This is a genomic window from Streptococcus sp. ELY_90, assembly GCF_058314475.1.
In genome coordinates this window covers 1-115,343 of sequence record NZ_JBZFUJ010000003.1, presented here as the reverse complement: position 1 = coordinate 115,343, position 115,343 = coordinate 1, and the positions used below count along the sequence as shown (strand labels likewise).

The 115,343-nt window shown below is 43.5% G+C and carries 101 protein-coding genes and 2 riboswitches (1 of these 103 running past the window's edge); of the genes, 14 read left to right on the top strand and 87 right to left on the bottom strand.

Features of this window, described 5'->3' with window-relative positions; all coding sequences use genetic code 11:
- From AC4HAF_RS03115 to yycF, 8 genes are all read right to left on the bottom strand, one after another.
- Positions 1 to 432, bottom strand: partial view of a GNAT family N-acetyltransferase gene (locus tag AC4HAF_RS03115; protein ID WP_491096624.1) — the 5' portion only. 90 nt of this gene lie to the left of the window's left edge; only the first 432 of its 522 coding nucleotides appear in the window; its start codon is at positions 430 to 432; the stop codon falls past the left edge of the window.
- The gene (pheS, locus tag AC4HAF_RS03110; RefSeq protein WP_491096623.1) at positions 429 to 1,472 is read right to left on the bottom strand and encodes a phenylalanine--tRNA ligase subunit alpha; all 1,044 of its coding nucleotides are present in this window, start codon (positions 1,470 to 1,472) and stop codon (positions 429 to 431) included. Before pheS ends, AC4HAF_RS03115 begins: the two co-directional genes overlap by 4 nt.
- A gap of 404 nt (positions 1,473 to 1,876) precedes the next feature.
- The gene (gene smc / locus AC4HAF_RS03105; RefSeq protein WP_491096622.1) at positions 1,877 to 5,413 is read right to left on the bottom strand and encodes a chromosome segregation protein SMC; all 3,537 of its coding nucleotides are present in this window, start codon (positions 5,411 to 5,413) and stop codon (positions 1,877 to 1,879) included.
- On the bottom strand, positions 5,413 to 6,108 hold the full coding sequence (rnc, locus tag AC4HAF_RS03100; protein WP_491096621.1) for a ribonuclease III: 696 nt from the start codon (positions 6,106 to 6,108) through the stop codon (positions 5,413 to 5,415). The genes smc and rnc overlap by 1 nt, the downstream gene beginning before the upstream one ends.
- An 85-nt stretch (positions 6,109 to 6,193) precedes the next feature.
- Positions 6,194 to 6,559, bottom strand: coding sequence for a YbaN family protein (locus AC4HAF_RS03095; RefSeq protein ID WP_491096620.1), 366 nt, complete (start codon positions 6,557 to 6,559; stop codon positions 6,194 to 6,196).
- Positions 6,560 to 6,569: 10 nt separating this feature from the next.
- The gene (locus tag AC4HAF_RS03090) at positions 6,570 to 7,373 is read right to left on the bottom strand and encodes an MBL fold metallo-hydrolase (RefSeq protein ID WP_491096619.1); all 804 of its coding nucleotides are present in this window, start codon (positions 7,371 to 7,373) and stop codon (positions 6,570 to 6,572) included.
- Entirely contained in the window at positions 7,370 to 8,722 is a 1,353-nt protein-coding gene (gene vicK / locus AC4HAF_RS03085) for a cell wall metabolism sensor histidine kinase VicK (protein ID WP_491096617.1), read from the bottom strand. Before vicK ends, AC4HAF_RS03090 begins: the two co-directional genes overlap by 4 nt.
- Positions 8,715 to 9,422, bottom strand: coding sequence for a response regulator YycF (gene yycF, locus AC4HAF_RS03080; protein ID WP_027975693.1), 708 nt, complete (start codon positions 9,420 to 9,422; stop codon positions 8,715 to 8,717). Before yycF ends, vicK begins: the two co-directional genes overlap by 8 nt.
- 347 nt (positions 9,423 to 9,769) lie before the next feature.
- Between yycF and AC4HAF_RS03075 the strand changes: the two genes are divergently transcribed.
- The 4 genes from AC4HAF_RS03075 (at position 9,770) to AC4HAF_RS03060 (ending at position 12,866) form a co-directional block, all read left to right on the top strand.
- Positions 9,770 to 10,537: an amino acid ABC transporter ATP-binding protein gene (locus AC4HAF_RS03075; RefSeq protein WP_491091356.1), complete on the top strand. Its 768-nt coding sequence runs from the start codon at positions 9,770 to 9,772 to the stop codon at positions 10,535 to 10,537.
- 20 nt (positions 10,538 to 10,557) lie between these two features.
- Positions 10,558 to 11,373 carry a transporter substrate-binding domain-containing protein gene (locus AC4HAF_RS03070; RefSeq protein ID WP_491091357.1) on the top strand — a complete coding sequence of 272 codons (816 nt, stop codon included), beginning with the start codon at positions 10,558 to 10,560 and terminating at the stop codon, positions 11,371 to 11,373.
- Positions 11,374 to 11,497: 124 nt separating this feature from the next.
- Positions 11,498 to 12,202: an amino acid ABC transporter permease gene (locus AC4HAF_RS03065; protein WP_491091358.1), complete on the top strand. Its 705-nt coding sequence runs from the start codon at positions 11,498 to 11,500 to the stop codon at positions 12,200 to 12,202.
- Positions 12,203 to 12,215: 13 nt separating this feature from the next.
- Complete coding sequence (locus AC4HAF_RS03060; protein ID WP_491096616.1) at positions 12,216 to 12,866, top strand: amino acid ABC transporter permease; 651 nt, start codon at positions 12,216 to 12,218, stop codon at positions 12,864 to 12,866.
- A gap of 83 nt (positions 12,867 to 12,949) precedes the next feature.
- Here the strand turns inward: AC4HAF_RS03060 and AC4HAF_RS03055 are convergent, their stop codons facing one another.
- From AC4HAF_RS03055 to AC4HAF_RS02955, 21 genes are all read right to left on the bottom strand, one after another.
- Positions 12,950 to 13,831 carry a DNA/RNA non-specific endonuclease gene (locus AC4HAF_RS03055; protein ID WP_491096615.1) on the bottom strand — a complete coding sequence of 294 codons (882 nt, stop codon included), beginning with the start codon at positions 13,829 to 13,831 and terminating at the stop codon, positions 12,950 to 12,952.
- A gap of 49 nt (positions 13,832 to 13,880) precedes the next feature.
- Positions 13,881 to 14,069, bottom strand: a complete 189-nt coding sequence (locus tag AC4HAF_RS03050) for a DNA-directed RNA polymerase subunit beta (protein WP_491091361.1) — start codon at positions 14,067 to 14,069, stop codon at positions 13,881 to 13,883.
- Positions 14,070 to 14,071: 2 nt separating this feature from the next.
- Positions 14,072 to 15,343 carry a UDP-N-acetylglucosamine 1-carboxyvinyltransferase gene (gene murA, locus AC4HAF_RS03045; protein WP_491096614.1) on the bottom strand — a complete coding sequence of 424 codons (1,272 nt, stop codon included), beginning with the start codon at positions 15,341 to 15,343 and terminating at the stop codon, positions 14,072 to 14,074.
- A gap of 65 nt (positions 15,344 to 15,408) precedes the next feature.
- The gene (locus AC4HAF_RS03040) at positions 15,409 to 15,642 is read right to left on the bottom strand and encodes a DUF1146 family protein (protein ID WP_491096613.1); all 234 of its coding nucleotides are present in this window, start codon (positions 15,640 to 15,642) and stop codon (positions 15,409 to 15,411) included.
- 210 nt (positions 15,643 to 15,852) lie between these two features.
- Positions 15,853 to 16,269 (bottom strand): F0F1 ATP synthase subunit epsilon, encoded by a 417-nt coding sequence (locus tag AC4HAF_RS03035; RefSeq protein WP_491096612.1) that lies wholly within the window; start codon positions 16,267 to 16,269, stop codon positions 15,853 to 15,855.
- A gap of 12 nt (positions 16,270 to 16,281) precedes the next feature.
- A complete protein-coding gene (atpD, locus tag AC4HAF_RS03030; RefSeq protein ID WP_491096611.1) occupies positions 16,282 to 17,688 on the bottom strand; it encodes a F0F1 ATP synthase subunit beta in 1,407 nt (468 codons plus the stop codon).
- A 376-nt stretch (positions 17,689 to 18,064) separates the two neighbouring features.
- Positions 18,065 to 18,943 carry a F0F1 ATP synthase subunit gamma gene (locus AC4HAF_RS03025; protein ID WP_491091365.1) on the bottom strand — a complete coding sequence of 293 codons (879 nt, stop codon included), beginning with the start codon at positions 18,941 to 18,943 and terminating at the stop codon, positions 18,065 to 18,067.
- Positions 18,944 to 18,960: 17 nt separating this feature from the next.
- Positions 18,961 to 20,466: a F0F1 ATP synthase subunit alpha gene (gene atpA, locus AC4HAF_RS03020; RefSeq protein ID WP_491091366.1), complete on the bottom strand. Its 1,506-nt coding sequence runs from the start codon at positions 20,464 to 20,466 to the stop codon at positions 18,961 to 18,963.
- 15 nt (positions 20,467 to 20,481) lie between these two features.
- Entirely contained in the window at positions 20,482 to 21,018 is a 537-nt protein-coding gene (locus AC4HAF_RS03015; RefSeq protein WP_491096610.1) for a F0F1 ATP synthase subunit delta, read from the bottom strand.
- Complete coding sequence (atpF, locus tag AC4HAF_RS03010; RefSeq protein ID WP_491096609.1) at positions 21,018 to 21,512, bottom strand: F0F1 ATP synthase subunit B; 495 nt, start codon at positions 21,510 to 21,512, stop codon at positions 21,018 to 21,020. The genes AC4HAF_RS03015 and atpF overlap by 1 nt, the downstream gene beginning before the upstream one ends.
- Positions 21,513 to 21,525: 13 nt before the next feature.
- On the bottom strand, positions 21,526 to 22,230 hold the full coding sequence (gene atpB / locus AC4HAF_RS03005; RefSeq protein ID WP_491091369.1) for a F0F1 ATP synthase subunit A: 705 nt from the start codon (positions 22,228 to 22,230) through the stop codon (positions 21,526 to 21,528).
- Between the two features lie 40 nt (positions 22,231 to 22,270).
- Positions 22,271 to 22,471, bottom strand: coding sequence for a F0F1 ATP synthase subunit C (locus tag AC4HAF_RS03000; RefSeq protein ID WP_491091370.1), 201 nt, complete (start codon positions 22,469 to 22,471; stop codon positions 22,271 to 22,273).
- Positions 22,472 to 22,742: 271 nt separating this feature from the next.
- Positions 22,743 to 25,139 (bottom strand): glycogen/starch/alpha-glucan phosphorylase, encoded by a 2,397-nt coding sequence (locus tag AC4HAF_RS02995; protein ID WP_491091371.1) that lies wholly within the window; start codon positions 25,137 to 25,139, stop codon positions 22,743 to 22,745.
- 195 nt (positions 25,140 to 25,334) lie between these two features.
- On the bottom strand, positions 25,335 to 26,768 hold the full coding sequence (gene glgA, locus AC4HAF_RS02990) for a glycogen synthase GlgA (protein ID WP_491091372.1): 1,434 nt from the start codon (positions 26,766 to 26,768) through the stop codon (positions 25,335 to 25,337).
- Positions 26,768 to 27,898, bottom strand: coding sequence for a glucose-1-phosphate adenylyltransferase subunit GlgD (glgD, locus tag AC4HAF_RS02985; protein ID WP_491091373.1), 1,131 nt, complete (start codon positions 27,896 to 27,898; stop codon positions 26,768 to 26,770). The genes glgA and glgD overlap by 1 nt, the downstream gene beginning before the upstream one ends.
- The gene (locus AC4HAF_RS02980) at positions 27,888 to 29,027 is read right to left on the bottom strand and encodes a glucose-1-phosphate adenylyltransferase (protein ID WP_491091374.1); all 1,140 of its coding nucleotides are present in this window, start codon (positions 29,025 to 29,027) and stop codon (positions 27,888 to 27,890) included. The genes glgD and AC4HAF_RS02980 overlap by 11 nt, the downstream gene beginning before the upstream one ends.
- A gap of 23 nt (positions 29,028 to 29,050) precedes the next feature.
- Entirely contained in the window at positions 29,051 to 30,937 is a 1,887-nt protein-coding gene (gene glgB / locus AC4HAF_RS02975) for a 1,4-alpha-glucan branching protein GlgB (RefSeq protein WP_491096608.1), read from the bottom strand.
- 185 nt (positions 30,938 to 31,122) lie between these two features.
- Positions 31,123 to 33,336, bottom strand: coding sequence for a type I pullulanase (gene pulA, locus AC4HAF_RS02970; protein WP_491096607.1), 2,214 nt, complete (start codon positions 33,334 to 33,336; stop codon positions 31,123 to 31,125).
- A gap of 14 nt (positions 33,337 to 33,350) precedes the next feature.
- Entirely contained in the window at positions 33,351 to 34,394 is a 1,044-nt protein-coding gene (locus AC4HAF_RS02965) for a diacylglycerol kinase family lipid kinase (RefSeq protein ID WP_491096606.1), read from the bottom strand.
- 13 nt (positions 34,395 to 34,407) lie between these two features.
- On the bottom strand, positions 34,408 to 36,366 hold the full coding sequence (gene ligA / locus AC4HAF_RS02960; protein ID WP_491096605.1) for an NAD-dependent DNA ligase LigA: 1,959 nt from the start codon (positions 36,364 to 36,366) through the stop codon (positions 34,408 to 34,410).
- 178 nt (positions 36,367 to 36,544) lie between these two features.
- The gene (locus tag AC4HAF_RS02955) at positions 36,545 to 37,057 is read right to left on the bottom strand and encodes a QueT transporter family protein (RefSeq protein ID WP_075346169.1); all 513 of its coding nucleotides are present in this window, start codon (positions 37,055 to 37,057) and stop codon (positions 36,545 to 36,547) included.
- A riboswitch (PreQ1 riboswitch) is annotated at positions 37,055 to 37,150 on the bottom strand. It overlaps the preceding gene by 3 nt.
- A 28-nt stretch (positions 37,151 to 37,178) precedes the next feature.
- On the opposite strand from AC4HAF_RS02955, the gene AC4HAF_RS02950 reads away from it, so the two are divergent.
- Positions 37,179 to 37,634: a GtrA family protein gene (locus AC4HAF_RS02950; RefSeq protein ID WP_491096604.1), complete on the top strand. Its 456-nt coding sequence runs from the start codon at positions 37,179 to 37,181 to the stop codon at positions 37,632 to 37,634.
- A gap of 107 nt (positions 37,635 to 37,741) precedes the next feature.
- Here the strand turns inward: AC4HAF_RS02950 and AC4HAF_RS02945 are convergent, their stop codons facing one another.
- The 15 genes from AC4HAF_RS02945 to AC4HAF_RS02875 all read right to left on the bottom strand — a co-directional run bounded on the left by AC4HAF_RS02945 (position 37,742) and on the right by AC4HAF_RS02875 (position 56,155).
- Positions 37,742 to 38,341, bottom strand: a complete 600-nt coding sequence (locus AC4HAF_RS02945; protein WP_491096603.1) for a response regulator transcription factor — start codon at positions 38,339 to 38,341, stop codon at positions 37,742 to 37,744.
- The gene (locus tag AC4HAF_RS02940; protein WP_491096663.1) at positions 38,338 to 39,432 is read right to left on the bottom strand and encodes a sensor histidine kinase; all 1,095 of its coding nucleotides are present in this window, start codon (positions 39,430 to 39,432) and stop codon (positions 38,338 to 38,340) included. Before AC4HAF_RS02940 ends, AC4HAF_RS02945 begins: the two co-directional genes overlap by 4 nt.
- On the bottom strand, positions 39,432 to 40,178 hold the full coding sequence (locus AC4HAF_RS02935; protein WP_491096602.1) for an ABC transporter permease: 747 nt from the start codon (positions 40,176 to 40,178) through the stop codon (positions 39,432 to 39,434). Before AC4HAF_RS02935 ends, AC4HAF_RS02940 begins: the two co-directional genes overlap by 1 nt.
- Positions 40,165 to 41,064, bottom strand: a complete 900-nt coding sequence (locus AC4HAF_RS02930; protein WP_491096601.1) for an ABC transporter ATP-binding protein — start codon at positions 41,062 to 41,064, stop codon at positions 40,165 to 40,167. Before AC4HAF_RS02930 ends, AC4HAF_RS02935 begins: the two co-directional genes overlap by 14 nt.
- A gap of 650 nt (positions 41,065 to 41,714) precedes the next feature.
- On the bottom strand, positions 41,715 to 42,647 hold the full coding sequence (locus AC4HAF_RS02925) for a YihY/virulence factor BrkB family protein (RefSeq protein ID WP_491091383.1): 933 nt from the start codon (positions 42,645 to 42,647) through the stop codon (positions 41,715 to 41,717).
- An 11-nt stretch (positions 42,648 to 42,658) separates the two neighbouring features.
- On the bottom strand, positions 42,659 to 43,519 hold the full coding sequence (locus AC4HAF_RS02920) for a methionyl aminopeptidase (protein WP_491096600.1): 861 nt from the start codon (positions 43,517 to 43,519) through the stop codon (positions 42,659 to 42,661).
- 21 nt (positions 43,520 to 43,540) lie between these two features.
- Positions 43,541 to 44,824, bottom strand: coding sequence for a CBS-HotDog domain-containing transcription factor SpxR (spxR, locus tag AC4HAF_RS02915; RefSeq protein WP_491096599.1), 1,284 nt, complete (start codon positions 44,822 to 44,824; stop codon positions 43,541 to 43,543).
- Entirely contained in the window at positions 44,821 to 45,372 is a 552-nt protein-coding gene (locus tag AC4HAF_RS02910) for a GNAT family N-acetyltransferase (protein WP_491091386.1), read from the bottom strand. The genes spxR and AC4HAF_RS02910 overlap by 4 nt, the downstream gene beginning before the upstream one ends.
- Positions 45,373 to 45,564: 192 nt before the next feature.
- Positions 45,565 to 46,551: an aldo/keto reductase gene (locus tag AC4HAF_RS02905; RefSeq protein WP_491096598.1), complete on the bottom strand. Its 987-nt coding sequence runs from the start codon at positions 46,549 to 46,551 to the stop codon at positions 45,565 to 45,567.
- A gap of 21 nt (positions 46,552 to 46,572) precedes the next feature.
- Positions 46,573 to 47,034, bottom strand: coding sequence for a flavodoxin (locus tag AC4HAF_RS02900; protein ID WP_491096597.1), 462 nt, complete (start codon positions 47,032 to 47,034; stop codon positions 46,573 to 46,575).
- A gap of 210 nt (positions 47,035 to 47,244) precedes the next feature.
- On the bottom strand, positions 47,245 to 49,524 hold the full coding sequence (gene glgP, locus AC4HAF_RS02895; protein ID WP_491096596.1) for a glycogen/starch/alpha-glucan family phosphorylase: 2,280 nt from the start codon (positions 49,522 to 49,524) through the stop codon (positions 47,245 to 47,247).
- Positions 49,496 to 51,025 carry a 4-alpha-glucanotransferase gene (malQ, locus tag AC4HAF_RS02890; protein ID WP_491096595.1) on the bottom strand — a complete coding sequence of 510 codons (1,530 nt, stop codon included), beginning with the start codon at positions 51,023 to 51,025 and terminating at the stop codon, positions 49,496 to 49,498. The genes glgP and malQ overlap by 29 nt, the downstream gene beginning before the upstream one ends.
- 749 nt (positions 51,026 to 51,774) lie before the next feature.
- On the bottom strand, positions 51,775 to 53,034 hold the full coding sequence (gene murA / locus AC4HAF_RS02885) for a UDP-N-acetylglucosamine 1-carboxyvinyltransferase (RefSeq protein ID WP_491096594.1): 1,260 nt from the start codon (positions 53,032 to 53,034) through the stop codon (positions 51,775 to 51,777).
- A 151-nt stretch (positions 53,035 to 53,185) separates the two neighbouring features.
- Positions 53,186 to 54,382, bottom strand: coding sequence for a methionine adenosyltransferase (metK, locus tag AC4HAF_RS02880; protein WP_491096593.1), 1,197 nt, complete (start codon positions 54,380 to 54,382; stop codon positions 53,186 to 53,188).
- A 573-nt stretch (positions 54,383 to 54,955) separates the two neighbouring features.
- Positions 54,956 to 56,155: an NADH-dependent flavin oxidoreductase gene (locus tag AC4HAF_RS02875; protein WP_491096592.1), complete on the bottom strand. Its 1,200-nt coding sequence runs from the start codon at positions 56,153 to 56,155 to the stop codon at positions 54,956 to 54,958.
- A 249-nt stretch (positions 56,156 to 56,404) separates the two neighbouring features.
- Here AC4HAF_RS02875 and birA point away from each other — a divergent pair, with 249 nt between their 5' ends.
- Positions 56,405 to 57,340 (top strand): bifunctional biotin--[acetyl-CoA-carboxylase] ligase/biotin operon repressor BirA, encoded by a 936-nt coding sequence (gene birA, locus AC4HAF_RS02870; protein ID WP_491091399.1) that lies wholly within the window; start codon positions 56,405 to 56,407, stop codon positions 57,338 to 57,340.
- Here the strand turns inward: birA and AC4HAF_RS02865 are convergent.
- From AC4HAF_RS02865 to udk, 18 genes are all read right to left on the bottom strand, one after another.
- Positions 57,321 to 57,515, bottom strand: coding sequence for a DUF3272 family protein (locus tag AC4HAF_RS02865; RefSeq protein ID WP_491091400.1), 195 nt, complete (start codon positions 57,513 to 57,515; stop codon positions 57,321 to 57,323). The two genes, birA and AC4HAF_RS02865, sit on opposite strands and share 20 nt — an antisense overlap.
- A 213-nt stretch (positions 57,516 to 57,728) precedes the next feature.
- Positions 57,729 to 59,399, bottom strand: coding sequence for a DNA polymerase III subunit gamma/tau (gene dnaX, locus AC4HAF_RS02860; RefSeq protein WP_491096591.1), 1,671 nt, complete (start codon positions 59,397 to 59,399; stop codon positions 57,729 to 57,731).
- A complete protein-coding gene (locus AC4HAF_RS02855; protein ID WP_491096590.1) occupies positions 59,399 to 59,896 on the bottom strand; it encodes a GAF domain-containing protein in 498 nt (165 codons plus the stop codon). Before AC4HAF_RS02855 ends, dnaX begins: the two co-directional genes overlap by 1 nt.
- A gap of 119 nt (positions 59,897 to 60,015) precedes the next feature.
- Positions 60,016 to 60,696, bottom strand: a complete 681-nt coding sequence (locus tag AC4HAF_RS02850) for an MIP/aquaporin family protein (protein WP_491091403.1) — start codon at positions 60,694 to 60,696, stop codon at positions 60,016 to 60,018.
- Positions 60,697 to 60,931: 235 nt separating this feature from the next.
- The gene (locus AC4HAF_RS02845; protein ID WP_027975636.1) at positions 60,932 to 61,717 is read right to left on the bottom strand and encodes an L-threonylcarbamoyladenylate synthase; all 786 of its coding nucleotides are present in this window, start codon (positions 61,715 to 61,717) and stop codon (positions 60,932 to 60,934) included.
- 109 nt (positions 61,718 to 61,826) lie between these two features.
- Positions 61,827 to 62,417: a 3-isopropylmalate dehydratase small subunit gene (leuD, locus tag AC4HAF_RS02840; RefSeq protein ID WP_491091405.1), complete on the bottom strand. Its 591-nt coding sequence runs from the start codon at positions 62,415 to 62,417 to the stop codon at positions 61,827 to 61,829.
- Between the two features lies 1 nt (position 62,418).
- Positions 62,419 to 63,804: a 3-isopropylmalate dehydratase large subunit gene (gene leuC, locus AC4HAF_RS02835; protein WP_491096589.1), complete on the bottom strand. Its 1,386-nt coding sequence runs from the start codon at positions 63,802 to 63,804 to the stop codon at positions 62,419 to 62,421.
- A gap of 1 nt (position 63,805) precedes the next feature.
- Positions 63,806 to 64,078 carry a DUF1294 domain-containing protein gene (locus AC4HAF_RS02830; protein ID WP_491096588.1) on the bottom strand — a complete coding sequence of 91 codons (273 nt, stop codon included), beginning with the start codon at positions 64,076 to 64,078 and terminating at the stop codon, positions 63,806 to 63,808.
- Positions 64,075 to 65,109 carry a 3-isopropylmalate dehydrogenase gene (gene leuB / locus AC4HAF_RS02825; RefSeq protein WP_491096587.1) on the bottom strand — a complete coding sequence of 345 codons (1,035 nt, stop codon included), beginning with the start codon at positions 65,107 to 65,109 and terminating at the stop codon, positions 64,075 to 64,077. Before leuB ends, AC4HAF_RS02830 begins: the two co-directional genes overlap by 4 nt.
- A gap of 8 nt (positions 65,110 to 65,117) precedes the next feature.
- Entirely contained in the window at positions 65,118 to 66,683 is a 1,566-nt protein-coding gene (locus tag AC4HAF_RS02820) for a 2-isopropylmalate synthase (RefSeq protein ID WP_491096586.1), read from the bottom strand.
- A 483-nt stretch (positions 66,684 to 67,166) separates the two neighbouring features.
- Positions 67,167 to 68,300 carry an ABC transporter ATP-binding protein gene (locus AC4HAF_RS02815; protein ID WP_491096585.1) on the bottom strand — a complete coding sequence of 378 codons (1,134 nt, stop codon included), beginning with the start codon at positions 68,298 to 68,300 and terminating at the stop codon, positions 67,167 to 67,169.
- 22 nt (positions 68,301 to 68,322) lie between these two features.
- Positions 68,323 to 69,768, bottom strand: a complete 1,446-nt coding sequence (gene gtfA / locus AC4HAF_RS02810; protein ID WP_491096584.1) for a sucrose phosphorylase — start codon at positions 69,766 to 69,768, stop codon at positions 68,323 to 68,325.
- A gap of 16 nt (positions 69,769 to 69,784) precedes the next feature.
- Positions 69,785 to 71,266, bottom strand: a complete 1,482-nt coding sequence (locus tag AC4HAF_RS02805) for a glycoside hydrolase family 32 protein (RefSeq protein WP_491096583.1) — start codon at positions 71,264 to 71,266, stop codon at positions 69,785 to 69,787.
- Between the two features lie 9 nt (positions 71,267 to 71,275).
- Positions 71,276 to 72,118, bottom strand: a complete 843-nt coding sequence (locus tag AC4HAF_RS02800) for a carbohydrate ABC transporter permease (protein ID WP_491096582.1) — start codon at positions 72,116 to 72,118, stop codon at positions 71,276 to 71,278.
- A gap of 2 nt (positions 72,119 to 72,120) precedes the next feature.
- Positions 72,121 to 72,999, bottom strand: coding sequence for a carbohydrate ABC transporter permease (locus AC4HAF_RS02795; RefSeq protein WP_075346130.1), 879 nt, complete (start codon positions 72,997 to 72,999; stop codon positions 72,121 to 72,123).
- A 73-nt stretch (positions 73,000 to 73,072) separates the two neighbouring features.
- Positions 73,073 to 74,389, bottom strand: a complete 1,317-nt coding sequence (locus tag AC4HAF_RS02790; protein ID WP_491091415.1) for an ABC transporter substrate-binding protein — start codon at positions 74,387 to 74,389, stop codon at positions 73,073 to 73,075.
- Between the two features lie 148 nt (positions 74,390 to 74,537).
- Positions 74,538 to 75,509 carry a LacI family DNA-binding transcriptional regulator gene (locus tag AC4HAF_RS02785; RefSeq protein ID WP_491096581.1) on the bottom strand — a complete coding sequence of 324 codons (972 nt, stop codon included), beginning with the start codon at positions 75,507 to 75,509 and terminating at the stop codon, positions 74,538 to 74,540.
- Between the two features lie 552 nt (positions 75,510 to 76,061).
- Positions 76,062 to 76,691, bottom strand: a complete 630-nt coding sequence (udk, locus tag AC4HAF_RS02780; RefSeq protein WP_491091417.1) for a uridine kinase — start codon at positions 76,689 to 76,691, stop codon at positions 76,062 to 76,064.
- Positions 76,692 to 76,908: 217 nt separating this feature from the next.
- On the opposite strand from udk, the gene AC4HAF_RS02775 reads away from it, so the two are divergent.
- Together AC4HAF_RS02775 and AC4HAF_RS02770 are read left to right on the top strand one after the other, a co-directional pair.
- Positions 76,909 to 77,889: a Gfo/Idh/MocA family protein gene (locus AC4HAF_RS02775; protein WP_491096580.1), complete on the top strand. Its 981-nt coding sequence runs from the start codon at positions 76,909 to 76,911 to the stop codon at positions 77,887 to 77,889.
- Positions 77,886 to 78,968 carry a DEAD/DEAH box helicase gene (locus tag AC4HAF_RS02770; RefSeq protein WP_491096579.1) on the top strand — a complete coding sequence of 361 codons (1,083 nt, stop codon included), beginning with the start codon at positions 77,886 to 77,888 and terminating at the stop codon, positions 78,966 to 78,968. The genes AC4HAF_RS02775 and AC4HAF_RS02770 overlap by 4 nt, the downstream gene beginning before the upstream one ends.
- Positions 78,969 to 79,061: 93 nt before the next feature.
- Here the strand turns inward: AC4HAF_RS02770 and AC4HAF_RS02765 are convergent, their stop codons facing one another.
- From AC4HAF_RS02765 to AC4HAF_RS02735, 7 genes are all read right to left on the bottom strand, one after another.
- Positions 79,062 to 80,702 (bottom strand): phosphoenolpyruvate carboxykinase (ATP), encoded by a 1,641-nt coding sequence (locus AC4HAF_RS02765; RefSeq protein WP_491096578.1) that lies wholly within the window; start codon positions 80,700 to 80,702, stop codon positions 79,062 to 79,064.
- A gap of 112 nt (positions 80,703 to 80,814) precedes the next feature.
- Positions 80,815 to 82,242, bottom strand: coding sequence for an NADP-dependent glyceraldehyde-3-phosphate dehydrogenase (locus AC4HAF_RS02760; protein ID WP_491091421.1), 1,428 nt, complete (start codon positions 82,240 to 82,242; stop codon positions 80,815 to 80,817).
- 238 nt (positions 82,243 to 82,480) lie between these two features.
- Complete coding sequence (gene ptsP / locus AC4HAF_RS02755) at positions 82,481 to 84,214, bottom strand: phosphoenolpyruvate--protein phosphotransferase (RefSeq protein WP_491096577.1); 1,734 nt, start codon at positions 84,212 to 84,214, stop codon at positions 82,481 to 82,483.
- A 4-nt stretch (positions 84,215 to 84,218) separates the two neighbouring features.
- Positions 84,219 to 84,482 (bottom strand): phosphocarrier protein HPr, encoded by a 264-nt coding sequence (locus AC4HAF_RS02750; protein ID WP_003089104.1) that lies wholly within the window; start codon positions 84,480 to 84,482, stop codon positions 84,219 to 84,221.
- Between the two features lie 354 nt (positions 84,483 to 84,836).
- Entirely contained in the window at positions 84,837 to 85,631 is a 795-nt protein-coding gene (locus AC4HAF_RS02745) for a putative ABC transporter permease (protein WP_491096576.1), read from the bottom strand.
- A 198-nt stretch (positions 85,632 to 85,829) separates the two neighbouring features.
- On the bottom strand, positions 85,830 to 87,005 hold the full coding sequence (gene icd / locus AC4HAF_RS02740) for an NADP-dependent isocitrate dehydrogenase (protein ID WP_491096575.1): 1,176 nt from the start codon (positions 87,003 to 87,005) through the stop codon (positions 85,830 to 85,832).
- A 22-nt stretch (positions 87,006 to 87,027) separates the two neighbouring features.
- Positions 87,028 to 87,150 (bottom strand): hypothetical protein, encoded by a 123-nt coding sequence (locus tag AC4HAF_RS02735; RefSeq protein WP_491096574.1) that lies wholly within the window; start codon positions 87,148 to 87,150, stop codon positions 87,028 to 87,030.
- A gap of 289 nt (positions 87,151 to 87,439) precedes the next feature.
- On the opposite strand from AC4HAF_RS02735, the gene AC4HAF_RS02730 reads away from it, so the two are divergent.
- From AC4HAF_RS02730 to AC4HAF_RS02715, 4 genes are all read left to right on the top strand, one after another.
- Positions 87,440 to 87,664, top strand: a complete 225-nt coding sequence (locus AC4HAF_RS02730) for a redoxin NrdH (RefSeq protein ID WP_491096573.1) — start codon at positions 87,440 to 87,442, stop codon at positions 87,662 to 87,664.
- Between the two features lie 102 nt (positions 87,665 to 87,766).
- Positions 87,767 to 89,926, top strand: a complete 2,160-nt coding sequence (gene nrdE, locus AC4HAF_RS02725; RefSeq protein ID WP_491096572.1) for a class 1b ribonucleoside-diphosphate reductase subunit alpha — start codon at positions 87,767 to 87,769, stop codon at positions 89,924 to 89,926.
- Positions 89,927 to 90,395: 469 nt separating this feature from the next.
- Positions 90,396 to 91,355 carry a class 1b ribonucleoside-diphosphate reductase subunit beta gene (nrdF, locus tag AC4HAF_RS02720; protein ID WP_491096571.1) on the top strand — a complete coding sequence of 320 codons (960 nt, stop codon included), beginning with the start codon at positions 90,396 to 90,398 and terminating at the stop codon, positions 91,353 to 91,355.
- A gap of 174 nt (positions 91,356 to 91,529) precedes the next feature.
- Positions 91,530 to 93,281 carry a LytS/YhcK type 5TM receptor domain-containing protein gene (locus tag AC4HAF_RS02715; RefSeq protein WP_491096570.1) on the top strand — a complete coding sequence of 584 codons (1,752 nt, stop codon included), beginning with the start codon at positions 91,530 to 91,532 and terminating at the stop codon, positions 93,279 to 93,281.
- A 165-nt stretch (positions 93,282 to 93,446) separates the two neighbouring features.
- On the opposite strand, the gene ldcB is transcribed toward AC4HAF_RS02715, so the two are convergent.
- Positions 93,447 to 96,284, bottom strand: a complete 2,838-nt coding sequence (gene ldcB / locus AC4HAF_RS02710) for an LD-carboxypeptidase LdcB/DacB (RefSeq protein ID WP_491096569.1) — start codon at positions 96,282 to 96,284, stop codon at positions 93,447 to 93,449.
- Positions 96,285 to 96,593: 309 nt separating this feature from the next.
- On the opposite strand from ldcB, the gene AC4HAF_RS02705 reads away from it, so the two are divergent.
- Together AC4HAF_RS02705 and AC4HAF_RS02700 are read left to right on the top strand one after the other, a co-directional pair.
- Positions 96,594 to 97,316: a LytR/AlgR family response regulator transcription factor gene (locus AC4HAF_RS02705; RefSeq protein ID WP_491096568.1), complete on the top strand. Its 723-nt coding sequence runs from the start codon at positions 96,594 to 96,596 to the stop codon at positions 97,314 to 97,316.
- 175 nt (positions 97,317 to 97,491) lie between these two features.
- Entirely contained in the window at positions 97,492 to 98,976 is a 1,485-nt protein-coding gene (locus AC4HAF_RS02700) for a carbon starvation CstA family protein (RefSeq protein ID WP_491091432.1), read from the top strand.
- Between the two features lie 83 nt (positions 98,977 to 99,059).
- On the opposite strand, the gene ribH is transcribed toward AC4HAF_RS02700, so the two are convergent.
- The 17 genes from ribH to AC4HAF_RS02615 form a co-directional block, all read right to left on the bottom strand.
- Positions 99,060 to 99,533, bottom strand: coding sequence for a 6,7-dimethyl-8-ribityllumazine synthase (gene ribH, locus AC4HAF_RS02695; RefSeq protein ID WP_491096567.1), 474 nt, complete (start codon positions 99,531 to 99,533; stop codon positions 99,060 to 99,062).
- A 15-nt stretch (positions 99,534 to 99,548) separates the two neighbouring features.
- Positions 99,549 to 100,724 (bottom strand): GTP cyclohydrolase II, encoded by a 1,176-nt coding sequence (ribA, locus tag AC4HAF_RS02690; RefSeq protein ID WP_491096566.1) that lies wholly within the window; start codon positions 100,722 to 100,724, stop codon positions 99,549 to 99,551.
- Positions 100,717 to 101,325 carry a riboflavin synthase gene (locus tag AC4HAF_RS02685; RefSeq protein WP_491096565.1) on the bottom strand — a complete coding sequence of 203 codons (609 nt, stop codon included), beginning with the start codon at positions 101,323 to 101,325 and terminating at the stop codon, positions 100,717 to 100,719. Before AC4HAF_RS02685 ends, ribA begins: the two co-directional genes overlap by 8 nt.
- Positions 101,310 to 102,383, bottom strand: coding sequence for a bifunctional diaminohydroxyphosphoribosylaminopyrimidine deaminase/5-amino-6-(5-phosphoribosylamino)uracil reductase RibD (ribD, locus tag AC4HAF_RS02680; RefSeq protein ID WP_491096564.1), 1,074 nt, complete (start codon positions 102,381 to 102,383; stop codon positions 101,310 to 101,312). Before ribD ends, AC4HAF_RS02685 begins: the two co-directional genes overlap by 16 nt.
- A gap of 304 nt (positions 102,384 to 102,687) precedes the next feature.
- Positions 102,688 to 102,819, bottom strand: a riboswitch (FMN riboswitch).
- A 60-nt stretch (positions 102,820 to 102,879) separates the two neighbouring features.
- Positions 102,880 to 104,010, bottom strand: a complete 1,131-nt coding sequence (locus AC4HAF_RS02675) for an acetylornithine transaminase (protein ID WP_491096563.1) — start codon at positions 104,008 to 104,010, stop codon at positions 102,880 to 102,882.
- A 65-nt stretch (positions 104,011 to 104,075) separates the two neighbouring features.
- Positions 104,076 to 104,813, bottom strand: a complete 738-nt coding sequence (argB, locus tag AC4HAF_RS02670; protein ID WP_491096562.1) for an acetylglutamate kinase — start codon at positions 104,811 to 104,813, stop codon at positions 104,076 to 104,078.
- 127 nt (positions 104,814 to 104,940) lie between these two features.
- Complete coding sequence (argJ, locus tag AC4HAF_RS02665; RefSeq protein ID WP_491096561.1) at positions 104,941 to 106,134, bottom strand: bifunctional glutamate N-acetyltransferase/amino-acid acetyltransferase ArgJ; 1,194 nt, start codon at positions 106,132 to 106,134, stop codon at positions 104,941 to 104,943.
- A 138-nt stretch (positions 106,135 to 106,272) separates the two neighbouring features.
- Positions 106,273 to 107,295, bottom strand: coding sequence for an N-acetyl-gamma-glutamyl-phosphate reductase (argC, locus tag AC4HAF_RS02660; RefSeq protein WP_491096560.1), 1,023 nt, complete (start codon positions 107,293 to 107,295; stop codon positions 106,273 to 106,275).
- Positions 107,296 to 107,441: 146 nt separating this feature from the next.
- Positions 107,442 to 108,131, bottom strand: coding sequence for a CPBP family intramembrane glutamic endopeptidase (locus AC4HAF_RS02655; protein WP_491096559.1), 690 nt, complete (start codon positions 108,129 to 108,131; stop codon positions 107,442 to 107,444).
- A gap of 98 nt (positions 108,132 to 108,229) precedes the next feature.
- Positions 108,230 to 108,895: a DUF3169 family protein gene (locus AC4HAF_RS02650; protein WP_491096558.1), complete on the bottom strand. Its 666-nt coding sequence runs from the start codon at positions 108,893 to 108,895 to the stop codon at positions 108,230 to 108,232.
- Complete coding sequence (locus tag AC4HAF_RS02645; protein ID WP_491096557.1) at positions 108,888 to 109,109, bottom strand: helix-turn-helix transcriptional regulator; 222 nt, start codon at positions 109,107 to 109,109, stop codon at positions 108,888 to 108,890. Before AC4HAF_RS02645 ends, AC4HAF_RS02650 begins: the two co-directional genes overlap by 8 nt.
- Positions 109,110 to 109,134: 25 nt before the next feature.
- A complete protein-coding gene (locus AC4HAF_RS02640; RefSeq protein WP_491096556.1) occupies positions 109,135 to 109,839 on the bottom strand; it encodes an ABC transporter permease in 705 nt (234 codons plus the stop codon).
- Complete coding sequence (locus tag AC4HAF_RS02635; RefSeq protein WP_491096555.1) at positions 109,832 to 110,668, bottom strand: ABC transporter ATP-binding protein; 837 nt, start codon at positions 110,666 to 110,668, stop codon at positions 109,832 to 109,834. The genes AC4HAF_RS02640 and AC4HAF_RS02635 overlap by 8 nt, the downstream gene beginning before the upstream one ends.
- Before the next feature lie 161 nt (positions 110,669 to 110,829).
- A complete protein-coding gene (locus tag AC4HAF_RS02630) occupies positions 110,830 to 112,221 on the bottom strand; it encodes a HAMP domain-containing sensor histidine kinase (RefSeq protein WP_491096554.1) in 1,392 nt (463 codons plus the stop codon).
- Positions 112,212 to 112,871, bottom strand: coding sequence for a response regulator transcription factor (locus AC4HAF_RS02625; protein ID WP_491096553.1), 660 nt, complete (start codon positions 112,869 to 112,871; stop codon positions 112,212 to 112,214). The genes AC4HAF_RS02630 and AC4HAF_RS02625 overlap by 10 nt, the downstream gene beginning before the upstream one ends.
- Before the next feature lie 42 nt (positions 112,872 to 112,913).
- Complete coding sequence (locus tag AC4HAF_RS02620) at positions 112,914 to 113,753, bottom strand: TraX family protein (protein ID WP_491096552.1); 840 nt, start codon at positions 113,751 to 113,753, stop codon at positions 112,914 to 112,916.
- A gap of 283 nt (positions 113,754 to 114,036) precedes the next feature.
- A complete protein-coding gene (locus AC4HAF_RS02615; protein WP_491096551.1) occupies positions 114,037 to 115,137 on the bottom strand; it encodes a hypothetical protein in 1,101 nt (366 codons plus the stop codon).
- Between the last annotated feature and the right edge of the window lie 206 nt (positions 115,138 to 115,343).

The following is a 115,343-nucleotide window of genomic DNA, read 5'->3' as shown; positions in this document are numbered from 1 at the left end:
GTATTTCTTGTATAAGGCCTGCGCCTTAAAATTATACTCCCAAACGCCCAGCCAAGCCCAGTCACAGCCTGAGGCATGGGCCTTCTCAAGAGCAAACTCAAACAATCTTTTGCCTAAGCCCTGTCCCTGAAAAGCTTTGAGAATATAGACCCGCTGAATTTCAATAGCATTATCAAGCCTCTGTTCTGTCTGGGCTGACCCTTGATTTAGCTTGATAAAACCAGCAATATCCTGATCAACTTTCAGAAAGTAATGCTGCGATTCCGGATTTGCTAATTCTTTTGACAAAACAGCAGGTGAAAAATCCGAATCAAAAAGTGCCTGCAGCTGCTCTTCCGTATTATCGTGCTCAAAGGTTTCACGAAACGTTTTTATGGCAAGCTCTCTTAAAGTCTCAACTTCTTCTAATAAAATAGGTTCAATCCTTATCATTTAAACTGCTCCGTAAACCGGCTGTCGCCTTGATAGAAACTGCGGATATCATTGATACCGTAGCGCAGCATAGCAATCCGCTCCTGACCGAGACCAAAGGCAAAGCCCGAGTATTCTTCCGAGTCTACGCCTGCCATCTCCAAGACTCTCGGATGGACCATACCGGCACCAAGAATTTCAATCCAGCCGGTTTTCTTGCAGACATTGCAGCCTTTGCCCCCGCACTTAAAGCAGGAAACATCTACTTCAACAGAAGGTTCTGTAAATGGGAAGTAAGACGGACGCAGGCGAATGCTGCGATCCTCACCAAACATCTTTTTACTGATCAGCTCAAGCGTTCCCTTAAGGTCGCCCATAGAAATATTTTTCCCGACAACCAGGCCTTCAATCTGATGAAACTGATGCGAATGAGTCGCATCATCAGTATCGCGGCGGAAGACACGCCCCGGTGAAATCATCTTGAGCGGACCCTTTGAAAAATCATGTTTATCCAGAGTGCGAGCCTGCACAGGACTGGTGTGTGTCCGAAGCAGGATGTCCTCAGAAATATAAAAAGTATCCTGCATATCACGCGCCGGATGGTCTTTAGGCAGATTCATCCGTTCAAAGTTATAATAGTCCTGCTCCACTTCAAGCCCATCAACAACCTGATAACCCATACCTAAGAAAATATCTTCAATCTCTTGGCTGGTCTGATTGAGCACATGCCTGTTTCCAATCGAAATCTGACGCCCTGGTAAGGTAACATCCAAAGACTCCGACTCTAACTGGGCTTGAATCTGGGCTTGTTCAAGGATTCGGCCCTGCTCTTCAAAGGCCTTGGTCAGGACGTCGCGAACTTCATTGACTTGTTTGCCAACAACCGGACGCAGTTCATTGGGCAGATCTTTCAGTCCCTTTAAAAGCTCGGTCAGGGAACCTTTTTTCCCCAGAACCTTAACGCGCAGCTCCTGCAGTTCCTTAGCATTTTCAGCCTTCATGGCCTGCAGCTGCGCCTGTGTGCTCGTTCGTAATTCTTCTAATTGTTCTTGTAAATCCATACTTCCTCCATATTAAGGTCTAAATAAGCGGTCTGAGCCTGCTAGCGGATTTTTCCGCAATGGAAGCAGTTTTAATGGCGGTCCATTAAAAAACCGCCTGTCCCCACTCACATCGGAGCGTTGACACGCGGTACCATCCGTTTTTTATCCGGCAGATTGCCAGACCTTAATTGTTAAGTCTTTATGCCTGAGTGAATTCACTAAACTTTCATCCAGCGAGCTTCCAGTCACGGCTCGCATTCCCTGTCAGACTGCCATAAAGTTACTAATCTCATAGACTTTTTTATTCAATTGTTATCATTTTATCAAATTTCAAAGACTTTCACAATAGCCGCCTTAAAATTATTGCTCAGCAAAGAACAAAAATCAGCTACGCTCCTTCAGCAAAAAATCCATGGTCCTGCTTAAGAAACAGTATCAACGTCTTTAAGTTTAACCGAGACAATCTTTGAAACGCCCGATTCCTGCATGGTCACCCCATAGATGCTGTCAGCCGCAGACATAGTTCCCTTGCGGTGAGTAACAACGATGAACTGGCTGGATTTGTCAAAGCGATTGAGATAATCGCCGAAGCGTTTGACATTGGCTTCATCAAGAGCCGCTTCAACCTCGTCCAAGATAACAAAAGGAATGGTCTTCACGCGGATAATGGCAAACAAAAGCGCTAAGGCTGACAGGGCTTTTTCACCCCCTGACATCAGATTGAGCGATTGAATTTTCTTGCCCGGCGGCTGCACCGAAATATCAATACCGGCTGTCAGCAAATCGCCGTCAGTCAGGAGCAAATCAGCACTTCCGCCGCCAAACATCTGCGTAAAGGTTGTCTTAAAGCTTTCCCGAATCGCTTCAAAAGTCGTCTTAAAGCGCGCCTTCACCTCATTATCCATATCATGAATCGTGCTCAGTAAAAGTTCTTTGGCGCGAACCAAATCATCCTTTTGCCCATTCAAAAAGTTCAGGCGCTCGGAAACGTCTTCATACTGCTCAATAGCGTCCAGATTAACCGGACCCAGCTGTTTGATTTGTTTTTCCAACTGTCTCAGATGAGCCTTGGCAGCTTCAGGATTGTCTACCGTCTGAACCTCTTTTTTCGCCTCCTCTAAACTCAGCTGATAATCTTCGGCTAAGCTGCCCGCAAAGCGGCGCAGCTGATCGGATATCTGATCAATTTTAGCTTCCAGCTGAGTTTGGCTGCGGATGAGCTCTTCATTTTTTTGATTGGCTTTCAGCAGGCCTGTTTCAATTTCTTCCAGCTGTGCTTCACAGTCTTCCAATTCAAAACGATAACGAACCAAAGCTTTTTCACTGTCTTCTTTTTTAGCCTGACCGTCTGCCAGCTGCTCTTTGAGCCTTGGCAGGCGCTGTTCATCCAGATCTTCTTCCTGACTCGTGAGAAGCTGAGTCATGCCGGCTTCATTTTTTTCTAATTCAGACAATTCCGCAAGCAGGCGGTTTAAATTGCTTTTTTCAAATCTCTGTGTATTAGCTAAATCGCGTTCGGACAGACGCAGTGCAGATAATTGCTGATTAAGGTCAGCAGTCTTTTGCTGAATGCTGTCTTTGTCTTCCTTGAACTGATCGATTTCCTGACTGAGCTTTTCCTTGTTTGCGGCTATTTTTTGAAGCTTTGTCTCCAGCTCTTCTTTTTCTTTTTCTAAATTGAGTGCAGAATCCAGCCTGTCAGCCTTCGTCAGCTGTTGGTAGAGGAGACTTTGTTCCTCTAAGCGGGCTTTTAGCTGCTGGTATTCCAAATCGGCCTTTTGTTCAGAAAATCTGGCCTTACTGCCTTCTTCTCGGAGCTCCAAAAGATCGGCACTTTGTTTATCCAAATCCTGCTTAAGCTGACTGACCTTTTTTTCCTGTCCGCTTTGTCTGTCTTCTAAGACCGCCAAGTCTTTTGTCAGACTGTCCAATTCCGGCTTAATAAAGGTGCTGTTGTTTTGTCGGCTGGCCCCTCCTGAAAAAGAACCTCCCGGACGAATTTCTGTTCCGTCAAGGGTCACCAAACGTACTTGATAGCGCAGCTTTCGGGCAGCCTGATTACCATGATCGACACTGTCAAAAACAGCCGTAACTCCCAATAAGTTTGCAAAAATACCGGCCAGACGCTCATCAAAACTCACCAAGTCACGGGCTAAACCAAGAAAACCCTGACTGGATGTCAAAATGGCTTGATTTTGCTCAGATAAACGCCGCGGTTTAATCGTTGTCAGCGGCAAAAAAGTCGCACGGCCCTGACGGTTTTTCTTCAAGAAGTCGATAGAGCGCTTAGCAGCTGCTTCATCTTCAACAATAATGTTTTGGCTGCTGCCCCCCAGAGCGATTTCAAGCGCGGTCTGATATTTCTTATCAAAGGTCAGGTGTTCACTGACAGCACCGATAATACCTTGAAGGTGGTCTGACTGCTGCAAAACTGACCTGACTCCCGCATAGAAATTGCTGTGGCTCTTCAGAATAGATTCTAAACTGTTCTTTCGGGCTCTTTTTTCTTTCAGTTCATCCAACAGGGTAAACATCAAATCCTGCTGCTTATTGTACTCAGCTTCTATATTTTGGATGAGCAGTGCTTTTTCTTGATAATCTGCCAGCAGCTGTTGAACCTTGTTTTTAGCGGTTTTTAGCGCCTCTGCCTCTTTTTCTGCCAGCTGATTTGTCTTATCCAAGTCTGCTTTTAGCTGCTTGAGCTCAGCCGTTTTATTTTCTGATTCCTGCTTTTGATTTTCAATTTCAGTTTTTAAGATAGTCAGCTGATTGGATATATCTGCTTCTTCCTGCATAAGCTTGACAAAATCTTCGCGCAGATTTTCAATCATCTGATCAGGATCCGCTGAAAAACGCGACAATTCAGCTTCTAAGTCCTCAATAGCCTGTTTCTTTTGCTGACCTTTCGCTTCTAAATCAGCTAAGGCGCGCTCCTTCTCAGCAATCTCCGTTTTAAGAGTATCTTTTTGCTTGGATAGCTGAGACAGGCGTTCCTGAGTGGACTGCTTCTTTTCTGCCTTCTGGCTGGATTCGAGCTTAATCAGCTCAATTTGGCGCTCATAATCACTGATAAGGCGCGTTACGTCAAGCAGCTCAGCCTGTTTTTGGTCAATCTGCTGAGATAAATTGTGGCGTTTGCCTTTTAGCTGCTGGTTTCTCGCCTCCAGCTGCTCACGCTCTTGGTAATAGGTCTGAAGATTTTGTTTGACCGTTTCCAAACGCCCTTGGTGGTCATCCAGCTGCTCCTTATGGGTTAAGATCTGGTAAACCAGCAAATCCAGCTGCTTTTCCTTGCGCTCTGCTTCTAAAACTAAAAATTCCTTGGCCGTTTTAGCCTGTTTCTCCAGCGGTTTAATCTGTGTTTCCAGCTCATAAATAATATCATCCAGACGGTCTAAATTGTCCTGAGTCTGATTGAGCTTTGACTCGGTTTCCTTTTTACGTGTTTTGTATTTTAAAACACCGGCCGCCTCTTCAAAAATAGCGCGGCGTTCTTCAGGCTTACTGTTGAAGATCTCTTCAACCCGTCCTTGCGAAATAATTGAAAAAGAATCCCGGCCTAAGCCGGTATCCATAAATAAATCATGAATATCACGCAGACGGACCTTTTTGCCGTCAATCAGATAATCACTGTCTCCGTTGCGGTAAATATGACGCTCCACCCGAATTTCTTCCTGAGCGTTCTTGATAAAGGCATCGCTGTTGTCTAAGACAACCGTTACTTGGGCATAGTTGAGAGGCTTGCGGTTTTCAGTCCCGGCAAAAATAACATCAGGCATTTTACCGCCGCGCAGGCTTTTGGCACTTGACTCCCCCAAAGCCCAGCGCAGACTTTCGGTAATATTGCTTTTGCCGGAACCATTAGGGCCGACAACGGCCGTTACACCTCTGTCAAATTCAACCTTGGTCTTGTCAGCAAAGGACTTGAATCCCTGCATTTCAATTTCTTTTAAAAACATTAGGAACCTCGTTGAAGTTTTTCAAGCGCATTTTTGGCAGCTTCTTGTTCTGCTAATTTTTTGGAGCGTCCTGCTCCGCTGCTCAGTCGTTCATGATTGGCAGCAACAGCAACCTCGAAATACTTGGCATGAGCCGGTCCTGATTCTTTTAAGACTTCATAATCAATGAAAACATCACCATCTACCTGCAAAAGTTCCTGCAAGGCTGTCTTATAATCGGTAACACGCTCATAATTGCCGTTTTCAACCTGCGGAATGACTACCTGATTGAGGAAAGCCTCAACAGCTTCAATGCCTGCATCCAATAAAAGTGCACCCAAAAAGGCTTCGAATAAATCACCTAAGATGGTATCGCGCTTACGGCCGCCTGATTTTTCTTCCCCCCTGCCCAATTTGATGTAGCGATCAAATTCACAGTCTCGGGAAAAACCGGCCAGACTTTCCTCACGGACAATCATTGAACGCATTTTTGATAAATCTCCTTCAGCTTTGTGAGGATATTTGTCGAACAGATAGCGTGAAATCGTCAGTTGCAGAACGGCGTCTCCTAAAAATTCCAAGCGTTCATTGTGTGAAATGTTTAGGAGGCGGTGTTCGTTAGCGTAGCTGGTATGCGTAAAGGCAGTTCCCAGCAGTTCCTTATCAGCAAAGACAATATTAAAATCGTTTGCTAACTTTTTTTCCAGTGCTTTCATATAATTCCTTTCTCTTCTTGCCGTCAGACCATTCTATTATAGCAAAAATTACTCAGAACGGCTAATTCTGAGTAATCTTCCTTCTTTATTCTTCCTTATCAGGAATGACCCTGAAAAGATAGTAGGTGATAAATAAGGTTAAACAAAAGAGGCCTGCTTTCACCCACATGAGAGGGGCAAAATAAATGGAAATCCCCATTAAAAGGTAAATCTGCAGGATGATCTTTTTCTTACGGCTGGCAGAAATACTTTTACTTTCTGCATAATCAGCCACATAGAATTGATAAATTTTACTGGAGCGCAGCCATTTTTCAAACCGTTTGGAGCTTCTGGCAAAGCAAAAGCCGGCTAAGAGCAAAAGAGGTGTTGTCGGAATGACAGGGAGCACCATGCCAATCAAACCTGTCGCAAAACTCATACAGCCTGCAATTAAATAAAATAAACTTTTCATAAGACGTCTTTTAAATCCTTGTCAGAGGCGAAGGCGTGTCAGGCGAGGTATCATAAATCTTAAAATCATGATCCACAGCTAAATCTGCCTGCATAAGCGTATTTTTCATGGTCATGTGAGCCAGTTCCTTAATATTATTTTCCTTACTGAGGTGGCCCAGATAGATTTTCTTGGTTTTATTGCCCAGCGTTCTAATCATGGTTTCTGCACCGTCATCGTTTGAAAGATGCCCTTTATCCGACAAAATGCGCTGCTTCAGCCGCCAGGGATAAGCGCCTGAGCGCAAAATTTCAATATCATGATTGGACTCAATCAGATAGCCGTCAGCATTCTCAATAAGACCTGCCATTCGGTCACTGACATAGCCGGTGTCTGTCAGCATGACAAAACTTTTTCCGTCTTTCATAAAACGGTAAAACTGCGGTTTAACCGCATCATGGCTGACACCAAAGCTCTCAATATCAATATCGCCAAAGGTCAGCGTTTTTCCCATGCCAAAAATATGCTTTTGGCTGGTATCAACCTTTCCGATCAAGCCATCCATGGCCTGCCAGGTTTCTTCATTGGCATAAATATCCAAGCCGTATTTTCTGGCCAAAACACCGACACCATGAATATGATCCTTGTGCTCATGTGTAATCAAAATGGCATCAACATCATCTAATTTGCGGTCAATGCCCGCCATCAGCTGACTGATCTTTTTCCCTGACAGCCCCGCATCAACCAAAATTTTTTTCTGGGGAGTTTCAAGATAAAAACTATTGCCGCTCGAGCCGGAAGCCAGAATACTGTATTTAAAACCTGTTTCTGTCATGAGTCGTCTTCATCTTCCTCCCATTCATCAATTGTACCGTTATCACTTTCATAAGGCAGAACAATGGTAAAAGTTGAGCCCTTGCCTTCTTCGCTGTTGGCCCAAATAAAGCCCTTGTGCTGTTTAATAATTTCTTTGGCAATCGCAAGTCCCAGCCCACTGCCGCCCTGTGCCCGGCTTCTCGCCTTATCAACCCGATAAAAACGATCAAAAATAAGGGGAAGATCCTTCTTAGGAATTCCCAAGCCCTGATCGGATATGGAGATAATAACTTGTGTGTCGGTTGTCTTCATACTGACCGTAATCTTACCGCCGTCAGGTGAGTATTTAATGGCATTGTTTAAAATGTTATCAACCACCTGAGTCATCTTATCGGTATCAATTTCAATCCAGACAGAGCTATCAGAATAGTCTCTGACAATCTCATAAACTTTGCCGCCAGACTGTTGGCTTTGAATTTGGTCAAAACGATCGAGAATATAATCCATAAAAGCCGTAAAATTAGTCAGTTCAACATCTAAACGGCTGGTCTGATTATCAATACGCGACAGACTGAGCAAATCTGTAATCATCCGCATCATCCGGTTGGTCTCATCCAGCGACACTTTGATGAAACTCGGAGCGACTGACTCAGTCAGAGCACCGTCATCCAAAGCCTCCAGATATGACTTGACAGACGTCAGCGGAGTCCGCAGCTCATGGCTGACATTGGAAACAAAAAGGCGGCGTTCACGCTCTTCTTTTTCCTGCTCAGTAGCGTCATGCAAAACCGCAATCAAGCCTGAAATAAAGCCGCTCTCACGCCGATTTAAGGCGAAACGAATCCGCAAAGTAATAAATTCATCATACTCATCGCGGCGGTTCAGAACAATCTCCGGCGTTTTAGTAATCAGATCATTATAAGTATAGCTGCCATCATCCAAGATATCAAGAATATTGTATTCCAAAGCCTGTTCGCGGGTCAAGTTGAGATACTTTTGAGCCATATCGTTAATCATGGTGATTTTTCCGCTGCGGTCTGTCGCCAGCACACCATCTGTCATATAGGCCAAAATACTGGTCAGACGGTTTTTTTCCTGAGCCAGATTTTCATGAGTCAAACGAAAGACCTCAGATAAATCATTGACATTTCTGACCAGCTCCGATAACTCCGGATTGGCCTTGATCTTTAACTTTTCGGTATAATCCCCGGCAATTAAAGAGCGAACCTTGGCATTTAACAGCTTAATATGATTGTTGTTTTTATACTCTCTGTAATTGAGAAAGACAAAATAGATAAAGAGCAGAATCAGTAAAACTGCTAATAATATTCGTAAAAATAAAGGACTTGATTCAAACGTATTAGTCATATGATTTCATATAATAACCCACACCGCGTCTCGTCAGAATATATTCCGGACGGCTCGGTGTATCTTCAATTTTTTCACGCAGGCGGCGGACTGTCACATCAACCGTTCTGACATCACCAAAATAGTCGTAGCCCCAAACTGTTTCCAGCAAGTGTTCCCGGGTCATCACCTGACCGGTATGGGTAGCCAGATGGTGCAGGAGTTCAAACTCCCGATGTGTCAGCTCTACTTCTTCGCCATGCTTTTTAGCGACAAAAGCATCCGGCAAAATCTGCAGATCACCGATAACAATCTCAGGCATGCCTGAAGCATTTTCTTCAGCTACAGCTGTTTCGATATTTTCTGTTCTGCGAAGATGCGCTTTGATGCGAGCCAGCAGCTCACGATTGGAAAAAGGCTTCGTTACATAATCATCCGCACCGATTTCAAGTCCGATAACCTTGTCAAACTCGCTGTCCTTAGCCGAAAGCATGATAATCGGCACATGGCTGCTTTTTCTGACTTCTTTGGCAACTTCAAGGCCGTCCAATTCCGGCAGCATCAAATCAAGGATAATTAAATCCGGATTTTCCTCTTCGTACTTGCTCAGCGCTTCACGCCCGTCAAAGGCTGTAATCGTATCATAGCCTTCCTTTGCAAGATTAAATTTGATAATATCAGAAATTGGTTTTTCATCATCAACGATTAAAATTTTCTTCATTATGAATACCTCACTTATGGCTCTAAACAGGTTCATTAAATAAGTAAGAAATTTCAGAAATCAGAATACTTTTTAATAATTATCTGACGTTTATTTCAAACTGATTAGAATCTCCCAAGCGTCAAAGCCATTCTTATTTTACCTAAAACCTTACTGTTTAAGTAATCTCCATTCGATTATACCAAAATCACTAACAAATGAAAACCAACAAGTTTATTTCAAATATTATAAAAAGTTATCTTACTGAATTTTCTGATAATATTTGACAAGTAAAATTTTATATGGTAGTATATTTATACAATGTTAGAAAAGCTAACAATGAATTTATGTTAAACAAGGAGAAGACTATGGCGCTGATTACCTTTAAAAACGTCGAAAAATACTATGGGGACTACCACGCTCTTCGCAACATTAACTTAGAAATTGAAAAAGGGCAGGTCGTTGTTCTGCTTGGACCGTCCGGTTCCGGCAAGTCCACACTGATTCGCACCATAAACGCCCTCGAATCGATTAACTCTGGTGAACTCATTGTTAACGGCCATGAAGTCACTCATGCTTCTAGCAAAGATTTAGTTCAGCTGCGTAAAGAAGTTGGCATGGTATTCCAGCATTTCAACCTCTATCCTCACAAAACGGTGCTAGAAAATGTAACATTGGCTCCTATAAAAGTATTAGGCATGGACAAAGATAAGGCCAATGCTATTGCTGAAAAATATTTAACTTATGTTAATATGTGGGACCGCAAGGATTCTTATCCGGGTATGCTCTCAGGCGGTCAGAAACAGCGGATTGCTATTGCCCGCGGACTTGCTATGAATCCGGAGCTCCTGCTCTTTGACGAACCGACATCCGCACTTGACCCTGAAACAATCGGTGATGTTCTGGCGGTCATGAAAAATCTCGCTTTGGAGGGAATGAATATGATCGTGGTAACCCATGAAATGGGATTTGCCCGAGAAGTTGCCGACCGTATTATCTTTATGGCTGACGGTGAGATTCTTGAAGACACAACAGATGTCCAAGGTTTCTTTGAAGATCCCAAAGACCCGCGTGCCAAACAATTCCTAAGCAAGGTCATCCACCACACCAGCGACCGTGTTGCTGCTAAAGATTAGGATATTTAAGGAGAACGTCTATGAATATTAAAAGAATAATAGCTGCTATCAGCCTCCTTTTCATCCTGCTTGTCAGCTTTGCAGGTGTTCCAAAAGCTTCTGCAGATACAGTCTCAAAGGACGTCCAGAAAATTAAAAAAGCCGGTGTCCTAAAAGTCGGTGTCAAACAAGATGTGCCTAACTTTGGTTACTACAGTGCCGAAACCGGTAAATATGAGGGGATGGAGATTGATGTTGCCCGAAAGATTGCCAAATCTATGGGCGTAAAACTGGAACTCGTTCCTGTTACCACACAGACACGTGAGCCGCTGATGGACAACGGGCAGGTTGATTTGGTGATTGCTACTTATACCATAACTCCTGAGCGTCAGGCTTCTTACAGTATTTCTAAGCCTTACTATTACGACCAGATTGGTTTTTTGGTTCGCAAATCCAGTAAAATCAAAAAAATCTCTGATCTGGACGGTCTGACCATCGGGGTTTCTCAGGGAGCAACAACCAAGGCCAGTCTTGAGGTTTATGCTAAGGAGCATCATTTAAAATTTAAGTATGTTCAGCTGGGAAGTTTCCCGGAGCTGGCTATTTCTCTCTACTCTAAGCGTATCAACGCTTTTTCCGTTGATAAGTCAATCCTGACCGGCTATGTCAGCAAGCAGTCTCGGCTGCTTAAAGCAGGTTTCAACACACAGGAGTACGGTATTGCTACTAAAAAATCAAACACCGGATTGACTAAATACGTCAACCAATTACTTGATAAGTGGTCTGCCGACAAGAGTCTGGAAAAGATTTATGATAAATACAGTCTGGAATCTGCCGAGCCGGACACTCAGAAGTAATTGAACACGGGCTAAAATCCTAGTAAAAAAGATAAACGTCCTTGTGTCTTAACGACACGGCGTCCGTTTCCTATTTTTATACGGATTTCTTCACGCTCTTTGTATCTTAATTAAAGGAGACATTATGATATTACTGACAACTACCTCCGGGCCTTTTGCTTTAAGCCGCTGGGGAGCTTTCTTTGCCAACTTCGGAGATTTTTTAAAAGGTTTTCTTTACACCCTCGAAATGTCAATTCTTGCCCTGCTTCTTTCTTTGCTTTTGGGTATTCTCTTCGGAGCCATGGGCTCTTCTAAAAATAAGGTGCTTAAAGGTCTGTCCCGTATCTATGTCGAAGTTTTTCAAAACACCCCCTTGCTGGTGCAGTTTGTTTTTGTCTACTATGGTTTAGCCATTTTGACAAATGGAGCTCTGATGATTTCCGCCTTTTTCACAGCAGTTCTCTGTGTGGGCATTTACCATGGTGCCTATATCGCAGAAGTCATCCGTTCGGGTATCGAGTCTGTTCCTAAAGGACAGACTGAGGCTGCTCTGTCCCAAGGCTTCAGCTACCGCGAAACAATGAGCCTGATCATTTTGCCGCAGGCTATCCGAACCATTTTACCGCCGATGACCAATCAAGTGGTTAATCTTATCAAAAACACATCGACCGTTGCAATTATCTCCGGTGCAGATATCATGTTTACAGCCAAAGCCTGGGCCTATGATACGACTAACTATGTTCCGGCCTTTGCCGGTGCCGCTCTTCTTTACTTTATCATGTGCTTCCCGCTTGCAACTTGGGCGCGCCGCAAAGAAGAAGCCAATAAGAAGGCTTATAATTTATAAAGGAGGTTAACGAATGAAAGAACTCTTAACATCAACAAATATCACTTTCTTACTTCAGGGTTTATGGCTGACACTCTATATCTCCTTTATCTCTATCGTCCTGTCAACAATTTTCGGTACCATTTTAGCCGTTATGCGCAATGGTAAAAATAAACTGCTCAGATGGATTGCCAGCATTTATATCGAATTTGTCAGAAATGTTCCCAACCTTTTGTGGATATTCATTGTTTTCTTAGTCTTTCAGATGAAGTCAACACCTGCCGGTATCACAGCTTTTACCGTATTTACCTCTGCTGCTCTGGCAGAAATTGTTCGCGGCGGCTTAAATGCTATTGATAATGGACAGACAGAAGCAGGTCTGGCTCAGGGATTCACTCATTTTCAGATTTTCATTTATATCGTTTTCCCGCAAGCTATCCGCAAGATGCTGCCTGCTATCATTTCTCAGTTTGTTACTGTGATTAAGGATACTTCTTTCCTTTATTCTGTTATCGCTCTCCAAGAATTGTTTGGCAAGAGCCAGATTCTCATGGGGCAGTATTTTGAAGCCGATCAAGTCTTTGCGCTTTATGGTATTGTTGCAGCAACCTATTTTGTTATCAACTTTATCATTTCAAGCTTCTCACGCCGCCTTGCTAAACGATGGGAACAGGCTGCTGATTAAAAGAATAAATTGCTTTTGTCAAATACACGAAAAAAGTGCCGGATAAACAGCAGCATGGCTGCCTATCCGGCACTTTTTGATAGTTAATTAGCCTTTACCCAGCCTGTGGCGTAATCAAAGCTCAGGCCGCTTTGAACATTTGGAATGAATACATTAAATTCTAAACTGCCATCAGAAGATTTAGCTTCTAAATGGCTGCCGCTCGCTAAAATATTATTGCCCTCATACACAAGGGTTACCCGGTAACGAACACGTTTACGGCGATCCAGAGCTCTTCTGATTATCGTCTCATAATAATTTTGCCCGGTTGAATCCGAACTGCTGGCCTGATTGGACCAGGCTGTCTGTGTTGCTACATTCTGTGGATTGCTTGTTGAAGCATCGAAACCTTTCAGGCCGCCAACCAGCGCATAGCCCAGTAAGTGTCCGCGATCAACAGCATGGTCATAGTCTCCGCTCAGATCATGCAGCTGATGCCAGCCTGCAGGCTGCCAGTTGGTCCTTCCATTTCCTGTTTCTTCACGATTTCTGTATTGGCGCGTAGCCTTAGTCAATAGTGCATTAGCCACTGTCGGAACGGTTTTCCCCTGAACGGTCTTAGTCTTATTGTTGGCATAAGGAAGACTGGCAACATCAGCATTAAGAGTAGTCTTATTGTGATTGATGATAAAAGCTCCCGCACCATTCCATTCAATATGAGGACCCAGCGATTTTTTCACAGAAGCTGTTAAAACAGTATTGGCCAGCTCCTGACTGGGAGCGGTCTGATCACTTCGGGAGCCATTTGAGGGAATTTCCGGAGCGGTTTTCTTTCCAGTCACCAGCTGAGCTGCCTGCTTTATCGGATTGTTGTCTGCGATGCGCTCATCAGTCGCAATATAGGTCAAAATCAGCAAGAGCAAGGCTGCAAGCACAGAGACAAGCAGCTTTGTCTGTTTTTTGGTTCGATAATTTTTTCTCGCCATAACGTTTCCTCAGTTATCCTGTATAGGTCAGCAAAAAAGCAGGGAATCCCTACTTTCCTGTAAATTTATCAATCAGCGACTGCCACTTATCCCATGATAAAACAGACAAGGGATTTTTGCCCTCACCGATGAAACTGTAGCCGATCATCAGCCCGACTGCTAAAAAAACAAGGCACAATAGAGCTATCAGAATAACAAAAGCTAATTGATTGCGAACATATTTCCACCCGCTGTTCATTGTCAGTCTCCATTAACACGTTGAATATTTGCACCTAATTTGGCTAATTTTTCATGAAATTGGAAGTAACCGCGATCCAAATGATTTAAATTGCCGACAATGGTGCGTCCTTCAGCGACCATACCGGTCAGAATAAGCGCAGCACTGGCACGTAAATCTGTTGACATTACCTGTGCTCCCTGCAGCCGGCGGCCGCCGTGAATCATTGCAGTATCCCGTAAAATTTCTGACGTTAAGCCCATACGGCGCATTTCTTCCAAATGCTGGAAGCGGTTTTCAAACACTGTTTCAATCATAGTTGATTCGCCCTGAACTACAGCCATCAAGGCTGTAAACTGAGCCTGCATATCTGTCGGGAAACCGGGATGGGGCATGGTCTTAACAGTAACCGGTTTTAACTTGGCTACATCAGAGACCACACGGATTCCTTCGTCTTCTTCGGTGACCTCTACTCCCATTTCTCTTAGCTTAGAGATGAGCGGGCGGTTATGCTCCCAGACAGCATCTTTAATTAAGACATTGCCGCCGGTCATGGCAGCTGCCACCATAAAAGTTCCGGCTTCAATCCGGTCTTGAACAACACTGTGCTTGGCACCGTGCATCCTGTCAACACCGATAATAGTCAGGGTTTCAGTTCCCGCACCGATGACCCTTGCTCCCATTTTATTGAGAAGATTGGCCAAATCAACAATCTCAGGTTCCCGCGCAGCATTTTCAATAATTGTTGTTCCTTCAGCCAGAGTAGCTGCCATCATCAAGTTTTGTGTTGCACCGACACTTGGAAAATCCATGTAGATATTAGCGCCTTTCAGACGGCCAGCGCTGGCTGTAATGTCACCGCCTGCCTGCTCGATTTTAGCTCCCATGGCTTCTAAGCCTTTAAGATGCAGATCGATAGGCCGGCTTCCGATTGTGCAGCCTCCCGGCATCGAAACCTTAGCATGACCGTTTCTTGCCAAAAGAGGCCCTAAAACAACAATAGACGCGCGCATTTGGCTGACATATTCATAAGGCGCCACATCGAGAATGTCTCCTGTAGCATCGAGTAAAACTTGATTGTTAGCCTCGTCGAAATCCACTTTGACATTGAGACCGCGTACCACATTATTCATTGTAAACACATCTGACAGAATCGGCACATTTTCCAGCAGTGTCTGTCCTTCTGTCGGCAAAATAGCTGCCGCTAAAAGGGGCAAAACAGCATTTTTAGCCCCTTCAATAATAACATCACCCTTAAGCTGTGTTTTACCACCTTCAATAACAATTTTATCCACGAATTTCTCCATTCACTGTATTTTATTCTTGCATTATACCATAATAAACGGTTAAGACGAATTAATTAAACCGCAAAAAAGAGGTCCTGACTCAATGAAATCACGGACCAGATAAAGCTGCTGGTCATATAACCGACGGCAATACTGACAAATAATAAAAATAATTTTAAACGGCTCACATTTTCAGAGCTGTTTTTAATTATTTTTCCCCAATCAAATAAGTTGATGAGCAAATGATAAAAAATAGCAATAAAAATCAAGTGACTCATCAGCATCACAGCATTATATAAAATAGTCATAAATCTATTATATCAAAAAAGAAGCCGAGACTGAACTTAGAAAAATAAAGATTTTCAAACTGACACCTAAAAGCCTTGCAAAAACAGCTGAACGCTGCAGTGCCTGCCAAGTCTGCAACACCTGCGGCAGGCAGCTGTTTCTTATTTTCCTGCATCAGCTGAGAGACGAAAAAGACAGCCGCCATAGCTGTCCTTTCTGAATTTAATCCGTTATTTGGAACCGACATTGATACGGTTAAGGGCACGTCTGAGAGCAACCTGAGCACGCTGCACTTCATCAATACGATGTTCTTCTTTAGCTTTTTCGATTTCTTTTTCGGCCCGAATTTTGGCCCTCTCAGCTCTGGATACATCAATATCACGCTCACGTTCAGCTGAGTCAGCAACAATGGTCACAAGATTATTCTTAATCTCAATAATGCCGCCATTAACCGCTACCCAGTCAACATGCTTATCATCATCAATGCGCCTGATTTTCATCTCGTGTACTTCCAGCGGTGCTATCAGATTTTCATGGTTAGCTAAGATGCCCATTTCCCCATCGGGCGTCTTGACCAGGATAAACTTAGCATGATGGTCATATTTTAAACCGTCGGGCGTCACGATTTGCACAGTCATTTCTGCCATTTGCTCACCTCATTAAAAGCCCATCTTTTTCGCTTTTTCAACAACATCCTCAATAGCACCGACACTGCGGAAGGCATCTTCTGGAAGGTCATCGTATTTTCCTTCAAGAATTTCTTTAAAGCCGCGGACTGTTTCAGCAACCGGCACGTAAGAACCTGGCTGACCGGTAAATTGTTCTGCCACATTAAAGTTTTGCGAAAGGAAAAATTGAATACGGCGGGCACGGCCGACCAAGGTTTTTTCTTCGTCGGATAACTCATCCATCCCAAGGATAGCGATGATGTCCTGCAGTTCACGATAGCGCTGCAGCACGTGCTGCACTTCTGTTGCCACGTCATAGTGCTCTTGGCCGACAATTTCCGGAGAAAGGGCACGAGAACTTGAGGCCAAAGGATCAACCGCCGGATAAATCCCCATCTGCGTTAGACGGCGTTCCAGGTTGGTTGTTGAGTCCAAGTGAGCAAAGGCGGTTGCTGGTGCTGGGTCAGTATAGTCATCCGCAGGCACATAGATGGCCTGAATAGAGGTAACAGACCCCTTTTTCGTTGATGTAATCCGCTCCTGCAGCTGCCCCATTTCAGTAGCCAGTGTTGGCTGGTAACCAACGGCTGAAGGCATGCGGCCTAAAAGCGCAGAAACTTCAGAACCCGCTTGGGTAAAGCGGAAAATATTATCAATAAAGAGAAGCACGTCCTGACCTTCAACATCACGGAAATATTCAGCGATGGTAAGACCGGTAAGAGCAACCCGCATCCGAGCTCCGGGCGGTTCATTCATCTGTCCGAAGACCATGGCCGTCTTTTCAATAACACCGGATTCCTTCATTTCCCAGTAGAGGTCATTTCCTTCACGGGTACGCTCACCGACACCGGTAAAGACAGAAATCCCGCCGTGTTCTTGGGCAATATTGTGAATCAGCTCCTGAATCAAAACGGTCTTGCCGACTCCGGCACCGCCAAAAAGGCCAACCTTCCCGCCCTTAAGATAAGGAGCCAATAGGTCAATCACCTTGATCCCTGTTTCTAAAATTTCAGTTGAGGTGGATAAGTCATCAAATGAAGGTGCCTTTTTATGAATAGGCTGCCGCTCAGCATCTTCCGGAAACGGCGCATTAAGGTCAATTGTATCTCCCAGAACATTAAAGACACGGCCCAGTGTTTCCTTACCAACCGGAACACTGATGGCACGGCCTGTATCCAGAACCTCAAGACCGCGTGTTAAACCGTCTGTTGAGTCCATAGCAATGGTTCGCACAAGACCGTCGCCAAGTTCAAGAGCCACTTCGAGAACGATTCTTTGTTTTTTATCGCCGTCTTTATAAACAATCAATGCATTATTAATCTCAGGGAGTTTATCATCTGCCGCAAATGCAACATCGACAACAGGACCGACTACCTGAGCAATTTTGCCTGTGCTCATTTTCTTCTCCTTTAACTTAAGATACAAAGGGCGTTAAGAAATCCGTATAAAAATAGGAAACGGACGTCGTGTCGTTAAGACACAAGGACGTTTATCTTTTTTACTAGGATTTTAGCCCGTGTTCAATTAACAAGATACGGCAGAGGATTGTTATCTAAGTGCTTTGCACTTGATAACAAACGCCAATCACCATTGTGAATTGGCTGCCTCTCCCGCTAACTTCGTTTGCTTAGTAAGATCGACTAACCAAACGAAGTGTCGCAAAGGGCGTTAAGAAATCCGTATAAAAATAGGAAACGGACGCCGTGTCGTTAAGACACAAGGACGTTTATCTTTTTTACTAGGATTTTAGCCCGTGTTCTATTTTGCAGAGAGATTAATCTAAGGCGTTGGCACCTGCGACAATCTCTGTAATTTCTTGTGTAATCGCGGCCTGACGCACACGATTGTATAATTTGGTCAAATCTTCGATCACCTTATCGGCATTGTCTGTTGCTGTCTGCATAGCTGTCATGCCTGCTGCATGCTCTGCTGTCTTAGCATCAATAATGGCACCGTAAATCAGACTTTCAGCATATTGGGGCAAAAGCTGTTCCAAAATAGCTTCCCGATTGGGTTCTAATTCAAATCCTGTAACATTGCCTTCGCTCGCTTCATCTGCATCTAAATCTGAAATAGGAAGCATTTTTTCAACACGCACCTGACTGGTCAAACTGTTGATGTGGTGGGTGTAACAGACATAGAGTTCATCAAAGATTTCATTTTTGTACATTTCAACCGACTTTGAGATAATCCGATTAACTTCCTCAAAGCTCGGGTTGTCTTCCAATCCGCGCAGTTCAAAGGCAACTGGAAAATTGCGGGCCTTGAAAAAATCAGAGCCCATTCCGCCGATAGAAATGATGGTATAGTCGCTCTTATCCGGATGATAATCCTTGATAGTATCCATGACAGCCTTGAGAATGGTTGAATTGTAAGCTCCAACCAAGCCCTTATCAGAAGTAATCACGATATAAGCCGTTTTTTTAATCGGCCGCGAAATCAGCATGGGATTAGTCGAGCCTGTGGTCAAATCAGAATGCAGCAAATCTGTTGTAATCTGGCGAATTTTAGAAGCATAAACTTGAAAATTCTTAGCCGCCTGTTCCGATTTAACCAATTTGGCAGAGGAGACCATCTTCATGGCGCTGGTAATTTTCCCGGTCTTTTGCGTTGACGAAATTCTCACTTTAATTTCACTAAGAGAGCCTGCCATATTAGATCCCTCCTGTACTAACTAAATTGTGACTGATCTTTGAAGCTTTGAATAGCCTTGTCCAAAACCGATTCTTCCGGAAGATCTTTGGTCGTGCGAATGGTGTCAAAAATATCACTGTAATGTGAATCGAAATAATCAAACATATTATCTTGGAAGGTCAGAATATCATTGACAGGGACACTGTCCAAGAAACCGTGTGTCAGAGCATAGAGAACGAGCACTTGCTTTTCAACTGCCAAAGGTTTATGGAGGCCTTGTTTAAGCACTTCTACCGTACGGCGGCCGCGATTGAGCTTAGCCTGTGTTGCAGAGTCCAAATCAGAACCAAACTGTGTAAAGGCTTCAAGTTCACGATAAGAAGCAAGATCCAGACGCAGCGTTCCGGCTACCTTTTTCATGGCTTTAATTTGAGCAGAACCGCCGACACGCGATACTGAAGATCCCGCATCGATAGCCGGCCGAATCCCTGAATTAAAGAGGTTTTCCTGAAGGAAAATCTGACCGTCCGTAATTGAAATCACATTCGTTGCGATATAGGCCGAAATGTCCCCTGCCTGTGTTTCAATGAAGGGCAGAGCCGTTACAGACCCGCCGCCCAACTCATCTGACAGTTTGGCCGAACGTTCCAAAAGCCGGCTGTGAAGGTAGAAAACATCACCCGGATAGGCTTCACGTCCCGGCGGACGCCGCAAAAGAAGCGAGAGTTCACGATAAGCAACCGCTTGTTTTGATAAGTCATCATAAACAATTAAAGCATGCTTGCCCTTGTACATAAATTCTTCTGCCATGGCAACACCTGCATAAGGCGCAATGTACAGCAGAGGTGAAGGCTGTGACGCAGAGGCTGTGACAACAATCGTGTAATCAAGGGCTCCGTATTTACGGAGAATTTCTACCTGACTGCGGACAGTAGACTCTTTTTGACCGATGGCAACATAGATGCAAATCATATCCTGCCCTTTTTGATTGATAATGGTATCAATGGCAATTGATGTTTTACCTGTCTGCCGATCACCGATAATCAATTCACGCTGACCGCGGCCGATCGGCACTAAAGCATCGATAGCCTTAATCCCTGTTTGCAAGGGCTCAGAGACGGACTGACGCTGCATGACACCAGGAGCCGGCGTTTCAACAGGACGGGTAGCATCTGTTGCTATTTCTCCCAGCCCGTCAACAGGCTGACCAAGCGGATTAACCACACGGCCGATGAGAGCCTCGCCAACAGGCACTTCCATAATCTTGCCGGTACGCTTAACCGTGTCGCCTTCGCGAATACTGTCAAAGTTACCGAGAATAATGATCCCTACATCATTTGATTCCAGGTTTTGCGCCATTCCAAAAGTTCCGTTGCCAAATTCAAGCAGCTCACCGCTCATGGCATTGTCCAAACCGCGGGCGCGGGCAATACCATCACCGACATAAGTAACAACACCAGTCTCTGTGACATCAAAATTTGGCTGGAAGTTTTCAATTTGCTTTTTAATTAAAGCGCTAATTTCTTGTGCGTTAATTGCCAAAAATCACACCACTTTCTATTTCAAATTCATTTTTAATTCTTGTAATTGGCTGCGAATACTAGTGTCAATTACCTTATTATTCGCCTTGAGGACAAAACCGCCAATGAGCTCTTCATCGATGTGTTCGATGAATTCTCGCTTGGTCAAGTCGAATTTCTTTTCAGCCAATGCAGCAAGCCGTTCTTTTTGGCTGTCTGACAAAGCAACGGCCGCTGTCACCTCAATGTCAAAAGTCTGCGTTTTGATGCTGAGCTCTTTTAAAACCTCTTCCATAATCGGCTTAAACAAGCTCTGGCGCTCATTTTGCAGAATTATCTCAAGAAAATTGTTCATGTAATCTGAACCAGACTCTTGAAACAATCTAACCAAGCCAGCCTTCTCAGACAAACTGACCGCTGTGCTGGCCAAAAAATGCTGCACATCGCTGTCATCAAGGACCGTCAAAATAGATTTAACATCATCATAGACAGCTGCTGTTGCATTTTTTTCAACCGCCACATCCACGAGACTCTTTGCATAGGTTTCTGTTAAAGCCTGCATTTTCTTATCCATTAGGCATCTCCCAGCTTGTCTAAGTAACTGTCAATCAGGTCGCTCTGAGCCGTTTTATCAAGGCTTTTTGCCATGATTTTTTCAGCCAGAAGGACACTGATATCAGCGACATCTGCTTTGACACTTGACAGTGCTTCTGCCTTGCTGCTGGCGATATCCTGATTTGCCTTATCTTTGAGGCGGCTGACCTCTTCATGGGCTTCTGTAACAATCTTAGCTTCCTGAGCTTTGCCTGTTTCTTTGGCATTTTCAATAATTTGGACAGCTTCATCCTTGGCTTGATTAAGTTCAGCCTGACGCTTATTCTCTAGAGTCTGAGCATGCTGACGTGCACTTTGGGCATCGTCAATATCTTTTGCAATCTTGTCTTCCCGAGCCTGAAAAACAGCCATAATTTGAGACCAGGCGAACTTCCTGAGAAGAACAAACAGAAGAACAAAAGATCCTGTAACAATAATAAAATTTCCGATAAATTGACCAACTGATACCGACATTTATTCTCCTTTCTTACTCTCCATTGACCTTTTTACTCAAATACATAGACGTCAGCAGGGTAAAAACATAACCCTGCAGACAGGAAATAAAGACAGAAAAAGCCGTCCAAACCAAATTAAGAACAAAGGCAACAGGAGCAATAAAAACACTGACATCAACCATTTTTAAAATAAGACCCATGACAACTTCCCCTGCATAAATATTGCCGTAAAGACGCAAAGCAAGAGAAGCTAAATTAGTGACTTCTTCCAATAAATTCATCGGTGTCATTCCGATAGGGGTAACAAAAGCTTTCAAATAGTTTTTTATCCCGCGGCGTCTGATACCTTCGGCATGGACAATAATGGTCACAAAAAAGGCGAGACCAAAATCATACATCATATTAGAAGTCGGCGATGTCCATAAATTATACTCACTGGTTTCAATCCTGCTCATCAATCCGAGATTGTTGGCAAAAGCGACGAAAGTGAACAAGGTAAACAAGAAAAGTGAGTAGCGTTTTCCATTTTCTTCACCCAGGTTTGTTTTAGCAATTCCTGTTACAAAGTCATAAAGGTACTCCAAGACATTTTGCCTGCCTTTGGGTTTTAGCGCCATGCAGCGGCTCGCCCAAAAAACAAATCCAAAGACAGCAAAAACTGTCAAAAGAGACATGGCAAGCAGGGTCAGATCAAATGTTACCGGTCCAATACTAATTGTAGGTGTGTTTGATTCCAACTAACTCCCCCCTTTTCTAAATAGGCAGGACACAAACCCTTTATTTAAGAATAAGTGTCATGGCAAGGGTAACGAAGAAAGTACCTTCAATAAAGGCAACACCCATGATCATAAGAGTTCTTAACTGACCGATAATTTCAGGCTGACGAGCTGCTGCTTTAAACAAGTTAGCAACCAAGTAACCTTCTGCCAAACTAGCACCAAAACAGGCTAAACCAAGAGCCATAATACCTAAATTCATTTTGAATTCTCCTTTTAAATTTTTTTACTTGTTTAGTGTATTCCTATTTTCAGTGTTTGTCAACGAAAACAAGAAATTGTTTGCGCTTTCTTGACCTTTAAATTTAAGCCTTTCCCAGCATCTTTTTTCAGCCACAAAAAAGAAGCCAAACAGGGCTATAAGGTCCTAATAAACTTGCTGATTTTGCCAGATCAAATTAGCAGCAAAAAAAAGAGAACGGGAGCAAATTCTATGTTTTTAGAATTTGCTGTCCCGCCCTCTTTGGGAAGGCTTATTTTTCTAACTGCCAAATGTCTTTTGCATACTCTGTGATGGTGTCATCAGAAGTAAATTTATCAGAATTAGCAATGTTACGCAGACTCATGCGAGCCCAGCCTTCACGGTCGCGATAGAGAGCATCGATTTTTTCCTGCGCTTCCACATAAGAAGTAAAATCCTCAAGCAGGAAGTACTCATCATTATGGGTAATGAGCGCTTCATAAATTTCCGTTCCCTCACTTTGGCTGTTTGGAATGGTGCCATTGATAAAGGTGTCCACCACGCGCTTAATAACTGGATTAGACTCGTAAACACCGCGCGAATAATAATCATGATTGCGATAGTGGCGGTAAACATCGTCCTTATTCATCCCAAAGATAACAATGTTATCATCACCGACTTCGTCTTTTATTTCAATATTCGCCCCGTCAAGTGTTGCCAGCGTAATACTTCCGGTCATCATGAATTTCATATTGGATGTTCCTGATGCTTCTTTTGAAGCCAGTGAAATCTGTTCAGAAACATTAGCAGCCGGAATAATCAGCTCTGCCAGACTGACATTGTAGTTCTCCAGAAAGACAACTTTGAGCTTTCCTTGAAGAGAGTCATCATTATTGATAAGATTGGCCAGCTCATTGATAATCTTAATGACAGATTTAGCAAAATGATAGCCTGGTGCTGCCTTGGCACCAAAAATAAAGACACGAGGCACAAGGTCAAGATCCGGATTATCCTTTAAATCCCAGTAAAGCTTGACAATATGCAGAACATTGAGCAGCTGACGCTTGTAAGCATGGAGCCGCTTGACCTGAACATCAAAGATAGCATCAGTTGATACGTCAATGCCGGTTGTTTCTTTGATATAGGCAGCCAGCTTCACCTTTGAATCCTGCTTAACGCGGTAGAAAGCGTTAAGAACCTCTTTATCATCAGCAAAATCATTAAGTTTTCTCAGTTCATGAATGTCTGTACGCCAGCCATTGCCGATTGCCTCATCAATCGCTGCCGATAATTCAGGTGCCGCAATCTGTGTCCAGCGGCGTTGAACAATACCGTTGGTCTTATTATTAAATTTGCCCGGGTAAAGTGTATAAAAGTCATGCAGAGTATCTTCTTTAAGCAGCTCCGTATGCAGTTTTGCTACACCATTTACGGAATGTCCGCCGATAATGGCAAGATTGGCCATATAAATCTGATTGTCTTTGACAATGCGGGTATTTTCAATAATATGCGGATCAATGCCCTTTTGCGCCAGACTGGCAACAAAGCGGTTGTCGATTTCAAGAATAATCTGATAGACACGCGGCAGAACATTTTTGAACAGTCCGGCATCCCATTTTTCCAAAGCTTCTGAAAGAATGGTGTGATTGGTATAACTCATGGTTTGTACCGTCGTTTCCCAGGCCTGATCCCATTCTAAACCGTAATCATCAACCAAAAGGCGCATAAACTCAGCCGGTGCAACAGCCGGATGGGTATCATTGATATGAACAGAAATCTTTTCGTGAATCCGCTCTAAGGGCCGCCCTTGTTTCAGATATGATTTAATGATAGTTTGCAATCCGGCGCTGGTCATGAAGTACTCTTGAATTAAACGCAGCTCTTTTCCTTGATAATCAGAATCATCCGGGTAAAGAATGGCTGTGATATTTTTCACCCGCCGGCGGTCTTCCAAGGTCGGGTAATTGAGTTCATATTCTTCAGGAATTTCAACATCCCAAAGGCGAAGATTGTTGATATTGTCATTGCCAAAACCAATCTGCGGAACGTCGTAAGGCACGGCACGAAGCACCTGGGCACCGTCATAGGCAGGAACGATACGTCCTTCTTCATTGGCCTGCAGATGCACATTGCCAAAGAGTTTAACTTCAACGGCATCATGATCTTTGCGGGTTTCCCAGACATTGCCGACAGAGCCAAACCAAGCGTCAGGCAGCTCTGTTTGATAGCCGTTGACAATGCGCTGTTTGAACAAGCCGTATTGGTAGCGAAGTCCGTTGCCAAAGCCGGGATAGCCGGTTGTTGCCAGCGAATCCATAAAAGCTGCTGCTAAACGTCCCAAGCCGCCGTTCCCCAGAGCCATGTCATACTCAGCATTTTTAACATCTTTGAAATTGATCCCTAAATCGGCAAAACCTTCTTTAACGGTATCAAGAATGCCCAGATTCAGCAGATTGGTTTCAAGCATCCGGCCAGGAAGAAACTCAATTGAAAAATAGTAAGCTACTTTTTGATGGTTTTCTGAAATTTTACGGTTTCGCTCCAGCCAAAGCGGTGTGTAATATTTACGGATAACCTTTGCCAAAGAACTGAAAAGTTCTGTCGGGGTGGCATCAGGTACCTTAATCAGCTGCTCTTCGTGCAGAGTATCTTTGAAATCACGGATGAATTTTTCTTTTGTTAGTTGCATTTTTTTCCTTTCGTAAGAGACTGCTAAAACTGTCGGGATTTGTGCTTTTGCTGACAGTCTGACTGCTGTTCTTTGAACTGAGAGCAGACAGCAAACTGCTGCCGGTTTGAACAGACCTTGTCAATCCAAGCCGGCAGAACAGCACTGAATCCCAATAGGCAAATGACTGCTCCTGCAGACAGCTGCCTTATTTTTTTATTTTGCTATTTCCTTGTAGAGATCTTCATAAGCCTGACTGGCCGTATCCCAAGAGAAATCCATGCTCATCGCATTTTGCTGCAAAATTTTCCAGTCTTCCTTCTTATTATAATAAACATCCAGCGCAGTCTCAAGTGTTTTGGTCAGCCAATAGCCTGAAAAGTCTTGGAAACCAAAACCAGTACCCGTTTTTTCAAATTCATTATAAGGAATAACAGTATCCCGAAGTCCGCCTACTTCATGTACCAGAGGCAGCGTACCGTAACGCATGGCCATCATCTGCGACAGGCCGCACGGCTCAAAAGCACTGGGCATCAAGAAAAGGTCGCTGGCAGCGTAAATCTGCTGAGCCAACTCTAAATCAAAAGTGATATTAGCGGAGATTTTTTCCGGGTAAGCATAGCTGAACCATGAAAAAGCATTTTCAAAATCAGCATAACCTGTTCCCAGAAGCACAATCTGCAAATCCAGCTGCATGATGGTGTTAAGTTCATCGACAACCAGATTGAAACCTTTTTGGTCTGTCAGACGGGAAACAATACCAATTAAAGGCACATCATCACGCACTGGCAGCCCGACACGTTCCTGCAGTGCTGCCTTGTTTTTAGCCTTGCCTGACAAATCATCTTTTGAAAAATGAGCTGTCAAATGCGGATCTGTCTCCGGATCAAGCAAGTCAGTGTCAATACCATTGACAACACCGCTCAGCTTGCCTGATTCCATCCGCATAATCTGATCGAGCCCCTTGCCGAATTCAGGCGTCATAATTTCTTTGGCGTAACTTGGTGACACCGTTGTGACACGGTCAGCATAAAGAACGGCTGCTTTCATCCAATTCAAGCAGTCATTCCAGCGCAGCGTTCCATCACGGTAGCGCTCATCGCCGACACCAAAGAGTTCTCCCAGCATAGCAGGATTAAACTGACCTTGAAATTCAATATTGTGAATGGTGAAAACAGTCTTAATTCCCTGATAGGCATTGATCCAATGGTATTTTTCCTTGAGCAGATACGGAATCATGCCGGTATGATAATCATGCACATGGAGAACATCAGGAATAAAGTCAATCTTTTCCATTGCTTCCAAAGCAGCTAATTGGAAATAGGCAAAGCGTTCACCGTCGTCAAATTCTCCGTAGATTTGGCCGCGGTAGAAATAATGCTTGTTATCAACAAAATAAAAATTAACACCATCTTTAAAAATGTGTTTGATGCCCACGTATTCACGGCGCCAGCCCACATTGGTAAAGAAGTAAAACAGATCCTTTATTTCCTCGCCGAATTTGGCGTCAACAGCATCATAATAGGGAAGGATGACACTGACTTCATTCCCATTTTTAACAAGGGATTTAGGCAATGCCCCGATGACATCGCCTAATCCGCCAGTCTTTGCAAAAGGAGCACCTTCTGCTGCTACAAATAAAATTTTCATCAAACTATATCCTCAACAATTTCGCTTGCTTTTGCTATAACAACCGGTTTATCTGCTGTTCCGCGAACCGTTACTCCCGGCGCAATCTTGACATTTTTGTCCAAAATAGCATTTTCAACCACAGCCCCTTCGCCGATAGTCACCTTAGGAAAAACAATGCTGTTTGCAACTCTGGAATTATCCGCAATATAGCAATTCCGCGAAATAATCGAATGCTCTACCGTGCCTTTGACAATACTGCCCGAAGCAAATTGGGCATTTTTCACAGTTGAGCTGGCTGCAAAATAGGTTGCTTCTTCATTTTTAACCTTGGTGTAGACCTTCTGATTAGAATAAAGAAGAGAATAAAATTTTTGAGAATCCAGCATATCCATATTGGCATCGTAATAGGATTTGACTGATGAAATATTGGCCAGATAGCCAGTATATTCAAAGGCCAAAGCTCTTTCTGAAACCGTCAAATCACGAAGCAAGAAACGAAGATTGAGAGGATTTTCCTTTTCATTTTCTTTTTCCATCTGCTCAATCAGCCAAGGGGTATTGACAATGTAAATACCAGCAGACATTTTTTCAAATTCATGACCGACATGGCTGTCGTGACGGCCGGTAACAGTGTCTGTTTCATCAATTTCCAAAATATCATTGGCCTTAGAAATAATGTCAACAGGCAGTTTCTTATAAACAACCGTGATATTGCGCTTATTGGCATTGTGCAGATGAATGACCTGCTGCAGATCAAGGTTGCACAGGATATCGCAGGACATGTAGATGGTCTGATCAGAACCTGAACGCTTCAGATAAGTCAAAATCTGATCATAGTAATCTTTGTCTGCATAGATGCTGTCTTCTCTGGTATTGTAAAATCCTAGGAAATAGTGGCTCAAAAGAGTGTTTAAGCCCCATTCGCGGCCGCTTCTGATATGGTCAAAAATGGAACGGATATTTTGTCCGCGGAAAATACCATAAATACTGCGAATCCCTGCATTAGCTAAATTTGATAGCTGAAAGTCAATCAAACGGTATTTGCCGTCAAAAGGCAGGTTTGCCAAAGGACGTGTATCTGTCAGCCCTTCCATTTCGGGAAAGCCAATAGCGCTGCCTAAAATTGCAGAATATTTATCAATCTTCATTTGGAACCCCCACTACTTCATTGTAACCAATAACCTGAACTTCATCTGTTCCGTCAACTTCAACGCCTTCACCGATTTTAGCACCTTCACCGATAATAGCGCGTGTAATTTTGGCACCTTCACCAATAACAGCGCCGCTCATGATGAAGGAATCCTTGATTTCAGCGCCTTCCCTTACCTGAACATTGGTTGATAAAATCGAGTGTTCAACCTTACCGGATACAAAGCAGCCATCCACAACCAGTGAATCTTTAACATCTGCTTCATCAGTAATGAAGTTAGGCGGTGCAATCAAGTTTCTGGAATAAATTTTCCAGGAGCGATCACGGCTGTGAAGCTCATTGTCTTCTCCGATGTATTCCATATTGGCTTCCCAGAGAGATTCGATTGTCCCAACATCTTTCCAATAGCCTTTGAAATTGTAGGTATAAACGCGTTCACCTGATTCAAGATAGGCAGGAATAACATTTTGACCAAAGTCGGACATGTCAATATTATTTTTCTCAGCATCGACAAGCATGGTCCGCAGACGTTCCCAATTAAAGATGTAAATTCCCATTGAAGCCTTGGTTGATTTTGGTTCTTTTGGTTTTTCCTCAAACTCAACGATACGGTCATTTGAGTCAGTATTCATGATACCAAAACGGCTGGCTTCCTTAAGCGGAACATCAATAACAGCTACCGTCAAACTGGCCATATTGTCTTTATGGGTCTGAAGCATATCATCATAATCCATCTTATAGATATGGTCTCCTGACAAAATCAGCACGTATTCAGGATCAATGCTGTCGATATAGTCGATATTTTGATAGATGGCGTGACTGGTTCCTTGGAACCAACGGTTTCCTTCTGTTGCAGAATATGGCTGAAGAACTGTTGTCCCAGAGTCAATGCCGTCAAGACCCCAACTTGATCCATTTCCGATATGATTGTTAAGAGCCAGCGGCTGGTACTGGGTAATCACACCAACATTATTAATTCCTGAGTTAGCACAGTTTGACAGCGCAAAATCAATAATACGGTAACGTCCCCCAAATTGAACAGCAGGCTTTGCAATACTTTGTGTCAATTTGCCCAGACGTGTCCCCTGTCCTCCTGCGAGGATCAAAGCTAACATTTCATTCTTCATGTGAATTTCCTTCCCAAATAGTTTTATTTTTTCAAACGACGTTTAATTTTCCAGATACTTGCTCCCAGAGCCGGCAGGGTGAAACTGAGCGTATTTTCATAGTCTTTCCACAAATCCTTTTGGGTCTTGACAGTTTCATTATGCTCTTTCCAGACGCCGCCGAATTCTTCAAGTTCTGTATTCCAGATTTCCTCATAGATACCGGCAACCGGCACACCTATAGTAAAATCTTTGCGTTCCACAGGAGCCATATTAAAGACGCAAACCAGCATATCTCCTTTCTCGTTTTTACGGATGAAAGACAGAACACTTTGGTCAACATTATCCGCATCAATAATTTCCAAGCCATCATAGCTGGTATCAACCTGCCAAAGAGCTTTATGATCCTTATAGAATTGATTGAGCTTGCTTGTAAAAGCCTGCAGCTTCACGTTTAACTGGTCTTCTTCTTCTAGATTGCTCCACTCCAATTCTTGGTCGTATTTCCATTCCAAAAATTGGCCGTATTCACTGCCCATAAACAGCAGTTTTTTACCGGGGTGGCACATTTGATAGGTATAGAGACTGCGCAGCCCTGCAAATTGATTGTAACGGTCTCCCCACATCTTATGCATCAGGCTCTTTTTCCCGTGAACAACCTCGTCATGCGAGAATGGGAGGACGAAATTTTCCGAAAAGAGATACATGAAACTAAAGGTGACCAGATTAAAATCATATTTGCGGTAAATTGGATCTTCTTCGTAAAACTTAAGGATGTCATTCATCCAGCCCATATTCCATTTGTAGTCAAATCCTAAACCGCCTTCTTCGCGGCGCCCTGTAATCTTAGTCATGGCTGTCGACTCTTCAGCAATCATCATGACATCCGGATGAGCCAGCTTAAGCACGGTATTTAAACGCTGCAGGAAGTAGTAGCCTTCCAAATTGCGGTTTCCGCCTTCCTTGTTAGGCTGCCAAGGTCCCTCATCGTAATCCAAGTAAAGCATATTGCTGACAGCATCAACCCGAATACCATCAATATGGTAAAAGTCTATCCAGAATTTAGCACTGGAAATAAGGAAAGACTGCACTTGATTCTTCCCAAGGTCAAAATTCAAAGCTCCCCAGCGGTAGTTGTGCGCTCTGTCATGATCTTGGTATTCAAAAGTCGGAGTCCCGTCGAAATAAGCCAAAGCATCATCGTTAATCGTAAAATGCCCCGGTACCCAGTCGACAATAACGCCAATATTGTTTAAGTGGCAGGCTTCAACAAAATCTTGGAACTGCTCCGGTGTTCCGTAGGTATGTTCAAAAGCAAAGAAGCCCATGAGCTGATAGCCCCAGCTCATTCCCAGAGGATGCGCCATCAGCGGCATGAATTCAACATGCGTATAGTTCATCTTGACCAGATAAGGAACCAGCTCGTCTTTTAATTGATCAAAAGTGTAAGGAGTTCCGTCCTCATTTTGTTTCCATGAGCCTGCATGAACTTCATAAATACTAACCGGACGCTTAAAGAATCCCAGACGTTTGCGGCGGCCCAGCCACAGCCCGTCCTTCCATTTCTTCTCAGGAATATTCCTGATTACTGTTCCTGTGCCCGGACGTTCTTCCAGATAAACGGCAAAAGGGTCAATCTTTTCAACAATCTGTCCGCCCTGACGCGTCACCAGATATTTATAGATGTGGCCTTCTTTAGGTAAATCTGTAAATACCTCCCAAACACCTGCCTCATTTTTTTGCATTTGCAGAGGATTCTCAAACCACCCTGTAAAATCACCGATCAAATGAAGATCTTCAGCATTGGGTGCCCAGACCCTAAAGACATACCCTTTAGCACCGTCTTTTTCAGTTTCATGAAAGCCGAAATAATGCTGCGCATGAAAATTTTCACCCGTTCCGAATGTTCTCAGTGCCTCTTTTTCATCCATTCGACCACCTCCTCTAGTTTGTTCGTAAAAATAAGATAAACCTGCCTAAATAAAACAAAAATAATCCAAGCAAAAACTTGGATTATTTTTTAATTCAAGGACCACAGCTATCAAATTTTCAAATTAATGACTTAATATGAAAGCGCTATCTATATCTTTACTCATATTATAGCATACTTTTCATTCTATGTCATATGAATTTCAGTCTTTTTCTCATTTGCATTAAAATCTAATTGGAACACCTTACCGGCGCCGCTGACATTGACAGTGACCAATCCTGAACCGTAATCTGCTGATGCTACATAGACATGTTTGCGAATATCTTCAAAGCTCTGATATGAAAAGGCAGTTTCCTGCGTTTTCAAATAAATCAGATTTTTTACAAAATCAACCGTTGATTTATGCAGAGTAACCTGATCCCAGTTAATCTGATTGACCGCATCAGGTGCATTGTAACTGTTCATAGCCCGCTCTTTGTCTGCAGCAGTCAGCTCTCCGTCAGGACCTGTCGCAAGCAGCTTCGTCCGCAGAAATTCCTGCCCCAGCTGCATAAAGACCATTCCCTGCATGAGAATGCCTAGGCTAATAGCAAGCTCTACCCGCTTAATATGACTGTCTTTGTCATCTTCAGGGTGCAGCTCCAAAAGAAGGTCATTAAGATTGTAGTTGTCATGTGCTTCCACATAGTTAAGCACCTGATCAGGAGCCAGATAGGGTGCCAGCTCATCGCTTCCCAGCATTCCTTTAGCCAATTCGTATTCGGTTGCTTCTCCGGAAACAAAACCTCGCTTGAAGTCTCCGTAAATCTCAGCACCTTTGATGGCATTTCTGACATCGTCATTAAAGAAACCGATACGAGGCATTTGGTGAGCATTGCCTTTTTTAGCTTTATTTTCAGGCATGAGCCCCACTCCCATATCCCATCCTTCGCCATAAAGCAGGATATTAGGGTCAACCTCATCTACAGCCTGCCTGATAGCATTCATCGTTTCAACATCATGGAGCCCCATCAGATCAAAACGAAAGCCGTCAATGTTATAAGCTTCTATCCAATAAAGGACTGAATCAATCATGTATTTTCGGAACATTTCCTTTTCGCTGGCCGTTTCATTGCCGCAGCCGGAGCCGTTTTGAAAGGAACCGTCACGGTTCATGCGATAGTAATAATCCGGTACAGCCAGCTGAAAGGCCGAATCTGAATTGGAATACGTATGGTTGTAGACAACATCCATGATGACACCGATTCCGGCATCATGATAGGCCTGGATCAGCTGCTTCAGTTCAAGAATTCGCGTTGTCGGTGCCTGCGGATTGCTGGCAAAACTGGCCTCGGGAACATTGTAATTTTCCGGATCATAGCCCCAGTTATAGGCATAAGACCCGTCTGATTCAAGCGTCTGATGATGATCAAAGATCGGCTGCAGCTGAACATAATTAATCCCCAAACGTTTAAGATAGTCAAAGGCAGTCGCATCGCCGTACTGATTTGTCGTTCCTGTTTCAAAGGCTCCTAGAAATTTTCCGCGATTTTCCGGCTGAACGCCCGATGTTTCAGACTTGGAAAAATCCCTGATATGCATTTCCGAGATAACTGCTTTATTGGGGTTGCTGAGCCGCCAGACAGCATCTTTTCCCTGCTTAACTGCAAATCCTTCAGGCTGTAAATCGCTGTCTGCAACAACAACAGAACGTCTGCCGTCTGCTGTCGCTGCAATCGAATAAGGGTCTCTGGTATCTCTGAATGTCCGTTTTCGGTAATAAACACGATAACAGTAGGCCTGAAAATTCAGGTCTCCTTCTACTTTTAGGAACCAAACCCCTTGCGTATTTGTCCTATGATCAGCGGGAGTTCTGCTGTCCCCGCGATTCATGCTGATAACCTGGCTGACACTGGCATTTTCTGTGGTTGCACTGTAAAGAATCAGCTCAACCCTCATGGCAGTTGGCGCCCAGAGGCGAAATTCAGTAGCTTCTTTTTGGTAAGAAAAACCCAGCCAGCCCTGAAAGCCCCACTCTTGGTCGAAACGTTTGCTGTTAACAGCCATATCAAAGGCATGCGGCTGGCGCCGACGGTAAGCATGGCTGGTAACAGCAGCCTGTCTGGAATAATAAAGGGTGCCGTCTCCTTCAACAATCCAAACCTCTGTCTTAAGCAAGCCCGGCTGGCAGTCAATCTTAAAATCGGGTGTCTTGACGGACCAATCTGCATTTTTGACAATCAAATAGACTTGATTTTGAAAAGACTCTGATTCATAGGTAAGACTGCCGACGATTCCAAAACTGTCAAAACGGGAAAAGGAAGCGTCCTTTCCCGTTTGGCCTTCTAACCATTGCCACATGCTGAAATCAAAATAACGTCCTTTATTGCTGTGGTAGTGTACAACTACAACATTTTTCATGTATTCCTGCCTAACTAATTTGTCTCCTCTGACTTGTCCAGCCCATCTAAATTTTCTGCTTCCCTAGCAAATTTCTGAGCAATTGCTTCTAATACCAGCTCTTCTGTGTCAAGCGTAATCGCATCGTCGGAAATCTCGTCTGTGTTGGCGAAAAATTCAATATGATTATTCAGATTGCGCAGTTCAATCGGTGCATCGCCGCCGTATTCGCCGTCAAGATTAATCATCATTCTCTTAGGAGGATTGCCCTGAGGAATGATTTTCAGATAGCTCGTTTTGATGTATTCGATCTTTTTATGATTGATATGGCGGCCGCCGGTCAGGACAAGCCGGATCAGATCAGTCAATTCAAAAAGATTAGCCGTCTTCACCAATATCAAAGTAAAATTGCCATCGTCCAATTTAGCATCCGGAGCAATGGTTTCAAAGCCGCCGACCGAGTTGGTCAAGGCCACAAAAATCATTGACGCCTCGCCTTCAAAAACACCGTGATCATGAAATACCTTGACAGGAACATTGCGGACACGCGGCAGCAGTTCAGCCCCTTTGACCAAATAAGCCAAGTAACCAAACATCGTTTTTAACTGGCTGGGCACACTGTAGGTTAATTCGGTCAAACTGCCCGCTGCTGCAATATTGATAAAGTATTTATCTTTGTAAGCCTGACCGATATCCATGTGAACCGTCTGATTTTTGCCGATCAGTTTGGCTGCCTCAACCGGATTGCCGCGGGGAATTTTAAGTGCCCGCGCAAAATCATTGGTTGTACCGGTGGGAATAATGGCCATCTTGGGGCGTCGCTTCAAAGGCGCAATGCCGCTGACCACTTCATTGATGGTACCGTCTCCGCCTGCTGCAATGACAAGGTCAAAGCCTGCCACAGCAGCACGTCTAGCCTCATTTTTGGCAGAATCTGCTTCAGGAGTTGTTTGAAAGGCGCTGGTTTCATAGCCAAAACCTTCCAAAAGGTCCAAAACATCTGCTACATTTTTCTTCATGATTTCCTGACCGGAGGTCGGATTATAAATCAAACGTGCACGTTTTCGTTTTCTTACCATATGTGTTCTCCTTTCACAGACTTTCTAACCAAGCCTCATCTTTGATTTCAATGCCTAAACTTCTGGCCTTTTCCAGTTTTGAACCGGCGTCGCTTCCTGCGACCACCAAACTGGTTTTTTTCGAAACACTGCCGGCAACGTTAGCACCAAGATTCTGCAGCTTTTCTTTGGCTTGATTGCGGGTCAGTTTTTCCAGCTTTCCTGTCAAAACCACCGTCAGGCCTGATAGAGCTGCGTTATTGGACACCCGCTGACCGAGATAGGATAAATTCAGTCCTGATGCTTGTAATTCAGCCAACAGTTTCTGCGCACCGCTGGTGGCAAAATAGGTTTTCAGCGACTGGGCAATGACCGTTCCGAGACCGTCAATACCGGCAATATCCTCAAAATCTGCCGCAGCCAGCTGCGGAATAGTTTCAAATTTTTCCAGCAAGAGCCGGCTGGCCTTGCTGCCGACATGACGGATTCCCAGACCAAACAGCAGTTTCTCGGCCGAATTGTCTTTGGAAGCCTGAATAGCATCATAGAGTTTATTGGCTGATTTCTCTTTAATACCTTCGAGCGTCAGCAAATCTTCAGGGGTCAGCTGATAAATATCAGCGACATCATGGATCAGATCTGCTGTAAAGAGCTTCTCAACAATTGCCGGACCAAGTCCTGCAATATTCATGGCATTGCGGCTGGCAAAATGAATCAGTTTTTCCTTGAGCTGGGCAGGGCAGCGAGGATTGACACATCTCAGTGCCACCTCATCCTCAAAATGAATCAGCCCGCTTTGGCAGGACGGACACAAATTAGGAATCGGCATGGCTTCCTGCTGATCGCGCTTAGCTTTGACAACATGCAAAACCGCCGGAATAATATCGCCTGCCTTATAAACAACGACTGTATCCCCGATGCGAATGTCTTTGTCAGCAATATAGTCAACATTGTGCAGAGTAGCCCGGCTGACCGTTGTTCCTGCCAGCTGTACGGGCGTCAGGTTGGCTGTAGGGGTCACAACACCAGTTCGGCCGACTGTCCAATCGACCGATAAAATTTCGGCTTCTTTTTCCTCCGCCGGAAATTTATAGGCAATAGCCCATCGCGGTGCCTTGACGGTAAAGCCTAATTCCTCCTGCATGGCTAAACTGTTGACCTTAATGACAATGCCATCAATATCGTAAGCTAGCTGCGAACGTTCCTCGGCAACAGTCTCAATAAACCGCCAGATATCATCCATTGATGAGGATACGATATGCCGCGGATTGACAGTGAAGCCCAGCTGAGCAAAGCTCTCCAGTACTTCTTCCTGACTTTCAATAGCAGTCGGTCCTGCTTCCTGATAAATAAAGCTGGCCAGCCTGCGCTTCGCCACAACCCGTGTATCCAGCTGCCGCAGAGTTCCTGCTGCAGCATTGCGGGGATTGGCAAATTCGGCTTCCCCGTTTTCCCGGCGCTCAGCATTGATACTTTCAAAAGAAGCCTTGGGCAGATAGCACTCGCCTCTGACAGTCAGATTGATCGGCTGGGGCAGATGCAAGGGAATATCCTGCACGCGCTTTAAATTTTCTGTGATATTTTCACCGACCGTTCCGTCTCCTCTTGTCGCACCGACCTGAAGGGTACCGTCAACATAGGTCAAAGAAATGGAGAGACCGTCAATTTTCAATTCTGCTAAATATTCTGCTTGGGGAAATTCTGTTTTTACCCGCTGATCGAAAGCATCCAGTTCCTCACGGGAAAAGGCATCCTGCAAAGAAAAAAGAGGGTACTCATGCTGATACTTTTCAAACCCTTCTAAAACAGGTCCTCCCACACGGTGAGTTGGGCTGTCAGGCAGTATGTCCTCAGGGTATTTTTTTTCCAGCTCGGCCAATTCCCGATAGAGTTTATCATACTCGGCATCCGAAACACTGGGATTGTCTTTGGTATAGTATTCCTTAGCGTATTGGTTCAGCAGCTGAACCAGCTCATTCATACGTTCTTTCATAACTTCTATTTTACCATATTTTCAGCGGCTTTCCTTAATTTTTAAATCAGAAAATAAAAACGCAGCCTTGAAAAAAGTCAAAGCTGCGGACAGTTAAAAAAGAACCCGAGATAAAGATATCCCAGATTCTAAATATATGGTCTCTCTGCAGCAGTTTAAAGCTGTTTAATTCCTGAAATTACTTGGTAAAATCAATGTGTTTGCCAGCTCGGTCAATCACCAGTGCACCGATAAGCAGGGACGCAAATTCTCCCAGAGCTGTTGTCAGCCAAGTTATCCAAAAAGGCGTATTAAAGATCACCTTTAATTCTGCTGCAATGGTAAACATAGACAAGGAAAAAAAGATGGCAAAATAAAAGAAGGCTTTGTTGATGAACCCTTTAAAAAGATAAGCATCTTTGTATTTGGCAAAAAGAATAACGCCTAAGCTGACAAAAATAAGGGTTGAGCCGCCGCCGACAAAAACATCTACCAGACCAATTGTCCCCATGGCATTGGCAATCATACAGCCCAGCGTTACAGCAATAATGTATTTAGGATTGAAAAAAGCCAGAAAATAAAGCATCTCAGCCAAACGAAACTGTATGCCGCCGTATGACAGAGCATTGAGAGGCGGTGTGGCAGTCAGCACCACGTATACAGCTGCCACAATAGCAATATGACTTAAATCACGAACAGTTAATTGTTTCATTATTTCTCCTTTGACGGTTGTCCCGTTTATAATATGCTTGGTGAAAGGGAAAAAGCACCAAGGGCTGCTGAGCAGCCTAATCAGTATAGCATATTTTTGCTTTTTTTGATATAGTAAGTTTATGAAAAAAATATTGACTAACAATTTTGTAAAAAAGGTTACCCAGCACGAAGTTTTTAAGTATTTGGTTGCAGGGGTTCTAACAACTATCTTTTATGCTGTTCTTCGCATTGTAATCATCTACCCTATTTTGAAAAATGCCACCCTGACAGCAACTATCGCTAATGTATTGGCTATTGTCTTTGCTTTTGTGATTAATGATACCTATGTTTTCAATCAGGCAAGGCAGGGCTGGCAAAGCCGTTTTGTGAAGTTTTTCCTGGCGCGCCTGTCAACATTATTCTTGGATACTGGTTTAGCCTATCTTTTAGTTGACCAATTCCCGGGAATTATCGGCCAGTTTGTCGGCAATAACATGTCCTGGGTTAATGCCATCGCTACCTTGATCGGTCAGGTCTTAATCATGGTAACCAACTATGTCATCAGTAAATTCTTTATTTTCAAAAATAAAAAATAAAAAAGCAGTCTTGCTGCAAATAGAAAAAGGAGAAAACAGCACGTTCATGATATGACATCGTGAGCCGCTGTTTCTCCTTTTTTACTTGCAAATTATTTTTATCGATCTTAAATCCAATTCTCTTCACGCGCAATTCTGACAGCTTCTGTACGATTGCTGGCAGACAGCTTGTTAAAAATACCGGTCATGTAATTTCGGACCGTGCCGTTGGACAAGAAAAGTTTTTCAGAGATTTCCTGATTAGACAGACCTCTGGCCGCTAAAAGCAAGACTTCCTGCTCTCGCTGGCTCAGCGGATTTGACGTAAAAGTGACTTCCTCAATCAGCTCAGGAGAATACTCTCTTTGTCCGGACAAAACGGTGTGAATCGTCTGCATCAGCTCAGCAGTTGAGCGATCCTTCAGGACATAAGCATCAACATGGGCTGCTAAGGCACGCTTAAAATAGCCTGAGCGCTTGAAAGTCGTCACAATAATAACCTTAGCAGCCTGATGATGAGCACGAATCCACTCCAGCACATCCAGTCCTGTTTTTTGGGGCATTTCAACGTCCAAAATAGCCACGTCAACAGATTCTTTTTGCAGCAAGGCTATTGCCTCGGCACCATTGGAAGCTTGAAATATAGCCTCAACGCCGTCTTCCATGAGCAAAAGCTGACAGAGAGCATCACGCAGCATGGATTGATCTTCGGCGACTAATAATTTCATAGCTGTCCTCCTTCTTCCAAGGTCACACGGACAAGGGTCGGATTGTGGCTGGAGACAATCATCGCCTCTCCTTTAACCAGCTGCAGGCGTTCTTTGATGGAATGCAGTTCTTCACCAGTCAGCTGAGGAAAACCACTGCCGTTGTCACTGACCTCAATTACCAGTTTCTCAGACCTGAATAACTTAATATAACATTGGCTGGCTTTGGCATGTTTGATGATGTTGGTTGTTAATTCTCGCAAAATCATGGTCAAACTGGACTGAATAACAGGCGACAAAGCAGCCAAATCTAATTGATTATCTACTCTCAGACTTATCTCTGCCATAGCAAACATCTCGCTGATATTGCCTAGCTCTTCTTCCACTGTGCGGTATTTGAGATTATTGATCAGTTCGCGGACATTTTTCATCGATTCTTTGCTGATTTGATTGAGCTCCAGCAGTTCCTTGCGGACAGCCGTCAGATTATCCTTGTTGAGCTGTTTGAGAGCCAGTTCCGTTTTTAAGGTCATCATAGCAAAGGTGTGTCCCAAGGTATCATGCAAATCGCGGCCGATACGGTTGCGCTCATTTTCAGCGGCCAGCAGATTGATAGCTTCATTCTGCTTGTATAGCTCCCGTTTCATTTGTTCTTCAATTTGCGTCTGATGCTGAGTATAAAGCATAGTTAAGACGAAAATCGCGACAAGAAAGAAGTAAACTTTATTGAATGTTGATGTCGCACGAGCAAAACCAACTAAGACCACGATTACGATTCCAAGTAAAAAGGAAATAAAGCGATAACTCTTTATCTTATCCCCAAACCGCCAGACGAGAAGATTAACGAGAAAGAAGAAAAACCACATCATGGAGCCTTCGATAAAACAGGATATCCAGACGATGTAGCCTAACAAGTAAAACCAGAGGCAGGCAATTATTTTAGGATAGTCATCTTTGATATGAATAATAGCGATAAAGGCCAGCGCAAAAAGCACCGACGGTAAAAGCGTCCACAAGGGATAGCCAAACCAGCTGACACCGCCCAGCGGAAAAATCATAAAGACCAGTGCTACATAGTAGAGTGGATCCGTTTTTTGAAAGGGTCGAAACATCATTTCACCTCAAGCTTTTTTCCGACTGCAAGAGCAATCACTAAGACTATGATAGCATATCCAAAGAGAATCGAGAGTGACTGGATGGAAATATCTTTATCAAAATAAGAAATCACCGTGTTATTAAAGTGATAAGTCGGTGTCCATTTGGCTAATTTCTGCATCACGTCAGGAAAGGTTGATACCGGCATCCACAGTCCTCCCAAGACAGACAGCCCCATGTAAAATATATTAGCAACTAAAGAGAGGGTCTGCGCAGACTTGATATGAGCAAAAAGGGCACCAAACGGCATGAAACAGGAAGCCCCGACGAATAACAGTCCTCCTGCTGTCAGCCAGTCTTTCCAGGGCATGGACACATCTTTGACAAAGTGGCCGACCAGAAACACAGCTATGATCGCCAAAACAAAGTGCACCAAGATAGTTATAATTTTACTGGCATAATACTGCCACAAGGGCACAGGGCTGTGCTGAACAGCCTTTAAACGATTGCCGGTCTTATCCTCGTGAAATGCAAAAGGCAGCGAGTAAAAAGCAAAACTGAGGCTGGAAAAAGCGGTCATTTGCAGCATATACTGTCTGATCCAGACTTTAGCCATTTCTTTTGGCATGGATTCATCATTAGCCCAAATAGTAGTAAAGAGCAGGAAAAAGCCAATCGGCATGCCAACAGCCATAATTAAATTAGATAAAGAACGTTTGTTGACAAGATATTCTTGCCTTAACATTGCTTTAAAGGTTTTCATGAGCTTTTTCCTCTCTTTCATTTTCAAAAATACTGTCAAGCAGGGTTCGGTTGGCCATTTCAATATCCTCAATAGGACATCCGGCATCTTCTAAAATCTGCCAGATTGTTTGAAATTCCTTAGTTGTGAAGGTTATTCTGTCTGATTTAACAGTCAAATTGTAAATAGACTGATCCTCTATGTTTTCTAGATAGGCAAGCGGCAGCGTGAAGACCTTCTCTTTTTCTTCAGCCCGCATGAGATAAGGCGTAGTATCGCGCAGCAATTTCCCATCATGCAGCACCAAAATACGATCCGCTGTATGCTCTACTTCTTCGATATAGTGAGACGAATAGATAATCGTTTTCCCCGATGCCTTGAGCTCATTAACAATTTCCCAAAAGCGCTTGCGCGTGCTGGTATCCATCCCGGCTGTCGGCTCATCAAGAAAAATAATATCCGGCTGACCGATAATGACTTGAACAAAAGCCAGCAAGCGGCGCTGACCGCCGGAGAGCTTTTCAGCAAATTGATTTTTTTGCTCAGCTGTAAAACCAAGCAGCCTGTCAATCGCTGTGTCAGACAAAGGATCAGCATAAATACTTTGCTGAAACTGAAGAAGTTCTGACACTTTTAACTTTTGTTCGGTTAAATTTTCCTGAAAAAGGATGCCGACCTTGCCCTTAAGCTGTGAATCATAGGCCGATTTCCCCAGCACTTCAATCTGCCCGGCTGTCGGATGATAGTCTCCCAAAAGACAGGACATAAGTACCGTCTTGCCTGCCCCGTTGGGACCGATCAAGGCCATACAATCACCCTCATTGACCTCAAAAGAGAGGTTTTTCAGTGCTTTTTTATCCTTAAAATTTTTTGTCAGCTGTGAAACTTTAATGATCGTTTTAGTCATGCGGATTCTCCTTTCATGAGCTGCAAAAGCCTACCGAACCTATAGTGACAAGAGAACAAGCAGCCAGTCACAAAGCTCTGCCTTTTTCGAAAATGGGCTAAAAGCCTGTATGCCCGGTAATTTCGGCACTTCCTGTTATAAGCACTAAAAAGCAGACGCAGCTATTATTTTTTCTTGTTTTCTTCACTTTCTGCTTTTATTATAAAAAATAAAAAACATTCCGTTTAGCACAGAATGTCATATCATGACATGACTTTTGTCATGTCTTAAGGTTGTAGATAAACTCCCAAAAATAAATTCTCTCTAAAGTTTCATCATAGAATAGTATCACTTTTCGTTTTTGTAAGATGATATAGAAATGAGCGAAGTCTAATCTGATACTTTCCAATGTAGCAAAAAAGGCAGAAACATTGAGTTTCTGCCTCTCGGAGATTTTGAGACCTAGGCTCAAAATCTAGGTATGGAATTCCGAAGGAAGTCGCTACCGTCCGTGCTACCTAAGGAAAGTATCATAACAAAATATTACTTTTTGAGAAAATAGACTTTTTCTTCAGTCTGTGACATGACTTTTGTCATGTCTCATTATATAAGGCTTGGTCTTTTACAGCTAATCACCCAGAATGAACAGGCAGCTAACCTGGATCAAGCCATCATTTCTTGTTTTCTTCATCTTTTTTAGCCATAAAGTCCCGTCTGGATTGGATAATAGTGATAATGTTGCCTCGTCTTGGTTTAAATTCCTTAACGTATTTCTTCTGATAGCTGGCATTTAAAACAGCCCCTAAAATCAGAATTCGGGCAAAGACAATAAACCACAGCATTAAAGCAAACAAGGTCACCGATCCAAAGACCCGGAGATTTTCCATACTGGCGGTGGCATATCTCAGATAAGTCCCAAACACGCTCGTCATTGTAAAGAAGAGAATACTTGTAAAGATCGTACCCGGCAGAATATAGCGGATTTTCCTGATTCGGACATTGGGCAGGATATAGTAGAGAACCGCTAAGGCAACGAAGAAAATCGCAGCGGTTACCGGCTGGGTTAAATTCATCAAAATATCATACAAATCCTGATTGAGATAAGAATTGTGATACAAAAAAGTCAGCACTGTCTTACCAAACGTTGACAGTATAATCGCCAGCGCTAAAAAGAAAATCACCAGCAGGCTGGAAAAAATCCCGACGATATGCCCTAAAATCAAATCACGGTGATCTTGAATGCCGTAGGATTTATTCATTGATTTCTGCAAAAACGTCAGACTCTTTGACATGGTCCACAGACCTGTCACAACAGCCAGCCACAAGAGACTGGTAGAGGGTTTGTTGAAAATCCCGACAACAATGCCCGAGGTGCTTTCATAGAGCTGTTCAGGCAGGTTATTCTCCATAAATGATAAGAGTTCTGAAGTATCAATATCCAGATAAGGAAACAAGTTGGCAAGCAAGATTAAAAAGGGAAAGATGGTCAAAATAAGATAATAAGCTACTGCGATACTGGAGAGATCCATCTCAGAGCTTTTATAGTAGGTTAAAAAATTCTGAACATACTGGCTTGCCTGTAATTTTTCAATAAACTTTTTCACTGCAACTCCTATTAATAGGTGCCCTCTTCTCCCTGGCTGGTCAGAATACGCGGACCGTCTTTGGTAATAACAAACTGATGTTCATATTGACAGGAAAGACCGCCGTCAAGCGTCTTATGAGCCCAGCCTGTCTGCATATCAGTGTCAATTTCCCAGGTTCCCGTATTGATCATAGGTTCAATTGTCAGCACCATTCCTTCTTTCAAGCGCAGACCGCGTCCGGCTCTGCCGTAGTGAGGTACATTAGGTTCTTCATGCATGGTCGGACCGACACCGTGACCGACTAAGTCGCGCACAACACCGTAGCCAAAGCTTTCAGCATATTCCTGAATGGCTGCACCGATATCGCCGATACGGTTGCCGACAACCGCCTTTTCGATTCCTCTGTAAAGGCATTCCTTGGTAACATCCATGAGAGTTTTAACTTCTGTGGAAACCTCTCCGACAGCATAGGCCCAGCAGGAATCAGCGATACCGCCGCGGAAACTGTCTGTGTACTGTTTGACTTCAGCCACATTATCGAAATTTAATTGTGATACATCTAAATCTTCTTTGGCAATAGGACCGCCGATAACCATATCCACCTTAAGAAGATCGCCGTCTTGTAAGGTATAATGGCGCGGAAAGGCATGGGCTACCTCATCATTTAAACCGCAGCAGGTTGCATAGGGATAGTCCATAAAATGACCGTCTGCCCCGATTTGTAAGGGCAGGAAATTTTCTTCCTTACAGCGCCTGCGGACGTATTCTTCAATTTCCCACATATCCAGCCCCGGCTTAATCAAATCACGCAAACCGATATGGATGCTGGCTAAAAAATCACCTGCTTCATCCATGGCTTCAATTTCACGCGCTGATTTCAATGTAATCATGTCTTATATAACTCCTTAGCTTTAATTCAGTTTTGTCGTAACGACGGCCTTGGTAACAACTTGACTGCCGTGATAAATTTCAAAATCAAGTGTCGCACTCCGTCGATTTTCAGTGATGACCTTGGGCTGAATTTTCAGCAGGTCATCAATTTGAACGGCCTGTAAAAAGTATAACATCATTTGCTCAATAATGATATTCTTTTTGTGTTTTTGCGTCAAAACCCGCATGGTAATATCCTTTAAAAATTCCGTTAAAACGCCATGTGCCAGATTTCCTGCTGGATCAATCATAGCCGGCTCCACTACAAATTGAAAACCGGTTTTTTCCTCCTGCAGATTGGCCGTAATCTGCTCACTGTAGGTATAGGTACTGGTTCTTTGAAAATTTTGCAGATTTTCCATCACCTGCCGGCGCGTAATAACACCTAAAAGGCTGTAGTCTTCCTTAACGACCGGCAGCATATCATAATCTTCAAAAATCATCTTTTGGCTGATATTGGCCAGACTCAGAGTTGGTTTGGCAACGACAGGATTTTTAGTCATCAGCTGATTGAGCACCATATTAGGATCCTTGCCGGCCACATCGCGCATACTGATAACACCCACAACCATATTGTGGCTGTTGATGACCGGATAGCGCACGTGGTTGGTTTTTTTGATCAGATTGTTATAATCCCTGACTGTGTCTGTGTCGTGCAAGAAACCATGATAAAGCTTTTCCTGATAAACTTCCTCGACAGTTTTAATGTCCGTTTTGATGCGAACATTGGAAAGAGCCTGATTGATCAGCGTGGCAACGGTAAACGTATCATAATTGGTCACCATGACCGGAATTCCCAATTGATTGGAGGTTTCACGTACCCTTTCAGACACAGGAAAACCACCCGTTACTAAAATGGCATTTTTATTTTGCAGGGCCAAAAGCTGAATATTTTCACGGTCTCCGACAATCAGCAGACCATCCTTGGTCAGGTAGCGGTGGATATTGTCAATAGTCATGGCACCGATAGAAAATTTACTGAATTCATGACTGAGCCCGGACTCACCTGAGACCACTTCTGATTCGCTGATATTGGCAATTTCCCGGTAAGTCAGCTTGCTTAAGCGCACGCGCACCTTTTTCTCCACCCGAATGGTGCCGCTGCGCGGCCATGTTTCCACTATCCCGCGGTTTTCCGCTTCTTTAATCGCCCGATAGGCTGTTCCGTCACTGACTTTCAAATGATTGGAAATGCTTCTGACACTGACGCGCTTGCCGATGGCCAGATTTTCCAAATATTCTAAAATATCCTGATGCTTGCTCATTCTGTCTTCTCACCTATCCTTAATTCATATCTTAAATAATCACGCATTTTATGCGTGTAGCGGTCGCTCCCCTTAAACTGCTTGACCAAATGAAAACCGGCTTTTTCTGCCACTCTGGCACTGGCTGCATTCTCTTTATGAATGACGATCTTCAGCAGCTTTAAATGAAATTCTTTAAAAGCCAGAAAAACCAAGGTTTTGACTGCTTCAGTTGTCAGCCCCTGTCCCCAGTAATCCTTGTGCAAAAAATAACCGATCTCGGCTGTTTGCGCCGTTAAATCGAGCTTGTCAAAGCGAATCGCACCAATCATTTTATGATTTTCCTTGTGCTCAAGAGCCCAGACACCCAGAGGGTTTTTCATGAAATAATGAACCAGCAAAAAATCACTCTCAGCCCGACTGGCCTGATGAGGAAAGATAAAAGGCAGGTTCTGTCTGTTTCCGGCTATCTCATAAAAATCCTTATGATCCTTAAAGGCAAAGGGGCGCATGAGGAAATGCTGGGTCTCAACTTCTGCAAAGCGTCCGAACTGTGTCCATATATCCATATTGTTATATTACAGTTTTTTTGCCCAAGAGTCAAAGAAAATGCCGTATTTTTAAGAATTCAGGATCTCTGAAAATGACTGTAACAGTTGTTTTTATAAAAGACAGATATATTTAGCCAGACTTTCTAAAATTAAAAAAAACGAGACCGCACAGATTCTTAGCCAGCAATCCCTGCTTGTCTCGTATTATCATTAAAGAGCCCCTACAACCTTATGAGGCAGGTATTTCTCATCCAGATAGGCCATATCCTCATCAGTCAGTTTTAGGTCAAAAGCACCCATAAAATCATCAAGATACTTCTCCTTAGTCACACCCACAATAGGCGAGTCAATCCCCTTTTGCCACAGCCAGGCCAGAGCAATCTGAGCACGAGAATGATTATATTTTTCAGCCAGTTCAGCAACACGTCTGACGATAACCATATCTTGCTCTTCTGTGCTGTCATATTTGGATTTTGCTGTTTCATCAGTCCTGCTTCTAGCCGTATCAGCTGTCCAATCGCGAACAACACGGCCTGCTGCGAAGGGACTGTAAGGCGCTAAACCGACGCCTGAATCCTTGCAAAACGGAATCATTTCTCTTTCGTCTTCACGGTAGAGCATATTGTAATGATTTTGCATAACAGAAAATTTGGTCCAGCCATTCTTTTCAGCTGTATACTGGGCTTTCTGGAATTGCCAAGCATACATGGCTGATGCGCCCAAATAATGTACTTTACCAGAACGGACCAAATCATTAAGCGCTGACATAGTTTCTTCAATCGGCGTGTTATAGTCCCAACGATGAATGTAAAGCACATCAATATAATCCGTTCCTAGACGCTTGAGACTGGCATTGACCTGATTAAAAATTGCCTTGCGTGAAAGTCCCGTTGTATTGCGCCCTTCATGCTGACCATCACCAAAGAAAAGTTTCGTAGCAATAATCATTTCCTCACGGTCTGCAAAATCGCGAATAGCACGGCCCAAGTACTCTTCACTGCTGCCAGCACCATAAACATTAGCTGTATCAAAGAAATTGACTCCCAAGTCCAATGCTTTTTTAATAATAACTCTGCTTTTTCCCTCATCCAAAAGCCAGCCTGAGTGAAATCCTTTACTAGCATCACCAAAGCTCATACAGCCCAAGCAAATCTTAGATACCTCAAGTCCTGTCTGACCTAATCTTGTATATTCCATAATATTATTTCCTTTCTTAGACTAAATGCTTTTCAGCCAGTTTTTAATACTAGATGAACTTGATAAAATCCGGCCCTGCGGCAGATTAAGACCGGTCCACTCTTCCATCGCTTTTTGCGCATCATGATAATCAGAGCCGCCTGATGTTGCAAAAGCAGCCGCTTTTTTATTGGTCAAATCAAGATTCTCAAGAACGGTGCGGATAATTTTCGGCGGAATGCCCCACCAAATCGGGTGACCGATAATCACTTGATTATAAGGAGTCAGATCCGGCAAGGCACCGCGATAAGCAGGGCGGCTGGCTTCATCATTTTGTTCCTGATTAGCCCTGCAGCCTGCACTTGTCCAGGTCAAATCTGCTGCTGTGTAATCTTTTTCAGGCAGAATCCGATAAAGATCTGCTCCTAATTCCTGAGCCATTGTTTCTGCGGCTCTTTTGGTATTCCCTGTATTGGAAAAATAGAGAATAAGCGTTTTTGTCATAGCTTTGTCCTCCTTTACTTAAACTTGATTTCATTATAATACTTGAAGTCGACTCCAAGTCAAGTAAAAACAGGCAGTTTCATTTTAAAAATAATAACTTTACAAGCTGGGAAAACACCGACTGTTCAAATTCTGAGACAGGCTTTGCCCCAAAAAGAAGCAAAAAAAGGCCGGGATTTTTTAATCCCGAACCTTTTGTATCGCTTTATCTTACAGACTGTGCCAAATGTCTTTATCGTATTGTTCGATTGTCCTGTCTGATGAGAAGAAACCAGCCTTGGCAATGTTGTGAAGCACTTTTTTGTTCCAAAGCGCCTGATTTTCGTAATCAGCCAGCATTTGTTCCTTCTTAGCAATGTAATCTTGCAAATCAATGAGGGTCATGAACCAGTCCTTATTGATCAATTCATGATAGAGGCGTTCTAAGCGTTCTTTTTTACCCAGAGCCAGAATATCAGGACTGACAATAAAATCAACAGCCTCTTTGATAGCAGCGTCATTAGCATAGTAGTCTTTAGCGACATAGGCATTTTTAGCATAGAGATCAATAATGGTGTCAGAATCCTTGCCAAAGGTGTAGATGTTTTCTTTGCCGGCCAGCTCAGCAATTTCAACATTAGCCCCGTCCATAGTTCCCAGAGTTAAAGCGCCATTGAGCATGAATTTCATATTGCCGGTACCGGAGGCCTCTTTAGAAGCCAGAGAAATTTGCTCAGAAATATCCGTTGCCGGAATCAGTTTTTCAGCGAGCGTGACATTGTAGTTTTCAACAAGGAAAACATTGAGATAAGGACTGACAGCCGGATCGTTATTGATTAGCTCGGACAGGCAAAGAATCAAGTGGATGATGTCCTGGGCAATGGTATAGGCCGGCGCCGCCTTACCGCCAAAGATAACCGTAATTTTGCGTTTTGGCAGACGGCGGTGTTTCTTAATTTCCAGATACTTGTGGATCACATAGAGGGCATTCATCTGCTGGCGCTTATACTCGTGGAAACGCTTGACCTGTGTATCGATGATGGAATTAGCATCCAGCTCAATTCCCTTATTTTCTTTCAAGTAGCGCTTAAGAGCGACCTTGTTGTCAAATTTAATTTTGCCCAAACGGTCATGAACCGCCCTGTCATCCGCAAAAGCAAGCAGTTTTTCCAGCTGGCTGGCATCTGTCAGATAATCGTCTCCGATCAATTCTTTGATGTAAGCGGCTAAATCTTGATTGGCAAATTCCAGCCAACGGCGGAAGGTAATCCCATTGGTTTTATTATTGAATTTTTCAGGATAAATGTCGTAGAAAGGCTTGAGCTCACTGTTTTTAAGGATTTCCGTATGCAGAGCAGCCACACCGTTGACACTGGTTGAAAAATGGATATCCAAGTGAGCCATGTGGACACGGTCGGACTTATCGATGATCTGCACAGCTTCATCATGGTATTTTGCACCAATCCGCTCATCCAGTTTTTTAATAATGGTAACCAAATGCGGAACCACTTCTTCTAAATAAGCCAACGGCCATTTTTCCAAAGCTTCCGCTAAGATGGTATGATTGGTATAGCCAACCATATTTTCAACGACAGACACTGCTTCATCAAAATCCAGACCGTGTTTTTCCGTCAGCAGACGAATCAGCTCCGGAATAACCATGGACGGATGCGTGTCATTGATCTGTACATAAGCATAATCAGCTAGATCATGGAGATTTGAACCGCGTTCAAGCGCTTCGTCTATTAAAAGCTGGGCTGCATTGGATACCATGAAATACTGTTGGTAAATACGCAGCAGCTCACCGTTTTTATCGGAATCATCCGGATAGAGGAAAAGGGTCAGATTTTTCTTGATTTCAGTTTTGTCAAAGGTAATGCCATCCTTGATCAGACCGTAATCGAGCCCATCAATATCAAATAAATTGAGGTAGTTTTTACTGTCCTTATGATAGCCTAAAATATCAATACGTTTCAGTGTCGATTTAAGGGTGAAATCACGGAAAGGAACAGCGTAGGAAATATCAGTCGGCATCAGCCAAGAATCATCTTCAATCCAGTAATCGGCTTTAGCTTCCTGCTGATTGTCCCGAAAGACCTGCTTAAAGAGACCGCAGTGATAATTGAGCCCGACGCCCTCACCGTTAATACCAAGCGTTGACATGGAATCAACAAAACAAGAAGCCAAGCGTCCCAGACCGCCGTTGCCAAGCGAGGGCTCCAGCTCGATATCTTCTACCTGACTGATAGATTTGCCGGCGGCAGCCAAATCGTCTTTGACAGCCTCATAAAGACCTAGGTTGATCAAATTGTTGGACAGTAATTTACCAATCAGAAATTCAGCTGAAATGTAGTAGACCTTGCGTTTAGAGCTGTTTTTAGGCATACCTTCAGCAGCTTCCTTGACAAAGTGCAAAAGCTGGATATAGATTTCCCGATTGCTCAATTGTGAGAGGGCTTGCCCTGTTTTGTTCTCAGCATAGTTAGTGAACTGCTTCGTCTTTGATGTCATTTTCTTCATTTCCTCTTTGATATAGTTTCGTTAATGCAATTAAAAAATCTTTTTTGTCCGAGGTCAAATCCTTGGCTCGCATGCGCCACTGCCAATTGCCGCCAATAGTAGACGGCGTGTTCATGCGCGAGCCGGCAGGCTTATCGAGCAGATCCTGCATGGTTAAGATTGCTGTATTGCTGGCGGTTGCAAAGAGCAGCCGCAGCATGGCTTGATTGACAGGCTCGATGGGCTGGCGGTGGGTATAGGCATCGACAAATTCCTGTTGCTCTGCACTTAGGTTATCATACCATCCGTTAACGACTTCGTTGTCATGAGTTCCAATATAGGCAACACTGTTAGGCACACAGCGGTGAGCCATGTCGATACTCTTACCTGTTAGATCATAAAAACCGAATTCCAAAACTTTCATACCCGGAAAGCCCGTATCCCGCAGGAGCTGTCTGGCTCTGTCATCAACATAGCCCAGATCTTCAGCAATAATCGGCAAATCTCCTAAAACATTTTGAACAGCTCTAAAGAGAGCAATACCGGGACCGGGCTGCCAGCTGCCGTTTTTGGCAGACTTAGAATCCCCCTCAATTTCCCAGTAATCGGAAAAGCCTTTAAAATGATCAATCCGCAGAACATCGTAAATTTTAAAGCTTTCCTGAATGCGGTAAATCCACCAGGCAAAGCCTGTCTCCCGATGATTTTGCCAGTCATAAATCGGATTGCCCCACAGCTGCCCCTCATCGCTGAATTCGTCCGGCGGACAGCCGGCTACTGACATAGGGTTCATATCCTCATCCAGTTTAAAGAGTTCGGGCATTGTCCAGACTTCAACGCTGTCAGTTGCTACATAGATGGGCATATCACCGATAATTTTAATATGGTTCTTATTGGCATAGGACTTGAGCGCCAGCCATTGTTCAAAAAAGAAATATTGAGTCACTTTATAATAGTTAATCTCATCAGCCAAGAGATGCCGATAATAAACCAGCCGCTCATCATCGCGCCGGATAGCCTTTTTATCTCCCCACTCCTGCAGGGCCTTATGACCAAAGTGCTCTTTGATAGCCATAAATTCAGCATAGTCATCAAGCCAAGTCTCGTTTTCCTCTTCAAACGCTTTTAATTGTTCAAGATTTTTTTCGACAGCCAAAAAGTTGGCAACTGCCTTTTCTAAAATCGGCCTGCGAACCTTAAATAGAAGCGCATAATCAACAGCTTCCTCATCATCACCAAAGGAGACATCCGCATAATCAGTTTCTTTCAGCAGCCCGTCCTTTTGCAGCAAATCAAAATCAATAAAATTGATGTTGCCGGCAACTGCAGAAAAAGATTGATAGGGAGAGTCCCCATAACTCGTTGAGGTCAAAGGCAGCAGCTGCCAGTAGGTCTGCTTGGTTTCCTTAAGAAAATCAACAAACTGATAGGCTTCCTGACCAAATGTGCCGATACCAAATTTGCCCGGAAGAGAGCTGATATGCAGCAAAACACCGCTTGCACGTGTTTCCATACGTTTCTCCTTTAATTAAGATACTAAGGGCGTGAAGAAAGCGAGAAGAAAATAGGAGCCTAACGCCATGCGCTTGCGCATCAGGCAGGCTGTCTTTTTCTCGACGCTTTTAGCCCGTGTTCAATTACTAAGATACTAAGAGCGTCAGCGAGCAAGGGCAAAATAGGAGGTTCGACGAAGAGTCGCAGAACTCTAGGAGAAGCTGTCTTTTTGACACAGCTCGCAGCTCGTGTTCAATTAACAAGATACGGCAGAGGATTGTTATCTAAGTGCTTCGCACTTGATAACAAACGCCAATCACCATAGTGAATTGGCTGCCTCTCCCACTAACGTCGCTTGGTCAGTAAGATCGACTAACCAAACGACGTGTCGCTAAGGGCGTGTCAAATCCGTATAAAAATAGGAAACGGACGCTGTGTCGTGAAGACACAAGGACGTTTATCTTTTTTACTAGGATTTTAGCCCGTGTTCTATTACTAAGATACTAAGAGCGTCAGCGAGCAAAGGCAAAATAGAAGGTTCGACGAAGAGTCGCAGGACTCTAGGAGAAGCTGTCTTTTTGACACAGCTCGCAGCTCGTGTTCGATTATTTGCTAAGCTAAGAGAATTATAGCGCAATCGTTTGCATAAGTCAATACCTTTCTCAGAACAAAAACAGAGACTGAAACGATACCTCATACCCTTTCAGTCTCTGTTTTTTCTTTACCAGCACCTAGATTCATTCAGCACGTCCATGGTAAGCAAATTTTTTACTCTTCTACAATTTTGATATCTGCTCCCAAGTGGGTTAATTTTTCAATAATATCAGAATAGCCCCTCAAAATAAATTCAATATTGGAAATGACCGTCTGTCCCTTGGCAATGAGGCCGGCTGTCACAAGAGCAGCTCCTGCACGCAGGTCAGTTGCTTTAACCGGAGCACCGGTCAGTTCATTTGGTCCTTCATAAACAATCTGACCGCCCAGAACAGAGATATGAGCTCCCATTCGTGCCAGCTCCGCCACATGATTGACACGTTTCTCATAGATGGTATCACGGATTTTACCGCGGCCCTGAGCCTTTAATAAGAGAGGCGTAATGGGCTGCTGCAGATCAGTTGCAAAGCCGGGATAAGGAGATGTTTTCAGCGAAACAGCCTTTAAATCGCCCTGCTTTTCCACAAAGATGCTGTCTTCTTCGATGGTCATGCGCACGCCCATTTCTTCCAGCTTTGAGATAAAGCTCTCTAAATGCTCGTACAAAACATTGGTGATTCTGACTCCTTGGCCGATAGCAGCGGCCATGGCGATGTAAGTTCCCGCTTCAATTCGATCGGGAATAACCTGATGACGAGTACCGTGGAGTCTCTCAACACCTTCAATAGTGATAATATCAGTTCCTGCACCGCGGATATGAGCTCCCATATTGTTTAAAAGCGTTGCAATATCAATGATTTCCGGTTCACGCGCAGCATTTTCAATAACCGTGCGCCCCTTTGCCTTGCTGGCTGCAATCATGGTATTGATGGTCGCTCCGACACTGACCGTATCCATGTAAATATGGGCACCCTTGAGCTCTCGGCCCTCGGTTGAAAGACGCATAGCTTCGCCTTCATAAGAAACGACGGCACCCATAGCTTCAAAAGCCTTTAAATGCAAATCAATAGGCCGGGGCCCCAAATCACAGCCTCCCGGCAGACCAACCACTGCCTGACCAAAACGCCCAAGCAAACCGCCGTAAAAATAATAGGACGCCCGCAGACTGTTAATTTTCCCATAAGGCATGGGAATATCTTTTACACCGCGCGGGTCAATCTTAAGACTGTCTCCTTCGCGCTCAATGCTGGCTCCCATCAGGGTCATGATGTCAATCAAACTGTCCACATCACTGATCGCCGGAACACCGTCCAAAGTCACAATATCATCCGCTAAAATAATGGCTGGAATCAGGGCAACAACACTGTTTTTTGCTCCCGAAACAGCCACTTCGCCTTTTAAAGGGCGGCCGCCGTTAATAACAATTTTCCGCATACAATCAAAACTTTCTTTAATCTTTAACTAGAATTCAACTAATCTATTTTATCACATCTTAAGTCACATTTCAAACTAACTGAATAATTAAAAAATAATGAAAACTTTTTCATATATAAAAAATATAAAAAAGCAGGTTTTCCCTGCCTTTTCAGTCATTTTTAAGAGCTTTTTTGAGTGCCTCAGTCTTATCCATTTTTTCCCAAGGCAGATTAATATCAGTACGGCCGACATGCCCGTAAGCCGCAGTCTGACGGTAAATAGGACGCTTTAAGTCCAGCATCTTGATAATGCCTGCCGGACGCAAGTCAAAAATCTGACGTACCGCTGCTTCCAGCTGACTTTCAGCAACCCTCCCCGTTCCGAAAGTATCCACACGGACTGAAACAGGCTGAGCTACTCCAATGGCGTAAGCCAGCTGAACTTCCGCCTTCTTGGCAAGACCCGCTGCGACAATATTTTTAGCAATGTAGCGCGCTGCATAAGAAGCCGAACGGTCAACCTTTGTAGCATCCTTGCCGGAAAAAGCACCGCCGCCATGACGGGCATAGCCGCCATAAGTATCAACAATAATTTTGCGGCCGGTCAAACCAGAATCTCCTTGCGGTCCGCCGATAACAAAACGGCCGGTCGGATTGATGAGATACTTGGTCTTGTCATCAAGATACTCCGCCGGAATAACGGCTTTAATGACCTTTTCGATAACATCCTTGTGAATCTCTTCATTGCTTGCCTCGGGATTATGCTGCGTGGAGATGACAACCGTATCCACACGAATTGGCTTACTGTTTTCATCATATTCAACCGTTACCTGACTTTTAGCATCCGGCCGCAGATAGGCAATTTCGCCTGATTTTCGTAAATCTGCCAAACGTTTCACCAATTTATGTGATAAGGAAATTGGCAACGGCATCAATTCCGGTGTCTCATCAACGGCAAAACCAAACATGATTCCTTGATCCCCGGCACCAATCAAATCAAGCGTGTCCTGCTTATCATGCCCGCGTACCTCAAGAGCTTCATTAACGCCTTGGGCAATATCCGGCGACTGTTCAACTAAGGATGGGTGCACCCCGACTGTTTCGGCTGAAAAGCCGTATTCAGTTTTTGTATAACCAATTTCAGCAATGGTATCACGTACTATACGGTTAATATCCACGTAAGCCGTCGTTGATATTTCACCAAAGACATGGACCGACCCTGTATAAACGACCGTTTCAGCGGCCACATGGGCATCGGGATCCTGTGCTAAAACAGCATCTAAAATAGCATCTGAAATCTGATCTGCAATCTTATCGGGATGTCCCTCAGATACAGATTCAGACGTAAACAATTTACGTTCTGACATAAAAATGTCCCCCTTTTAATAAAAATAATTGTAATGAATCATGTTGATAACTTAATTGTAAAAACAAAACTGCTATCTTCCTGGTTCCATTACTTTTACAGAGAAATAAAAAAGATTTTTTCATTTCTCTTAATGATATCGCAAGAAAACCTATGTTAGTTGATCTCAATGAGTTACGACGTCACAAACCAAAGCAAGCCAAAATTCGATTTTAATGTTGGTTTGCGGCTAGTAAGTCGTTTAGGAAAAATTCCATAGGATTTCCCATCGTTTTATGAGCAAGTTGATTTGCCATAAAACTTAGCGAGTTAAAAAGTTACAAAGCACTGATTTGCAGCGTCAATAAAGATCTAGCAAGTTTGGATCAGCTGTCCTCAATCTCTGACCTTATCTATCGGTACAAATCACCTTTTCGGGACTTATTAACTGTTCTATTGTACCATGTTTTGACGCAATAATTTAAAAAATCCTATATTTTTTCACAATAGCAGGATATAAATAGGACTAATAAAAAAGAGCGGCGAGAACTTAGAAGCCTCATTTTTTCTAAGTTCTGCACACTCTTGTCAATGTCTAATTCGCATTTGAAAAGCCCTTGAAACCTTCCGGCATTCCCTTGCTGAGATGTTTGATAGAATCAGTGCCCGGAATAGGCGGCAGACCAGCGGATCCTTCTGCAGTAAAGGCCTGCAATAAACCGGGTGTCCAGTGCGCTTTTTCCAGCTGCTCTGGAGATATCTCGTGAGCAATAGTGTCACCTTTGCCCTCGTCAATCTTCTTGCCAAAGAGAGGATCTACAATCGTACCGCGCCCAACTGCAATCAAATCCGTGTAATTCTCAACAGCATCCTTAGCAGCTTCTTCTGAGAAGACACCGCCGACAGCAATCAGCTTGGTCTGATCATCCAAGATTTCCTTGAAGTATTCCGCAAAAGAGCGTTCAGCACCCTGCGGCTTAGAAGCGTAGCCATTCCACAGGGAAAGATGAATGTAATCAAGATCATTTTTAATGACTTCTTTGATCAGATCCAGCGCCTCCTTATAGGTATAGCCGATGGTATCTCCGTGAATTTCTTCCGGGCTGATGCGGTAGCCGACGATGAAATCATCGGGAGCATACTGAGCAACGACGCGCTTAACTTCGTGAACAACTGCAAGCGGAAAAGCCATTCGTTTTTCTAACGAACCGCCCCATTTATCCGTTCGCTGATTGGAAAAAGCTGAAAAGAACTGCTGAATACCGTAGTGGTTAGCCCCATGAATTTCGACACCGTCAAAACCGGCATCAATAGCCCTCTTGGCTGCGCGGCCGAAATCCTTGACAATCTCTTCAATTTCATCCCCGGTCATTTCCCGAACGGGATAGGACAGAAATGAAAAGTCCAAAGCTGAAGGCGCCAGAACCTCTTTGCCCTTAGCAGCACGGCCCATAGCTTCACGGCCGCCGTGATGAATCTGCAAAATGGCCTTATTCCCATCTTTCTTCAGTGCCCGAGCGATTGATTTGATAGAGTCTAAATGTTCATCATCATAGATGCCCAGCTGCTCAGGAAAACCGGCCGGTGTACATGGTCCGCCGGTTTCACTGACATAGTGATACTCAGCAATCAAAAGTCCTCCGGCCTGCGAACGTGCACCGTAATAGTCCAGCGTATCTTCTGACGCAAAACCACCTTCCTTGCCTGAGAAGGTCAGCATCGGCGGCAGGACAATGCGGTTGTGCACTTTTGCACCATGGCGAAAGGTAATCTCATCTGTAAGTTTATGAACCATTTTTTCCACCTCCTTATTGTGAAAACGTTTTACCACCTTCATTATAGCACTAAAGAAAGAAAAAGACGGGGAAAAACAAGCGCACAGCCAAATTATTCTCTCATGTTAAAGTGGCTGATCTAAAGAGATAATACAATGAAAATAACCGCTTTTTTATATCTTATTAGAGTAAAAAATAATGCCCTTCCCCCACAGCTGTCTATTTATGCTACAATATAATAAAATACAGATCTTAACAGAGGGTGAACTATGAAAACATATGAAAAAATTTATCAAGTATTGGCTCAGGCAGATGATTTTGTGACCGGAGAGGTTTTGGGAAAAGAACTTGATATTTCCCGGACAGCAGTCTGGAAGGCCATGCAGACCTTGGAGGCCAAAGGACTTGTGATCGAATCTGTTAAGAACAGGGGCTACCGTTTGATTTCAGGAGATCTTTTGCTGCCGGAAGCAATTGAAAAAGCAACCGGAATCAAAGTCTTTTGCAACGAAAAAAGCACCTCAACTCAGCTGGATGCTAAGGCCGGAATTGAAAGGAGAGATCCTGTACCGGCTCTTTATTTGGCCCCCAGCCAAAAAGCAGCCAAAGGACGCTTTAAACGGCAGTTCTTTACTCCGGAGTCCGGCGGAATCTACATGTCCTTGCATCTGCACCCTGAACTTCCCTTTAAAGAACTGCCTGCTTACACCTTGATGGTTGCTTCCAGTCTGATTAAAGCGGTCTCCAGACTGACCGGCATTGATCCTGAGATTAAATGGGTCAATGATATTTACTTGGACGGTAAAAAGATTGCCGGCATCCTGACCGAAGCGGTCTCTTCCATTGAAACCGGGATTATTACCGATGTCATTATCGGTATGGGCATTAACTTTTATGTTACTGATTTTCCTGAAGATTTAAAGGACAAGGCTGCCAGTCTTTTTTCAGAAAAGCCTACTGTTACGCGCAATGAGCTCATTGCTGAAATTTGGAATATCTTTTTTAATATTCCTAAGGCTGATCTCATTAAGGTCTACAAAGAAAAATCACTCGTCTTAGACAGACAAGTGACCTTTGTTGAAAATGATGTTACTTACAGAGGAACAGCCGTAGATATCACTGATGCAGGACAGCTCATTGTCCAGCTGGAAAACGGGGAAGAAAAGGTGCTTAACAGCGGGGAAATCAGTCTTTCTTCTTGGTAGCCGCCAGCACGGCCTTGGTAAACTTAGTGATGAGATAGGCCTTGCGCAGACTGCGAAACAGCAAAAGCCCCCAAAAGCCGGCCCAAAAATACTGACCGTCTAAAACAGCATCATTGAAAAAAATCGTTTCAGTCACGGTTATCAGCACCATGACAGCAAAGTCTTGTTTTAACATACACTTATTGTACCAGAAAAAAAGGCTGATACAAAAAGATTTGTACGGCTTTCGCCGCATCATTAGCTTGTACATGGACAGCGTGCCTTTCAGAAACCAAAAAATACTTTCAAAAAGCCGGTGACTATTTTAAGCTCACCGGTTTTTCTTCTGTATAACTTCAATGCTTCTGACACACCCATCCCTTTTCAACAGCAGCTGCACCCACTCATGTCATTCTTCTTCCAGACTGATCTTATCTGCCAAAAAGTCAAAGCCTTCCGGAATAAAATCGGCTTCTTTGTCAGGTTTTTCGTCTTGGTCAGTCTTAGTTGCTTTGATGCTCTGGGCAAATTCGCTGCGGATAGCGTTGAAGTCTGCCCGCGGTACAGCCATAATCTTTGGTGAAAAACCAGACGCCTGACTCATGATATTGCCAAATATGTCATTGAGGTTCGATCGCTTCATGACCTGCTCGGCATTGAAAGCGGCATCAAAAGCTAAAATTGCATTTTCACTGTTGGCAAGGACAGGTTCAGACCCCATCAAAAGGGCTCGATCCTGCACTGAAATGCTGTCTAAAATCTCATTCCAAGAGCTTTTCAGAGCATCCAGATACTGACGGGACTTTTGGCTGTCTGCCACTGTTTCCCGCATGATAGTCATGACCTTGTCCTTATCCACCTTGTAGCGGAAAGTCTTGGTCTTTGGCTTTTGAGGCTCCTGAGCAGTATCTGTTTTTTGAACAGACTGCAGTGCCTGTTTTAATTCTTTGATTTCGGCTTTTAATCCATCAATTTCCTGAGCCATATCGGCCGGAAGTTCCTGTGTCTGCACCTTGTTTTTGTCTTCACTCAGGCGAATGGTCATCATTTCCGCATAGATTTTAGGATGCGTTCCGTTTTTTATTTCCGGCAGACTCTTCGTCACGGCATCAATCATTCTGAAAACAGCATTCTGAGACAGGGATAAATTGTCCTGAAAGGCCTGCCCTTGATGCGTATTGTCACCGCCTGCCTGAACTATCAAAATATCTCTGAAATAATTGAGCAAATCGGTCGCAAAACGGCTCATGCTCTTGCCGCTGTCAAAAATAATTTCCAGATCGCTCAACGCCTGACTGGTATCATGGTTTAAAAGATCTGACACATAATTATCCAGAGCACTCAGGCTGATACTGCCGGTAATTTCTTCGGCTATTTCCAGCGAAACATGCTTATCGGCAGTCAAGCTGAGAGCCTGATCCAAGATAGAAAGGGCATCCCGCATGCCGCCTTCGGCTCGTTTGGCAATCAAGCTGAGAGCTTCTTCGTCAAAGGTAACTCCTTCTTTTTGAAGAATTTCTGCCAGATGCTCCTGAATAGCCTTGGTTTTAATGGTCTTAAATTCAAAGCGCTGCACCCGTGACAAGATAGTCGCAGGAATCTTGTGCAGCTCGGTTGTCGCCAGAATAAAGACGACGTTTTCTGTCGGTTCTTCAAGCGTTTTTAACAGAGCATTAAAAGCACCGGCAGACAGCATGTGAACTTCATCAATGATGTAAACCTTGTAAGTGGCTCGGCTAGGCGCATAGGTTGACTTGTCACGAATTTCCCGGATTTCATCAACACCATTGTTTGAGGCCGCATCGATTTCGATGACGTCTTCAAGACTGCCGTTGGTAATATCATGGCAGATATCACACTGATTGCAGGGTTCGCCGTCTTTTTGATTCGGACAGTTCATGGCTTTGGCAAAAATCTTGGCAGCACTGGTTTTTCCTGTTCCTCTGGGACCTGAAAACAAATAAGCATGGCTGATTTTTCCTGAAGCAACCGCCTGCTTTAAGGTTGTTGCCACAACCTCCTGCCCAACCATCTCATCAAAAGTTTGGCTGCGATACTTCCGATAAAGTGCTTGATACATTAGTTTTTCACCCCAAACATGTCAAAATTCCAATCACTTGCCTTGATCAGCTCAGAAACAAAAGCTTCCAGATACTCCTGATCGATCGCATCATAATCAGAAGTCAAACGAGAATCCAAATCAAGTACACCGACAATCTGTCCATCTATTGCCATAGGCACTACAATCTCACTCATGGCAGCTGAATCACAGGCGATATAGTTTGTGTGCTTCGTAACATCAGCCACAATCAGGGTTTGTTTGGTCTGAGCAGCTTCCCCGCAGACGCCCTTGCCAAGAGCAATACGAACGCAGGATACATTGCCCTGAAAAGGACCCAAAATCAACTCGTATCCATCAAACAGATAAAAACCTGTGAAAACCGAATTCGGCAAGGTCTGCTGTAAAAGTGCACTGGCGTTGGCCAGATTAGCAAGTGCATTAGGCTCGTCAGCAAAAAGCGCTTTAGCCTGCGCCAGCATGAGTTGGTAGTTTGCGATTTTTTCTTGTCTGTTCATAATTTCTATTATAACAAAAAAACGCCCTCAAGGGCGAATTTTTAAAGGTAAACATTTTTGTGCAGCTCAAAGAGCTGTGGTGACGTTACCCTTAAGCTTTTTAACTGTGAAACAAGGTCTTATTCTTCTGTACCAATAAGCTTGTCTCCGACGATAGCCGCAAGAACACCGCCAACAATTGGTGCACAGATGAAAATCCAGACTTGCTTGAGTGCTTGACCGCCAACAAAGAGAGCAGGTGCTAAGCTGCGGGCAGGGTTAACTGAAAGCCCGGTAATGTTAAGACCAACAAGAATCATCAGAGCCAAAGTCAAACCAATGACAATACCTGCAATTTTTCCGTTTCCTTTGCTTTCAGATGTCACCGTTACAATCACTAAAACAAAGATGAATGTTGCGATTGTTTCAAAGAGAAAACCTCCCAGAGGTGTGACACCGTTTGCCAAGGCGTTTTGTCCAAGTCCGATTTTATCCAGAGACATACCTGAGTTTGTCATCAAAAAGAAGACAGTTGCTGAGGCAAGAATAGCTCCGACGACTTGTGCTGCGATGTAATTGACAAGTTCCTTAGCATCCATACGCTTGTTGACAAACATCGCGATGGAAACTGCCGGGTTGAGATGAGCACCTGAAACGGCTCCGATTGAGTAGGCTGCTGCTACGATAGACAGCCCAAAAGCAAGGGCAATGCCTAGATGACCAACCCCTCCAGCTCCTACGCCATTACCAAAAACAACTGTTCCGGTGCCGACGAAAACAAGGATAAAAGTTCCGATTAATTCGGCAAAAAATTTTTTCATTTTCATGTCCTTTCCTAAATGATATGTTTTAACACAAACCTATTATAGCCTCTCTTCTTTGAAAATTCAATGGATATGACTTGAAAATAAAATGTTTTTCAATAAATCAGTAGTTGATTTACCATAGTTGACACAAATCTTTTCCCTAATTATCTGCGCAGGCCATTCAATCCATCTGCACTGAATGCAGCTGCTCCTGCACTAAAAAATCACCCTTGCGAGTGACTTTTCCTGCTTAATAGTATTCCCCTTGGCGGTAATTCCATGAATTAAAGGTATCTGACAAGTGCATCATGATTTTATCGATGTCAAGACCCTTGCGGATAACGACCGGACATGGCTCAATTGAGCGGCTGTCTTTGCCTTGTTCAGGAATGAGCTTTCCGTCTGCATCCACCATTGAGACCATAACCCCTTGTTCATAGCGGGTTTCAACTGTTTTATCCGGCTGGATAGAGGCAACATAATCATCGGCTTCAATAACAAGGTCAACCTTTGATTCGATGCGTTCACCAATGCCTTCAACCTTGCCGCGGTTGCCCTTGCCTGATGGATTTGCTGATGAGGCATAAACCATACGGCCTTCTTTTTCCCACATTTCCTTGGCCAGCTGTTCTCCGGCAACACCAAACTTGATCACAAAGCATGATGTTCCGCGAGCATCTGTCATCAGCTCTTCACGGCCGTCACCAATGGCCTTCAAATCGGCATAAGCATCTTTGCGCCATGGTAAAATGCAGCCCAAAAGAATATCTTCATCCCAATGTTTTTGGTAAAAAGCTTCAATTTCAGGAGTCAGCTGAGCAAGCGCCCGCAATTCATCCATGCTGCCGCACAAAACCACACCTGGTTTGTTGCGCTTACGCTCTTTGGCATCAAATTTGCGTTCAAGTCCTTCCTTGTCAGCAGTCATGATGATGTAGCCAACCTTGGTCGGACAAACGATAACGCCGCCTTTGCCCTTGATAATTTCAAGACCTTCTTGTGAAAGATTGCCATCCCAATGGATATGTTTTGTCATTAGTTTTCTCCATCTAAATTAATAATACTTTTTTATTTTATCATGCTTAATCCCTAAAAGCAATGTTATTTATTGATTTTTCAGAACTTTCTAAACTTTATAAAACAGCCTACTGCCAATAGCTGGGGCGGTTTTTTTCGTATTCGTTAATCAGGTCTTCGTACTGAAGTGTGATACCGATATCGTCCAAACCGTTTAGCAGCTTATGCTTCCAGTCACCGTCAATGTCAAAGCTGAACTCTCCCACTGGCGAAAAGATTTTTTGCTCGTAGAGATCAACTGTTACCTCATCTGTCGGTGCCAGCCCAGCCAGTTTATCACGAACTTCCCGGGGCTGAATAATGGGCAGGATGCCATTGTTTAAATCGTTATTGTAGTGAATATCGCCAAAAGAACCGGCCACAATGACCTTAAAACCATAGTCCGCCAAAGCCCAGGCAGCATGCTCCCGCGAAGAACCTGCTCCAAAATTATCACCTGTAATTAAGATACTGGCCTTGCGGTATTCCGGCTTGTTAAAAATAAAGTCCGGGTTTTCAGTATAGTTATGATCCAAATACCGCCATTCATACATGAGATACTTGCCGAAACCTTTTTTATCAATTAATTTTAAAAATTGCTTAGGCAAAATCTGGTCCGTATCAATATTGTCGTTCATGAGCGGAACTGTCGTTCCTGTATAAATTGTAAATTTTTCCATATTAAGCCTGTGCCTCCGGTAACTGACGAACATCTACAAAACGGCCGGCAATTGCGGCTGCCGCTGCCATAGCCGGACTGCAAAGATGCGTTTTGGCACCGACTCCCTGTCTGTCTTCAAAATTGCGGTTGCTGGTCGAGGCACAGTGCATGCCTTCAGGAACCTTGTCCGGATTCATGCCCAAACACATGGAGCAGCCCGGATCCCGCCATTCAAAACCGGCTTCCATAAAAATCTTATCTAAGCCAATCTTTTCAGCAGCTCTTTTGACAGGACGGCTGCCCGGCACCACAATGGCGGTCAGATTAGGCGAAATATGCTTGCCGGCCACAAACTTAGCTGCTTCTTTGAGATCACTGAGTCTGGCATTGGTACAAGAGCCCAAAAAGACATAGCCCAGCTCAATATCCTCGGCTGTTTGACCCGGCTGCATATCCATGTAATGATAAGCCCGCTCATCATTCATATCTTTGATTTCAGGAAAGGCCTGACCGAAGGCCACTCCCATTGACGGATTGGTGCCCCAAGTAACCATAGGAGCTAACTCTGAGACATCCATTTCAATGACCTTGTCATACCGGGCATCGTCATCTGAGACCAAGGTCTTCCAATCAGCAACTGCCGTCTCAAAATCCCGAGGAGCACATTCTCTGCCTTTGAGATAGTCAAAAGTCTTCTGATCAGGATTCATAATTCCCATTTTAGAGCCGAATTCAATGGACATATTGCAAATGGTCATGCGTTCTTCCATGCTGAGAGCATCAACCGCTTCGCCCACATATTCGACAACATGGCCCACCCCGACAGCAACACCGTACTTGGCAATCAAGGCCAAAATATAGTCTTTGGAATAAACCCCTTTTTGCGGACGTCCTGTAAATTTAACTAATAATTTCTTTGGTTTCACCTGCCAGATGGTCTGGGTGGCAAAGACGTGCTCTACTTCCGTTGTCCCGATGCCAAAGCCGATTGCGCCAAAAGCCCCGTGAGTGGCCGTATGGCTGTCGCCGCAGACAATAAATTTCCCCGGCTGGGTGCGGCCCGTTTCAGGGCCGACCATGTGCACAATTCCTTGATTTTCAGAACCGTGGTCAGCATGAGGAATTTCAAATTCGACAACATTTCTGGCAAGAGCATCCATCTGCGCCTTAGAGATGACATCGCGAATGTCATAGATATTGACTGTCGGCACATTATGGTCAAAAGTTCCGAAGGTCAGATCAGGACGGCGAACCTTTCTGCCTGCGTCCCTAAGCCCCTGAAAAGCCTGAGGACTGGTAACTTCGTGGATATAATGCTGATCCACATACATGAGCTGGGGTTCGCCTTCTTTTCCTGTTATAACATGGCGGTCCCACAGCTTATCAAATATTGATTTTCCACTCATACTAGATTCTCCAAAAAATGTAAATTACAATCATATCTATCAATGATCCTATTAACCAAGCCAGCCAAAAGTAATACTTTCTTATCTTATGCCGAAAGAGGCAGCCTGCCGATAAAGAGCCTATGCCACCTAAGCCAAGACTTTCCAGCAAGAGCGTTTTTTCTGAAATTCTCCAGGCACCGCGTTTTGCTTTACGCTTGTCTATTCCATAAGTGATAAAGACCAGCAGGTTCCAAGCTGCTAAGCTAAGAGAGAGTAGTGTTTTGACAGTCATAAATTAGCAATAACAGCTCCTGTCAGTGCAGCAGTGTCAGCTGAACCGCCCAGGTCACGGGTTAATATTCCCTGAGACAGGGTCTTATCCACTGCGGCTTCAATTAAAGCAGCAGCCTCTGTCTCCTTAAAAGAATCACGCAGCATCATGGCAACCGACAAAATCATGGAAATAGGATTAGCGATACCCTGACCGGCAATATCAGGAGCTGAACCGTGAATGGGTTCGTAAAGGCTCGGTCCATTTTCGGAATGACTGGCTGACGGCATCACTCCCAGCGTTCCCGGCAGCACGCTGGATTCGTCTGATAAAATATCACCAAAGAGATTTTCTGTCACGACCACATCAAAGCGGGCAGGATCTGTAATCATCAGCATGGCTGCGCTGTCTACCAGCTGATGCTCCAAGGTAACATCCGGGTATTCTTGGGCCACTTCATCGGCCATCTTTCGCCAGAGTTTTGATGTTGCCAGAACATTTTGCTTGTCAATACTGGTTACTTTCTTACTGCGTCCGCGTGCAATCTCGAAGGCTTTGCGCAGGATACGGCGAATTTCAGCAGCGGAATAATCATTGACATCACGCGCTGAATCAGCGTTTAACCTATGCTCACCAAAGTAGATGCCGCCTGTCAATTCACGCACAACGACAAAGTCAACCCCTTCAATACGTTCAGGCTTCAAGGGTGATAAGTGCTTGAGAGCGTTAAAGATACGTACTGGGCGGATATTGGCAAAGAGATTGAGCTCCTTGCGGATGGCTAAGAGACCTTGTTCGGGACGAACAGGTGCTTGATCGTATTGCGGACTGCCGATTGCGGCTAAAAGGATGGCATCTGCCGACTTTGCAGCTTCCAGAGTGTCCTTAGGCAGCGGGTGGCCGCCGGCATCAATTCCTGCACCGCCAAAGGCTTTGGCCTGAGTTTCATAAGCAAAGCCTGTTTTAGCAGCAACCGCGTCTAAAACTTCCAGACCGGCTGCCATAATTTCCGGGCCGATGCCGTCTCCTGCCAGTGTTACAATCTTTTTCATTTTTCCTCCTAGTCGTTGCTTGGGTAATCGCGTTCCGAAACTTTGTGCCCGATTTCACCGGCATTTTCTTTTTGAACAAAGGTATTGGCGTTAATATAGGCAATGGCGCTGGCTTTCAAAACGTCAAAGTCAAGCCCAGAAGCATTGAAGATGGTATCTGTATCCACATTTTCAACGGAAACCAGCACCCGTGCCTGAGCATCAATACCGTCTGTAACAGCCTCAATATTGTAGCTGTCCAGCTTAACGGTTTGATTAAAGAATTTATCAATAGCATTAAAGATGGCCTCTACAGAGCCCTTGCCGTTAGCAATAATATCAACTTCTTCGCCATCTTCATTAACCATGATGACCTGTGCTGTGATGGTATCGTCTTCATTTGATGTCAGCCGCAAATCTTTGAAATGGAAGCCTTCCGGATTTTCAACACTGGTTCCTGCCACCAAGGCTCTGATATCCGCATCAGTGATATCATGCTTTTTGTCAGCCAGAGCTTTAAATTTGGCAAAGAGAGCTACAATTTCAGACTCTTCAAAGTCCAGAGCCAGTTCTTTGAGCTTTTCAACAAAGGCATGACGGCCGGATAATTTGCCAAGCGGCAGTGAGCTCTTTTTAACACCAACCAATTCAGGCGTGATAATTTCATAAGTAAGAGGGTTCTTAAGCACACCGTCCTGATGAATACCGGACTCGTGTGAGAAAGCATTCCCGCCGACAACTGCTTTATTTTTAGGAACGGCAATCCCTGAAAAACGCGACACCAATTCAGAAGTATTAACCGTTTCATTAAGCACAATGTCAGAAGAAGCCTCAAAATAATCCTCACGAATATTAAGTGCTACTGCCACCTCTTCAAGAGCTACATTTCCGGCACGCTCACCAATACCGTTGACTGTTCCTTCTACACGGCCTGCACCGGCCTTAATAGCTGCCAGAGTATTGGCTGTTGCCATACCAAGATCATCATGGCAGTGAGGACTGAAAATGATTTTACGGTCAGACTTTACATTTTCAATCAAATACTCAAAAATATGCCCAAATTCTGCCGGCGTTGTGAAACCAACTGTATCTGGAATGTTGATGTAAGTTGCTCCGGCATCGACAGCTGTCTGGACAACTTCCAGCAGGAAGTCAAGCTCTGTACGGGTTGCATCTTCCGGTGAAAATTCAACCACGTCAAACTTAGAACGGGCATAGGCAACATGTTCCTTGATAGCTGCCAAAATTTCTTCCTTTGATTTTTTGAGTTTAAACTGACGATGGATTGGGCTGGTCGCAATAAAGACATGGCATTGAGGAAATTTGGCATCCTTGATGGCTTCATAACAGGCATCAATGTCAGATTTGACTGAGCGCGCCAGACCGGACACAGCTGTCGTTGTCATCGCTGCTGCAATTTGCTTAACTGCTTCGAATGAATCCGGACTGGCTGCCGGAAAACCTGCTTCAATGGAGGAAATACCCCACTTTTCCAGCTGCTTAGCGATAGCAACTTTTTCTTTTACCGAAAAATTAACGCCGGGCGTTTGCTCACCATCACGAAGTGTCGTGTCAAGAAATTCAACCTTATGCATAAGATACCACCTTCTAATTGAAAAAATCATAATAGCCTTAAATAGATTTACGACAGCTCCCAGTAGGCTGTTAAACCGTTTTACAGACTTGAATCCAGCCGTCAAACCGGCATACTGTCTTTGATCCTTTAAGCCACTATATAAATAAAAAAACATCTCACTCGGAAATCCAAGCGAGATGTTTGTTATCCCGCTTGGTAAGCCAAACAGGACTAATGCTTTTGCACTAGCCCTCACACCTCAACAACAAAGCGTCATTTCGTGTAAACATTTGACTTTTTCCTTTCAGATGTAACTTGTTATTATCATACCTTTTTTTAAAATGATTGTCAATATCATTTAAGAAATTTTCTGAAAAATCAAACAATGAATTCCAACTGCTTTTTCAAAAACCAAACAGCTATATACATAAAACCATGGCTGCAGCATTCTGCGCTATAAGCAGAAAAAACGGAAAATTCTCCGTCTCTTCCTTTATTTGACTCATCGGATAGCTTGCTTGGTCTGTGCATCAAAGAAGTGCCCTTTGGCTACATTGAAGGTCAGCTGAACCTTTTCTCCCGGCTGATACACATCACGGGCATCCACCCGGGCTGTGAACTCATTTTCTCCCAGCCGGACATACAGCATGGTCTCTGACCCCAACAGCTCTGAAACCTGAACCTCTGCTGCCACTGTCGCTGCCGGATAAGTCTCTTGAGCAATGGGCCGGCTGGACAGATCTTCCGGACGGATTCCAAAGATCACTTCCTTGCCCAGATACCCTTTGCTTTCCAGAAGCTTAGCCTGACCCTTCGGCAGACCAAGCTCCAAGCCTCCCTCGCCAACCAAGCGCTCTTTCTCAACAGTCACCTTGAAGAAATTCATAGCCGGGCTGCCGATAAAACCTGCCACAAACTGGTTAGCCGGCTGATTATAAAGCTCCTGCGGTGTTCCAATCTGCTCCACTCGGCCAATCGTGCCTGACCCGTCTTCATTTTTAGTCGAACTCATGATGACAATACGGTCGGCCAGAGTCATGGCTTCGGTCTGATCGTGGGTCACATAGATGGTGGTGGCGCCGATACGGCGATGGATCTTGGCAATCTCTGCCCGCATGGACACCCGAAGCTTAGCATCGAGGTTAGAGAGCGGCTCATCCATCAAAAAGACCTTGGCATCCCGGACAATGGCCCGTCCCATGGCCACCCGCTGGCGCTGACCGCCTGAAAGGTCTGCCGGCTTGCGGTCAAGAAACTCGCTCAAGCCAAGAATCTGAGCAGCTTCTTTCACCCGCTGATCAATAGCGTCTTTGGAATATTTGCGGAGTTTGAGCCCAAAGGCCATATTGTCATAGACACTCATGTGCGGATAGAGGGCATAGTTTTGAAAGACCATGGCAATATCACGGTCCTTGGGAGCCTTGTCATTGACCACTTCATCATCAATGCTCAGCACTCCCTTGCTGATGTCCTCGAGACCCGCTACCATGCGCAGAGTAGTTGACTTCCCGCAGCCTGACGGACCGACAAAAACGATAAATTCCTTATCCTTAATCGTCAAATCAAAATCCTCAACCGCATAATGGCTGGTATTGGGGTATTGTTTATAAATGTGATTCAAACGTAATTCTACCATAAGCTTCTCTCTTTACTCCTTTTTAGTCAAAATAGATGGGTTGATCATTTTCAGTAACACGGTAATCAAGTGTTTTCAAATTAATCTCCGCCCTTGCCTCTACCGTTTTAGCTGCATTGCTGCGGGTAATAATCACGGTGTTTTCATCCGGATTTGTAACAGTAATGTTTCCATCAAGGTCAAAGGCTGCCGACTGATTGCGGTAGGTAAACAGCTTGAGCAGGGATTTAACAATGGGACGCTCAACTTCCTGCGCTAGTTCCTCACTCGTATAATAGTGGCGGTTGATATTGCGCCCTTCCTTGGTCTTCTCCAAAAGTTCCAAATCATTTCTGCCGGCCAAGAAACCAACATAGTAGACCTGCGGAATTCCCGGAGCAAAGGCCTGAATGAGACGGGCCGCAAAATATCTGCGGTCATCATCGCCAAGCGCCGAATAATAAGTCGTATTGATTTGATAAATATCTAAGTTATTGTACTCAGCCGTTGAGTATTTGCGGTTGACATTGGCGCCGACTTTATAGAGCTCATCTGAGGTATAGGCAATTTCTTCGTCCGTTAAAATGTCCTTGACATCTACAACGCCGATCCCATCATGGGTATCCAGGGTCGTGAATTGTTTCATGGGACTCTTTTTCAGCCAGTCTGCCAGACGCTTGGCTTTTCCGCTGTAGAGCGAGTAGAGCGTCACCATGGGCAGGGCAAAGTCATACACAAAATAGTCATGATCCGCCAGTTTAAACTGGATGCTATAATGCTCATGGATTTCCGGTAAGATATCAGCGCTGGCTGATTGCGCCATCTCCTGCACTTTAGAGAGCAGATCCCAGATTTCAGGCTCCACAAAGAAATCATTGGTATCTACTTTTTTCACGGCGTAAGCAAAAGCATCCAAGCGAATCAGGTCACAGCCGTTGGCTGCCAGGTGTTCGATGGTCTCTTTGATGAAGTCCATAGTCACTTGTTTGGTGACATCAAGGTCGATCTGCTCCTCACCAAAGGTATTCCAGAGATGTTCCGTGCTGCCGTCCGCAAAGACAATTTCCTGCATGGGCGCGCGGTCTTTGCGCTTATAAATCAAATCCACATCGGCCTGAGTAGGTCGGCCCTGCGGCCAGAATTTTTCCCAGCGCAGGAATAAATCTGCATAGGCCGAAGCTTCTTTTTTAGCTTGAAAATCCTTATAGTATTTCGACTGACGCGAGATATGATTGATCATAAAGTCAAACATAAGATAGTACTTTTCTCCCAGGCGCTTGACATCAGCCCAGTCACCAAAGGCAGGATCGACCTCATCGTAGGCAATGGGGGCAAAGCCGCGATCCCCGGTTGAGGGAAAGAAGGGCAGCAGGTGCACCCCGCCGACGGCCGCACCAAAGTAGCGCTCCAGATTGTCTTCTAATTCTTTTAAATTCTTACCCAGGCTGTCTGAGTAAGTAATGAGCATGGTTTGATTTTTGATGGACATAGTGAACTCCTCATCTTCAGTTAACTCTAATCGTTGAAACGGATAATGTCTGAACCCTTGTCTTTCCTTGAGAACGAAGGGACAGGCAATCAGCAGCAGCTTTTTCATAAAAGGTCATGGACAGTGTTTTTTCCTGATTAACAAAGACTTCAACAGACGATGTGTCTCTGACGATCTCAAGCTCCAAATCAGCAGCAGCTAAATCGCTGACATCAAGGCTGCGGCTGTTCAAAACCGGATTTTCCAGCCCCTTGATTGCATAGCCGAAGTTTTCTCGGCTTAAACTCAGCAGCTGCTCATCAGCATTGTAAGTCAAACTGATTGCCGCCCTGCCGTCTGCTTGTAAAGGATAAAGCAATTCCCATGAAGACTCTCTCGAAATGTTGAGCTCAATGAATTGCTGAGAGCCCGTAATAGCGCTAAACTCCAAAGGATGATCCGATGTCAGCTGTCCCTGCCATTCTTTAACTGTCTCACAGTAATCATAGAGCTGCGGAGCTGGTTCTTGACAGAGTCTGAGATTTTTCACACTCAGCTTTCTTGGCAGAGTCATCATACCGGCCCATCTGTGGCCTAGGTCATGTGTCGGAATATTACGCTGCCACATCTGCATCCAGGCAATCATAATGCGATTGCCGGAATCATCCAAGCAGGTCTGCGGCGCATAAAAATCCAAACCGCTGTCAATCTCATGATAATTGTCAACACTTAATTTGCCGCTTTCCCAGTCAAGTTCTCCGATAAAAGCTACAGTCGAATTCAAATTTTTATAGGCATGGCCTTGTGCCTTCATTTCAATCGGTGAGACGAGCAGCACCCATTTACCATCCAGCTCAAACAAATCCGGGCACTCCCACATAATTCCTTGTTCTGGCGTGCCTTCTAAGAGAACCGATTTAAAGGCCCAGTCTCGAGTATTGTCCGATTGAAACAGTAAAATCTGCCCTCTGCTGTCACGCGTTTTTGCAGCAACAACCGCATAATAACGGCCGTCTTTGGCAAATATCTTCGGATCTCTGAAGTCTGCGATATCCGCGATACCTTCTATATGAGACTCCGCAATGACAGGGTTCAAAGGCGATTTTTCAAAAGTAATACCGTCCGTAGAATAAGCCATGCACTGAGTCTGCTTGATTTTACCGTCTTGATTGACGAAACCGGTGTACATGAGAACCAGCTGATCATTAGCAACAACTGCACTTCCTGAAAAGCAGCCGTCTCTATCATAAGGCTCATCCGGCGCCAGAGCTGCAGGCAAGTCCTCCCAGTGGATTAGATCCTTTGATTTGGAATGGCCCCAGTGCATGGGACCCCAAACACTGTCATAAGGATAAAACTGATAAAAAAGATGGTACTCTCCCTTGTAGTAAACAAAACCATTGGGATCATTTATCCAGCCGATCGGCCCCATGACATGAAATTTTTCTCTGTAGCGGCTGTCTGTCTCACTTTTATGTTTTTCAATATACTGGTTAACTTTGTCAATACTTCTTCCCATTTACATCTCCTATTTGATACCTGTTCCAGAGCTGCCCAAACCTTGAACAATATATTTTTGAGCAACTACATAGACGATAATCAATGGGATAGTGGAGATCGTCAAAACGGCCATAACTTGGTTGATATAAACAGGCTGTGTTGTATTAATGGTTGTGATCGCTACCTGCATTGAGAATTTTGACGAATCTGTCAGAACCATCAACGGCCAGATGTAATCATTCCAGCTGCTGATAAACGACAAGACCCCTACGGTGGCTACTGCCGGTTTTGACATGGGCAGCATAATCCTAAAGAAAGTCTGTACGATTCCTGCCCCATCCATGCGTGCAGATTCAACGATTTCTTCCGGAATGGCAATAAAGAAATTTCTAAACAAGTAGATATTAAAAACGCTGGCCATTCCCGGAATAATAACCGCCAAACGATTATTAACCAGACCTAAAGTATTAATGATGGTGAACTGCGGAATCAGTATGGTTTCCATCGGAATAATCAACAATCCCAACAAAAGACCAAAAAGAATCTTTTTCCCGGTAAAATCAATTCTGGCAAAGGCAAAACCTGCTAAAGCATTGATGATAATGGAACCCAGAGCAAAGGTCACTGAATAGAAAATACTGTTGCCCAAATAAGTAAAAATACTGAAACGGCTTAAAATTTCCTGATAAGGTTTGAACCAATTTGCCGGATTCAGACTTGGCAAAAAGGCTTTCCATGATGTCAAGTTATTATAAACATCAGCTTCCAGTTTCATGGAAGACACAATCATCCAAACCATTGGAAACAGGAATAAGAATGCTAAAAGAGTCAGCAGGACATATTCTAAAATTTTAACAGATTTGTTTTTCATGATCAGTCATCCTCCTTTAGTACGCGTCTTTGTACAAGGGTAATAAGGCCAATAACGGTCGTAAAGACTAAAGCGATTGAGCTTGAGTATCCAACCAAACGATCTGTGAAACCTTTTTGATAGATATAATAAACCATGGTCATTGTTGAGTTCATTGGTCCTCCTTGAGTCATAACCATTGGCTGTACAAGGAGCTTGAAGGCTGAAATCAAGGTCGTCAGCAAAACAAACAAGGCTGTCGGTTTTAACAGTGGCAAAGTGATGTAGCGAAATTGCTGAAATTTTGAAAAGCCATCAAGTTCTGCTGCTTCGTAAACATCGTGAGGAATATTTTGCAGACCGCCAAGGAATAAGAGCATTTGATAGCCGGCTCCCTGCCAGGCAGAAACCAAAATAATCGCATACATGGCTTGTTTAGGACTGGTCAGGAAAGGCTGTGAAGCAATTCCGATGCGATTCAATAAGGCATTGAGCAAACCATTATTAGGATTTAACAAATACAGCCAAAGAATCGAAATGACAACCAGCGACATGACTACCGGTGCAAAGAAAGCAACTTTGAAAAACATATTCCCCTTGCGCGGTTTGTTAATAATCAAGGCCATGCCGAGAGCCAATCCCAGCTGAACAGGAATAATCCAGACAACAAATTTGGAAGTATTTAAAATACTCTTTAGAAAAATGGGATCTTGTGCAAGTTTGATAAAATTATTTAAGCCGACAAACTGCTTGGCATCCGGTGTCAGCAAATAATAGTTGGTAAAAGCATAGTAGAAAACCATGCAAACCGGAATCACCAGAAAAATTAACAGCAGTATCAAGGCAGGCGACAAAAATGCATAACCCAGCAAATTGTTTTTTAACTTATTATTTTTATACATTCATTTACCCTTTCTAAATGGCAGAGAGAACAGCTTTTTAATACTGCAGCTGAAAATCTGCCGTCGTTTTTTGTCAGTCCAGAGCGTCGTCAATCGCCTGCTGCATTTCTTTAGCCTTTATATCAAGTGCTTTTTTAACATCAGGATTTTCTTTGTAGTAACTGATATCCTGCATAGCCTGCTGAAAGGCACGCGATACTTGCGGATAAGCCACGACAACCGGACGAGCATGGCCGGACTTTTGATTTTGTTCCATCAAGAAGGCCATTTCTTTAGGAACTTCATCTTTCATGTCCTCAATTGTTGATTTGCGAATTGGAAGAACACTGTTGGCCAGACTGATAATTTTACTTGATTTTGTATTCGTTGCGTACTTGACAAATTCTGCCGCAATTTTTGGTTTGTCCGATTTTGAAGTCACTGCAATCTGCCAGCTTCCCGTTGGTGAAACCAGCTTTTTCGTTTTATCTGATACCGGATATGGCAAAATACCATAGTCAACATTCTTATAGTTTGCGGCCATATCATTGATTGTCCATGAACCGCTTAGGAGCATAGGATAAACCTCTGTTTCAAATCCTTTTTCTACAGGACTGATGGTTGTATAGCCCTTCCTAACCAGATTTTGGATAAATTCGACTGCTTCTACTGTTTTTTGGCTGTTAAAATAGCCTTCTGCCTTGGTTCCTTTGCTGTTAACAACGGTGCCCCCATTTGACCAAATCAGCGGCATGTAAGCATACGGCAGCATTTCATCAATAGAATTCAGTTTGAAATCAATAGCAGGTCTTTTAAAATGTTTTTTCAGCTGTTTGCTGATGCTATTAAATTCCGACCATGTCCAAGGGTCATCAATGGTTGGCAGCTTTGATAAATCAATGCCTGCTTCTTTAAACATTTTTTTGTTGTAATAAACACCGACACTGGACTCTGAATAACCAAAAGCATAGAGCTTGCCCTTATACGTTCCCTGCTGTTTGATACTGTCCAAAACATCGTCCATATTGGCATCTTTGACATATTTATCAAGCGGGATAATCACTTTTGCATGGGCATAAGCAGCTGTATTGGGGCCGTCTAAGGTAATAACATCCGGCAAATTATCAGCTGTAATGGCCGCATTAACCTTATCTTCATATCCGCCGCCGCTGCCGCTTCGAGGGATGTATTCTGTAACGGCTTTGTACTCACCCTTATGTTCCTTGTTAAAACCACTGACAATTTCCTTCCAAGCCTTCCCTTCTGCAGTTTCATCTGAAAACTGAACCCAGATTTTAATGGTATTCGGGTCTGAATCCGTTTTTTGATTCTTTGCCCCTCTGCCGCATCCCGCAAGGGAGCCCAGCACAAGGGCAGAAACTGCTGCCAATCCGACTAATCCTTTACGCATGGCGTTCCTCCTGACTTTTTCTTTTTTTGGAAACGTTTCAATTTTTAAGTAAAAATAAAAGGGTTTTTATAAAATGGAAACGTTTCAAATACAAATAAATTATAAGCGCTTTCATTGGTTTTGTCAAGCCCCTTTTTCGAAATTGCGTCTATTTTTTAGTTGTCCCTCCTTCTTTAAACTGAACAGGAACAATAATTCTTTTTTCTGCCGAAACACCGTTGATCAAATTCAGCAGCAGCTCCACAGCTGACTTGGCCAAAAGATCGGTTGACTGGCTGATGGTCGATAAAAAATAATCTTGGCTAATAGCTGATTTCAAGCCATCAAAACCAATGATTTGATAGTCTTTCGGTGCTTCTTTGCCCAGCTTTTTCAGCACTTTCATAACTGTCAGAGCCATAAAATCATTAACAGTAAAAATCCCATCAATTTGCGGATGATCCAAGAAAAATTTTTCTAATTTACCTTCCAGATCTTCAATAGGTTCCGGCAAGTCGCATTTTTCCACCGCAAAACCTTCTTTTTCACTGTAGGCATAAAACCCTTTTTTGCGATTGGTCGTTTCATTTTCAAACTTATTTTTACCGCCGATATAAGCCAGATGCTTGGCACCTCTCTCAATCAAATTTTGAGCAGCCAGCTGTCCGCCTAAAAAATTATCCGACGTGACATAAGGAATATTTTCAGAGAAATGCCGGTCAATACTGACAAAGGGCAGATTGGTTGAAACATACTGGTCAATATCGGAATAGGTAATGCCGATAATCCCGTCAACCTTGTTACTCTTCAGCATTTCAAGGTATTTGATTTCATTTAGGGCATTTTCTTCAACATTGCAAATATAAAGCCTGTAGTCAAACTTACTTAAATTCTTTTCAGTATAGTAAGCAAATTCTGAAAAAAAGGGGTGCCAGATTGTCGGAATAAGCAGTGCAATACTGTTGCTTCTATTTGTTTTCAGCCCTCTGGCATATTCGTCCGGCTGATAATTAAGCTCTTTGATAGCAGCCTGTACCTTCTTATAAGTGCTGTCTTTGACCCTGACTCCGTTAATGACACGTGAAACAGTCCCGACACCGACTCCTGCCAATGCAGCAACTTCTTTCATCGTTACTTTCATAGCTTACTCCACTTCACTTTAATATCTTTATTGTAGCACTATCAGAAAGCGTTTTCTAGTTTTTTATTCTTTTTTCAGCATCATTTCCATTTTTGCTAGTTTTGCAGGCAGGCAAAAAGCACAGATGAACCTGTGCTCAGTTTGAAGAAACAGTCTCTTTTCTTTGATATTTCCTTAGGTGATGTCGGACGGCAGCGACTTCCTCCGGAATTCCATGCCTAAACTTTGAGCCTAATGTAAGATACAAAGGGCGTTAGTGGACACAGCAAAATTAGGGAGTTCGACGATGAGTCTCAGAAGACTTTAGGAGATACTCATCTATTTTGCACAGTCCACAGCCCGTGTTCAATTAGTCTCAAAGTTTCCGAGTGTCAGAATCGGCTTACATGCCCAACAAATTCTGACACTTTCATCACGGCGGAAGTATCCTTTATTTAGCTCGCTTGCTCTCGTGAAAAATTTAATTTATATGGCAGCCTACAGATTCTGTTTGCTTACCTTGGTAAGCAAACAGGGGTTTGTCTACAGTCTGAACACAGATGAACCTGTGCTTTAGTAAGAATCTTTTAGAATGCTGGCAATTTTGGTGTTGATCAGATCAATAGCTACCACATTAGAGACGCCTTCCGGGATAACAATATCGGCATAACGCTTGGTCGGTTCAATAAACTGATGGTACATGGGTTTAACGACCTCCATATACTGCTCAATGATACTGTCAAGACTTCTGCCGCGCTCTTCCATATCGCGCTTGATACGCCGGATAATGCGAATGTCATCATCAGTGTCCACAAAAAGTTTGATGTCCATCAAATCACGCAGACGCTCATCTTCCAAGACCAAAATCCCTTCCACAATAAAAACGTCCTGCGGCTCCTGCCGATACGTTTTTTCGCTGCGCGTATGCTGCGTATAATCGTAAATAGGAATATCCACCGGACGCCCCGCCTGCAGCTCCTTGATGTGTTCAATCATCAAATCCGTATCAAAAGCCAGAGGATGGTCGTAATTGGTCGTAACACGCTCTTCAAAGGTCAGATGACTCTGATCCTTATAATAAGAATCGTGCTCAATCATAGCGATCTTGGCACTGGGAAAGTGAGATAAAATTTCCCGTGAAACGCTGGTCTTTCCTCCGCCGGAACCGCCTGTGACACCAATAATAATCGGTTTTTTTCGCATAATAAACAAGAAGGACACTAAATAGCTAAATTTTGACTATTAGTCTGAAACAGCCCGAAAAAACAGCGTCAGACTGTTTATTGCTGCATCAGCCTTCATAAATGAAGCTTTTGTCCTTTTTCATTCCTTTCTTTTACTTCACTGAAATATCTTCCTATCTATTTTACACTAAATCATGTTATAATGAAATAAAAATTTAAAGAGCCGGAGGCATCCTATGCTTAAACTTGGTATTATCGGAACTGGATCTATTTCACATCAGTTTATCGAAGCCGCTGATCTGTCGCAAAAGTATCAGCTGACAGCTGTCTATTCACGAAAGCTGGAAACAGCAGAAAATTTTTCTGCCCGTTACCATGATGTCTTTTGCTATGAAAATTTGGCTGATTTTTTGGAACATGATTTTGATGTCCTCTATATTGCCAGCCCAAACGCACTTCACTTTGAACATGCAAAGGCTGCTCTGGAAGCCGGCAAACATATTATTGTTGAAAAACCAGCTTTTTCAAAACCCGAAGAGCTGTCTGAGATTATTCAGCTGGCAGCTGAGAAAAAGTGTTTTTTCTTTGAGGCGGCCAGAAACTACCATGAAGCATCGATGGCTATTATCAAAGACTTTCTGGCTCATAAAACCGTTATCGGTGCTGATTTTTCCTACGCTAAATATTCTTCAAAAATGAAGGATCTGCTTGATGGGAAAATGCCAAATGTCTTTTCAGACAGGTTTTCAGGCGGAGCCCTTGTTGATCTGGGAATTTACCCCATTTATGCGGCTTTGAAGCTGTTCGGCAAACCAAAAAGTGTTAATTACACTGCCACACAGCTGGAAAACACGGTTGACTTAAACGGCAACGGCAATCTGATTTATCCGCATTTTCACGTATCTATCAGAACCGGAAAAAATTACAACACCCTGGAATATGCCGAAATTTACACGACCGACGGGACCTTGCTACTCAATCATATTCAGGGGATTAGCTCTGCTGTTTTCCAAAAACTTGACGGCACTCGCGAAAAATTGGCGCTCGCAGAAATTGAGCACCTGATGCTGGAAGAGGCCGAGCATTTTTCTCAAATGATTGCAAATCCAGATGAAACACTTTACCAGATTTGGCTGGAGGACGCAAAGTCTGCCAGTCAGATCCTCTATCAAATGCGCCAAAGCGCAGGCATTGTATTTAAGGCGGATAACCAATGAACACACACTTTCCAAGCAGCTGGCAGGATAAACTTCAGCAGCTCCATTTTGCAGACTTTACCCAGATTCAAAAAGAAGCTTTTGAACCCATCAAAAACGGGCAAAACTTTCTGGGTATAAGCCCCACGGGAACAGGAAAAACACTGGCTTATCTCTGGCCCAGTCTGTTAACTCTTCAGCCTAAAAAGGCTCAGCAGCTGCTGATTTTAGCACCCAACAGCGAATTAGCCGGACAGTTATTTGAAGTGACCAAAACCTGGGCTGAACCTCTTGGTCTGACAGCTCAGCTTTTCCTGTCGGGCTCCAGCCAAAAGCGGCAAATCGAGCGCTTGAAAAAAGGCCCTGAAATTCTCATCGGAACTCCGGGTCGAGTCTTTGAGCTGGTCAGACTCAAGAAAATCAAGATGATGGCTGTCAATACTATTGTTCTGGATGAATTTGATGACCTCTTAAATGACTCCCAGTACCAGTTTGTCGAAGGGATTGTTAATCGTGTGCCTCGCAGCCACCAAATGATTTATATGAGCGCTACAAACAAGCTCAGCACAACCGATCTGGCAGCAGACACCCTTACGGTTGATTTATCCGATCAAACATTAGACAGCATTTCGCACTACTATATCACTGTCGATAAGCGGGAGCGCGTGGAACTCCTGCGCAAATTTGCCAATATACCCAATTTTCGCGCCCTGGTCTTTTTCAACAGTCTGTCCGATTTGGGAGCCAGCGAAGAACGCCTGCAGTACAGCCATGCGTCTGCTGTCTCACTGGCCAGCGATGTCAATGTAAAATTCCGCAAGGTTATTCTTGAAAAATTTAAAGAACACGAGCTGGCTTTGCTCTTAGCGACTGATTTGGTAGCGCGCGGGATTGATATTGACGGGTTAGAATACGTTATTAATTTTGACCTGGCCCGTGACAAAGAAGCCTATACGCACCGAGCCGGACGTACAGGCCGTATGGGAAAAACAGGAGCAGTCATTACCTTTGTCACTCATAAGGAAGAGCTGAAAAAACTGAAAAAATTTGCCAATGTATCAGAGCTTTTCTTAAAAAACCAGGTTTTACGTTCAAAATAAAAGAAGCGCATAAAAAATGCCGGGACAAAATGTTCCAGCATTTTCAATTATTTCTCTGCTTTCTTTATAAACGCATTATCTATCAAAAAGAGATTAAGCCAAATTATCAATGACATCCTGCAAATGAGAGATAGCTTCTGCCGGCAGAGCTGATTTTGGATTCTTTTGGTTGAATGATTCTAAGTACTGCAGACGCACTTTCATCCGCTGACGGATAATTTTAACGTAAGCCTGATCAAAGTTAGGAACTTTGTAATCAGACGAAGCTAAATATTCGAACCCTTTGACAGAGCCGAAAGGCTTGAATTCTGCCGTGCCGTCCACAACTTGTTCGATAACACTTAAAGATGTTTCTTTAGGAATTTTTTGACCTAAGTAAGAACCTGTGTTGATAATATAGCATTTAACGCCTGATTCAAACAGGTGTTGGAATTTCAGATAATCTTCCACCAGCGGATAAACACGAAATGGGTTAGCATAAGGTTCAATAATCAAGGTATCCAGACTGTCCGAAGTATTTTCAGCAGTCGAACGTGTGGTGATTAGGGTACAGCCCATTGTTGAAGCCATCACAGGGTCTGTAATTCTAATGAGCGGTGGCAGAGAGTCATCTTTCATAATCCAAAAGATGGATTGAATCGGATCATCAATGCGGTCAACACGGTTCGGTGTTGAGAAACGTGATTTGATTGTACGTCCGTTACCGTTGCGGACGTCTTCTGTCACCAAACGAAGATGCCCTTCTTTATCCAAGGCAGCACCGCAGTTTTGAACGGTTACAAAATATTTTTGTTCTCTGTGCCCTGCCGGATAATCACTGGTCTTATCGAAATAGGAAGGTTCCAGAGCGATTGTTGAGCCGTCTTCCTCAGAAATGACAAAGGCATCGTCATGCAGCACATTAATATTGTATTTACCGTCATGTTTTGCATGGGTTAATGTTGATTTACCGGAACCGGAAAGTCCGAAGAAAGAAGCTACGTGTGATTCTTGATTGTCTTTTTCAAAAATTTTCAGTCCGCCGTGGCAGGCAACAAACTTATTCCGATTGGCAGTACCCCAAGCTAAGGTCAGCGTTGCTTTCTTCAGTTCTCCAAAATAGTGAAGACCCAAGATAGCTGCACAGTTATGATTAGTGTCAAAGTAAACCAATCCATCCGGATAATCGGGGTGGCTCCATTCCGGATCTGAGAAGATATAAATATCCGTTTCTTCATAGCGTTTGGAATTTTTCAAACGTGCACGGTAGGTATCGTTTAACATCTGGAAGTTATTAAGCCATGAATACAGATTATTGATATCATCCTGCGGAACCATCAAATGAGCGCGGAGCATGAAGGCTTCATCAAGACCTACAATGGCATCTGCACGGTAAAAGGTGCGGTGTCTTGCTTGGAAAATTGCTTCACGCACAATTTGCAAAATTTTAGCATCTTCTGCACTGTCTCGTCCGAAAATCCGACGTGCTTTGGCAGTCCGCCCGACAATACCGCCTGAATTTTCCAAGAGGATTTTAGCATCCCGCGGAAGACCCAAATCATCGGCGTGAGCAACTGGTGAATCTAAAACGATAGTATTGGGAGCTTTAGCGGCTAAGCGGTAAGCTTCTGCCAGCCCCTTTAACGAAACCACGTGATTTTCGTAAAAAGCAGTTTCGATGGTTGTCTTTAATGCTGAAAAATAAGGGTTATTTTTGCGCATAGACTCTTCTGAAAAATGTTGTCGTGTGACCATTATATTCCTCCTCAAAATATTATCTTTTATTATTATACCACATTTTTATGTAAACGTTATCATTTTTTTGAAAATTAAATGAAACTCAGCAAAAACTGAGTTTCATAAAGGTTTATTTGATATCAAATACAACTGATTTAATTCTAGTCATAGCTTCGATAGAGTATTTAACACCCTGTGTATTGACACCTGATTTTTTAGCACCCAAGAATGGGAAGTTATCTGTACCGCGCTGTGTCTTATTATTGATATGAACAGTACCGACTTCAAGCTGCTCTGCAATTTTGAACGCCATTGGATAATCATTGGTGAAAACAGCACTTTGCAAGCCAAATTCAGATTGGTTAGCAATGTGAACAGCTTCTTCAATTGAATTGACACGAATAATCGGAAGCACTGGACCAAATGGTTCTTCCCAAGCCAAACGCATGTCCGTTGTGACATTATCAAAGACTGTCGGATAAATAGTATTGCCTTCACGTTTAATGTCAGTCAGGGCTGTTGCACCGCGTTCTTTGGCATCATTGATAAGACCTTCTACATAATCAGCAGCTTTTGTATCGATCAATGGTGTGATGTCCGTATTATCTTCCGGTAAACCAACAGTTAAGTTATTGACCCGCTCAACGATAAGCTTAGACAATTCATCAGCAACGCTGTCCATGACAAGCACACGCTTAACAGCTGTACAACGCTGACCTGAGTAGCCAAAGGCACCGTCAACGATATTTTTAGCTGTCAGCTCAAGATCAGCATCCTCAAGCACGATAGCCGCATCTTTACCGCCAAGTTCAAGCATGATTGGACGCATACCAGCCAAACGGCCAATGTTTTCACCAACAGGTGTCGAACCTGTAAAGTTGATAAAGTCAACAGCCTTATGCTCAACAATGTAGTCACCGATAACAGAACCGCGTCCGGTAATTGTATTAAAGACACCGGCAGGAAGTCCGGCTTCTGCAAAGGCTTCTGCCAAAAGAAGTCCTGAAATCGAGCCTTGCGTCGGTGGCTTAAAGGCAACGACATTTCCTGTGATAAGCGCCGGAGCGATTTTTGAGCCGGCAAGATTCACCGGATAATTAAATGGCGAAATTGCTAAAACAAGACCTACTGGCTCACGGCGAACCACGGCAATTTTTTTCTTGCTGGCAGCTTCAAAGCTTCCGCCTTCAAGAACTTCACCTTGTGTACGAACGCCTTCAGCAGCCGCAAATTCCATGATTTCTACTGTACGTGTAACCTCACCGACAGATGATTTAAGTCCTTTAGCAATTTCTTTGGAAAGGACAGAACCAATCGCTTCTGCTTTACTTTGCAAAATATCAGCTGCCTTGCGGATATAGTTGGCACGCTCCACATAAGAAAGTGCACGCCAAGCCGGAAATGCAGCTTTAGCTGAAGCATAGACATAATCTACTTCATCAGTGCTCATAGCAGGAACAGAACCAAGCTCTTCACCTGAAGCGGGAGCGTAAATTTTAATCTCATCTTGAGAGAGTTTCCATTCACCGTTGACATAATTTTTATACTGTTTTGTCAAAGTATATCTCCTTTTTACTGTAATATCCTTATTTTATCACTTTTTTGATTTTTTTCAATCTTTTACTACGACAAAAGTCAGAAAATTAAGACAAAACGCTTTATTTCCTTTTACTTCGCCTAATAATTTAGCCGGCCTGCGGATTTTTAAATCCCTTAAACGCAGTTAAGAGAAAAATAAAAATAGAAGCCGCTTTACAAAAAAAGACCGGAAATTGCATTTCCAATCTTTTTCCTGATTAATCAAAATCAATGTATTCTTTTTCAAGTTCAAGAACTTCTTCCATGGTAGCACATTCTGTAAGAGCGCGCTGAGCCAATTCTTCCATTTTCTTGGTATCAAGTTTCTTCATAAGACTGCGCGTGCGCAGAACTGAAGTGGCACTCATTGAAAATTCATCAAGTCCGATACCGACCAAGAGCGGAACAGCTGTTTGGTCACCGGCCATTTCACCACACATACCAGCCCATTTACCTTCAGCGTGCGCTGCCTTGATAACGTTATTGATCAGGCGAAGGATTGATGGGTTATATGGTTGGTAGAGGTATGACACTTGTTCGTTCATACGGTCTGCCGCCATTGTATATTGGATAAGATCGTTAGTACCAATTGAGAAGAAGTCAACTTCTTTAGCGAATTGGTCAGCAAGCATCGCTGCTGCTGGGATTTCGATCATGATACCCACTTGAATGTTGTCTGCGACTGCAACACCTTCTGCCTTAAGGTTGGCTTTTTCTTCTTCAAAGACAGCTTTAGCAGCTCGGAACTCTTTAAGAAGGGCAACCATTGGGAACATGATGCGCAATTGACCATGTACTGAGGCACGAAGAAGGGCACGGATTTGCGTACGGAACATCGCGTCACCTGTCTCAGAGATTGAGATACGCAAAGCACGGAAACCTAAGAATGGGTTCATTTCTTTTGGAAGATCAAAGTAAGGAAGCTCCTTATCTCCGCCGATGTCCATGGTCCGCACAACAACCGGTTTGCCGTTCATGCCTTCAAGGACAGCCTTGTAAGCTTCATACTGCTCATCTTCTGTCGGGAAGTCCTGTGAATCCATATAAAGGAACTCTGTACGGTAGAGACCAATAGCTTCAGCACCGTTGTTGTTAACGCCTTCAACATCTTTAGGTGTACCGATATTAGCAGCCAATTCAAAATGTTTGCCATCAGCAGTCACTGTTTCAGCATCTTTAAGGAGAGCCCACTCAGCTTTTTGTTTAGCATAAGCTTCACCGGCTGCTTTAAATTCTGCTACTTGTTCATCAGTCGGATTGATAATAACCTGACCGGTGATACCGTTAACAGCAACCATATCTCCGTTTTTAACACGTTTAGTGATGTCATTTGTACCAAGCACCGCAGCAATCTCAAGCGTCCTTGCCATAATAGCCGAATGACTGGTACGGCCGCCGATATTAGTTACGAATGCCTTGACAAAATTAGCATCCAGCTGAGCAGTGTCAGACGGAGTCAAGTCGTGCGCAATCACAATTGATTCTTCGCTGATAGTTGCCGGATTTGGCAGTTCAACACCTAAAAGATGAGCCAAAACACGCTTGGCAACGTCACGAATATCCGCCGCACGTTCCTGCATGTAGGGATTGTCTTCCATGTTTTCAAACAAGGTCACAAACATGTCTGTTACTTCTTTAAGAGCACTTTCTGCGTTAACTTGTTTTGCACGGATCGTCTCTTTGATTTGACCGATCATTTCCGGATCTGCAAGAACCATCAAATGAGCATCAAATACAGCTGCGGCTTCTTCGCCAAGGGTATCTACTGCTTTTGCACGGATAAGAGAAAGCTCGTCCTGGGAAGCTTCTAGAGCTGCATCCAAACGAGCTTCTTCGGCCTTTGTATCTTCGACAGTAACTGTCTCAAAGGACAAATCCGGCTGGACAAGCAGATATGCCTTAGCAACGGCAACACCGTCAGATGCTGCAATTCCTTTAAGCATTTCTGTCATATCTTTATGCCAATCCTTCTTTAGTCATAGTTTCATCAATAGCTGCAATTGCATCATCAGCATCTGCACCTTCGGCAGTGATTGTAACATCTGCACCTTGACCAACACCAAGGCTCATAACACCCATGATTGATTTAAGGTTTACAGCTTTTCCTTTGTAGTCAAGTGTAATATCTGAAGCAAATTTGCTTGCTGTTTGCACAAGCAAAGTAGCTGGGCGCGCATGAATTCCTGTTTCTGCAACAATGTGAAAATCTTTTGAAGCCATAGTATGGTTCTCCTTTTAATATGTGTTTTTTTGAATTATCCTGATGATAACCCTTACAATTCTAGATTATAGCATATTGAAATTCGATTTTCAAGAACTAAAGTCCAAATTGGAAGAATAATGCAAATCATTTTCAATAATTTACAGTGCTTTTTATAAGACTCTCCTGCCGGCCAAGCAAGCGTTGGAAATACTGTACACACCTCCTTTGAAAAATACTGTACAACCCTCAGTCAGGAAAAATGAAATAATGACAAATGTCACGAAATCTCCCTATTGGCATCTCAAAAACTGACAATCAGACCCAGGCCTGTCCCTTTGCTTAGACCAAATCAAAAAGAAACAGCAGCTGCGCTATTTCTTTTTGACTCTGTCTTTAAATGACGCTGCCTGCTTACGGACTTCTGTGACAAACGGAGCATCAATTTCCTTAAATTTACTGTAGTTCCTTAAAAGACGGCGCTGATTGAATCGGAAAGGCCGAATGCTTTTAGCATGTAAAAAGTCATCCAGATGTAGGCGAAATTCTGCTAAGCGCTGGCTGATAAGCTCGGCCTGCTCCGCTAAATCATCGACTTCCTGCCTGACAGATTCTCTGATACGTTCTTGCTCTGCTCGGATATATTCCTCGAGAGCAAGCGCAGCCTCGTGAAATTTAACAGTATCCCTGACCGTCCAGATAAAGTCAAGCATCATCACAAAAACAATCACACCTGCCCACCAGTCGTCCAGTCTGAGGATAAGTGCCATGACACTTGGCTGAATCCAGCGAACAAGAACGACGATGCCCAGTCCCCAAAAAAGTGAAATAAGCGGTGCAATTCTTCCTTTTATATTACCAAATTCCTGACTGTAGTCCCACAATTTCATGTGAAAGAAGATTTCTAAAAACCAGCCGGCAAAGTATTCAAAAGCTGTTGCAATCACGATGCCGCTCAAAAAGAGCCCAAGAAGATTGTCCTGAAAAGGGTCGGTAAAAATCAAAACAGTCGTCACTGCAAAACCATAGACTGGACAGTAAGGTCCGAACAAAAAACCGCGGTAATCAAACTGTCTGTCCTGAATAGAGCAGTAAACGGTCTCCCACAGCCAGCCTATAAATGAATAAACAAAGAAAAGATAAATAAGATCCGAAAGTGAATAGGGCATAAACAGCCGCCTTTCTTGATATATAGTTATATTATATCTCTTTTCAGCCATAGATACCAAACAGGATTAAAAGAAGAAATACAGGTCTGGATTATTATTCCTAGATCACAGCGGCAGCTAAAAACTGCTGGACTGACTCCAAAAATCAAGCAGAAAATCTGACAGCTGGATGCCGTTTCAGTTCGTCAGTCATTTTTCTTATAGGTTTTCCATCAGCACTTTGGTAAATTCACTGGTTGAATAAGACGGTGCTTCTCCTGCCAGATCAGCTGTAAAACAGCATGCAGCAAAACTTTTTTCAATAGCTGCGGTAATAAGATCAGCCGCTTCTTTCCAGCCTATATACTCAAACAGCATGCAGCCCGACAGGAGCAGTGAACAAGGATTGGCCTTATCCTGTCCGGCAATGTCAGGAGCAGTGCCGTGAGTTGCCTCAAAAACAGCATGCCCGGTTTGATAGTTAATATTAGCACCGGGCGACATACCAATGCCGCCGACCTGTGCTGCTAAAGCATCACTGGCATAATCACCATTGAGATTGGTCAGAGCAACCACTTCAAAGCGCTCGGGATTTAACAGAATCTGCTGCAGAAAATTATCGGCAATGATGTCATCAACCACCAGTCGGCCCTTTTCAAGTTCAGCAGCATACTCCTCTTGAGCCAGTTCATAACCCCACTTTCTAAAGCCTCCTTCTGTAAATTTTTGAATGTTTCCCTTGTGTACTAATGTGACCTTCCTAAGCCCCTTAGCCAGAGCATAGTCAATAGCTGATCGAATCAGACGTTTGCTGCCTTCAATAGAAATCGGCTTGATACCGATACTGCTGCTCTCAGGAAAACGGATTTTTTGAACCTGCATCTGTGTCTGCAAAAACTCAATGACCTTTTGAACCTGACTGCTGCCGGCCTCCCATTCAATCCCTGCATAAATATCCTCCGTATTTTCACGAAAGATGGTGATGTCTGTTTTTTCCGGATGCTTCAAAGGACTGGGAACACCTTGGAAATAGCGGACAGGGCGGACACAGGCAAAAAGATCCAGTTCCTGACGCAGAGCAACATTTAGTGATCGGATACCGCCGCCGACCGGCGTTTCTAAGGGACCTTTTATAGCAAGCAGATGGGTTTTGATAACTTCCAAGCTGGCATCCGGCAGCCAGATGCCGCTTTGGCTGAAGGCTTTTTTTCCGGCTAAGACTTCCAGCCATTCGATTTGTCTCTTACCTTTATAGGCCTTTTCAACAGCTCGGTCAAAAACAAGCTGGGCATTCTGCCAAATATCCTGTCCTACACCGTCTCCTTCAATATAAGGAATAACAGGACAGTCAGGAACCTGCAATGTGCCATTTTCGAATTTTATTTTTTCTGCCATTGGTTAATCTCCGTTTTATTTCTTAAGAACAGCCACTGAAAACACCGCCAGTTTGAACAACAGCATCACGCATAGCAGCCAAACCGACGGCTGTTGGAACACCTGCAGATTTTTGAAAATCATAATGGCTGACTTGCTGATTCAAAGGAAAAACTGATGCGTCAGTAACCTTGTGGAGTTTTTTTAGCTTATTTAATGAAAATTATACAATTTTCTGGACCATCGGACAAATATGGACCTGCATTCTGTGCTGTACTGGCAGTCTTTGGTCTATTGAAGACAGGCACAGCCTAAAAACACTATATCTTGTGGAATCCCTAAGATAGCTATACTATATTTTGTGTTTTTTCGAGCAAATTTTCTTGCTTTTTTTCCTGAATTTAGATATCCTAGTAAAGCAACTTGTAAAAAAATCTAAATTTTAGGAGAAGAAAATGGCTAAAATAACTGTTTTTTCAAAAAATAACTGCATGCAATGCAAAATGACCAAGAAGTTCCTGGAACAGCACGATGTTGCTTTTGAGGAAATCAATATCGATGAACAGCCGGACAAAATTGACTATGTAAAAAGCTTAGGCTTTACTGCTGCTCCTGTCATTGAAGCAGGTGACACAGTCTTTTCAGGTTTTCAGCCTACCAAATTAAAAGCCCTTATTTAAATTTAAGGATTTTAAACAACTAAGGCCGGCTGCTTTAAAAACACAGCTCTGCCCTTATCCAAAGAAAACATGATGAAATTAGTAAGGAATAGGAACTTATAGATGAGTCTCAAAAATCTCGGCGATGTCTCTTACTTCCGCCTCAACAATGAAATTAACCGTCCCGTCAACGGGCAGATTCCGCTGCATAAGGACAAAGAAGCCCTGAATGCTTTCTTTGCTGAAAATGTACGCCCGAATACCAAAGCTTTTGACAGTATTACGGATAAGATTCGTTTTCTGATTGACAATGACTATATTGAATCAGCTTTTATTGCCAAATACAAACCTGAATTTATCGAAAAGCTTTCCCGGTCTCTTTATGATTATGATTTCCATTTTAAATCATTTATGGCGGCCTATAAATTCTACCAGCAATACGCTCTTAAAACCAATGACGGCGAAGCCTATCTTGAAAGTATTGAAGACCGTGTTCTTTTTAATGCTCTCTACTTTGCTGACGGCAATGAAGAACTGGCAAAAGATCTGGCTGCGGAAATGATTGCTCAGCGCTATCAGCCTGCAACACCAAGCTTTCTTAATGCCGGCCGCAGCCGCCGAGGCGAATTGGTTTCGTGTTTCCTTATTCAGGTGACCGATGACATGAATTCTATCGGCCGCTCTATCAACTCTGCTCTACAGTTATCCCGTATCGGGGGCGGTGTGGGAATTTCCCTCAGCAATTTGCGCGAAGCCGGAGCTCCTATCAAGGGCTTTGACGGTGCAGCCTCAGGAGTTGTTCCTGTCATGAAGCTTTTTGAAGACAGCTTTTCTTATTCCAACCAATTGGGTCAGCGCCAAGGTGCGGGGGTTGTTTACCTCAATATCTTTCACCCGGATATCATCGCCTTTCTTTCTACTAAAAAAGAAAATGCCGATGAGAAGGTCCGTGTTAAAACTCTGTCCCTCGGTGTTGTCATTCCGGATAAGTTTTATGAATTGGCGCGCAAGAATCAAGACATGTATCTCTTTAGCCCTTATTCTGTCGAACGTGAATACGGGATTCCTTTCAATTATATTGACATTACTGAAAAATATGACGAATTGGTAGCTAATCCCAAAATTATCAAAACGAAGATTCCTGCCCGTGATTTGGAAACTGAAATTTCCAAACTGCAGCAGGAATCAGGCTACCCTTATGTTGTCAATGTCGATACTGCCAACCGTGCCAACCCGATTGACGGCAAAATTGTCATGTCCAATCTCTGTTCGGAAATCCTGCAGGTTCAGACACCGAGTGAAATCAACGATGCTCAGGAATTTGTCAAAATGGGAACCGATATTTCATGTAACCTCGGTTCAACAAACATTGTCAATATGATGACTTCTCCTGACTTCGGCCGCTCTATCAAAGCTATGACACGTGCCCTGACCTTTGTCACAGATTCTTCAGAAATTGATGCCGTACCGACAATTAAACATGGCAATGCCCAGGCTCACACGTTCGGGCTCGGTGCCATGGGACTGCACTCCTACTTGGCACAGCACCACATTGAGTACGGCAGTCCGGAATCTATTGAATTTACCAACATCTATTTCATGCTCATGAATTACTGGACTTTGGTAGAGTCAAATAACATTGCCCGCGAACGCAAGGAAACCTTTGTCGGTTTTGAAAAATCAAAATACGCTGACGGCTCTTATTTTGATAAGTATGTCACCGGCCAATTTGTTCCGAAATCCGACCTTGTCAAGGAACTGTTTAAAGATCACTTTATTCCTCAGGCTGCTGACTGGCAGGCTCTGCGTCAGGCCGTTATGAAAGATGGACTTTACCATCAAAATCGTTTAGCGGTTGCTCCAAACGGATCAATTTCCTATATCAATGATGTTTCTGCTTCCATTCACCCTATCACCCAGCGCATCGAAGAGCGTCAGGAAAAGAAAATCGGCAAGATTTACTATCCGGCAGCCGGTTTATCAACGGATACCATTCCTTATTACACATCAGCCTACGATATGGATATGCGAAAAGTTATTGATGTCTATGCTGCTGCAACCGAGCACGTAGATCAAGGCTTATCCCTTACGCTCTTTATGCGTAGCGATATCCCTCAAGGGCTCTACGAATGGAAAACAGAAAGCAAACAAACGACACGCGATCTGTCCATCCTTCGCAACTATGCCTTTAATAAGGGAATCAAATCCATTTACTATATCCGCACTTTCACCGATGACGGTGATGAGATTGGTTCAAACCAATGTGAAAGCTGTGTGATTTAACTGAACAGTCAAACTTGGAGCTAAAGCTCCTATGTTTGACACGCCAACCGCTATCGGCGGTTTGGCTAGTTCACTTACTAACTTCGTAGAAGCTGTATTATCGACATCTTCTGCTGCGTGTCGTAACTTTCAGTAAACTCGGAGCTAAAGCTCCTATGTTTGACACGCCAACCGCTATCGGCGGTTTGGCTGGTTCACTTACTAACTTCGCAGAAGCTGTATTATCGACACCTTCTGCTGCGTGTCGTAACTTTGGATAAACTTGAAACTAGAGTTCTTAAATCTTACACGGCAATCGTTAGGGCAACGGCTCGTAATTTCAAGCAGGTTTGGGGCTGAACTCATTGGCAAATCTGAATCTCATATCTGTTTGATACAAAAGCTCTCAATTTTCACACAGAATCTGCTAAAATACAAAGCAAGCTCTTCCCTGTACAGCACTATACATCATTTATAAGGAATAACTAAGATGACTACTTATTACAAAGCAATAAACTGGAATGCTATTGAAGACGTTATTGATAAATCAACTTGGGAAAAACTGACTGAACAATTCTGGCTGGATACGCGGATTCCGCTTTCCAACGATTTGGATGACTGGCGCAAGCTATCGGCTCAGGAAAAAGATCTTGTTGGTAAGGTTTTTGGCGGCCTGACCCTGCTTGACACCCTGCAGTCTGAATCAGGTGTTGAGGCTCTGCGCCACGACGTGCGTACCGCTCATGAAGAGGCTGTTTTTAATAACATTCAATTCATGGAGTCTGTCCACGCCAAATCCTACTCATCCATCTTTTCAACCCTGAATACCAAGTCAGAAATTGATGCTATTTTCGAGTGGACCAACAACAACGAATACCTGCAAAGAAAAGCTGAAATCATCAACGAAATCTATCTTAAAGGCAATCCTTTGGAAAAGAAAGTTGCCAGCGTCTTCCTTGAAACCTTCCTTTTTTATTCAGGTTTCTTCACACCGCTCTACTATCTGGGCAACAACAAGCTGGCCAACGTGGCTGAAATCATCAAGCTGATTATCCGTGACGAATCCGTTCACGGTACCTATATCGGCTACAAATTCCAGCTTGGTTTTAACGAACTGTCTGAAGAAGAACAGGATAAATTCCGTGACTGGATGTATGACCTTCTCTACAAACTCTATGAAAATGAAGAAGGCTACACCGAAACGCTTTACGACGGTGTCGGCTGGACTGAGGAAGTGAAAACTTTCCTGCGCTACAATGCTAACAAGGCTCTGATGAATCTGGGGCAGGATCCGCTGTTCCCTGATACAGCTGATGATGTTAATCCGATAGTCATGAACGGTATTTCAACCGGAACCTCCAACCATGACTTCTTCAGTCAGGTCGGAAACGGCTATCTTCTCGGTACTGTTGAGTCCATGCAGGACGATGATTACAGCTACGGTTTGTAAAAAGCCGCTAAGACAAAAAATCAGCTGAACAGCTGTTCAAATCATAAAAAGGCCGAAACTGCTCTTTCGGTCTTTTCTTATCTTATACTGCATAAAATCAGCTGATTTTAACAGCGCTATTCCTTTTTCTTTTTTGTGTTATAATGAAAAAGAATCTTTCAGCGGAGGCACAGTATGATTTTATTCCTGATTATGATGGAGCGGGCAGGCCTGATTATTTTGCTGGCCTATGCTTTTGTACATATCCCCTTTATCAAGCAGACCCTCAACCATCCTGAGACAAAAAAACATCAGCTGATCTTACTGCTCCTGTTTAGCTTTTTCGCCATTATTTCAAATTTCACAGGAGTAGAAATCCAGTCCAATCTGGCTATCGTCAATCAGACTCTGGGTCAGATTGCCCAACATTCTTCGGTTGCCAATACCCGGGTTTTGACAATCGGTGTGGCTGGCTTGATCGGAGGGCCTGTGGTCGGCGTTTTCGTCGGTGCCATCTCGGTTTTATTTCGCTACTGGCAGGGCGGACTGGCTCCTTACATTTACATCATTTCGTCACTCTTAATCGGGCTGTGCTCGGGCTTGCTGGGGAAATATTTCCGCAGGCAGCGCCCCATGGTTACAATCAGACAGGCCATGTTTGTCGGCATGTCTATGGAAGTTTTGCAGATGATCTGCATCTTGATTTTCAGCTCTGACTTTCATCAGTCTTGGGAATTGGTCCGTTTCATCGGGCTGCCCATGATTTTTGCCAATACGCTGGGAGTTGGTATTTTCATTTCCATCATCACCTCAACTCAGCAACTGGAAGAACAGGCCAGAGCTGTCCAGACGCATGAAGTCTTAAAACTGGCCAATGAAACCCTGCCATATTTGCGGCAGGGGCTCAGTTTTCAGTCCTGTCAGCCGGTTGCCGAAATTATCCACCAATACATGCGGGTTGCGGCTGTCAGTCTGACTAACAGAGACACTATTTTGGCCTATGTCGGAGCGGGTGCCGATCACCATGTTCCCAATATTAAAATCTTAACGAAACTGGCCAAACGGGCTATTGAAACAGGCAGCATCTGCATTGCCAAAGACCGCAGCGAAATCGAATGCGATCACGAAGGCTGCACCCTCACCTCAGCTATTGTCATTCCTTTGAAAATTCAAAATGAAACGGTCGGAACGCTAAAGCTCTATTTTTCAGGAAACCACAAAATGAGCTATGTGGAACAGGAAGTTGCTGAAGGTTTGGGCAATATCTTTTCAACACAGCTGGCTCTGGGGCAGGCCGAAGCGGCTGCCCATCTGCTGCAGGATGCGGAAATGAAATCCCTCCAGGCTCAGGTCAATCCGCATTTCCTCTTTAATGCCTTAAACACTATTTTGGCCCTCATCCGCATGGACGGTGAAAAAGCCCGTCACCTCCTTAAAGAGCTCAGCAAATTTCTGCGGGGCAACCTGCAGGGGGCCCGCCAAAATGTCATTCCTTTAAGTCAGGAAATCATGCAGGTCAATGCCTACCTTGCCTTGGAGGAAGCCCGATTCCCAGACAAGGTCCACTATCACATAATAGTTGATGAAAATCGAGACGGCAAAGTCTTGATTCCGCCTTTTACCTTGCAAGTATTGGTTGAAAATGCCTACAAGCACGCTTTTAAACAATCTAAGACCGACAATCATCTGCGTGTCTTGATTGAACGCAAGGAACAGATGCTTCACATTACCGTTGAGGACAATGGGCAGGGTATTCCAGCCGACAAGTTAAAAACTCTGGGCAAGGTTCAGCAGGAATCAGCCGAAGGTTCAGGCTCAGCCTTGGAAAACCTCTCCCGCCGTCTGACCCTCATCTACGGACACGAAGCCAGCCTTAGTTTTCAATCATCACCCGACGGAACAAGCGTTTACGTTGCTGTTCCCTTAACAGAAGAGAAAGTCACATAATAATAACCACCCGTTTTGAATAAGAATCATAAGCCCATAAAATAAGCCAGCGTCTTTAGGCGCTGGCTTACACTTTGTTCAAGCCCCATTGCTCTTAACTCGTTACTAGCTTCCCTTGCAAAAATTGATTGAAGACTTCAGCCAAATTCTTTTACAGCTATCCTATCAATTAATAGCAATGTAACGTCGATTACCGCTAAACGCAACATAAGAAATCCAAGTAAGACCATCGGAATTTACGACTTTATCATAATTAACAGTTTGTCCTGCATTATAATAGGCAATTTCTGGACTGGACTGCTTTGGCTCGGCCTTGACAGAAGAGCGCTTTGTGAAACGGTAGCTCCCTTGAGACGGGATAGTCGGTTCTACTGCTGCAGATTCTGCTTTATAACCGCCTCCTTCAAAGCCATAATATTCCTCTAAACTCAAACCAGACTGATAAATTTCCTTGGCTTCTTCCCCTATATAACGGATATGCCAAGCTTCAGGCATATAGCCTGTAACGGATTCCTTTCCTGGTTGGTAACGAACAACAAATCCGTAATTGTGAGCATTATTTTTAAGCCAATTGCTTGCTGATTTATCTTCCAAAAGGTTACCCGATTTATCAGTCAAATCAAAGGTTAAGCCTGTTTGATGTTCACTGTAGCCCGGTCTTGCTGAATAGCGATCTGCAGCGGCCTTGCCATCACGCTTAACATAACTTTGATATAAATTTTTTTGATAATCATATGTCCTAAAACCACTATAAGATTTTCCAACATTGTAACCTTGGGCAATCATATCATCTCTGAGACGGATAAAAGCGGCTTTGGCCGTTGGGTTTTCACCAGGGTTATAACTAGCTGATAATGGATACTTTTTATTAACAATAAGAATCTCATCATATTTGCCTTTAATGCTGTAATAAGAGCCATTATAGGTTACAGATTTTGATGTTGGAGATTCAACAGTCGTTTTAGTAGCCGCAACTCCTGCCATAGTCCCATCTTTTTGAACATAATAAAGATGGATATTGTACTCACCTCGATTATTTTTATGCTTGCCAATATTAACACTTACCTTGTAGGTATTATTAGACTGATGGGAAGCATCATACCAAACAATATCATCTTGCCCATTTTGCGTGGTCCAAACAGGAACTTTTACTGCCATCACTCCCTTGGTTGATGACACATTACTCACCACAACATTGAATCCTTGGGATGATCGGTTCTCAATAGTTAATTTACCAGTAACTTTATCTGCTGTTGTTTTCGTCGGCGAAATAGGATCCAGTTGAACATAGCGGCGAATACCACTATACGAGATATAGCTCAACCATTGGTATTTTTCTGCCTCTAACACCTTATCATAATTAATTTTTTCACCTTTTTCAAAAGTAAATTCAGTTCTAGCAGATAGTTTAGCCTGATTTTTGACATTAACTTGGTGTGTAAAAGTGTAAGAACCTTGAGAAGGAATAGCCATTGCATTTGGAGCTGCTATCTTCGTCTGAGCTGCAGCCACTCCTTGCACCCTGCCGCTCGGTTCAAGATAATAAAGATGAATGTGGTAAATTCCGCGTTCATTCTTATGGTTCCTGATATTAACAGCTAGTTTATAATTTCCATTGGCCTGTTTAACGCTATTATACCAGACAATATCATCTTGTCCGCTTTTATCAGTCCATACAGGAACCTTTACAGCCGTTATACCATTGCTGTCGGAAACATCAGTGATGAGAACATCAAATCCCTGACTTGTCTTGTTTTGAATATTAATTTTTCCTGAAACTTTAGAAGCTGTCGGCTTTTGCGGCTGAGCTCGTTCCAACTTATTAATAGCAGCATAGCGGCGGATACCGCTGTAAGAGACATAGCTCAGCCATTGATAGCCATCGTTTTCTAAAAGTCTGTCATAATTAACCTGATCTCCTTTGTTAAAGTAGAATTGGGTTGGAGCGGCTGTTCTTGCCTCATTTTTAACATTGGTTCGCTCTGAAAAGGTGTAACGTCCTTGAGCCGGAATTTTTTTCACTGGTGATGGCTGAGGTTTCGCTGGTGTACTGGGAGCTTTTTGAGTCAGCTGATTAATCGCAGCATAACGCCGAGTTCCACTGTAAGAAACATAGCTCAGCCATTGATAACCATCGTTTTCTAAAAGTCTGTCATAATTAACCTGATCTCCTTTGTTAAAGTAGAATTGGGTTGGAGCGGCTGTTCTTGCCTCATTTTTAACATTGGTNNNCGGGATTTTTTTCACTGGTGATGGCTGAGGTTTCGCTGGTGTACTGGGAGCTTTTTGAGTCAGCTGATTAATCGCAGCATAACGCCGAGTTCCACTGTAAGAAACATAGCTCAGCCATTGATAACCATCTTGATTTAAAACGCGATCATAAAAAATCTTGTCACCTGCATTGGCATAAAATTGAATTGGAGCTGAAACCTTAGATTCATTTTTGACTGGTGTGCGTTTCGTATAAACATAGTTTCCCTGACTAGGAAGCTGTTTTGTAGGAGCAGCTGCAGAAGCTTTATTAATATTAACAGCTCTAACAGTTTTTGCCGCTTGTTCTTGTCTCTTAATGTCAACTTGAGGAGAGACTACTGCTTGTTTGATTTGCTTAACTGCTTGATTAACTTGATTAGCATTAATTGAATCAGCAGCACGAGCTGTGGACGCTTGATCAGGTACCACTGGCTCTTGAGGCTTTTCATTATTAGCAGGGGCAGCATCTGAAATCTCAGCAGCGTTACTGCTGATATCAGTGTGGCTTGCTTCTGTTACCTGTTCTGATGAGACTGTTGCGGGTGCTGTACTTTGAGAGGTGGCCGCTGCAGCGGTGTGGTCTTCTACAGTTTCAACTGTTGGTGAATTGACAGCTGTTTCTGTCTGCTCATCCGCAAAAGTCACACCACTAAGAAAAAGAAGAGAACCAATCAAAACGGAGGCAACTCCAATAGCATATTTCCGAATAGAAAACCGCTGTCTTTTAACAGCAAACATTTCTTTTTTCATTATTAATCACCCACTTTCTTTGTTATCATCTTTTAAACATAAACAATTAGTTCATCTGGTATTAAAAATGAAAATATTTCTCCAAAACTCATTGTTACAATAATTTCTTTTTTATTACGTTTTATTTACTAATATTGTACCACTTAATGACAGCGTTTTCAACAATCATCCTAAAGGTTATCCATTATACTTTAAGATCTTTTTTTTTATGGACATTTCAGAACTCTGCTTCTCCGCCTTTTTCTATGTTATAATAAAACAGTTATCTGTAAGATTATATTATGTCTTCAAAAAGAAAGGACCTAACTCATGAAAGTATTGGTTGTTGACGATGAGCCTTTGGCGCGCAACGAGCTCATCTATCTGCTCCATAAATACGATGAACACCTATCCATTGAGGAAGCTGACGATATTCCTTCGGCCTTAGCCTTGCTGCTGCAAGAGCACTATGATGTCGCCTTTTTGGATATTCAGCTCAGGGAAGCTTCGGGTATGAGTTTGGCTGAGAGTATCAATAAAATGCCGGATCCGCCGATTATTATATTTGCGACAGCTTATGATCAGTACGCCATTACGGCTTTTGAAAATAATGCCCGCGACTATCTGCTAAAGCCTTATGAACCTGAACGCTTGAAAGCGGCTATGGACAAGGTCAAACAGAGCCTTAGACCAACAAAAGAGACCGTGAACAGACATACGCAGCCGCAAGCCTATCCTATCAGCGAAGAAGACCGCATTTATATGGTTCAAGCCAGCGATATTATCATGATCGAAGCCCTGCAGGGCAAGACCCTTATCCATACCAGCCAAAAACAATATGAGTCGCATGACTCACTGGCCTATTGGCAGGACAAGCTGCCTGATGAACAGTTTGTCCGTGTTCATCGTTCCTACCTTGTCAATCTGCAAATGATTACGGTCGTTGAGCCTTGGTTTAATCAAACCCTGCGGCTCACCTTGACTGACCGCTTAAAAGTGCCTGTCAGCCGGGCCAATGTTAAATCCTTAAAAGAACGCTTAGGTATCTCCTAAGTGTTCTTTTTTGAAGGAACATGCTGCTTATCTCCCCTATCTAACCATTCATGTCCTAAATCAGGTCATTCATTTTGAAAACAGCTCAAATTCTCTTTTCATTGTTATAATAAAGCCATGTAAGCGTTTAAATTTTTAAAAATAAAAATCCTACATCGCTAAAGGAGGATTAGCCATGATAACATTTTTGGGAGGTATAGCACTGCTGATTGTCGGGTATTTTACCTACGGTGCTTATATTGAAAAAAATTTCCAAATCGACACTGACCGAAAGACCCCGGCCGAGGCTTTGAGGGACGGTTATGATTTTGTTCCTATGCCTAAATGGAAAAATGCCATGATCGAACTGCTGAACATTGCAGGAACCGGTCCTATCTTTGGTCCTATTATGGGAGCTTTGTACGGACCTGTCGCTTATCTGTGGATTATCCTGGGCTGTATCTTTGCAGGAGCCGTCCATGATTACATGATCGGCATGATTTCCCTGAGAAACAAAGGAGCTTTCCTGCCCGAACTGGCCAGCCGCTATCTGGGCAAATCCATGAAGCTGGTCATCAATCTCTTTTCCATGCTGCTGCTCATCTTGGTCGCAACGGTATTTGTCATCACACCGGCTAATCTGATTGCCAGCATCCTGCCAAAAGGTCTCATCGGACTGCCATGGATTGTCGGGCTGATCTTTGTTTATTACTTGATTTCAACCGTACTGCCCATTGACCAGGCACTTGGTAAAGTTTATCCAGCCTTTTGTGTGATTTTGATGATCAGTACAGCTGCTATTGCCTTTCGTTTGCTGACCGGCGGCTTTGATATGCCTAATCTGACGGCAGCTACTTTCAAAAACATGCACCCGACAGGCTTGGCTATTTTCCCTGCTCTTTTCTTCACCATCTCCTGCGGAGCTATTTCCGGCTTCCACGCAACACAGGCACCGATGGTTTCTCGTACCACTATCAATGAACGCGAAGGCCGCTTTACTTTCTATGGTATGATGCTGGCTGAAGGTGTCATTGCTATGATTTGGGCTGCAGCTTCTATGAGTCTGTTTGATGGTAAAACACTGTCTCAATTAATCGCTGCCGGTACTGCTTCTGCCGTTGTTAACAAAGTCATGATTATGCTTTTAGGCAATATGGTCGGAACTGTTGCTATCATTGGTGTTATTGTCTTACCGATTTCTTCAGGACTGTCTGCTTTCAGGAGCTTACGGACTATCGTTGCCGATTATCTGCACATCAAACAAGACACGCTTCCTAAGATTTTCGCCGTTACCATTCCGCTCTATGTGATTTCTTTCGTCTTAACAAAAGTTGATTTTAACTTGCTCTGGCGCTACTTTAACTGGGCCAACCAAGTTACAGCCGTTATCGGTCTCTTGGTTGCAACGCGCTATCTGGTCCTGAAACGCCGGAACTTCTGGGTTACCTTGATACCGGGCATCTTCATGCTTTATGCTGTGGTGGTCTATATTCTCAGTGAACCCCTTGGTTTTCATATGGGGCTGTCAGGTCTGACCTATCTCTTGGGAGCTTTGATTACAGCCGTTTTGATCGCACTCTTCTGGCATTCCGGACAAAAGCAGCTGCACCGCTTAGACCCCGAATCCTTCTTGCTAAATGACCAGCGGCCAATCAGTTATTACACCTCGCTGGATATGTAAGAATCAAACATACAAAAACAGAGTCAGAATCGTTTCTTTTGAATAACGATTTTGACTCTGTTTTTTTCTTGTAAATAGGTGAGCTAGGCTTTTTCGATCTGATCTGTCAGAGACATCATCTCAAGCAGGCTTTGAGCCGTGTCATAGCCCTTGTTGCCTGCTTTGGTGCCTGAGCGCTCAATCGCCTGTTCAATATCCTCTGTTGTCAGTACCCCGAAAATTACAGGAATATCGCCTTCGAGATTAAGCTGGCCAACACCCTTAGCAACTTCGTTGCAGACCAGATCATAATGACTGGTTCCTCCTCGGATAACGCAGCCCAAGGTCAAAATGCCATCATACTGCTTGTTGCTTAGAAGTTTTTTAGCCAGATAGGGAATCTCAAAAGCTCCGGGCACCCAGTAAACATCAATAGCTGCTTTGGATAGCCCGTGACGTTCTAAATTGTCCTTGGCTCCTGCCAGCAATTTTGAGGTAATAAATTCATTGAAACGTGCAACAATGATGGCAACTTTCTTTTCCTCGGTAAAATGAAACTGTCCTTCGAATACTGTCATGTTTTTTCTCCTTTCTCAGACTTGAATGTCGTGATGAAATTTTTCTTTTTTAGTTTTCAGATAAGAGAGATTTTCCCTGCGAGCCGGAACCTGCAGAGTAATTCTCTCAGCTACTTCTACACCGGCAGCCTTGAGCTGCTGGACTTTATCGGGGTTATTGGTCAGAAGTCTGACTTTGTTTAATCCCAGATAGTCTAAAACGGTCTTGGCAAAATCATAGTGCCGCTCATCTGCTGCAAAGCCAAGTTCCAGATTAGCATCGTAGGTATCAAGGCCTGCATCCTGCAGCTGATAAGCTCTCAGCTTGTTTTTCAGCCCGATGCCGCGGCCTTCCTGCCTCAGATACAAAATCGCACCGCTTCCTTCTTTTTCAATTGCTTTCATGGCCGCTTCTAATTGCTCACCGCAGTCGCAGCGCACGGAAGAAAAAATATCTCCCGTGGCACATTCTGAATGAATCCGAAACAGCGGAGCAGATTCTTTTGTGAGATCGCCCTTGGTTAACAGCAGATTTTCTTTGCCCTCTCCGTCTTCCAGAAGGGTCAGGTCAAAATAGCCATAGCGGGTAGGCAGAGATGTTTTAACCGCCCCTTTAAAACGCAGATAGACTGCCAGCTCTTCAATCGAAATTAAGGGCATCTGCCATTCTTGAGCCAGCTGTTCTAAATCCTTTCGCCTAGCCATGTGACCGTCCTCTTTAAGAATTTCGCAGATGTAAGCAGCAGGTCTGCTGCCGGCCAGACGGGCCAGATCAAGGGCGCCTTCGGTATGACCTCGCCGTTCCAAAACACCCCCGTCTTTTCCAATCAAAGGAAACATGTGTCCGGGCCGCTTGAAGTCAAGAGCTCTGCTTTTTTCCGAGGAAAGTGCCTGAATGGTTTTCGCCCTGTCAAAAGCTGATATCCCTGTTGACGTTTTATGATGATCAACACTGACCGTAAAAGCCGTTCCGAAAACATCTGTATTGTCGGCAATCATGTCAGACAGATCCAGCTGCTCAGCTATTTCCCTTGAGATGGGGGCACAGATAAGGCCGCGTGCTTTTTGCGTCATAAAATTGACCTTGTCTGCACTCACAAGACTGGCCAAACCGACCAGATCGCCTTCAGCTTCCCGATCAGCATCGTCTGTCAGAATAATCAGTTCTCCGTCTTTGAGCCTTTGTATGGCTGCTTCAATTTTTTCAAACATGGCGTCTCCTTTCAGCACTTGCCTGTGCTTTGATGTATTTCCCCAAAATATCTGTTTCAATATTAACCCAGTCGCCTGCTTTAAGCTGACCCAAGTTCGTTTTTTCACGGCTGTGCGGAATCAAGGATACTGTAAAACGCTCCTCATCGCAGGACACAACTGTCAGACTGACCCCGTTAATAGCAACTGATCCTTGCGCAATGATTTCCCCAGCATGCCCCTGAGGGTACGAAAAGGTTAAAATTTCAGCATTTCCCAGACTTTTCTTGTCAAGCAGCTGGCTCTGAGCATCAATATGTCCGGTCACAAAATGTCCCTCAAAGCGCCCGGCAGCTGATAAGGCAGGTTCAATATTAACAGCATTTCCAATATGCTGATAGCGTAGATTAGTCCTCTTAAAAGTCTCCGGCATAATATCAACCACAAATTCCCGGCCTCTTTTGGCAACACAGGTCAAGCAGGCACCGTCAACCGCGATACTGTCACCAATAGCTATTTGGTCAAGAAAACGGGCAGACACCTGACAGGTCAGGCGAACCCCTTGACTGTTCTTGCTGAAATGACTTATTTTTCCTTTTTCCTTAATTAATCCTGTAAACATGGATCCTCCTTTCTTTTGGCAGAAATCCGCCAATCCTCACCAACCTGCTCTAAGGATACATCAGGCAGATTAGTCAGGGTTTGTGCTATTCTGGTGCTGCTCATGCTGGCCAAGGCATCTCCTCCTAAAAGAATCGGGGCCAAGTAAAGCAGCCATTCATCCCAAAGATCAGCTGCATAAAAGGCATCGTGAATATGGCTGCCGCCTTCAACATAGAGAGACTGAATACCCTCTTTAGCCAGCTGTTTAACCACTTTATCAACCGTCCAGTCAGGGTCACAAAAAACGCTGACATGAGCAGGCAGATCTTCCACAGGTCTTTGGCTGAAAAGATAGACCGGGGCTTCGCTGTTAGTAAAAAGCTGAAGCTGCCTGTGGCTGAACAGCCGACCTCGCCGATCTAAAACAACACGAACCGGTGGGAAAAGATTGCTCTTTGCTGCCAGAAGGCCGGGGTCATCCAGCAGAGCTGTTTCGCTGCCGATTAAAATAGCCTGATAATCACTGCGCTCCTGATGAACCAGCTCTTTGGCTTTCTTTCCAGTCAAAGCTGTCCGTTTGCCTTTAAGAGCAATCTTGCCATCTAAACTCATGGCGCTTTTTAAAACAATATAGGGCCGCCCATGCCGGTAAAAATAATTATAGTGGGGATTGAGCGCTTCTGCTTCTTTTTCCAGCAGACCAACATCAACCGTCAGTCCCTGACTTTCTAAAAACTGCCGGCCCCTGCCTGCGACTAAAGGATTGGGATCCAGCTGGGCAATAACCACCCGTGTGATGCCTGCCTGAACAATACTTTCAGTGCAGGGAGGCTGCTTACCCTGATGATGGCAGGGCTCAAGCGTTACATAAAGCGTTGCCCCTTTCAATTCTTCGGCGTTTTGACAGGCCATTATCGCCTGCCGTTCTGCGTGATAACCGCCGTATTTTAAGTGAGCGCCCTCGGCAATGACTTGATTATCTTTAACGATAACGGCTCCAACCAAAGGGTTGGTATAAGTCTGGCGTCTTCCCTCTTTGGCTTTAGCAATAGCTAAGGCCATAAATTTTTCCTCCATACTGCCTCCTTTCCAACACAAAAAACCCCGTAAAAATATTACGGGGCAGATAAGGTTTACCATCATAAAAGACCGACAGAAGAATATTCACTCTTAATCTGAACATATCCTGTCTTTGACAAGAAGCCTGGAACTATGCTGTTTTCAGCAAGGCTAACAGCAGCTTTTTAAAACAGATATCTAGAACTACAACACCTGCATAGCTGAAAAACTTCCTGTATGCAAGAACACTTGACTCTTTAACAGCCAAGGTATCACTTGACAGACTGGCAACACCCCTTTGGGGAAGCCTAGTCTCTTCTTTTATTTTCTTCTCCCATCCAGACTATACTGTCGGTTCCGGATTTTCACCGGATCAACCGCTCTCGCAGTTCACGGACTTCAAGCTCAGCTTGTCACCGTCGGTCGGGAATTTCACCCTGCCCCGAAGAAATAAATCTATTCAATTGCCTAAAGCATAACACGCTGACAGCAATTTGTCAACACTTACCTATGCTCAGGCAAAAACTTCTTTTAGAATAGCCAATCCCTGGTCCAGCTCATCTTTGGTTAGGGTCAAAGGCGGCAACAGCCTGATGACATTGCTGCCTGCAGTAAGCACAATCAATCCCTTGGCATGCGCTGAGGCAAGCAGCAGACTCAAATCTGCGCTTGTTTCAATCCCAATCATACAGCCCAGTCCGCGAATCTGAGTGACCTTGGGATTATCAGCCAGCATACTCTTCAGCTGGTCTTGCAAGTACTCTCCCTTAGCCAGTGCAGTTTCTAAAAATCCCTCTTCTTTTAAGACTGTTAAGCCGGCACTGGCTGCTGCCATGGCTAATTTATTGCCGCCAAAGGTCGATCCGTGACTGCCGTAACCAAAAGCTGCCGACAGCTTAGTTTTCCCCAGCATGGCTCCGACAGGAACACCGTTTGCTAAGCCTTTAGCCAATGTGAAAATGTCCGGCTCAATGCCGTAATGCTCAAAAGAATACAGCTTGCCCGTCCGGCCCATGCCTGTCTGAACCTCATCAACAACCAGTAAAATATTTTTATCCTTGCAAAAAGCAGCCAAATCTCTGACAAAATCTGGCTCAGCCGGGTGAATACCGGATTCTCCCTGAACTAATTCCAGCATCACCGCAGCAGTGCGTTCAGAAGCCAAACTTTTGACGCTGGCCAGATCATTATAATCTGCATAAAGAAAATGGGGAACCCCGTCACCAAACCCCTCTTTTATCTTGTCCTGACCGGTTGCAGACATCGAGCCGAAAGTCCGGCCGTGAAAGGAATCTTTAAACGTGATGATTTCCTGCTTGCCGGTCGCCTTGCGGGCAAGCTTGATAGCAGCCTCATTGGCTTCGGCTCCGCTGTTACAAAAGAAAGCCAAATAATCTCGGTCGCCGATCAGTTTTTCTGCTACTTCTTCCTGCAGAGAATTCTGGTAGAGATTTGGGGTATGCCAGATGCGCTCGGCCTGTTCTTCCAACGCCTTTTTGACCTGCGGGTGAAACCCCAAATTTGTCACACCGATACCTGATGAAAAATCAAGGTATTTTTTGCCGTCTGCATCAAACAAATAATTTCCTTCTGCTTTGACAAATTCAATAGCTGCTCTTTTATAATTTTGAAATAATTTACTCATTCTTGCCTCTCCTGTTACTGTCGGAAGCTCTGCTGCCTTCCTGTCCTTTTTACCGGTAGTCATTTTTATCCTTTGTGAATCAAGGTTCCGCCTGCCAAACTGTCAGCAATCAACACCTGGGCAACGCCTGCCTCAACGGTCTTTGCAGCACTTTCGATTTTAGGAATCATACCGCCTGTGATGACGCCCGTGGCAATCTTTTCAGGAATTTGCTTGACGGTTAAGTCCGGCAGCACCTGTCCGTTTTCTAAAACTCCTTTGACATCTGTCAGAAGAATCAGCTGTTCAGCAGACAGGGCTGCTGCTACGGCTGTCGCCAGATAGTCAGCATTGATGTTGAGCAGATCCCCCTTTTGAGAATAGCCTAAAGAAGCCAAGAGCGGAATCTTTTTATCTTTGATCAGCTCTAAAAGCGGAGTCGTGTCTATGTCCGTTACCTCTCCTACATAACCGTAGGTAGCCTTATCCAGAAAATCGGCTTTTATCAGCTGGCTGAGCTGCGATTTCAGCTGCAGATTCTCAAGGCCTGCCTGTGTCAGCCGATCACTTAGGTCCTTTCCGACAATATCTATCAGAGCCTTTCTGACCAGCGCCATATCTTCGCAGCTGGTCACCCGCAAGCCCTTAACTTTTTTGATGGGAACCTGCTTTTCCTCCATCAGCCTGTTGATGGCAAAGCCACCGCCGTGCACAATAACAAGAGCTTTGCCGGCAGCCTTCCAGGCTTTCAGCTGCTCAATAAAGCTCGAATCTAATTGCTGACTGGCGACACCGCCGATTTTGATGACTATGATTTCTGACATGGATTTTCCTTTCAAATACAGCTTAAACTCACAAAATTCAAACAAGAATAAACAGATAAGACTGGGAATCTTTCAAGTCCTCTGCTTTCGGTTATAGCTTTTACTCTCTCATCAAGCTTTTTTTAGTTCAGGTCCTGTAAAGGGCATTGATTTTCACATAATCGTAGGACAGATCACACCCCCAAGCGGTGCCCCTTTTTTCTCCGGCATGCAGGTCAATGCTGACCTTGATTTCGTCGGCCTGCATGATATCCTGCATCTCTTCCTCATCAAACTCCACAGGGCTTGAAGCAAGCATGACAGGAATCGTCCCCAGATAAATATCAATATTGTCCACAGCGATATCTGCTCCGGCGTAGCCCACTGCTGCTAAAATCCGCCCCCAGTTGGGGTCTTCACCAAAAACAGCTGTTTTAACCAGACTTGAGCCAACCACACTCTTAGCCATCATGCGGGCGTCCAGCTCATCAGGAGCATTGAGTACTTCAACCTCAATCAGCTTGGTCGCACCTTCACCATCTTTGGCTATTTTTTTAGCTAACTCCTGCATGACAAAATGAAGCATGGCTGAAAATTTGTCAAATTCCGGGGTGTTTGGCAGAATTTCGTCATTTAAAGTGCAGCCGTTAGACATGACAAGCACCATATCATTGGTTGAGGTATCACCGTCAACTGTAATCTGATTAAAGGTTGTTTCAGTATTTTGGCTGAGAGCCAGCTGCAGCGTCTCACTTGAAATAACAGCATCGCAGGTGATAAAGGCCAGCATAGTCGCCATATTGGGGTGAATCATGCCCGAACCCTTGGCGACGCCTGCCATGGTAACCTCGTCACGGCCAAACTGTTCAGTGACAGCCACTGTTTTTGTGACTGTATCCGTTGTCAGAATGGCCTCAGCAAAGTCATTGGCATTGCCATTGACAACAAGCTTGGACAGCCCATTTTTCAAGGTCTCCATGGGCATAAGATCACCAATAACACCTGTTGAGGCAACACCGACAAGGTCACTATCGATACCCAATTTTTCAGCTGTCCATTGCTGCATGGTCTGAGCATCTTCCAGCCCTTGCACGCCTGTGCAGGAATTAGCAACGCCTGAATTCACAAGCAGAGCCTGCATTTTTTGCGCTTTTTTGACCGCATTTCGAGTGACAATCAAAGGCGCTGCAATCACCTTGTTAGTCGTATAAACCCCGGCAACGCTGGCCGGCACTTCTGAGACAATCCAGCCGAAATCTTTTTTGCGTTTTTTAAAACCTGCGTGTAAACCGTCAGCCGAAAAACCCAGCGGACTGGCAATATTTCCATCAATAACTTTCATAACTCAACTACTGGAAACCTAAAAATATCTAAAAGTCCATTAAAATGCTGAACAGCTATCTGAGAACTCTTACCTCTGATCAGCTGTCATACTGCTGTGCTTATATCTTTGAAGTTCCATTCCTTTCTAAACTCATCTCTACAAATAACTGGGAGACGTCAGCAACCCTTCAGTTTCGTCAAATCCCATCATGAGATTGAGATTTTGAAGGGCCTGACCGGCGGCACCCTTGATTAAGTTGTCAATAACAGATACAACCGTTAAGACATTAGTCACTTCGTTATAAGCAAAACCAATATCTGTAAAATTAGAACCGATGACATTGTGAAGCTCCGGCAGACTCTTTTGCATACGGACAAATGCCTTGTCCGCATAACAGTCAGCATAAATCTTATCGATTTCAGTCTCCGTCAGAGCCGTCTTTAATTTAACATAGCAAGTTGCTATAATACCGCGATTGACAGGCAAGAGCGAGGTTGAAAACTGAAGGTGCTGAAAATCACTGTTGAACAGCTGCAGCTCCTGAACAATTTCAGGAATATGCTGATGACGGTTGAGTTTATAGGTGACATAATTGTCGTGCACATTGACAAAATGGCTGGACTCTGACAGGGACTTGCCGGCTCCTGTCAGGCCTGACTTAGCATCGACGATAATGCTGTCCAGATCAGCAACTCCAGCCTTGATCAAGGGCAGCAAGGCCAGTTCTGCCGCCGTAGCATAGCAGCCGGGATTGGCAATAAATTTCTTCCCTTTAACATCGGTAAACTCAGCCAGCCCGTAAGTAAATTTATCCAGATCTGTTTGTTTTGCAGCGGGTTTTTGATACCATTTTTCATAAGTCTTGGCAGGCAGACGGTGATCCCCGGAAATATCAATAACAGGAAAATCCGCCGACAGAAAAGCTCCGGCCAGCTCCTTAGCAACACCGCTTGGAGTGGCAAATATAACCGCATCAGCTTCCTTCATAATGGCTTGGCTGTCAAAAGCTTGAATGGTTAAATCACAGATACCTCGCAGATAAGGATAAATATCAGACAGTCGTGTTCCAATCTCCTTGGTTGCATACACCGATACAAGTTTTGCTTTCTTGTGATGATTCAAAAGACGAACCAATTCTAATCCGCTATATCCTGTAATACCAACGATTGAAACTTTCATGCTTAATCTCTCCTTTACTGAATATGTTGATTATTTTATCGTATATTTATACATAAGTCAAGAATAAAAATAAATAAAATACAAAAAAATCTGTCCGCAATAGTATGCAGACAGATGAGAAAATCGGCTGTAATAAACTACTATACTTATTTAAAGGCCATAAGTAGGAGATAGATAGCAGATGGAAGATTATTCAATATATGAACCGCCATCGAGTCCTTAATATTGCCGCGTCGCTGATAAGCCAGATAAAGTATGGCACCAAGACAGGCATAAATCAGAAACTCAAAGACCGTTGTTGCGTGAGGAAAAGCAAAGACAGCAGTGGTCACAATACCGGCTAAAACTTTATGACCATGCTTAAACAAGAGATGATTAGGAAAGGCACGGTAGGCCAATTCTTCGATGAACGGACCGACAATCCCCACTAAAATAACATATAAGAGGGGGTATAAAAAGAAACCTCCGACAAAGAAATTGGCTAAACCTTGCAGGCCGGCATCATTAGCTGTCGTGGTCTGACCGCTCAGCTGCTGGTTCAATAAGGTTCCTCCAATTGCCACAACACGCGCCAGCAAAAAGAATAAAAAGGCAAAACCGAAATCCTTCCAAGTGAATTTTTGCTGGGCAACAGCTGCATCTTCATGCTTTTTATGCGCCTTCCATAAGAAATAAATAACAGCAGCGATAAATACAATATAAGCAATTCCCAATCCCCATTTAAGCGGCAGAGAAAATGTGAACTGCCTTTGCAGCAGAATCATAGGAGTGATATTGCAAAGCAGGGACAGAAAAATAAGACCGATTACTTTAACGATATTAATAACTAATTTCATAAACATTCTCCTTTTATTTATAATACGCTTTTGTCATTTTAAACTGCATAATCATGATGTAAAGATGGATGACAGCGGCCACGATAAGACCGGACAGCTCAACTTTCTGCAGGTAAAGAAGAGAGCAAAAACAAAGCAAGATAGATTCCCGGCAGAATAGCACCGCTCAGATTCATAACAATTTCAAAAGATATTTTGTAATTGGCTTCCAGCTCTGCCTCATCCATCTGCATAACATTGTTCTTTAATTCTTTCAGTGTCGGAACTAAGGGCATGTTAAGACTGCGGATACGATTGTAAACCTTGAGCACATAGGTCTGCAAAGCGCCTGATGCCATCGCAGCCAGGAAATCCAGAACAGGAAATGACATCTCAGCATAGCTGTCCGCAAATATCAGCTTATAAGCTAAAATTAAGCTAAGGGCAGCCAAAACACCGCTTACTCCTGCATAAATCACTGCATAGGAATGCCTTTTATTCATTGTCCGATAGAGTTCTTCCGACTCGTCATCTATACTGTTTTGGTACTGTTTATAAGCCTGCAGCACTTGAACGATGTAAAAAAGGCTGAGAACAAAGGAAATGACAAATAAAATTCGCAGGCTAACAAGAAGAATCTCTATCAATTCCGTTTGAGACACTGGCAGTTTTTGGCCGGAAGCATGAAAATAACCAATCAAACCTCCTCCCAGACCGCCAATTGAAGCACCTATGAGGAGCCTCTTCCCGGCTCGTTTAAAAGTTCCCTTTTGTTTTTTAACCATCCTTTTTATCCTCCTCTAGACGAAAGACTTCTTCTACCGGTTCGTGGAAAATCTCAGCAATCTTCATTGCAATCACAACCGAAGGTGTGTACTCATTGCGCTCAATCAAGCTGACTGTTTGGCGGGAAATACCGGCTAATCTGGCTAACTCTGTTTGATTGATTCCTTCTCTGGCTCGCAATTCCTTGAGTCTGTTTTTCAATATTAAAGCCATAGTTTTCTCCTTTAGACAGCAGACATTATCTGATAATCTGCTTTCGTTTTGTTGCCCAAATAACACCGGCTAAAGAAAGCAGCAGCCATATCAGAAGAATCCAAAAGCTCTTATCCGTTAAATGGTAAGCCGTCCAATCGGTGCCGGCCTTCGTATAAGCTCCCATGTAGGTGTAGGCAATAAACTTTTCAATGCCTTTATCCATCATCGAAAACAAGGGCAAGAGAAAGGTCAGCATCATGACCGGCATGGCTAAAATAGTTGCCCGAGACTGAGTATCTGTCAAAAGAGCTACCATTAAAAAGAGCAAAAAGACAGAAAGAGAGGTTAAGAGCATGACAAGTAAGTAAGACAGGCCTAAATCAGCAAAATCAACCTTTAAGTAGACGGGCAGGAGACTCATATAAAGCACGTTCAGAATAAAAGGGAAAAACAAGCTTGCCAGCACGTATTCCCAGCTCTTAACCCCTGCCAAACGCAGGCTGCGCTGATTGTTTTTTTCAGCTTCTTCTGCGACTAAAGTTGGTATGTTATAACCAATCAAAGCCGGAATCATCGGTATAACCAGATACAAAATAAGTTCATTCGTATCTTGCATTTTTAAATCTTTATACATAAATTGATAAAGCAAAACCAGCAAAAAGGGCATGAAAATGTTGACCATAACCGTTTTATTGGCAAGCATCATTTCTTTCCGGCTCCACAAAAGAGCATTTAACCGCTTAAACATTTAATTTACCTCCTGTCAGTGAGATGAAGATGTCTTCTAAAGTCGGTTCGCAAGAATGAATGGTTTCAATTTCATCCACCTGCCCCAACTGAGACAGCTCATGATAAGACAGCTCTTTTTCATGCCCGTCAGTGTAACGAATGCGAACACGCTTATGCTGATAGTACTTTTGAATCAAATCTTTAGGACGTCCTGTTTCAACCAACTTTCCTTGATAGAGCAGGGAAACACGGTCACAAAGAAGAGTCGCTTCCTGCATGTCATGCGTTGTCAAAAAGATGGTTGTCCCCTGTGCTTTCAGCTCCAAAAGCCAATCATGAATCATGCGCGATGTTGCCGGATCAAGCCCGCTGGTCGGTTCATCTAAGAAAAGAAACTTAGGGCGGTTAATGAGAGCCCTCGCCAAAAGCATGCGCTGTTTCATTCCCGTTGAGAGTTTTTCGGCAGGCTTATTGCGGTTTTCGTATAAACCTATGCGCTGCAGCAACTCGTCCACACGGCTGTCAGAAACTCCATGCCACTTGCTGTAGACCTGGATATTTTTATAAAGTGTCATTTTTTCATAAAAACCACTGGTATCACTGACAATCCCAATCTGTGCTAAATCGTCGCTGTCCAGATCAAGTGCTTCTTTGCCAAAAATCTTTGCACTGCCGGAATTAATCAGCAGCTGTCCTGTCAAAATGTTAATCGTTGTTGTTTTCCCCGAACCTGACGGGCCTAAAAACCCAAAAATCTCACCTTCTGCTATCTCAAAAGAAATACCATCCAGCGCCGTCTGATTGCCAAAACGTTTGACCAAATCCTTGACTTCAATAACATTTGCCATCCTAAACCTCCTTAGTTACAGCTTGTAAACGGTCATTCTTTCTTCTTGCTGCTCAAAACAATCATAAGATATTTGACAGCTATATTGTAACACTTCCTTTTCATTTTGACAATGATTATTGTCAAAAAAGATACGATTTTTGTCAAAAAAATTGAGAACCATTAGTTGGCCTCAATCTGATTTATGAGTGGCAGAACGATATCAACCTGGCCGCCGCCTTGCTTAGCATTTGACAGCTCAAGACTGCCGCCGTGCAGGCGAACAATATTATCCGCAATAGTCAGACCCAAACCTTGATGATTGGCCTGTGACCTGCTCTTATCATCTTTGAAAAATTGCAGGATCCCTTTTTCCAAGGCTTCCTTAGAAAACCCTGTTCCGCTGTCCAGACAGGAAATCAGCACTGCTTCGCCCTGCAAACTATAGTGCAGCTGTAAACGGCCTCCTTGCGGGCTGTGCTCCACAGCGTTAGCAACAATGTTCATCAAGGCGCGTTTCAATAACTCTTTATCCCAATAAGCAGCAGGCTGAACATCAGACAAAACATTGAGAAATTGAACTTTGATTGCTTTTGCTGCAGCAAGGGCCTGAGTGTTCTGGGAAAATTCCTCTAAAAACGCTGTAACCTTTATGTTTTCCGGATGGAAATCCTGTAATTCTCTGTTCTTAGTCAGGTAGGACAATTGCTGAAGGTAAGTCTCTACTTGCTCAATATTTTTCAAACTGTAGCGGATGAATTCCTGCTGCTGCTTAGACAGGCTTGTGCTGTTTAACAATTCGGTATTGCCGCGAATCACAGTCAATGGGGTCTTAATGTCATGCGTTAAAGCAGCTATTTGATCTTGCTTTTCCTGCTCCAATTGCCAGCTGCGCAGCAACGATTCTCTCAGAGCTTGCCGCATGGTGTCCAAACTCTGTAAAACTTGATTAAACTCCTTAACATTAGGCGATTGTATGGTAAAGTCCAAATCTTGCTCGGCGATTTTCTCAGTAGCAACAATAATCGGAGACAGCTGTCGCTGAAGTCTGCGGGCAAAGAGAATCGTCACTAAGCTAAACACTAGCAAGGTTCCCAGTCCCGTCAGAATAAGGAATAACAAGCTCACATTAGGCAGATACTTATTCATCCAGGCAATGGAGTAATGGGCTTTTAACTGATAGTTGACAACGACAATCTCATTTTTAGGCTTTAAAATCATAAAGTAGCCGTAATCACCAGGGCTGACCGCTTTCCCAGAATAACTGGCCAAAGCTTGCTGCTGCAGCTTCTTCGGCATATTACTTTCTTTGATTTTGCCGTCTTTAGTCAGCAAAAGGTAGGTTGTATCTTTCGGCAAACGATTTGCTTTAAACCTACCGGTTTGCTTAATTTCCTTGTCTAAGCGCTGGAGTTTTTGCTCTGTTTGATTGGCAGGAATGACAAGATTAGTATTGAAACTGATGACAAAAGCAAGCCAAACTAAGCACAATAAGACAATAAAAGCCAAACTGACTGTCGCAAAATACAGGGTGAAAATCATTTTTAAAGAATGATTCGATTTTTTCATTGCCATTTATAACCTATCCCCCAGACCGTTTCAATGGGTTCCACCCCGGCATTTCTAAACTTGGAGCGAATATTTTTAATGTGCTCGGCGATAGCCGCCGGTGTCCCTCTTTCTTCGTACCCATACAAATAGTCATAGAGTTGCTCTTTTGAAAAGACCTGACCCCGGTGTTTGGCTAAATGTTCGCAAATCTCATATTCTGACTTAGTCAAGTCCAAGACTTGTTCACCGGCTTTCACCTGCTTACTGGATAAATCAAAATAGACATTACCCAAAAGCAAGGCTGCATGGCGCTCACGCTTTTCACGACGCAAATGAGCATTGACACGCGCAAGCAGCTCCTCTGCACCAAAGGGCTTAACCAGATAATCATCCGCTCCGTAACTAAGCCCCGTGACAATATCAGATTCCTGTGTCTTAGCTGTCAGAAACAAGATAGGACAATCCACTAAGTGACGAATCTCTCGGCAGAAGCTCAGGCCATCCACATCCGGCATCATAATGTCCAGTAAAATCAAATCATAACGCATTAATTTCGAACGGTCAACCTGTTTGGCGCTCGTGAAAGTTTCTACTAAATAATTCTGCAGCTGCAAGGTATTTTTTATCAGAGCCAAAATATCTGCATCATCATCAATTGCCAAAATACGTGTCATACTTCTACCTTTTCTTTTGTTATTTGAATCCTTAATATCATATCACCTATAGAGCAACACTGACAAGGTGTAAAGCAAGTAAATATGCAGCGGATAGAAAATGTAAAAAAGGTATTTACTACCTTGACCACGCTGGCCATTGTACAAGAGCATGAGCGGTGCTGCAAAGATCTCTAACCATTCAAAATAGGAAAAGAAGAGATTGTGAAGTGTCAGTGGAGCACCTACCAACAATACACGTCCTAAATCAATTATCAAAGAAGTAATTACAAAGATAAAAACTTCTTTTTTCAAATTCTTCCGGCAGAGATACATAGCTATCCCCACCATCAGAGTAGCAGTTCCTCCATCTATAATTGAAAAATGCAAGGGTAGGATAGTAAAATTGAGCAAGTTAACAAAGAACATACCCAGTTGATTACCAGAATCCATAAAGGTGCGGTAAAAAGGCATGAAAAGGAAAGGCAGAAGAATCGGGAAAAGAAGAGTTGGAATACCTCGAAGATATTTTTTCTCCTCAATCCAAGCAATCCCTTGAAGAGCAACCAACAAAATCGCAAACGAAGACAGCATCATATTTTGCGGGAAAAAACCATCTTCTCGTACTAGCGGATGAAGCACATTATAAAAACCAAACTGAATAAGACCCATCATAACAGCTAAGCCATAGATTTTAAGGAAATATTTCTTACGATCATGCGTATGAACAAAGCCTTCAATAATAGCAAATAGGAATAAAGGTGCTGCGATTCTCCCTATCTGAGAGAACCATAGCGGAATCTTACCCGTATAGTCAAAAAAATAATGAATATGATCCAACAGCATAGTTCCTAAAGCGATGTATTTAAGCTGAAAACCCGTTAATCTTTTAAATTTTATCATTATATTTCTCCTTTTATTTTTTATCATTTCTAGTATAAAAAACAAATTTAAGGATTTTATAAGGAAAAGCAAAAAACGATAAACTAATCAAAATTGAACAATAGAAAAACCAAGGACTGCTGACTGTCCTTGGTGGAGTTATTGAACGGCCTAAAATTAGCAAAGTTGACGGTTATTTTTAACCATAAATTTAGCTATCATCTCAAATAAGAATTACGTTGGAAGCTAACTAACCAATTATCTTTTTTTCTGATTTTATATTATTTTAAAAAAGTAATTAGAACTAGTTAGGTGTTGCTGTAATAACAGTAAGATCTCCTCCTGTTTTTTCTACATTACTAACTTTAATTGTGACAGAAATACTACTGGCTGTTTTAATACTATCTGCTAAACTTTTAGTACAATATAACATCAAGTCTTCATTTTCAGGATTCCCACTATTAACATAAATGAGATACTTTGTATTATCGGCATTCATTCCCCAAATGTCTGTCCAAATTGGTGAGGTTGTAAACTGATATACTTCTCCATCTTTTAGTTCCCCAGCATCATACTTAGCTGTTAATTCAGATGCGCTAATTAAAATAGGTTTGGTTGATGAATTTGAAGAACTTGTAGATGGCAAACTGGATTCTGACGAACTAGAGGTGGAAGAATTTGTAGATGATGAGCTTTGCGAAGTTGAAGACTTAGATTCACTAGAAGAACTATGTGATTTATTTATTGAATCTTTATCTTTTTCGTAATCGTTAGGAGTATAAAATGTTACATTCCAACTGTCAGGTGAGTAACCATCATCTAAGATAATTGTTGCACCTTTTGGAATAGTTACTTTATAAACTTTTCCAATTGTATAAACCATCTCAAAAGTACCTGTAGAATCCCCTACAGCATCAAGAATTTCTAATGTCAAATAAGCCTCTTTCTTACTGTCATTAGAACTGTATTGAATATCGGTCATTACAAAATAATAACTACCTGCTTGAATATCTTCCCCTTCAATATATTTACCTGGCGCAAAAAAAGATTTTGTAGTAATTTTTGGTTTAGATTTTGATTTAGATTTTGATTCAGATTTTGATTCAAACTTTGAAACTTTTTCACGATTTACACTTTTATTTCCGATATAATTTACAGTAAAAAAAGTACCCAGTATAGCAACTAAAATAATGATGATACTAACTATACCAATAATAAATTTAATTTTTCTTTTTTTAGATGCCTGATTATTTAGAAAAGCAGTAAAGTTTGAATAACCACTTACACCATTGTTAGTATTATCAGAAAAAATCAAACCATTTTTAATTGCTGTCTCCACTTCTTCTTTACTAGGTTCACGCCCATTCTTCTCTTTAAACAGATGAATCCATTCGCTTTCTTTCATTTTCTCAAACCTCTCTATTATTAATCTTTATTGATGTTATTAACCCGTCATTAATACAATTATAATATATATATATATATATTTCAGACTGAAGACAAAGCTCTTAGAAATTGGTTTCTAAGAGCTTTTTGCTCTGTTTAGGAGTATACTAAAAGAAAACGGTTTGTGAGGTAAGGCCATGTTTCACAAAGAAAAACCAGATTATA

Coding starts and splice junctions, on each gene's coding strand:
- pheS (WP_491096623.1), bottom strand. CDS start 1,472: ATGGATTTACAAGAACAATTAGAAGAATTACGAACGAGCACACAGGCG.
- smc (WP_491096622.1), bottom strand. CDS start 5,413: ATGTTTTTAAAAGAAATTGAAATGCAGGGATTCAAGTCCTTTGCTGAC.
- rnc (WP_491096621.1), bottom strand. CDS start 6,108: ATGAAAGCACTGGAAAAAAAGTTAGCAAACGATTTTAATATTGTCTTT.
- AC4HAF_RS03095 (WP_491096620.1), bottom strand. CDS start 6,559: ATGAAAAGTTTATTTTATTTAATTGCAGGCTGTATGAGTTTTGCGACA.
- AC4HAF_RS03090 (WP_491096619.1), bottom strand. CDS start 7,373: ATGACAGAAACAGGTTTTAAATACAGTATTCTGGCTTCCGGCTCGAGC.
- vicK (WP_491096617.1), bottom strand. CDS start 8,722: ATGACTAATACGTTTGAATCAAGTCCTTTATTTTTACGAATATTATTA.
- yycF (WP_027975693.1), bottom strand. CDS start 9,422: ATGAAGAAAATTTTAATCGTTGATGATGAAAAACCAATTTCTGATATT.
- AC4HAF_RS03075 (WP_491091356.1), top strand. CDS start 9,770: ATGGCGCTGATTACCTTTAAAAACGTCGAAAAATACTATGGGGACTAC.
- AC4HAF_RS03070 (WP_491091357.1), top strand. CDS start 10,558: ATGAATATTAAAAGAATAATAGCTGCTATCAGCCTCCTTTTCATCCTG.
- AC4HAF_RS03065 (WP_491091358.1), top strand. CDS start 11,498: ATGATATTACTGACAACTACCTCCGGGCCTTTTGCTTTAAGCCGCTGG.
- AC4HAF_RS03060 (WP_491096616.1), top strand. CDS start 12,216: ATGAAAGAACTCTTAACATCAACAAATATCACTTTCTTACTTCAGGGT.
- AC4HAF_RS03055 (WP_491096615.1), bottom strand. CDS start 13,831: ATGGCGAGAAAAAATTATCGAACCAAAAAACAGACAAAGCTGCTTGTC.
- AC4HAF_RS03050 (WP_491091361.1), bottom strand. CDS start 14,069: ATGAACAGCGGGTGGAAATATGTTCGCAATCAATTAGCTTTTGTTATT.
- AC4HAF_RS03040 (WP_491096613.1), bottom strand. CDS start 15,642: ATGACTATTTTATATAATGCTGTGATGCTGATGAGTCACTTGATTTTT.
- AC4HAF_RS03035 (WP_491096612.1), bottom strand. CDS start 16,269: ATGGCAGAAATGACTGTGCAAATCGTGACGCCCGACGGTTTAAAATAT.
- atpD (WP_491096611.1), bottom strand. CDS start 17,688: ATGAGCACAGGCAAAATTGCTCAGGTAGTCGGTCCTGTTGTCGATGTT.
- AC4HAF_RS03025 (WP_491091365.1), bottom strand. CDS start 18,943: ATGGCAGGCTCTCTTAGTGAAATTAAAGTGAGAATTTCGTCAACGCAA.
- AC4HAF_RS03015 (WP_491096610.1), bottom strand. CDS start 21,018: ATGGATAAGAAAATGCAGGCTTTAACAGAAACCTATGCAAAGAGTCTC.
- atpF (WP_491096609.1), bottom strand. CDS start 21,512: ATGTCGGTATCAGTTGGTCAATTTATCGGAAATTTTATTATTGTTACA.
- AC4HAF_RS03000 (WP_491091370.1), bottom strand. CDS start 22,471: ATGAATTTAGGTATTATGGCTCTTGGTTTAGCCTGTTTTGGTGCTAGT.
- AC4HAF_RS02995 (WP_491091371.1), bottom strand. CDS start 25,139: ATGCAACTAACAAAAGAAAAATTCATCCGTGATTTCAAAGATACTCTG.
- glgA (WP_491091372.1), bottom strand. CDS start 26,768: ATGAAAATTTTATTTGTAGCAGCAGAAGGTGCTCCTTTTGCAAAGACT.
- glgD (WP_491091373.1), bottom strand. CDS start 27,898: ATGAAGATTGATAAATATTCTGCAATTTTAGGCAGCGCTATTGGCTTT.
- AC4HAF_RS02980 (WP_491091374.1), bottom strand. CDS start 29,027: ATGAAGAATGAAATGTTAGCTTTGATCCTCGCAGGAGGACAGGGGACA.
- glgB (WP_491096608.1), bottom strand. CDS start 30,937: ATGGATGAAAAAGAGGCACTGAGAACATTCGGAACGGGTGAAAATTTT.
- pulA (WP_491096607.1), bottom strand. CDS start 33,336: ATGAAAAATGTTGTAGTTGTACACTACCACAGCAATAAAGGACGTTAT.
- AC4HAF_RS02965 (WP_491096606.1), bottom strand. CDS start 34,394: ATGGTAAGAAAACGAAAACGTGCACGTTTGATTTATAATCCGACCTCC.
- ligA (WP_491096605.1), bottom strand. CDS start 36,366: ATGAAAGAACGTATGAATGAGCTGGTTCAGCTGCTGAACCAATACGCT.
- AC4HAF_RS02955 (WP_075346169.1), bottom strand. CDS start 37,057: ATGAAACAATTAACTGTTCGTGATTTAAGTCATATTGCTATTGTGGCA.
- AC4HAF_RS02950 (WP_491096604.1), top strand. CDS start 37,179: ATGAAAAAAATATTGACTAACAATTTTGTAAAAAAGGTTACCCAGCAC.
- AC4HAF_RS02945 (WP_491096603.1), bottom strand. CDS start 38,341: ATGAAATTATTAGTCGCCGAAGATCAATCCATGCTGCGTGATGCTCTC.
- AC4HAF_RS02940 (WP_491096663.1), bottom strand. CDS start 39,432: ATGTTTCGACCCTTTCAAAAAACGGATCCACTCTACTATGTAGCACTG.
- AC4HAF_RS02935 (WP_491096602.1), bottom strand. CDS start 40,178: ATGAAAACCTTTAAAGCAATGTTAAGGCAAGAATATCTTGTCAACAAA.
- AC4HAF_RS02930 (WP_491096601.1), bottom strand. CDS start 41,064: ATGACTAAAACGATCATTAAAGTTTCACAGCTGACAAAAAATTTTAAG.
- AC4HAF_RS02920 (WP_491096600.1), bottom strand. CDS start 43,519: ATGATTACATTGAAATCAGCGCGTGAAATTGAAGCCATGGATGAAGCA.
- spxR (WP_491096599.1), bottom strand. CDS start 44,824: ATGAGCAAGCATCAGGATATTTTAGAATATTTGGAAAATCTGGCCATC.
- AC4HAF_RS02910 (WP_491091386.1), bottom strand. CDS start 45,372: ATGGATATATGGACACAGTTCGGACGCTTTGCAGAAGTTGAGACCCAG.
- AC4HAF_RS02905 (WP_491096598.1), bottom strand. CDS start 46,551: ATGGAATATACAAGATTAGGTCAGACAGGACTTGAGGTATCTAAGATT.
- AC4HAF_RS02900 (WP_491096597.1), bottom strand. CDS start 47,034: ATGACAAAAACGCTTATTCTCTATTTTTCCAATACAGGGAATACCAAA.
- glgP (WP_491096596.1), bottom strand. CDS start 49,524: ATGACATCAAAGACGAAGCAGTTCACTAACTATGCTGAGAACAAAACA.
- malQ (WP_491096595.1), bottom strand. CDS start 51,025: ATGGAAACACGTGCAAGCGGTGTTTTGCTGCATATCAGCTCTCTTCCG.
- murA (WP_491096594.1), bottom strand. CDS start 53,034: ATGCGGAAAATTGTTATTAACGGCGGCCGCCCTTTAAAAGGCGAAGTG.
- metK (WP_491096593.1), bottom strand. CDS start 54,382: ATGTCAGAACGTAAATTGTTTACGTCTGAATCTGTATCTGAGGGACAT.
- AC4HAF_RS02875 (WP_491096592.1), bottom strand. CDS start 56,155: ATGGTTCATAAACTTACAGATGAGATTACCTTTCGCCATGGTGCAAAA.
- birA (WP_491091399.1), top strand. CDS start 56,405: ATGAAAACATATGAAAAAATTTATCAAGTATTGGCTCAGGCAGATGAT.
- AC4HAF_RS02865 (WP_491091400.1), bottom strand. CDS start 57,515: ATGTTAAAACAAGACTTTGCTGTCATGGTGCTGATAACCGTGACTGAA.
- dnaX (WP_491096591.1), bottom strand. CDS start 59,399: ATGTATCAAGCACTTTATCGGAAGTATCGCAGCCAAACTTTTGATGAG.
- AC4HAF_RS02855 (WP_491096590.1), bottom strand. CDS start 59,896: ATGAACAGACAAGAAAAAATCGCAAACTACCAACTCATGCTGGCGCAG.
- AC4HAF_RS02850 (WP_491091403.1), bottom strand. CDS start 60,696: ATGAAAAAATTTTTTGCCGAATTAATCGGAACTTTTATCCTTGTTTTC.
- AC4HAF_RS02845 (WP_027975636.1), bottom strand. CDS start 61,717: ATGACAAAACATATCCATTGGGATGGCAATCTTTCACAAGAAGGTCTT.
- leuD (WP_491091405.1), bottom strand. CDS start 62,417: ATGGAAAAATTTACAATTTATACAGGAACGACAGTTCCGCTCATGAAC.
- leuC (WP_491096589.1), bottom strand. CDS start 63,804: ATGAGTGGAAAATCAATATTTGATAAGCTGTGGGACCGCCATGTTATA.
- AC4HAF_RS02830 (WP_491096588.1), bottom strand. CDS start 64,078: ATGACTGTCAAAACACTACTCTCTCTTAGCTTAGCAGCTTGGAACCTG.
- leuB (WP_491096587.1), bottom strand. CDS start 65,109: ATGAAAAAGATTGTAACACTGGCAGGAGACGGCATCGGCCCGGAAATT.
- AC4HAF_RS02820 (WP_491096586.1), bottom strand. CDS start 66,683: ATGCATAAGGTTGAATTTCTTGACACGACACTTCGTGATGGTGAGCAA.
- AC4HAF_RS02815 (WP_491096585.1), bottom strand. CDS start 68,300: ATGGTAGAATTACGTTTGAATCACATTTATAAACAATACCCCAATACC.
- gtfA (WP_491096584.1), bottom strand. CDS start 69,768: ATGTCCATCAAAAATCAAACCATGCTCATTACTTACTCAGACAGCCTG.
- AC4HAF_RS02805 (WP_491096583.1), bottom strand. CDS start 71,266: ATGGGAAGAAGTATTGACAAAGTTAACCAGTATATTGAAAAACATAAA.
- AC4HAF_RS02800 (WP_491096582.1), bottom strand. CDS start 72,118: ATGAAAAACAAATCTGTTAAAATTTTAGAATATGTCCTGCTGACTCTT.
- AC4HAF_RS02795 (WP_075346130.1), bottom strand. CDS start 72,999: ATGTATAAAAATAATAAGTTAAAAAACAATTTGCTGGGTTATGCATTT.
- AC4HAF_RS02790 (WP_491091415.1), bottom strand. CDS start 74,389: ATGCGTAAAGGATTAGTCGGATTGGCAGCAGTTTCTGCCCTTGTGCTG.
- AC4HAF_RS02785 (WP_491096581.1), bottom strand. CDS start 75,509: ATGAAAGTAACGATGAAAGAAGTTGCTGCATTGGCAGGAGTCGGTGTC.
- udk (WP_491091417.1), bottom strand. CDS start 76,691: ATGCGAAAAAAACCGATTATTATTGGTGTCACAGGCGGTTCCGGCGGA.
- AC4HAF_RS02775 (WP_491096580.1), top strand. CDS start 76,909: ATGCTTAAACTTGGTATTATCGGAACTGGATCTATTTCACATCAGTTT.
- AC4HAF_RS02770 (WP_491096579.1), top strand. CDS start 77,886: ATGAACACACACTTTCCAAGCAGCTGGCAGGATAAACTTCAGCAGCTC.
- AC4HAF_RS02765 (WP_491096578.1), bottom strand. CDS start 80,702: ATGGTCACACGACAACATTTTTCAGAAGAGTCTATGCGCAAAAATAAC.
- ptsP (WP_491096577.1), bottom strand. CDS start 84,214: ATGACAGAAATGCTTAAAGGAATTGCAGCATCTGACGGTGTTGCCGTT.
- AC4HAF_RS02750 (WP_003089104.1), bottom strand. CDS start 84,482: ATGGCTTCAAAAGATTTTCACATTGTTGCAGAAACAGGAATTCATGCG.
- AC4HAF_RS02745 (WP_491096576.1), bottom strand. CDS start 85,631: ATGCCCTATTCACTTTCGGATCTTATTTATCTTTTCTTTGTTTATTCA.
- icd (WP_491096575.1), bottom strand. CDS start 87,005: ATGGCAGAAAAAATAAAATTCGAAAATGGCACATTGCAGGTTCCTGAC.
- AC4HAF_RS02730 (WP_491096573.1), top strand. CDS start 87,440: ATGGCTAAAATAACTGTTTTTTCAAAAAATAACTGCATGCAATGCAAA.
- nrdE (WP_491096572.1), top strand. CDS start 87,767: ATGAGTCTCAAAAATCTCGGCGATGTCTCTTACTTCCGCCTCAACAAT.
- nrdF (WP_491096571.1), top strand. CDS start 90,396: ATGACTACTTATTACAAAGCAATAAACTGGAATGCTATTGAAGACGTT.
- AC4HAF_RS02715 (WP_491096570.1), top strand. CDS start 91,530: ATGATTTTATTCCTGATTATGATGGAGCGGGCAGGCCTGATTATTTTG.
- AC4HAF_RS02705 (WP_491096568.1), top strand. CDS start 96,594: ATGAAAGTATTGGTTGTTGACGATGAGCCTTTGGCGCGCAACGAGCTC.
- AC4HAF_RS02700 (WP_491091432.1), top strand. CDS start 97,492: ATGATAACATTTTTGGGAGGTATAGCACTGCTGATTGTCGGGTATTTT.
- ribH (WP_491096567.1), bottom strand. CDS start 99,533: ATGACAGTATTCGAAGGACAGTTTCATTTTACCGAGGAAAAGAAAGTT.
- ribA (WP_491096566.1), bottom strand. CDS start 100,724: ATGTTTGAAAAAATTGAAGCAGCCATACAAAGGCTCAAAGACGGAGAA.
- AC4HAF_RS02685 (WP_491096565.1), bottom strand. CDS start 101,325: ATGTTTACAGGATTAATTAAGGAAAAAGGAAAAATAAGTCATTTCAGC.
- ribD (WP_491096564.1), bottom strand. CDS start 102,383: ATGGAGGAAAAATTTATGGCCTTAGCTATTGCTAAAGCCAAAGAGGGA.
- AC4HAF_RS02675 (WP_491096563.1), bottom strand. CDS start 104,010: ATGAGTAAATTATTTCAAAATTATAAAAGAGCAGCTATTGAATTTGTC.
- argB (WP_491096562.1), bottom strand. CDS start 104,813: ATGTCAGAAATCATAGTCATCAAAATCGGCGGTGTCGCCAGTCAGCAA.
- argJ (WP_491096561.1), bottom strand. CDS start 106,134: ATGAAAGTTATTGATGGAAATATTGCCAGTCCGCTGGGTTTTTCGGCT.
- argC (WP_491096560.1), bottom strand. CDS start 107,295: ATGAAAGTTTCAATCGTTGGTATTACAGGATATAGCGGATTAGAATTG.
- AC4HAF_RS02655 (WP_491096559.1), bottom strand. CDS start 108,131: ATGAAATTAGTTATTAATATCGTTAAAGTAATCGGTCTTATTTTTCTG.
- AC4HAF_RS02650 (WP_491096558.1), bottom strand. CDS start 108,895: ATGGTTAAAAAACAAAAGGGAACTTTTAAACGAGCCGGGAAGAGGCTC.
- AC4HAF_RS02645 (WP_491096557.1), bottom strand. CDS start 109,109: ATGGCTTTAATATTGAAAAACAGACTCAAGGAATTGCGAGCCAGAGAA.
- AC4HAF_RS02640 (WP_491096556.1), bottom strand. CDS start 109,839: ATGTTTAAGCGGTTAAATGCTCTTTTGTGGAGCCGGAAAGAAATGATG.
- AC4HAF_RS02635 (WP_491096555.1), bottom strand. CDS start 110,668: ATGGCAAATGTTATTGAAGTCAAGGATTTGGTCAAACGTTTTGGCAAT.
- AC4HAF_RS02630 (WP_491096554.1), bottom strand. CDS start 112,221: ATGGCAATGAAAAAATCGAATCATTCTTTAAAAATGATTTTCACCCTG.
- AC4HAF_RS02625 (WP_491096553.1), bottom strand. CDS start 112,871: ATGACACGTATTTTGGCAATTGATGATGATGCAGATATTTTGGCTCTG.
- AC4HAF_RS02620 (WP_491096552.1), bottom strand. CDS start 113,753: ATGATAAAATTTAAAAGATTAACGGGTTTTCAGCTTAAATACATCGCT.
- AC4HAF_RS02615 (WP_491096551.1), bottom strand. CDS start 115,137: ATGAAAGAAAGCGAATGGATTCATCTGTTTAAAGAGAAGAATGGGCGT.